This window comes from Mesorhizobium dulcispinae (assembly GCF_033977345.1).
In the GTDB taxonomy this organism is placed as follows: Bacteria; Pseudomonadota; Alphaproteobacteria; order Rhizobiales; family Rhizobiaceae; genus Mesorhizobium; species Mesorhizobium dulcispinae.
In genome coordinates, this window is the sequence record NZ_JAVIIY010000007.1 from 1 (window position 1) to 112,927 (window position 112,927).

Below are 112,927 nucleotides of genomic sequence, written 5' to 3' on the forward strand. Positions count from 1 at the left end.
AGGAAGACCTCGGCAAGGAAAACATCGAGGCGGTCAAGAAGGGCTGCCTCAACCTCGGCCGCCACATCGAGAACGTCAAGCAGTTCGGCGTGCCGGCGGTGGTGGCGATCAACCACTTCACCACCGACACCGATGCCGAGATCCAGGCGATGAAGGATTTCGTCAAGGCGCAGGGCGCCGAGGCGATCCTGTGCAAGCACTGGGCGCAAGGCTCGGCCGGCATCGAGGACCTGGCGAAGAAGGTCGTCGAGATCGCCGAATCCGGCGCCTCGCAGTTCTCGCCGCTCTATCCGGACGAGATGCCGCTGTTCGAGAAGGTCAACACCATCGTCAAGCGCATCTATCGCGGCGACGAGGCGATTGCCGACAAGTCGATCCGCGACCAGCTGCATGCCTGGGAGCAGGCCGGCTATGGCAACCTGCCGGTCTGCATGGCCAAGACCCAGTACTCGTTTTCGACCGACCCGAACCTGCGCGGCGCGCCGACCGGCCATACCGTGCCGGTGCGCGAGGTCAGGCTTTCGGCCGGCGCCGGCTTCGTCGTCATCATCTGCGGCGAGATCATGACCATGCCCGGCCTGCCCAAGGCCCCGTCCTCGGAAAAGATCTTCCTCAACGAGCAGGGCCAGATCGAAGGGCTGTTCTGAGATTTCTTTCGCCTGCGATGAAGGCGCTTTTGCCTGAAGCAAGGACTGGCAGCTTGCTGCCAGTCCTTGCAGCTTACCAGCTTTTACTTTCCGCCGAATTTGCTGATTGCATTTGTGGAAATGAAAACCAGCCGGTCGAGCAGTGAAAAAAAGACGTCTATACTAAACCCGACCACAAAGGCGAAGGTAAAGAGGCCAAAACCGACAGCCTTGAATTCGCTGTTGCCGCCGAATGCGGGACCCCAAAACCAGGCCAGGATCATTCCGGCCAGCGCCGCCAACGCCATGCGATGGGCTATGCGATAGACTGGGGGATTCGGTTGCGTCGTATCCAGAATAAGCCTCATAAAGTAGATCATTGAACCTAAGGCTGCATAGAGACACGGTAGAATCCACACCGCATAGGGGTCGATGGAATCTCTAATCCTCAGGGACCAGGAATCGACCGGCGGCACAGTCATCGACACATAGTTCAACGAATACTTGCAGGCCTGGTCCACAATCTTTCTCATGTCCATCCCAAGGACCTGAGAATCGGGAGCTTGTGGTGCGGTCGCTTGCGTCGTGGCGCCATTCGGCGCGCCGCCATCTTTGTTTTGCAGTTTTGCCGCCGGTTGGGTCTGGCAAAAGAAGTTCATGGTGTCGTATACGGCAGGCGATTTCTTGATGGTCTCTGCATTGCCGGCGTTAGGCTTCGTTTCAGATGCAGGCAGTCCCGCAGTGGCATCCGCGGCTTTGAATGCCCCAACGAAATTGCGGCCGCTCGCCATCGCCCCACTCACGAAGTCTTCAAACTTCAATACCCCCGGGAATGGCGAGGCCGACAAGTTCTCGAAATCGCCTACCCTTGTTTCCAAGGATTTCAGCCTGAAGTTCAGATCACGAAGCTCGTGCAGGGTCACGTAGGACGATTCACGAGCCAACTCGTCGATCGGCCTTTTTGCTTGAACCGCAGGGTCTTCCGGCTTTCCGCCCAACTCGACGGGAAGGCTCGCGAGTTGCATCTGGTCCAGAGGGAACAGATCATCCTGAGCGACAAGCAGTTGCCGCTCCAACTGACCAAAGCGACGATCGGGTTGCTGCGCCGCCAAAGTTTCCACCTCTGAAAGCAAGGCGACGCCCTTATTGTAGACCAGAGATAGAGACCCGACCAGAAACATGAGCAGCATCGAAAGAAAAATGCAGGTATAGACCATGCCCCTGGAGACAGGATTATCGTTAGCGCTCTTCAACGACTGCTGAGCCGATTCCACTTGGGCTCTCAGCTCAATAACATCGGGGTGGTCATTTTTTCTTTGATCTACCGGCAGCGCCGCGACTTTTGCTTGAGCGGCAATAAGTGGCTCGTTTCGCGACCTTCCGTTGCTTGCCGCCTCCGCGACAAGCCGGTCCGCTTCCAGCAGCAGATCCTCGACACTTTCAGTCTGTGCCGCTTGCGCCAAGTTCCCTCCTCAGCCCAGCCATCCAGGCACAAAGCCATAAGGACTTGGGCATCCGCAGGGCGATCCCGGCGGGCCTGGCGGCTGCGCCCAACACCAGAAATTCGGAGTAAAACAGATTGTGCCTGGAGCGTGCGGGGGAACTTGAGCGAAAGCAGGCCGCGGCAAGATTGTCGCGACACAGACCAATGCCGCGGCCACCGCATTTCGTGCAACCCGCGCTTTCAATTGCTAGCCCCCGCAGCCTGCAAACTGAGCCCGAACTAAAGCTCAAGCCTTATTTTGCAACAAGACAAAAGCGGCGTATGTGAAATACATCACTCTTTTTGCGTGTTTCCTGTTTGCTTTGGCACCGTCGCAAACGAAGTGATCGATGCGTGCGTTGTTTGAGCGGCGATTTGCCGGGAAGAAACGTCGGGCGCGATAGATTGCGGTCGCGCCCGAAGCATATTCATGGAAAAGCTGAGCGCCTTATCGTTTCCGCGGCGTTTTGTTTCTCGTGCCGATCCCGGTTCAGGCGGCGTTGCGTGCCAGCGCCCGCTGGTTCGACGCATAGATGGTATCGCGTTCCGGCAGGGCGCCGGTCTTCAGGCAGTCGATCCATTCGGCGGTCTTGAGCACCGCGGCGAAGCGCGACTGCAGCACCACGCTCACCACGCGATGGATGTCCTCGGCGGACGCGTAGCCGGCGCTGTTGGCATAGGGCACCGAGCCGCTGGCATCCGAAAGGAATTCGACGGCAAAGCCCATATGCACCGCATGGATGATGGTCGACAGGTCGCAATTATGCGTCATGTAGCCGACGACCGCGATCGTATCGATGTGGTTGGCGCGCAGCCAATCCTCGAGGTCCGTGCCGGTGAAGGCGGAGGGCAGCGTCTTCTCGACATAATGGTCGCGGGCACGCCGGGCGATCTCGGGATGCAGCTCGCCGCCATGGCTGCCTTTGGCGAAGATCGGCGAGGTTTCCGGCGCCATCTGCTTGACGACCACGACCTTGATACCGGCCGCGGCCGCGGCGTCCATCGCGCGCGCCACATTGGCGACGCTGTCGGCAAAGGGCGGATGCTGGATGGCGAGATTGCCGCCGTTATAGTCATTCTGGACATCGACGACGACGAGCGCGCGGCGCGGCTGGGTGGCTGGTGCTGACATGGCGGTTTCCTTTCGACCGGGTTGATGGGCGCAAAAGCTAGGCCGACCATCCGCACGCAAAAGTGGCCCGATTGACATTATTCGAAAGAATTGGGACAATTCGGCTTCAACTCAACGGTATCTGTCATGCGCAATCCGGTCATCGCAGCCGTCGCCTTCGACGGCATCAGTCCCTTCCATCTTTCCGTGCCGTGCCTGGTGTTCGGCGCGGACCGCACGAAGCTCGGACTGCCGCGGTTCGACTTCCGCGTCTGCGCGGCCGAACAGGGGCCAATTCATACCGACGCCGGTTTGAGCATCTCGGTCCCGCACGATCTTTCGGCGCTCGACGAGGCCGAAATCGTCATCATCCCAAGCTGGAAGGATCTGGAGGCTCCCTTGGCCGCGCCGCTCAAGGATGCGCTAGAGCGGGCGCACAAGCGCGGCGCGCTGATCGTCGGCCTGTGTCTCGGCACCTTCGCTATCGCCGGCGCCGGACTGCTTGCCGGGCGAAAGGCGACAACGCATTGGGCCTATACCGATCAGCTCCAGGCGCTCCACCCCGACATCGCCGTCGATGCCGACGTGCTCTATGTCGACGACGGCGACATCGTCACCTCGGCCGGCGTCGCCGCCGGGCTGGACTGCTGCCTGCACATCGTGCGCGCCCGCTACGGCGCCGAGGCGGCGCTTCGGCTCGCCCGCCACGTCGTGCTTTCGCCGCACCGGCAGGGGGGCCAGGCCCAATTCATCGAACGCCCCCTCGCGCCGACGCCGACCGCCGACCGCTTCGCCAAGGCCCTAGACGAGGTGCGGGCGACGCTTGGCGAAGCGCACAGCCTGGACAGCGTCGCCGAAGCGGCGGGTCTCACCCGCCGCACCTTCACACGCCGCTTCCAGAAAACGACCGGCACCAGCTTCGGCGACTGGCTGGCCGACCAGCGCGTGGCGCTGGCGCAGCGGCTGCTGGAACAGACGGACAAATCGATGGATATGGTGGCCTTCGAGGCCGGCTTCGGCAGCGCCACGTCGCTGCGCCAGCACTTTGCGGCAAGGCTCAGAACCTCGCCGATGCAGTACCGGCGCGAATTCTCCCGAAGCGCTCAGGCACCAGGCGCACTCAGCCTCTTGTGACGACCCGCGCCGGGTTGCCGACCACGGTCGCATTGGCCGGCACGTCGCGCGTCACCACCGCGCCGGCGCCGACGATGGCGCCTTCGCCGATGCTGACGCCGGCGAGGATCACCGCGCTGCCGCCGATCCACGCGTTGTCGCCGATCGTCACCGGTTTGGCGATCTCCAGTCCGGCCAACCGGCCGGCGGCTTCGCGGTCATGCTCGGCGCAATAGATCTGCACGTTGGGGCCAAGCAGCGTCCCCTTGCCGATATGCACCGGCGCGGTATCGAGGATGGTGCAGCCGGCGTTGAGGAAGGCACCCTCGCCGAGGAACAGGTTGAAGCCGTAGGCGCAGTGGAACGGCGCTTCGATGCGCGAGCCCTCCCCCGAGGCGCCGAGCAGCGTGCGCAAGGCAGGGCCGATGTCGCCGCGCTGGCGGGGCGGCAGGTTATTGTGCTCGAACACCGCATCGCGGGCGGCGGCGCGCAACGTTTCCAGCTCCGCGTCGATGCAGGTGTACCAATCGCCCGCCGCCATCTTCATGCGTTCGCTTGCGGTCATGAGCGCGCCTCCAATCTTGCCTGCTGCCAAAGCACAATCCATTCCAAGGGAAAAGCCCGTGGCCAAATGCCCGGCCTATGCTAGCCTGCGGTCTCGGGGCTGCGCGAGGCCCTGAATTTGAGGGGGCCAATCATGCTTTATCTGCTTGCATTGCTGATCGGTGTCATTGCCGGCTTGCGCGCCATGACCGCGCCGGCCGCCGTCGCCTGGGGTTCGTATCTCGGCTGGCTCCCGGTTGCCGGCACCTGGGCAAGCTTCATGGGTCACTGGATCGCGGTCGGTATCTTCACCATCCTGGCGATCGTCGAGCTCGTCACCGACCAATTGCCGTCGACGCCGAGCCGCAAGGTGCCGCAGCAGTTCGGCGCCCGCATCGTCACGGGCGCCTTCACCGGCGCGGTGATCGGTGCGACCGGCGGCGCCACCATCGGAGGCCTCATTGCCGGCGCGATCGGCGCGGTGATCGGCACGCTGGGCGGCGCGGAAGCGCGCGGCAGGCTGGCTGCCGCCTTCGGCAAGGATCCGCCCGCCGCCTTCATCGAGGACGCGGTCGCCATCATCGGCGGCCTGCTCATCGTGGCGGCGGTCGCATGAGCGCGAAGGCTTTCGACGCCATCGTCATCGGCGCCGGCCAGGCCGGGCCGCCTCTCGTCGGCCGGCTGGACGCTGCAGGCATGAGCGTCGCGCTGATCGAGCGCAAGTTCATCGGCGGCACCTGCGTCAACACCGGCTGCATGCCGACCAAGGCGATGGTGGCGAGCGCCTATGCGGCGCATCTCGCCCGCCGCGCCGCCGACTATGGCGTCGCGCTCTCCGGTTCGGTCGGGGTCGATTACAAGAGGATCAAGGCGCGCAAGGACAAAGTGACCATCGACGCCCGCGGCAACCTCGAAAGCTGGATCGCCGGGATGAAGGGTTGCACGCTTTATCGCGGCCACGCCCGCTTCGAATCCGCCAACACGGTGCGCGTCGGTGACGAGCTTCTGACCGCGCCAAGGATCTTCCTCAACACCGGCGGCCGTGCCTCCGTGCCCGACCTTCCCGGCGTCAACGACGTCCCCTACCTCACCAACTCGTCGATGATGGATCTCGATGTGCTGCCCAGCCATCTCGTCGTCGTCGGCGGCAGCTACATCTCGCTCGAATTCGCGCAGATGTTCCGCCGCTTCGGCTCCGAGGTCACTGTGATCGAGAAGGCGCCGCGGCTGACCGGCCGCGAGGACGAGGACGTCTCGGCCGCGATCCAGTCGATCCTCGAAAACGAAGGCATCACCGTCCATGTCGGCGCAGACGAGATCGGCTTCGCCAGAAAAGGCAACGAAATCGCCGTGACCTTCTCCGCCGGCAAGCCGCCTGCCGTCGGCTCGCATGTGCTGCTGGCGCTAGGGCGCGTCCCCAACACCGACGATCTCGGCCTCGATAAGGCCGGCGTCGCGGTCGACCAGCGCGGCTACATCGTCGTCGACGACCAGCTGCGCACCAATGTGCCCGGCATCTGGGCAATGGGCGACTGCAACGGCAAGGGCGCCTTCACCCACACCTCCTACAACGACTACGAGATCGTCGCCGCCAACCTGCTCGACAATGATCCGCGACGGGTAAGCGACCGCGTCGAGGCCTATGCGCTCTATATCGATCCGCCGCTTGGCCGCTGCGGCATGACCGAGGCGGCGGTCAAGAAATCCGGCCGTCGCGCGCTTGTCGGCCAGCGGCCGATGACCCGCGTCGGCCGCGCCGTCGAGAAGGGCGAGACGCAAGGCTTCATGAAGATCCTGGCCGACGCCGACACCGGCGAGATCCTCGGCTGCTCGGTGCTCGGCCCGGGCGGCGACGAGGCGATCCACTGCGTGCTCGACCTGATGTATGCCAAGGCGCCGATCAAGACGCTCGCGCGCGCCATGCACATCCACCCCAATGTCTCCGAGCTTCTGCCGACCATCGCCCAGGAGCTGAAACCGCTGGTCTGAAGCAATTCTCGCGCGCTTGACCGCCGTGCCGCAGGCACAGCCGGCCGAATAAGGCTCGGCGGCTTCGCCGTAGCCTTGCTGCCCCGACAGCGCGGCAGGCGCTGGACCACTCGACAGCCCTGCCGCAAACATGCATGTCTGGCCTCGCTATTGGAGGCACCTCATGCAAAAGACGATCGAGCGCATCACCGGCGACAGCGAAGGCGTTGCTTACGAATTTCCGGTTTTCCGCTTCGACGGCGCGGACAGGGCGGCCCCGAGCGCCTATCTGCAGGCGGCGCTTCATGCCGGCGAATTGCCAGGCGTCGTCGCCATCGACGCGCTGATGCCGACGCTTGCCAAGGCGGAAGCGGAAGGCCGCATCAGGGGCGTCATCACCGTCGTGCCCTGGGCCAATCCGATCGGCCGCGCGCAATATCATTTCGGCGAGCACCAGGGCCGCTTCAACCTCGGCACCCGCACCAATTTCAACCGCTCCTTCCCGCTGCTTGCCGCGCCGGACGCCAAGCTTTTGCCAGACGTCGGCCTCGGCGGCGCCGACCGCCGGCTGAAGAACCGGCTGGTCCAGCTCTCGTTCGGCAACGAGATCGTGCTCGACCTCCACTGCGACGACGAGGGCCTTGCCTATCTCTATATCCACACCAGCTTGTGGCCGCATATGGCCGACTGCGCGGCCGCCATGGGCGTCGATGCCGTCTTGCTGTGGAGCGAAGACAATAGCGGCACCTTCGAGGGCGCCTCGATCATGCCTTACCAGAATGTGCCTGCAAGCGTCGCGCGCTTCGACCGCCGCGTCGCCACCACAGTCGAATATCGCGGCATGCTGGACGTCGACGGCGGCTTGGCCGCCTCCGACGCCGCCGGCCTCTACCGCTTGCTGGTGACGCGCGGCGTCATCCAGGATGCTTCCGTTCCGAAGGCAGGCGGCTTCTCCGGCGCGGTCGTGCCGCTGGAAAACATCGACATGATGCCCTCGCCCAAGGCCGGCGCCATCCTTTACGACGTCAAGCCCGGCGATCGCGTCGAGAAAGGCGACCGCCTGGCGACGATCGTCCATGCACCGGGCGAAACAGACGGCCGCACCGAGGTCTTCGCGCCGCAGTCCGGCTTCATCCTGACCCGCCGTTCGCGCCGCATCATCCGCGCCGGCGAGGACCTTTTGAAGCTCGCCGGCGACGAGAGGAGCGACGACGCGCGCTCGGGCACACTGGAGGACTGATGCATGTCGCCCAAAAGTGCGCAGCGGTTTTGGGAGAACGACATGCACCAACAAAGGCCGTCAGGCTTCACCATCCGCGTGAAATCCAGTTGCGCGGGTCGTCATTCGCCGCTATGGGAGTCGCCATGAACATGCGTTCGAACAAGACCGTTTGGTGGTGGGCTCGCTGACAGCGGCCGGTTCGAACGCGCGTGCGTGAAAATGAGGGTGGCCGCAACGGAATGTCCGGGCGGCCATTTGTTTTTTCAAGCCATTCCCGGGTCCGTTGCCCAAAACGCTGATGGAGACGGCAATGACGACAACAGTTTTGGACAACGGGGCGGAGCGCTTCGTCACCGCGGGCGGGGTGACGATCACCCGCGAACGCCATGACCAGCCCTATGAAGGCGCGATCGACGCTTACGTCGATGGTCTGAATTCCCGCCGCGGCGCGGTGTTTTCCTCGAACTACGAATATCCGGGCCGCTACACGCGCTGGGATACGGCCATCATCGACCCGCCGCTGGTGATCTCGGCGCGCGGTCGCGCCATGCGCATCGAGGCGCTGAATGCCCGCGGCGAAGTGCTGCTGCCGGTGATCGGCAAGACGCTTGGCGGCCTGAGCGACGTGACGATCGCCGAAGCCTCGAAAAAGCTGATCCGCCTCGATGTCGCCAAGCCCGGCCGGGTCTTCACCGAGGAGGAGCGCAGCCGCGTTCCGTCCGTCTTCACGGTGCTGCGCGCCATCACCGCGCTGTTCAAGACCGCCGAGGACGCCAATCTCGGCCTTTACGGCGCCTTCGGCTACGATCTCGCCTTCCAGTTCGACCCCGTCGACTACAAGCTCGAGCGCAAGCAGAGCCAGCGCGACCTCGTGCTGTTCCTGCCTGACGAGATCCTGGTCGTCGACCACTATTCGACCAAGGCCTGGACGGATCGCTACGATTATTCCGGCGAAGGCTTTTCGACCGAAGGTCTGCCGCGCGACGCCCACGTCGAGCCCGTCAAGACCGCCGACCGCATCCCGCCACGCGGCGACCACGAGCCGGGCGAGTATGCGAACCTGGTGCGGCGCGCCATGGAGAGCTTCAAACGCGGCGATCTCTTCGAGGTCGTCCCCGGCCAGATGTTCTACGAGCGCTGCGAGACCCAGCCCTCCGACATCTCCCGCAAGCTGAAGTCGATCAACCCCTCGCCCTATTCCTTCTTCATCAATCTCGGCGAGAACGAATATCTGATCGGCGCCTCGCCGGAGATGTTCGTGCGCGTCAACGGCCGCCGCGTCGAGACCTGCCCGATCTCGGGGACCATCAAGCGCGGCGACGACGCGATCTCCGACAGCGAGCAGATCCTCAAGCTGCTCAATTCCAAGAAGGACGAGTCCGAGCTCACAATGTGCTCGGATGTCGACCGCAACGACAAGTCGCGCGTCTGCGAGCCCGGCTCTGTACGCGTCATCGGCCGGCGCCAGATCGAAATGTATTCGCGCCTGATCCACACCGTGGACCACATCGAGGGACGGCTGCGCGAAGGCATGGACGCCTTCGACGCCTTCCTGTCGCACGCCTGGGCGGTCACCGTCACCGGCGCGCCGAAACTCTGGGCCATGCGCTTCATCGAGCAGAACGAGAAGAGCCCGCGCGCCTGGTACGGCGGCGCGATCGGCATGGTCAACTTCAACGGCGACATGAACACCGGGCTGACGCTGCGCACCATCCGCATCAAGGACGGCATCGCCGAGGTGCGCGCCGGTGCCACCTTGCTCTTCGACAGCGTTCCCGAGGAAGAAGAAGCCGAAACCGAATTGAAGGCATCCGCCATGCTCTCCGCCATCCGCGACGCCAAGACCGGCAATGCCACCGGCGCCGAACGCACCACCGCGCGCGTCGGCGACGGCGTCAACATCCTGCTCGTCGACCATGAGGACTCCTTCGTCCACACCCTGGCCAACTACTTCCGCCAGACCGGCGCCAGTGTCTCGACCGTGCGCTCACCGGTGCCCGAAGAGGTCTTCGAGCGGCTGAAACCGGATCTCGTCGTGCTGTCGCCCGGTCCGGGCACGCCGAAGGATTTCGATTGCGCGGCGACCATCAAGAAGGCGCGCAGCCGGGACCTTCCGGTCTTTGGCGTCTGCCTCGGCCTGCAGGCGCTGGCCGAAGCCTATGGTGGCGAGCTCAGGCAGCTGCATATCCCGATGCACGGCAAGCCCTCGCGCATCCGCGTCTCGAAGCCGGGCATCATCTTCTCTGGGCTTCCGAAGGAAGTGACGGTGGGCCGCTATCATTCGATCTTCGCCGACCCGGTGCGCTTGCCCGACGGTTTCGTGGTGACGGCCGAGACCGAGGACGGCGTCATCATGGCCTTCGAGCATCGCAAGGAGCCAATCGCCGCCGTGCAGTTCCATCCGGAATCGATCATGACGCTCGGGCACAATGCCGGTATGCGCATCATCGAGAACATCGTCGCGCATCTGCCGCGCAAGGCCAAGGAAAAGGCTGCCTAGCAACGATGGCCGCGATGGAAGACACGACGACGGCGGCGGCAAAAGCCGCCGCAAAGCGCAAGGTAGCCAACCTCGCCTTCTGGTCGATCGTCATTGCGTTCCTGGTGATGGGGCTGAAGTTCGTTGCCTGGCAGATCACCGGCTCTGTCGCCCTTTATTCCGATGCCTTGGAATCCATCGTCAACGTCATCACCGCTGCGGCGGCTCTCTGGGCGATCCGCATCAGCTATAAACCGGCCGACAGCGATCATCCGTTCGGCCATCACAAGGCCGAATACTTTTCCGCGGTACTCGAGGGCGTGCTGATCGTCGTTGCGGCGCTGCTGATCATCGCCAAGGTGTGGCAATCGCTTCAGAACCCGGCCTCGCTCGAACAGCCCTGGGAGGGTCTGGCGATCAACGCCGGCGCGGCGCTCGTCAACGCCGTATGGGCCTTCGTGCTGATCCGCAACGGCCGCACCGAACGATCGCCAGCCTTGGTCGCCGACGGCCAGCATATCATGACCGACGTGCTTACCTCGGTTGGCGTCATCGTGGGCCTCGTCGCCGCGGTGATGACTGGATGGCACATCCTTGACCCGCTGCTTGCGCTCCTTGTTGCCCTGAACATTCTTTATCAGGGCTGGAAGCTCACCGGAGAGTCGCTGAGCGGATTGATGGACCGCGCCGTCGACACCCAGGAGCACATGCAGATCCGCGACATCATCTCGGCCAATTCGAAGGGCGCGATGGAGGTGCACGACCTGAAGACGCGCATTGCCGGTCGCGCCACCTTCATCGAGTTCCACCTGGTCGTCGACGCCGACATGACGGTCGGCGCCAGCCACGTCATCTGCGACCGCATCGAGGATGCGCTGAAGGCCGAGATTCCCTCGGTGCGCGTCACCATCCATGTCGAGCCGGACGACGAGGCGAAGCTGCCGAAAGGCACCACCGCGGTGCCTTTCGCCTGAGGCGGTTTCATATCGCAGCCTTGGAGGTTTCGGCGAAGCCTCCCAACTTCGTCATTCTAGGGCGAAGCAGGAGCGAAGCTCCGTCGCGAAGACCCTAGAATCCATGCCGTTACCTTCGCCAAGGAGTGCAACGGAGCAGAATTCCGTACCGTGAGCGGCGCTTCCAAGTCACGGCATGGATTCTATGGTCTGCGCCGCGTCGCTCCGCTCCGTGCTCCGCCATAGAATGACGAAGCGAACATTACGGCGTGCAGGCCGACTGCGGCATCGGATTGAGCCTATAGATCTTGTCGTCGGACTTCGTCTTGCCGCCCGCCGCCTTCGAGCAGAGGTCGACGATGGCGAGCGCGTTGTTGGGGTTGGCCAGCATCATCGTGCCGCTGGCGCCGCGCTTGAGGAAAATCTCCTTCTGCGAGATGTCGCAGGCAAAATCGCTCATCTTGGAGCTTGCCGAGCAGCGCCACTGGTCGGCCTCGCCCTGGCAGGAATAGGTCTGCGTGACCTTGGCCCCCTTCTGCCTGGTCGTTACCGAGATCGCGATATCGGCGCCGTCCGGCCAGTTGGCGGTATCGCCGCCGGCAGCAAAGGAAGCGAGCTCGATCGGGCCGCGGAAAACGCGGATCGACTGCGTCAGCTGATCGGGATGCGACTTCAGATGCGCTTCATCGTAGTCGCGGCCGTAGCAGAAGGCTTGGTCCGGCTTCAGCCGCTCGCGCAGCGGAGGCCCGAGCGCCGGATCGATCGGATCGATGCGCGCGAACTCCGCCTTGCAGGTGTCGGCCGGCATCGGATCGAGACGGAAATTGTCGTCCTCGCTGCCCAGCGCCTGCTCGTCGTACTTCGCCTTGCCGAGATCCTCCTCCGCGCCGGCGTCGAGATAGACGTCAGGCTGCACGTTGGAGAGGATCAGCCGGCCCTTGTCGTCGACCTTCAGCGAGGCGAGCGTGCGGTCGCATTCCATGCCGCAGCGGATGCCGCTCGCCTTGTCGCTCGGATCCTCCTTGCTGCACCAGCCGGCCGCCCATTCCGGCTTCCTGGCGCCGCGCACGGTGGTGGTGAGAAAGCCGTTATAGGCGGCGTCGGACATCGTGCTCGGCTCTTCGTTCGGCCGGCTTACAGGGTCATGGCCGTAGTAGAAAAAGATGCGCGCCACCTTCTGATGCGGATGCGCCTTGAGGTGGGCACCATCGTAGATGCGACCGAAGCAGACGTCGGCGCCGTTGGGGCTCAATTCCGCGAGCTTGGGAGCGTCTTCGGCAAGTGCGGCGCCCGAAATGAACAATGCCGCGCCGAACGCCGCGCCTCCAACCATCCTCGACGTCATGCCACCCTCCTCGCACCGACAGGATTGTGATTTATGCTAGTCTAGGTGTTGAGCCCGGGCCACGCAAAATTGCGCAAGCCGGCCGGACGAAGGAGGATGCGATGCTGCGCCGTGACATTTTCCGCGCCGGTCTTGCCGGAGCCGCCGGTCTTTTCGGCTTCCATCAGGCAAGTGCCGCAGCAAGCGAGGACAGGCTGAAAGTCGCCTATCATCTCAGCGACGCCGACAAGGTCAATTTCGTCCTCGGCAACATCAAGAACCACTACGAGGGCACCGGCGGCAATGTCGAGATCGTGCTGGTCGTGCACGGTCCGGCCCTTGCGGCCTTCAAGGCGAAGAGTGCTTCCGGCGCGACGTCCAGCCGGTTTGCAGGCCTCGTCCAGCAGGGGCTCGTGCCGCAGGCCTGTGGCAACACATTGCGCGGCATGGACATTGCCGTCACCGACCTGCTCGCCGGCTTCCAGGTCGCCGACAAGGGCGGCGTCGTCAAGCTCGCGGAGCTGCAGCGCCAAGGCTATGTCTACCTTCGGCCCTGATCGCGGGACTTGAACGCATAGCCGGCAAGCGTCTACCAATTGCCACCACAATCCCGGAGATATGGACGTGCCAGCTGACCCGACCACGCCAAAGATGACCCCACTTGTCATCCCGGACCTCGCCGGCAAGGCGGTGCTGGTCACCGGCGCTTCGACCGGCATCGGCGCCGCCCTTGCCCTCGCCTATGCCCGGCAGAAATGTCGCGTCGCCCTGCATTACAACTCAAGCCGGGAAGCCGCCGAAAAGCTCGCCAGGACCATTCGCGACGACGGCGGCGAGCTGTTTTTGACCCAGGGCGATTTCTCGGTTTCCGCCGACGTCGAGCGCGTGGTCGAGGAGAGCGCAGAACATTTCGGCCGGCTCGACGGGCTGGTCAACAATGCCGGCGGCATGCTCGGCCGTGTCGCTTATGCCGACCAGACCGAGGCGCATTACGACGCGGTCATGGATCTCAACGCGCGATCGGTGCTGACCGCCTCGCGCAAGGCGATCCCGTGGCTGAAGCGCCAGGGCGGCTTCATCATCAACACCTCCTCGATCGCCGCCCGCAACGGCGCCGGTGGCGGCGCCGGCCTCTACGGCTCGTCCAAGGCCTTCGTCTCCAATGTAACGCGCGGCATGGCCAAGGAGCTGATCGGCTTCGGCATCCGCGTCAATGCCGTGGCGCCCGGAACCATCCTGACGCCGTTCCACGAACGCTATTCGAGCGCCGAGCAGATGAAGGCCATGGTCGCGACCATACCGCAGGGCCGTGCCGGGACGGCCGAGGATTGCGTCGGCGCCTATCTGTTCCTGTCCTCCGGCCTGTTGAGCGGCTACATCGTCGGCCAAGTGATCGAAGTCAATGGTGGCCAGTTGATGCCGTGAGCCGTCGCCTGCATACTCGGGCGACGTACAACCCGCAGGAGAGGTAGGGCATGTTCGGACTGATTGGCAAGATGCGGGCGGCACGCGGCCAGCGTGATGCGGTCATGGACGTGCTGCGCGAGACGACCAGCGCCCTGCCAGGCTGCCTGAGCTACATCATCGCCACCGACCCTGCCGATGCCGACGCGATCTGGGTCACCGAAGTCTGGACCGACCAGGCGAGCCACAAGGCCTCGCTGCAATTGCCGGCGGTCCAGGCGGCGATCGCCAAGGCGCGTCCTTTTATCCACGGCTTCGAATTCCAGGTCGAAACCCATCCTGTCGGCGGTTTTGGCTTACCGCCCGAAAAGACAAGCTGACGGCCAAAGCCGCGACGAAACAGAACTTTCCACGCGAAGCGGGTTCGCATTTGTTCGCCTCCGGTCTAAGAGCCGGATATGGACTCCTCGCCGGAACAATCGTCCCCAGAACAACCGCCTGTTGAACGCATGGCGCGATTGCGCCGGCCGCAGCAGTGGCTGGCGCTGGGGGCATTCTCGCTGCTCTTTGCCGGCGCTCTGGAACTGGCCGCCCTGCCGGCGGCGCTGCTGATCGGCCCGATGATGGCCGCGATCCTGGCCGGCACCAACGGCGCCACCGTGCGCGTGCCACGCCCGCTGTTCGGCTCCGCCCAGGCAGTGGTCGGCTGCCTGGTGGCGAATTCGATCTCGGTCGACATCTTTCCGGTCTTCTACGCCGAATGGGCGCTCTTCTTCGGGACTGTGGTGGCGACGCTCACGGCTTCCAGTCTGCTCGGCTGGCTGATCAGCCGCTGGGGTATCCTTCCCGGCACCACCGCCGTCTGGGGCTCCTCGCCGGGCGCGGCCACCGCCATGGTGCTGATGGCCGGCGCCTTTGGCGCCGACCAACGGCTCGTCGCCTTCATGCAATATCTGCGCGTCATCTTCGTCTCGATGACCGCGGCGCTGGTCGCCAAGATGTGGGTCGACACATCGGGCGTCGAAGTGCCGCCTGTCGTCTGGTTTCCGCCGATCGATCCGCTGGCCTTTGGCGCCACCATCGCCATCACCATCGTCGGCGGCCTGCTCGGCAAGCTGCTCAGGCTCCCCTCGCCCTTCTTCCTCGGCACCTTCATCTTCGGCGCCGTCGTCCACCTGGGCTTCGGCGTGCCGATGCAGTTGCCGCCCTGGCTGCTGGCGGCGAGCTACGCCATGGTCGGCTGGTCGATCGGGCTGAACTTCACTCGGCCGATCCTGCGCCACGCGGCACGCGCCCTGCCGCAGATCATCGCCTCGATCGTGGCGCTGATCGCCTTCTGCGGGGGCATGGCGTTCGTCATCAGCCGCGTGCTCGGCATCGACCCGCTGACGGCATATCTGGCGACGAGCCCCGGCGGCATGGACAGCGTCGCCATCATTGCCGCCGCCGCCCAGAACGTCGACATCTCCTTCGTCATGGCGCTGCAATCGGCCCGCTTCCTGGTCGTGCTGCTCATTGGGCCAAGCGTCGCCAGGCTGGTGGCGCGAAACGTGAAGGACTGATCTGCGGTATCCATTGCAAGGGGAAGCGAAGGAAGCGAGGGGACGCAAAGGAAATGCCCATGAACCGCCGTTTGAACGCCATCGATCTCTCCGGCCGTGTCGCCGTCGTGACGGGCGGCGCGCAAGGCATTGGCCTTGCGGTCGCCCGGCGCCTGCTGTCGTCGGGCGCAAGCGTCGCCATCTGGGATATCGACGAGGCCGCGATGACAAGCGCCGTCGCCGAGCTTTCGCCGCTTGGCCATGTGCAAACCTTCCTCTGCGACCAGTCGCAGATCGAGGCCGTCGACCGCGCCGCCACCGAGACCGAGCGCGCGCTTGGGCCCGTCGATCTCCTCGTCAACAATGCCGGCATTGCCGGACCGGCCGCGACAGTGGTGGATTATGATCCCGCCGCCTGGCGGCAGATCGTCGACATCGACCTCAACGGTGTCTTCTACTGCTGCCGGCGCCTGGTGCCCGGCATGATCGCCCGCAACTACGGCCGCATCGTCAATGTCGCCTCTGTAGCCGGCAAGGAAGGCAATCCCAACGCCGCGGCCTATTCGGCCGCCAAGGCCGGCGTGCTGGCGTTGACCAAGTCGCTCGGCAAGGAGCTCGCCAGCCACGACATCGCCGTCAACGCGCTGACGCCTTCGCCCGCCCGCACCCGGATCCTCGAGCAGCTCACCGAGGCCCAGGTGACCTACATGCTTGGCAAGGTGCCGCGCGGCCGCTTCGTCGAGGTGGAGGAGGCAGCGGCGATGGTGGCCTTCATGCTGTCGGACGAGAATTCCTTCACCACCGGCGCCACCTTCGATCTTTCCGGCGGGCGCGCCACCTACTGATCATCGTCGCGGCTTTCGTCCGGCGAAACCTAAAGCATGTCTCCCGAAAGTGGGAACCGGTTTCGGGATAAAGACATGCGTAAAATCAAAAACCTAAAGCGCATGGAGCGAATCTGAAAGATCGCGACGCGCTTTATCGCCCGGCCGCAAGCCGCTCGGGAAGGAAATCGACGAAGACGCGGACCTTCGGCGACAGGTGGCGATTGGACGGCCATAGCATGCGGAACTGGCCGCGGCCGTCGACGTGGTCGTCGAGCACGGTGCGTAGCTTTCCGTCATGCAGCGCCTCCCGCACCAGGAAATCGGGCATGCAGGCGATGCCGAGACCAGCGATCGTGGCGCCCTTTAAAGCTTCCATGTTGTTGCAGGTCAGCATCGAGCGTATCTGCGGTGCCGCGCTGCCGGTAATGAACGGCCAATTGAGCAACCTGCCGCTGTTGAGAAAGCGGAAGTGTATGCCGAAATGCCGAGCCAGATCCGCCGGCGTGCCGGGCGTGCCATGGCGCTCAAGGTAGGAAGCGGCCGCGCATAAGATCATGCGAAAAGGCGCAACCGGCCTCGACACCAATCGTGAATCGGGCAGCTCGCCGCTTCGGATCGCAACGTCGATGCCCTCCTCGATGACGTCGACGATGCGATCGTTGAAATCGATATCGAGCTCGACCTCCGGGTATCGTGCCATGAATTCCGACAGCACCGGCAAAAGCAGATGATAGGTGACGATCGGGGTCGAGATGCGTAGCCGGCCATGCGGCGTTTCCCGGGTCCGCGACAGCACCGCCTCTGCATCTTCGATGTCGTCGAGGATGCGGCGCACGCGTTCGTTGAACAGCCTGCCCTCCTCGGTCAGGCCTATGCGCCGCGTGCTGCGCTGCAGGAGACGCACTCCGAGCTCCTGCTCGAGCCGGGCGACGCTCTTGCCGACGGCGGATGCCGAGATTCCCAGCGCCCGGCCGGCGGTGACAAAACTGCCGAGCTCGGCGGTGCGGGCGAAAGCCAGAAGGCCGTTGAGACGATCCATCGCATCAATCCATTCGAGCGTTTCATTCCGGTATGACTGGAGATTTAATACTATTTTGCCGGAAATGTCGCCGCCCTATTTTGTCGTTGCGACCGGCGCCGCCAATCCGCGGCATGCCGGAAAATCCTGCCTCAGATAGGAAAATCCATGACTTTGATGACCAGAACCGGCCCCGCCGGCAGATGGCTCGTGCTGCTGTCGGTTTGTCTTGCCGCCATGACGATGCCGTTGAGTTTCACCGGTCCCGCCGTGGCGCTCTCCCGCATCGCCGCCGATCTCGGCGGCAGTCCGATCGAGCTCAATTGGGTGACGAACGCCTTCATGCTGACCTTCGGCGCCAGCCTGATGGCGGCCGGAGCACTGGCCGACAACCATGGCCGCAAGCGGATCTTCCTCGCTGGCCTCGCCACCTATGTCCTTGCCGCGCTGGGCGCCACGTTTGCTCCTGACATCGTCTGGTTCGACATTTTCAGGGCCTTGCAAGGCATAGGCGGTGCCGCTGCCTTCGCCGGCGGCGCCTCTGCGCTTGCCCAGGAATTCGACGGCCAATTGCGGCTGCGCGCCTTCAGCTTCCTCGGCACCAGCTTCGGCATCGGCCTCGCCTTCGGCCCGGTTGCCTCCGGCTTGCTCATCGACGCATTCGGCTGGCGCGCGATCTTCTTTCTGGTGGCGGTGCTGGCGGTTGCCGCCGCGACCCTCGGCCTGCGCACCGTCAGCGAATCGCGTGACCCGGATGCAACCGGACTGGACTGGGCGGGGGCCGGCACCTTCACCATCGCGCTTGCCGCGCTGACTTGCGGCGTGCTGCAGGCGCCGCAGAACGGCTGGGCCGATCCCCTCGTCATCGCGCTTCTTGGCGTGGCTGCCATCTGCTTTGTCGCTTTCGTCATTGTCGAGCGGCGCGTGCGCCGGCCGATGCTGGACCTGACGCTGTTTCGCTTTCCGCGTTTCGTCGGCGTCCAGTTCCTGGCCGCCGCGCCCGCCTATGCCTTTGTCGTCCTGCTTGTGCTGTTGCCGATCCGCTTCATCGGCATCGAGGGGATGAGCGAGATCAAGGCAGGGCAATTGATGATCTGCCTCTCCGGGCCGCTGCTGATATTGCCGTTGCTTGCCGGCCAGGTGACACGCTGGATCGCTCCGGCCACGATCTGCGGTGTCGGCCTGCTTGTCGCCGCTGCCGGCCTTGTCTGGCTCAGTCGTGTTCCCGCGACGGACGGCGCACCGGTGGCCCCGCTGGTCCTGATCGGCATCGGCATCGCCTTGCCCTGGGGCCTGATGGACGGGCTTGCCGTCAGCGTCGTGCCGAAGGAGCGCGCCGGCATGGCGGTCGGCATCTTCAACACCACCCGCGTCGCTTGCGAAGGCGTGGCGCTGGCGATCGTCATGGCGGCGCTGTCGGGCTTCACCGCCGCGCAGCTCGGCACTCAAGGACTGGCCTCGCCCGCCGAAGCGGCCGCCGCAGCGCAATTGCTTGCGACCGGCAATATCGCCGAAACGGCGCAACATCTGCCCACGGCCGACGCCACTGTCCTCATCCAGGCCTACGAGACGGCTTTCGACCGGCTGCTCGTCGTGTTGGCGACAATCACCGTCCTCACCGCCATCGTCGTCTTCCTCGGCCTGCGTCGCGGATCGGCGCCGGAACAAGACGTCGCGCCTCTCCCGGCCTGCCAGGAAGGCTAGCCGCCGGCCAAAGCCCGGCGCCCTTTTCGGCCTTCTCCGGCGGGCGCCGACCTCGCCGCGGGGAGGCGCAACCGGAGCCCGTGCCGGCTGACGCCACGTGACGTCACCAAGTTCGGCCAGGCACAAAAAATACTTGACTCAGTTAGTCATATTTGAGAGCGCGAGAGCGCAATCAAACATGAGAATTGGAGACAAGTTAATGCAGGCCGGCATCAGCTGAATATCGGCACAGCTTAGTCGATCCTGTGCATCAGGTCGTCGTCCAGCCAGCGGCCGAAGAAATAGACGAGCTGCTTGTGCCACCACGGCCAGTCGTGGCTGACGTCGCCGCCCCAATAGTCGACCCAGGCGGGAATGGATTTGTCGCGCAGCACCTGCTCCAGTTCGCGCGTTTCGACAAGCATGCGCTCTTCCCAGGCGCCCTGCCCGCAGCAGAAGATCAGCCGCAGCGCCCTCAACCGCCCGAGCAGCTTCTGGTCGACGATGCCCGGCAGATAGTCGAGCGGCGAATTGTAGAAGATGCTGCCCTCGAGCGTCCGGCCGAAGAAGTCGCGGGTGGAATAGACGCCCGACAGCGAGATCACGCCGCTCGCCAGTTCCGGAAACCGGAACACGAAATTCGACGAGTGGTAGCCGCCCATCGAGCAGCCGCAGAACAGCGGCTTGAGGTTGCGTCCGCCATTGGCCTTCGCCGCTACCGACTGCAGCTCCGGCAGCGCCTCCTCGCGCACATAGCGGAAATAGGCCTCGTGACGGGCGATGCGATGAGCAGGGTCGCCATGCTTGTCGAAGAAGGATTCCGAATCGATCCCGTCAAGCGTGAACAGCTGGATGCGGCCGGTGTCGATGAATTCGGCGAGTGCTGAGACGCCGCCGGAATCCTCGAACTGGTAGAAGCGCCCCTGCGAGGTCGGGAATACCACCACCGGCCGCCCGGCATGGCCGTAGCGCTTGTATTCCATATCGCGGCCGAGATTGCGGGCATGGGCCTTGTGGTAGGAAACGTCCATCGCCTCACGCCTTTTCCGCGTGGATGTAGTCGACCGCCTGGCGCAGCGCCTTCTGGTCCTTCGAGCGCATCTGGTAGGCGTAGTTTCCCATGGCGCGGCTGAAAACCTCCTCGATGGCCTGGTGGTGGACGATCTTGTCGCCGTGGGCGGCTAACACGTCCGCATGGCTGTGCAAATAGTCGATATGGCGTTTGCGGCTGGCATAGGCGGTGAAGTACTTGCCCTTGTAAGGACCGCCGGCGGCGTCCTTCACCACCATGTCGGCCCAGGCGGCGTAGACGTCGACGTCGAACGTATAGTTGATGGCGTCCGTCATCCAGGCGCCGGGCGGGCGCATGTTGACCTCGAGCGCGATGATGCGCTTGTCCCTGGTCTCGAACAGCTCGATATGGAAGAAGCGCTCGCGCACGTCGAACGCTTTCAGGATCTTGCGGCCCGCCTCCTCGACCGCCGGGCTGATCTCCGGGAAGCAGGTGTAGCTCATGTGGCGGTCGTTGTTGACCGCGTCCATGATGCTCTGATCGTAGCGGTGGCTTGCCGCCAGCACCACCTCGCCGTCGCGGTTGATCAATCCGTCGAAGGTCACCACCAGCCCCTCGATGAACTGCTCCATGACGAAGGTGACGCCTTCGGGCTTGTCCCTGAAGAACTGGTCGAGCTCCTTCGCGTTGGAGATCTTGAACGTGTTCGAGGCGCCGGAGCCCGAGTCCGGCTTCACCACCACCGGATAGCCGACGCGGCGGATGAAGGTCATCGCGCCGGCGCGATCCGAGCATTTGCGTTGCGGAATGGTCTCGACGCCGCTCTTGCGGAAGAAGGCGCGCATGCGGCTCTTGCGCTTCAAATTCTTCACGAAATCGAGCTTGGTGCCGAAGATGTTGAAGTCGGTGCGAATGTTGGCTTCGAGCTCCAGCCAGTGCTCGTTCAGGGACTCGAAGCGGTCGATGCGGCCCCATTTGTGGATGAAATGGCCCATCGCCCGGAACACGGCATCGTAATCCTCCATGTCGGCGACGCGATAATATTCCGACAGCGCCGCCTTGAGCTTGCCGCTCAGCGTCTCATAGGGCGCGTCGCCAATGCCGAGCACGGTGGCGCCGGCCTTCTTCAGCCGGTCGCAGAAATCGGCACCGTTGGCCGGAAAATGCGGTGAGAAGAACACGAAATTCATGCACGGCCTCCCCCTGAGATCACACGAGTGTGGCGTATTTGCCCTGTCTGGGGAAGAGCTTAACCCTCCCGCGGGTTGGCCGGCACTTGCCTCCGGATGGCCGCTCCTGTAAGAGAGCCGGCATGACCACGCGCACCCGCTCCGTCGCTTCTCCTCGCCCCGGCTTTGCCGGCGAGACCGTGCGCGCGCTTGCTTCGACCCTGCTTCTTCTCGGCCTTATCGGCGATCGCCGGGTTCGCTGAAGGAGCGCCCGGCGGTCGAAAACCGCCCGCTCGAGGCGCATGCTCCTTGGCCAGATTGGCAAGTCACATCAAGCGAACGAAACTTTGGTAAAGGCGCCGCTCGGCACCAATCCGCCTGAAGGCGGTCACACGAGCCGCCGGGAGAAACGACGATGAACAGAAGAGAAGCAATCCGCGCCGGCGAGGCCGAACCGGGCGCGCAAGCGAGCGGGCAGATGCCGGACGCCGCCCGCAAATATCAGCCCTACCCGACCGTCAACATCGCCGATCGCACCTGGCCGTCCAAGGTCATCGACAAGGCGCCGATCTGGTGCTCGGTCGACCTGCGCGACGGCAACCAGGCGCTGATCGACCCGATGGGCCACGAGCGCAAGGCGCGCATGTTCGCGCTGCTGCTCGACATGGGCTTCAAGGAGATCGAGATCGGTTTCCCGTCGGCCTCGCAGACCGATTTCGATTTCGCCCGCTGGTGCATCGAAGAAGGCGGCGTGCCGAACGACGTGTCGCTGCAGGTGCTGGTGCAGTGCCGGCCGGAGCTGATCACGCGGACCTTCGAGGCGCTCAAGGGCGCGCATCGCCCGATTGTGCATTTCTACAACTCGACCAGCGAGCTGCAGCGCCGCGTCGTCTTCGAAAAGGACGTCGCCGGCATCAAACGCCTTGCCACCGACGCCGCCAAGATGATCACCGACATGGCCGCCAAGGCCGGCGGCGGCTTCCGTTTCGAATACTCGCCGGAGAGCTTCACTGGCACCGAGCTCGAGGTCGCGCTGGAGATCTGCAACGCCGTCACCGAGATCGTGAAGCCGACGGACGACAACAAGCTGATCATCAACCTGCCGTCGACGGTCGAGATGTCGACGCCCAACGTCTATGCCGACCGCATCGAGTGGATGTGCCGCAATCTCGACAATCGCGACAAGCTGATCGTCTCGCTGCATCCGCACAATGACCGCGGCACCGGCATCGCCACCACCGAGCTCGGCCTGATGGCCGGCGCCGACCGCGTCGAGGGAACGCTGTTCGGCAATGGCGAGCGCACCGGCAATGTCGACATCGTCACGCTGGCGCTCAACATGTACACGCAAGGGGTCGATCCCGGGCTGGACTGCTCCGACATCAACCGGATGAAGGACGTCTACGAATACTCGAACCAGCTGAAGATCCCGGAACGTCACCCTTACGTCGGCGAGCTGGTCTACACCGCTTTCTCCGGCTCGCACCAGGACGCCATCAACAAGGGCATGAAGGCGCTGCGCAAGGCCAACACGCCGCTCTGGGAAGTGCCTTATCTGCCGATCGACCCTGCCGATGTCGGCCGCACCTATGAGGCGATCATCCGCATCAACTCGCAGTCCGGCAAGGGCGGCATCGCCTATGTGCTGCAGGCCGATTACGGGCTCAACCTGCCGCGCAATCTGCAGATCGAGTTCAGCCAGGACATCCAGGCGATCACCGACGCCGAAGGCAAGGAGGTGCCGGCCAAGCGCATCCATGAGCAATTCCTCGAAACCTATGTCGACCAGCCCGACGCAAGGCTGAAATTCCTCGACCACCGCACCTATCCCGACACCGAGGTGAAAGGCCGGCGCGTGGTGGAGGCGGAGATCATCGACAACGGCAAGGAAGTGACCATCACCGGCTCCGGCACGGGCCCGATCGACGGTTTCGTCGATGCGCTCTCGCGGCATGTCGGCGTCGAGATGTCGGTGCTCGACTATTCCGAGCATTCCTTGCAGCGCGGCTCGAACGCCTCGGCCATCTCCTATGTCGAGATGGAATATCCGGGCGGCAAGCTGTTCGGCGCGGGCATAAATACCAACATCGTCGCCGCCTCGCTGGAGGCCGTGGTCTCGGCCGCCAACCGCATTCTCGGCCGCAGGACCGGCTGACCCTCGAGCTTCTCGCGGCGCGTCCGCCGGGCGCGCCGTGCTTAAGAACGCGCATGATTTCCCTGCCATTCATTAACCGGCAGGGAAATTTGCGGTGGCTTACGCGATCGCATAACAGAAGCATTCTTGTGCGCTGGCGCGAGCGCTATATGATCACGTACTAACCTGTGCCGACTTCGAAAGGTTCGACACTTGGAGCCTGCCACGCCTGCCGCCCCCGCAGTGCGCGAGACATTGGAGCGACTGCTTGCCAGCGAAACGTTCGGACGGTCCGAGCGTGCGCGCAGGCTTTTACGCTATCTCGTGGAGCGCGAGCAGGCCGGCGAAGGCGACAGGCTGAAGGGCCTTTCCATCGCCATGGACGTCTTCGGCAAGGACGGCGATTTCGACTCGGCGACCGACGCCGTCGTCAGGGTCCAGGCCGGGCGGCTGCGTGAGCTTCTGGAGCATTATTTCGCTAATGAGGGCATCGCCGAGCCGGTGCGCATCGCTATCCCGCGCGGCGGCTATGTGCCTTCCTACGAGCTGAACGCCATCCGGCTGCCGGCCGAAGCCAAGCCCCCGGATGCCGGCCAGCTCACCGCGCCGTCGGCCGAGCATTTCGAGACCCCCTCACCCGCCGATGCCTCGCCGGCCGATGCCGTGCCGCTGATGACGACCCCGGCGCCGCCCCCATCCGCCTCGTCGCTGACGCGCCAGTTGCGGTTCTTCTGGGCCGCCATGGTGCTGGTCATCGCCATGCTGGGCGTCTTGGTCGTCCGCCAGGGCAACGCCTTTCTTCACAGTGACGAAGCGGCCGCGCCGGTCGATGTCGAAACGGCAGGCGCGACCGGCAGCGTCGCTCCCCAGACATTCGACAGCTTGCCTTTGATCTACATCGCCATCAAGGCCGACGGACCCCAGGCGGCCCGTGTTGCCTCCACGCTGCGCGCCGGTCTCGCCGGCTTCGATACCATAGACTTCATCGGACGCGACGCCGACGCGACGCGCGATCGTTCCGCCGATCCGGTCAGCTTCGTTTTCGATCTTATTCCCGGACCTGCCGCCGGCGACGTCATGATCGAGCTGCAGAGCGTCGCGACGGGAAGGGTTCTCCTGTCACGCAACCTGACATCGGCCGACAGCGCGCCTGGTGCGGTCGAGAGCAACATCGCCAATCTCCTGACCTCGACCGTCCCCGCTTCGGGCGCGATCTACAGCTATATCGACCAGAGCGACATCCGTACCAGCCAGATCGGATGTCTGGTGCTCGACGACCGCTACTATCTCGACCAGAGCGCCAAGACGCACGAAGCTGCCTATCGTTGCCTGGAGAAGCTGGCCAGCGAAGGCACCAAATCATCGCTCGTCTACTCGGAACTCGCTTCGCTGCATCTGGAAGCCTTCAACAACCACTACGCCTATCCGGCCGGCGCGACGGTCGAGCAGGCCATGTCGTTTGCCCACCGCGCCATCCAGATGGGACCGATGAGCCCGCACGCGCATCGCGCCTATGGCTACCTCAACTCGCGTCTCGGCAATACGGACGAAGCGATCCGCTGGATGCGCAAGGCTTATGAGCTCAACCCTTACGATCTCGGCATGGCCGCCGCCTATGGCTACGGCCTGATCTTCGCCGGCCGATACCAGGAAGGAACGCCGATCCTGGCCCATGCCGTCGAAGCTTTCAGCGGCCACCCGACATGGTGGGATTATGGCCTGTTTGTCGGAGCCTTCATGCAAGGCGATACCAAGAGGGCCGCGATTGCCAGCGAGTCGCTCAGGACCACCGCGTCCAAATCGCACTACCTTGCCGCGCGCCTGATCGGCGCCAAGATTTCAGGCCGCGACAAGCTCGCGAGCGAGTTGGCGAACGAACTGACGGCCGAGTTCCCGAAATTCGCAGCCAATCCGCGCGCGGTCTTCGTCGACAGGAAATATCCCGCCGATCTCACCGACCGGCTGGTGCAGTCCTTGCGCTCCGCGGGAATCGGCAACCCGAGCTGAGTCATCGCCGGCCACGTGCCGGGGCGCGAATTGCAATCGATGTTCGCCGTGCCGGCTCCGCTCAGCCAAGCATGAGACCGAAATTCAACAAGTATTAGGGCATGCTTCTGCATTCGGTTGGGCGTATACAATCCCGGTCGCGAAAATTTTACTGGCTATCGATCGGCCCAGGGAGCAATTCAGCCACAATCTTGAATTGCCGCTCGTCCTCCCCGCAGCTAGTAATTTTGATGCTCCCGTCCCTTCATGTCGCCGAAAGCGGTGCTGGCTCGAAGACGATCATCTTCCTGCACGGCTTCGGCGCTTGCCATTCCATCTGGCGCGACGTGATTGCGCAATTTATGCCCGGCGTGAGAGCATTGGCCTACGATCTGCCCGGCCACGGAAACTCCCTGAAGCGTCGCGAAGAGGGGGGCGCCAAGCAGGCCGCACGGGCCATCCTCGCGGATCTGGCCGCTCGCCGGCTGGGCAAGGTCCACCTCGTTGGCCACTCCATGGGCGGCGCGATCGCAACGTTGATGGCGCTCGCCGACCCTGAAAGCGTTGCCTCGCTGACCTTGCTGGCGCCCGGCGGCTTCGGCCCCGAGATCAACGGTCCGCTGCTGCGCCGTTACGCTGCCGCGGACGACAGGGGCGAGATCCGGGCTTGTCTGGCCGCCATGTCGGGCCCGGGGAGCGTTCCTCCTGAACACGTGGTGGAGGCGCTGTTCCGCATGCGTGGACGGCCGGGCCAGTTGCAGACCCTTGTCGACATGGCGGCCGTGATGACCAAGGATGACCGGCAAGGCGTCATTCCGAGCGAACGGCTGGAAACCTTGAGCATGCCGGTAATGGTGGTTTGGGGAACGGACGATCCCGTCCTGCCCGTCGCCCAGGCCGAAGGCTTGCCGCCGCATTTCCACCTGCACCACGTGCTGGAGGCCGGCCACATGCTGGTCGAGGAGGCGCCTGACCTCGTTGCAGAGGCCGTGCGCCGCAACACGCGCCGCCGCGGCAGAAGCCAGCGGCCGGTACGCGGCGCGGCGGCGAGTTGAGCCCATCTCGCAGTGCATTTTGCCGGCGACTGTGTTAACTCGCTGTTTACCAACAGCGAGGCAGCCGCCATGAAGGATGCAGGCGACAAAATCACCGAGATCGAGCCGTCGCGGAAGCTCGCGGACGCGATCCGCGACGTCAAGAATGCCTTCGCCGACCGCGACGATGTGGTGGTCGACATGCGCGAGGCGCACCGCATGCGGCTCGAACTGCTGGCGACGGAGCTTGCGCCGGTCTTTGCCGGTGTTCCCACCGACATCGACAATTTCGACTTCGCCGTCTCCTCCGGCCTGCAGCCGCGGCTGTGGATCGATGCCGTCAGCCATGTCGCCATGGGACGGGATCGCCGCACCTTCCGCTTCCTCAAGGACACGCGCATCGGTCGCGTGGTGCTGGCCGAATCGACCGATATGAAGCCCGTCGCCGATGCCGTGACGCGATACGTGGCCGAGCGTGTCGTCGAGCGGCAGCGGATGATGGAAGGCGCGGTCGAGAGCGCCGCGCCTGGCCTACATCGCGCCGAGGTCCAGGAAGCCGAGCCGCCCTTGCAATCGACGACGCGCCGCAACGGCTGGACGACCTTCTTCGCCGGCCTCGGCTTGATCGCCGCCGGCGCCCTGGTGGGACTTGCCGTGTCGCTCGTGCTGTTCTGGGACCGTATCGTCCAGATGAAGATCAGCTTCTGACGACGAGCTCCCGAACCACGGGCATGTCGGCGCCGAGCTCGATGACCTGAATATCCGACGGCGGCAAGGCGGGTCCGGCCAGGCCGCGCCGCGTCAGGCGGATCTGCCAGCCGCCCTTTTCGCCGCTGATGTCGAACAGATTGTATTGAGCGGCCGGATGCTTGCCACCCGGCGCCTGGCCGGCGGCGGCCACGCCGACCACCGGCACCTTGGCGCCGCGCAGGCCGATGGTGAACAGGGACGGCAGGTGCGAGTGGCCGTGCAGCACAAGCTCGGCGCCATGCCGGCGAATGACCTTGTGGAAGCGCGCGATGCCGAACAGCCGCTTGTGCTGCGAGACCGCGCCGCGCACCGGCGGATGATGGATCATGATGGCGCGAAACAGCCCCTGCCTGGCCGTGGCGTCGAGGATCTTGCCGAGCCGCTCTGCCTGCCCCTCCATGAAGAAACCGTTGGCCATGAAGGGCGCCGTGGCCCGCGCCGTCGTGACGCCGATCAGCGCAACGTTGCCCCGCACCCGCAGATAGGGAAAGGAATTGCGGTCGACCGGACTGTTGACTCCGTCGCCCGTCATCCACGGCGCCCATGACCGGCAGACCTTGTCGAAGGCGCCCGGCACATAGGCGTCGTGATTGCCCGGCACCACGGACACGTCGTCCGGAGAGCCAAGCGTCTCCAGCCAGTGCTTCGCCATCTCGATCTCGCCGTCGAGCGCCAGGTTGACGAGATCGCCGGTGACGGCGAGGTGGTCGGGGGCGCTGGCCTTGATATTGGCGACGATCGTGTCGATGACCGCGTCGTGCATGTGGCGGCGCCGGTTGCGCTGCCAGTTGACGTAACCCAGCACGCGCTTGGACGCGAGATCGCGATAGGTTACATCGGGCAGCGGCCCCAGATGGACATCGGAAATATGCGCGAGCCTCAGCATAGCCCCTTCTTAAGCGACCCGCTCCGGGCTTTCTACTCAAGGTTTTCAGTCCGCTTGCGGTTTCGTGGATGACCGGCGCCACCGACCCGGAACAGGCGTTCCGTCAGACCGGCTGGGCCGGACTGCGGGCGAGGCTGTTCCATCTCTACTTCCTGCTGCGGCGCCCGATGACGCTTGGCGTGCGTGGCCTTGTCTACGACCGCGCCTCCAACGCCGTCTTCCTCATCCGCCACACCTATGTGCCGGGCTGGCAATTGCCTGGCGGCGGCGTCGAGGTGGGCGAGACGCTCGTCGAGGCGCTGGCGCGCGAACTGGCCGAGGAAGGCAACATCGCGCTGACCGCTCCGCCGGTGCTGAAATCGATGCATTTCAACCGCCGCTCCAGCAGCCGCGACCATGTCGGCCTCTATCTGATCGAAACCTTCAGCCAGACGGCACCGAAGCTGCCCGACCATGAGATCGCAGAGGCCGCCTTCTTCCCGATCGACCGTCTGCCGGAAGATGCGACGCCGGCGACGCGAAGGCGAATTGCCGAAATTTTCGGCGGCGAGCAGGCCTCGGCCTACTGGTAGGTCACGCCGCCTTCCTGAACCGCCCGCGATCGTGTGGCGCGGCGTAGTCCAGCTCAGGCCCGACCGGGATTATGCCCGTCGGATTGATCGATTTGTGGCTGCCGTAATAGTGCGACTTGATGTGATGCAGGTTGACCGTTCCTGAGACGCCGGGCACCTGGTAGAGGTCGCGCAGATAGTTCGACAGGTTCGGATAGTCGGCGATGCGGCGCAGGTTGCATTTGAAGTGGCCGACATAGACCGGATCGAAACGCGCCAGCGTAGTGAACAGCCGCCAGTCCGCTTCAGTGATGCGCTCGCCGACCAGATAGCGCTGCTTCGACAGCCGCTCCTCGATCGTGTCGAGCGCGGCGAACAGTTCGCCGAACGCCTCCTCATAGGCTTCCTGCGTGGTGGCGAAGCCGGTGCGGTAGACGCCGTTATTGATCGCCGGGTAGACGAGCGCGTTGATCTTGTCGATCTCCGTCCGCAGTGCCGGCGGGTAGAAGTCGAGGCTCGCATCGCCCCATTCGTCGAAGGCGGAGTTGAGCATCCGGATGATTTCGGACGACTCGTTGTTGACGATGGTCTCCTGCTTTTTGTCCCACAGCACCGGCACAGTCACCCGGCCCGAATAGGCCGGATCTGCCTTTGCATAGATCTGATGCAGGAAATCGAGGCCGTAGAGCGTGTCGCCGGTAGCGCCATCCTCCGCCCTGAAGGTCCAGCCGTTCTCACCCATGAAATGGTGCACCACGGACACGGAGATGATGTCTTCAAGCTTCTTCAGAACGCGGAAGATCAAAGTCCGGTGCGCCCAGGGGCAGGCGAGCGAGACGTAAAGGTGATAGCGGCCGGGCTCCGCCCTGAAGCCGCGTTTGTGTCCTTCCGCCGGCGCCCCGTCGCGCGTCACCCAGTTGCGCCATTGCGCTTCGGCCCGCACGAACCTACCGCTGCTGTCGGCAACGATCGAGCGGTCCTGCCACTTGCCGTCAATCAGCAATCCCATACGAAATCTCCCAGCGAGTCGAACAAATATTTAGGCGTCTGGCCGGAATGTCGAAGCCCCCAGGCGCTGAACAGTTCGTCAAACGACGAACCAGTTCGTCAAACGGCGGGGTCAGCCGGCGGAAAGAAAGGTGACAAGCGCCGATTGCAGCGGGGAAAAATTGATGCTAGCGGAGGCGCCCATGTTCGACTTTGCCTCGATCCGGTTCGACCGACGACGAAAGGGCGCCCGCGCTTGATGAAGCGCTGACTGGCGAACGCTGCCGCTTGCAGCAAACCTTTCCTCGCATACCGGAACGCAAAGACCATGAGCCTTGCCGACGTGAAATACCTGCCGGAAGCCCCGGCGCACGATGCTGAAATCGAAGCCATCAACGACGAGGCCTTCGGGCCCGGCCGTTTCGTGCTTGCCGCCTACAAGATCCGCGAATCCGGCGGACATGACCGCTCGATGTCCTTTGTCGCCGTCAAGGACGACACGGTTATCGCCTCGGTGCGCATGACGCGTGTGGCGGCCGGCGCCGGACGCGCCATGATGCTCGGCCCGCTTGCGGTGCGGCCCGCCTTCAAGAATCTCGGCATCGGCCGCCGGCTGGTCGCGATCGCGCTCGAGGCCGCCGCGAAGGCTGGCGCGCCGGCCGTCATGCTGGTCGGCGACGAGCCCTACTACGGGCCGCTCGGCTTCAAGCGCTTCCCGCGTGGCCAGATAACCATGCCCCGCCCGGTCGATCTCGACCGGCTCCTCCACCACGAAATCAGGCCGGGCGCGGTGGCCCGGTTCGTCGGCGAGGTCTGCCATGCGGATACGGCGCGGGTTGCCGACCTGGCTCCGGCCGTTGCCCGCGCTTCGGCCAATCCGCAGTCATCGATCGATCCGGTCATCCAGGTTGCGCCGCAGCAGCGCGCTTCGTAGCATGACCCGAAATCCTGGGAGGATGCCGGCATGAACCCGAATGGCCAGATCGCGATCGTCACCGGCGGCGGCTCCGGCCTCGGCGAAGCGACGGCGCGCGTCCTCACCGCCAGGGGCGCCAAGGTTGCGATACTCGATGTAGGCATTGAGCGAGCGGCGAAGGTTGCGGCCGATATCGGCGGCATCGCGGTTCAATGCGATGTCAGCAGCGGCGACAGCGGCATGACCGCCATTGCCGAGGTGGCGGCGAAGCTCGGCGAGCCGCGCATCCTGGTCAACTGCGCCGGCATCGCCATCGGCGTGAAGACGGTCGGCAAGGACGGGCCGCACCCGCTGGACCAGTACCGCAAGGTGATCGAGATCAACCTGATCGGCACCTTCAACATGATCCGCCTCGTCGCCGACCGGGCGGCGAAACTCGACCCGCTCGCCGGCGGCGAACGCGGCGTCATCGTGAACACGGCGTCGGTCGCGGCCTATGACGGCCAGATCGGCCAGGCCGCCTATTCGGCATCCAAGGGCGGCGTCGTCGGTATGACGCTGCCGGTGGCGCGCGACCTCGCGCGCTCGGGCATTCGCGTCTGCACCATCGCTCCAGGCATCTTCAAGACGCCGATGATGGCCGGCATGCCGCAGGAGGTACAGGATTCGCTTGGCGCTTCGGTGCCCTTCCCACCCCGCCTCGGCGAACCCTCGGAATATGCCGCGCTCGCGCTCCACATCGTCGAGAACCAGATGCTGAACGGCGAGACCATCCGCCTCGACGGCGCGATCCGCATGGCGCCCAAATAAAAGGCGATGATCACGCCGCTGACAGCCGCCGACAACACGGGGCCGTTGGCTGGCCTCAGGGTGATCGAGATGGCGGGCCTCGGCCCGGTGCCGCTCGCAGCCCTGATGCTGTCGGAAATGGGTGCGGACGTCCTGCGCATCGAGCGGGCTGACGCCAGGGAGCGGCTTCTGTCCTTGCCTGACGCCTGCGACCTCGACCGCCATGGCCGCTCCAACCTCAGGCTCGACCTGAAACGCCCCGACGGCCCGGAGCTTCTGCTGCGTCTTGCGGAAAAGGCCGACGTCCTCATCGAGGGCTTTCGCCCCGGCGTCATGGAGCGACTGGGCCTCGGACCCGACGTCGTGCTCAAACGCAATCCGGCGCTGATCTATGGCCGCCTCACGGGTTTCGGCCAGGACGGGCCGCTGTCGCGCCGCGCCGGCCATGACATCACCTACCTCGCCTATGCCGGCCTGCTGCACGGCATTGGCCGGCAAGGGGCGCCGCCCGTGCCGCCGCTCAACCTCGTCGCCGATCAGGGCGGCGGCGCCATGATGCTGATTGCCGGCGTGCTGGCCGCCCTCTTCCTGCGCTCGCGCACCGGCGAGGGCCAGGTGATCGACGCTGCGATGGTGGAGGGCGCATCGATGCTCGCCGCGCCGATCCACGCCTTCATGGCGGCGGGCCTCTGGAATGACCGGCGCGGCGAAAACCTGCTCGACTCAGGAGCGCCTTTCTACGACACTTATGAGACGTCGGACGGCCGGCACGTCGCCATCGGCTGCCTCGAGCCGCAGTTCTTTGCCGAATTCGCCAGACTGCTGCCGCTCGACCGGCGTTTTGTCGGCAGCCAGTGTGACAAGGCATCGTGGCCCGAGATGCGCGCCGCCATTGCCGCGAGGATCAGTGAGAAGACGCGCGACGAGTGGGCCGATATCTTTGGCCCGACCGACGCCTGCGTCGCCCCCGTCCTGTCGCTGACCGAGGCCAGGGATCATCCGCAGAGCCGCGCCCGGCAAAGTTTTGCCAGATCGGGCGAGCTCGAACGCCCGGCGCCGGCGCCGCGCTTCTCGAAGGCCGCGCCGACGCTTGCCGCGGCGCCGACGGACGCCGACCGCCGGCCTTCTGATGTGCTGGCACGCTTCGGCATCGACGAAAGTGAAATCGAAGCCCTTGTCAGATCAGGCCTGTTTGGCCAATAAACCGGAGAACAGAAATCAACTTATCGCGGTGAGCGCTGTGACCGAGACCAGGAAGGATGTCATCCGCGAGACCGACGCCGAGGCCGTAAGGCTGGCGAAGACTCTGGTCCGCTCGGCCCGCTTCGGCGCGCTGGCGGTGATCGAGCCCGGCACCGGCGCGCCGCTGGCAAGCCGGGTCGGCGTGGCGACCGACATCGACGGAGCCCCGCTGATCCTGGTCTCGATGCTGTCCGCCCATACCGGCGCGCTCCTCGCCGATGCGCGCTGTTCGTTGCTCGTCGGCGAACCCGGCAAGGGCGATCCGCTCGCGCACCCGCGCATCACGCTTATATGCCGGGCGCTGCCGTTGGAGCGTGGATCGGCCGATCACGCCCGCGCCGAACGGCGCTATCTCAACCGCAACCCGAAGGCGAAGCTCTATGCCGGGCTTGGCGATTTCTCGATATTCCGGCTCGAGCCTGAACGCGCCAGCCTGAATGGCGGCTTCGGCAAGGCCTATCTTCTGGATCGCGCCGACCTGATCACCGTCGGGTCGATCGTCGAGGAGCTCGCGGCCAGTGAGCAATCGGCGCTGGACCACATGAACGCCGACCATCGCGATGCGCTTTGCCTCTATGCGCACCATTTCGGCCGGGTCGAAGGCGATGGCTGGATCGCCACGGGCTTCGATGCCGACGGCATGGACCTGGCTTCCGCGGACGCCACCTGCAGGGTCTTCTTCCCGCGGCCTTTGGGCGCCGCCCGCGAGTTGCGGTCCGTGCTGGTCGAGATGGCAAAGACCGGACGCGCCACCGGCCAGGCACAGTAGCGAAAGTTAATCGCCCCAGATCGAAAGCAACTCTTGAGATTTAGATAAAATGATCTACCTTTTGTTGCAGCGCTGATTCAGCGGCGCTTCCTGACCTGAACATCGTGGAAATCAGCCACCATTGCCCCCATGGCGGCTGGATGAGCCAGAAAACATGGGGGATCTATGATCTCGAGCAAGCTAGTCGCCAACGCCGAATCGGCTGCCGCGTTTCTGACGCTCATGGGCAATGAAAAGCGGCTGTTGATCGTCAGCTATCTGATCGACGGCGAAATGTCGGTCGGTGCCATCGCCGAAAAAGTCCAGTTGAGCCAGTCCGCTCTGTCGCAGCATCTGGCCAAGCTGAGAGCGCTCGATATCGTCGAGACGCGTCGCGATCGCCAGATGATCTATTATTCCTGCAAGTCCGACGCGGTGCGCGAGCTGCTTCGCATGCTGGAAGGCATTTTCGGCGACGGCGACCTGTCCCAGATGGCTTACAGGATGCGTCGCGCCGGGACTTGACCCGCGCTCTCCAAAGCCCCTTACCTCGCTGACAATTTGCCGGCGAGATTTCCATGAACCTCATCCCCATCGACGACCCGCAGGATGCGCGTGTCGCCGCCTATCTCGACATCCGCGAGCGCGATCTCGTTGGCCGCCACGGGCGCTTCGTCGCGGAAGGCAAGGTGGTGCTGGATCTTCTGTTGTCGGCTGGACGCTTCGCCGCGGAATCGGCCCTCATTCTGGAAAACAGGCTGGCCGGCCTCGAAGGCGTCTTGCGCAAAGCGCCAGCCGGCTTTCCTGTCTATGTCGCTAGCAGCGAAGTCGTAGACCGGATCGCCGGCTTCCATATGCATCGCGGCGTATTGGCGATCGGCGTTCGGGGCTCCCCTCGGTCGGCGGAGGTGCTGCTCGAAACCTTGCCCGCGAGCGCGCTGGTCGTGGTTCTGGTCGGCATATCCAATCACGACAATATGGGCTCGATCTTCCGCAACGCCGCGGCCTTTGGCGCGGACGCCGTGCTTCTCGATCCCACCTGCTGCGATCCGCTTTACCGCAAGGCGATCCGCGTTTCGGTCGGCGCGGCGTTGAAGGTTCCCTTCGGCTCCTTCGGTGACGCCCCGAGCTTGACCGCAACGCTTGACCGGCTGGGCTTCAGCCAACTTGCGCTCTCGCCGCGCGGCGAGACCGACATCCGCGCCGCTCAAAGAACGTCTCGGCTAGCGCTCTATCTTGGCACTGAAGGCGAAGGCTTGCCCGAAGCCTTGCTCAAGCGTTTGCGGACCGTGCGGATCGGCATGGCAGAGGGTTTCGACAGCCTGAACGTTGCCGCCGCCTCGGCCATCGCCCTGCATCATTTCTCGAAACGATAGCCGCCCGACAACCGGCGGGCGCTTGCCGGGCGGCTGCCGGCACTGGGATCAGTTGGTCGAACTGGCCTTCTGCAAGGCCCTGACACGGTCCGCGAGGCTGGTGCCGCGCTCGCCGACATCCTGCCGCCCGTCGCGAGGGGTCGCCAGGGCCTTGGCGATCGGCGAATCCGGCCCGTCCAGCCTCATCGTCAGATTGACGACCTCGGCCGCCAGTTCGTTCATTTGTTCGCGAAGCGCCGCGCCGGCGCGCCGTGCATCGCCTGCCTGTTCGGGCTTTGCCGTTTCGACTGCGGCAAGATCGGTCTTGAGCCGCTTGTTCTCCCGCGCAAGCGCCGTCAGCCTCTCCTCCAGCCGCTCGCGATCGCCTTCGAGCTTGGCGATGGCCTTGTCGATGCCACCGCCTTCGTCGGCCTGGCGCGCTCCGCCATTTGCCGCATGATCCTGTTTTGGGCGTTCACGCATCCGGGCCAGCTCCTTCTCGCGTCTGTCGAGCTTTTCCTCGCGATCGGCAAGGGTCGCAAGCAGCCGCTCGACCTGCTTGTCCAGCTCGGTTGCCCGCTTCTTCTCCGCCTTGAGCGTGTCTCTGGCGGCTTTGCTTTCCGCGGCGAGTTCCTGATTGCGGCGGTCCGCTTCCTTGCGCTGGCTGCGCAGCACCGCAATGTCGTTAGCGAGCTTGTCCAGCTCCGATTCGCGGGCCACGAGCTCGATCTGGCGGTTCGAGGAAGAGAAGCTGGCATCGTCATACATCTGCTCCAGCTTTTGCAGGTCCAGCGCGCGCTTCTCCAGGGAGCGCTCCGTCTGCGCCAGCTTTTCCGACAACTTGCGCAGTTCTTCCTCGCGCTGCCTGAGCTCCGCGTTCTTGGTTTGCAGATCGGAAAGCGCCTGGTTTTTGTCCTTCTTCTCGACCGCCAGTCCCTTCAGGGCCTCCTGGCCGCGGCCGATCTCGACCATCTGCTCGGCCACCTTCTCCTTGAGGCCCTTGATGTTCATCTCGAGCCGGCGCGTGTTCATGGCGAACTCGGCGCGGACCCGATCCTTCTCGGCCAGGATCTCGGCAGGCGTCAGCGGCATCGAGGCCTCAAGGCGCCTGCGCGTCAGGACGACGGCCCGCCGCCAGACGGCCGGCGCGATCAGCGACACCAGAAAGACGGCGCAGAGGAAGCCGAGTGCGAAGAACAGGATCGACTGGACCACGGTGGATTATTCCGTATGCGAGGCGGCAACCCGCCAATGCCCGACTGTGCCACCTTGGCATGGCGGAAATCCAGCGCCGCGGCAAGAGCATGCCGCGGCGCGATCGGTCTTATCCGGGCGGTTGTGGCAATCCTGTCCGATCAGAACGGATTCCAGGTCGCCCGTTCCGTAAGCTTCAGATAGCCGAGATTGACGCCGAGCCGGGCGCCGACGCCGGTGCGGATCGGAACGATGAGCACCCTGTTGCTCTGCAGCACGTTGAAGCCGACGCCCGCCACGACATAGGCGGAGCCGGCGACGCCGCCGAAGCGGTTGTAGAGGCTGCTGATGTCGTCGAGATTGTAGACCAGCATCATCACGCGCGAGCCCTCACCGCCGAAATCCCAGCCGAGCGACGGGCCTTGCCAGAACACCTTATGGTCGCCGGCGTTCTTGGTGTAGAGTGTGCCCTCGCCGTAGGTCAGGCCGCCGATCAGCGCGCCGGATCCTTCCTCGCCGAGCAGATAGCCGTTGGGCAGGCCGTAGGACGCAAAGATCTTCTCGACCACGGTGGCGAGACCGCCGGACGTAGCGCCGAAGAACTTGTGGCCGGAATCGATGATCTCCTGCGCGGTGTATTCCTGAGCCCGCGACGCGGAGGTTGAGAAGATGACAGCACCCATGAGGGCGATCGTCATGGTCAGGACGCGGACGAATGTCCGGTCATAGAATCGGGAAAACATGCTTCCAATCTCCGTCAGGGAGCACTTTCGCCGACGCCTCGTACCCCTACGGCTCTTGGCGGCCGTTTCGAGATGACTATCACGGGCAAACTATGCCGTAATCCTTTTTCAACCATTAAGCTGGCGCAGGAAGATGGCGGTTCGAAGGCTGGCGGCCCGACATGGCCTCCATCAGCCTCGTTTTCCCGGCATGAACGCGCCATTTTCGCCGTCCGAGGCGCGGATTTGTTGATGCACGGGCAGGCGCTGTGTATTCAGAAGGCCTTGGAAAAGAGCGTGATTCGCGTGGCGGGCGCGAAAAGGCTCGGCCATGAATATGTGAACCAGCAGGGATTTCTCCGATGGCCGAGCTCTTCACCCTCTCCGCCCCCGATCTGGCTGCGCTTCTGTGCAGCCGCGTGTGCCATGACATCATTTCGCCAGTCGGCGCCATAAACAACGGCCTCGAGTTGCTCGACGAAGGCGGCGCCGACGAAGACGCCATGAAACTGATTCGCCAGAGCGCCAGGAACGCCTCGGCGCGACTGCAGTTTGCCCGCATCGCCTTCGGCGCCGCCGGCTCGGCCGGCATGATGATCGACACCGGCGACGCCGAGGCCGTGGCCATCGCTTTCTTGAAGAACGAGAAGCCGGAGCTGGTCTGGAACGGTGCCCGCGCGCTGCTGCCCAAGAACAAGGTCAAGCTGCTGCTCAATCTCATTCTCGTAGCCAATGCGGCCATACCACGCGGCGGCAACCTGGTGGTCACGCTGGAAAGCCTCGAGACCGAGCCGCGTTTTTCGCTGTCGGCCAGAGGTCCGATGCTGCGCGTGCCGCCGAAATTCCTCGAGCTGCATTCCGGCCACAAGCCCGAGGAGCCGATCGACGCCCATTCGGTCCAGCCCTACTACACGCTGCTTCTGGCGCGCGAAGCCAACATGACGATCTCGATCCATGCGACCGCCGACGAGATCGTGTTGTCGGCGGTCTAATGCATGTCTCGCAAAAGTGTGCAGCGGTTTTGCGAGAACGACATGCATAAAAACAAAGACCTAAAGCGCGTCGCCTGAATCCGTTTCAGCGCGGCGGGCTTTCGGCAACGGCCAGGAACAGACCAAGTATTTATTTCCGCTGATGCCGTCGCTTTCGGCGCAAGCAAAGCAACGTTTGCCGTTGCTGGCGTATCGACCTTGCGGCGAAGAACCGCGCGGTGCGCCTCTTTGGAAAAACTTTACCTAACGGCTTTTCGGCTTCTTTACCAGATTGCCCTATGGTGCCCTGAGGTTACCGGAGGTTGCCGGTTCGGCAGATGGCAAAGAGGGCCCGGAAATGAAGCGCTGCCTGTTCGTGGACGATTCGAGCGTCATCAGGAAGGTTGCAAAGCGTATTCTTGGCGGCTCGGACATCGTCGTCATCGAAGCGGCCACCGGACTTGACGCCATAGAAATCTGCTCCAGCGATATGCCCGATGTCGTCGTCGTCGACGGCGGGCTGGCGGACATGCAGGCGGCGGATCTCATTCGCCGCATCCGCGGCATAGACGGCGCGGTCAAGCCACAGATCCTGGTGTCGCTGATCGAAGTCGATGTCGGCGCGATCATGCGTGCGAAACGTGCCGGCGCCCAGGGTTACCTGCTGAAGCCGTTCAATCGGGCGCAATTGCTCGAAAGCTTCCGTGTCCTGAAGATCGCCGCCTGATCTCGCGGACGGCAGAGGTTTTCGGGCATGAAAAAACCCGGCCGGAGCCGGGTTTTTGTTTGAATTTCCAAGCCTTGGCTCAGGCGCTGACGCGAATGTCTTCCGGCTCGCGCAGCACATAGCCGCGGCCCCATACCGTCTCGATATAGTTCTGGCCGCCGGACGCCGCGTCGAGCTTCTTGCGCAGCTTGCAGATGAAGACGTCGATGATCTTCAGTTCCGGCTCGTCCATGCCGCCATAGAGGTGGTTGAGGAACATCTCCTTGGTCAGCGTCGTGCCCTTGCGCAGCGAGAGCAGCTCCAGCATCTGGTATTCCTTGCCGGTCAGGTGCACACGCTGGCCGCCGACCTCGACCGTCTTGGCGTCGAGATTGACCACCAGGTCGCCGGTGGTGATGACCGACTGGGCATGGCCCTTGGAGCGGCGCACGATGGCGTGGATGCGCGCCACCAGCTCGTCCTTGTGGAAAGGCTTGGTCATATAGTCGTCGGCGCCGAAGCCGAGGCCGCGCACCTTGTCCTCGATGCCGGCCATGCCGGAGAGGATCAGGATCGGCGTCTTGACCTTGGAGAGGCGAAGCGTGCGCAGCACCTCGTAGCCCGACATGTCGGGAAGATTGAGATCGAGAAGGATGATGTCGTAGTCGTAGAGCTTGCCGAGATCGACCCCTTCTTCGCCGAGGTCGGTCGTATAGACGTTGAAGCTTTCCGATTTCAGCATCAACTCGATGCTCTGTGCGGTTGCACTGTCGTCTTCAATCAGCAGAACACGCATTTCATTCCCCTTTTCTGCTGCCGGACCCTGTCACGGCCCGTCCGGGACCCGGAGCAGTGATTGCCTGAACAGAAGGTGCCACCGACTGGTTAACAAATCCTAATTTCGTGTCGGTCACGATATCAGAATTTTTAACCCCTTTCTACACCCACTTGAATCTAATAACGAATCATAGACCCAAATCGCTCATGTGCCACATTAACAAGTCAGCCTAAGTGACTCCAGAGACTCGCAGGCCGCGCTTCCCGCCGCTGCCGGAATTTTTACCCGGCCTTAAGTCCTCGCCCGTATGATTAACAATGCCCGTAAACGAATGGTTACCGCCGGCAAAAATCTTTAGGGCTTTGTTTCCCATAGAATGGGGAAAGCCGGTGGAAACGGGCGACGCTTGGGCCATTCGAGGCCGATGGGACGATAAGCAGATATGCGTTTGCGGAGTACCGAGTCATGAAGTCACGTGAAAACCTCGTTCGACTGAAGCAGTTTCAGGTGAATGAGAAGCGGCGCCAGCTATTGCAGCTCGACATGATGATCGCCGAATTCGAACGCATGGCCGTCGAATTGGAGGCGCAGATCGTCGCCGAAGAGAAAAAAGCCGGCATCACCGACATCAATCATTTTGCCTATCCGACCTTCGCCAAGGCGGCGCGCCTGCGCCGCGACAACCTCAGGAACTCGCAGAGCGACCTTGCCCAGCAGCGAACCATGGCCGAATCATTACTCGGCGAAGCTGAAGCGGAGCTTTCCAAGGCCGAGATGCTGGAATCGCGCGACAGCAAGATCCGCGACGCGGAAGTGGGCGGTCGCAGCGCCATGATCGGCTGAGCCGAACGGGCTTTGCCGCCAACGCCGGGCCTCGCCGGCGCTGCCCTTGAAACCGCGCCGGGACGGATCCTACCCGCGCTCCCAATTCAAGGCCGAATTGCCATATCGTCGTGATGGTTCGCCGATGCCCTGGCACGGGCATCCTTGATGTCGGGCGCATGCTCTTCCGCCCAGGAGCGGATCTGGCTGAGCAACCCCGCCAGGTTCTGGCCAAGCTCGGTCAGCTCATACTCGACCCGCGGCGGGATGACCGGATAGACCTCGCGCCGGACAAGGCCGTCGCGCTCCAGCACACGCAGCGTCTGGGTCAGCATTTTCGGCGTGATGCCTTCCAGCTTGCGCGCCAGCTCGCCATTGCGCAGCCGGCCGCGCCGCAGCGCGCAAACGGTCAGGTAAACCCATTTGCTGGCCAGCATCTCGAGCACGGTATGCGATGGGCAGCTACGCCGGAACGCGTCGTAGCCGAGCGGAGCGTCGTTACTATCCATGGGGTGCGTATATATCAAAAAGGTACATACTGGACAACAGAATATTACTATCCAGATGATAGCGGCATGCCAAACAGGAGGCCTTCATGCGTGCCGTTATCCAGAATTCCGTCGGCGGACCCGACGTCCTTTTCGTCGCCGAACAGCCCGACCCCTCGCCCGAGGCCGGCGAGGTGCTGGTTCGCGTCAGGGCCGCGGGCATCAATCCTGTCGACGGCGCCGTGCGCGGCGGCTTTTACCCGCTGCTTGGCGAGCCGCCCTTCATTCTCGGCTGGGATATTTCGGGAACCGTCGAGGCGGTGGGCGCCGGCGTGACCGCCTTCAAGGCCGGCGACGAGGTGTTCGGCATGCCGCGCTTTCCCAAACAGGCCGGAGCCTATGCCGAGCTCGCGGCGGCACCAGCGGACGCGATCGCCGTCAAGCCGGCCGGCATCGACCACGCCCATGCGGCGGCGCTGCCGCTGGCCGGCCTGACCGCCTGGCAAGGCCTTGTCCGGCACGGCCGCCCGCAATCCGGCCAGCGCGCACTGATCCATGCCGGTGCCGGCGGCGTCGGCCATCTGGCGGTGCAGATCGCCAAGGCGCTGGGCGCCTATGTCGTCTCGACCGCCAGCCCGGACAAGCTCGATTTCGTTCGCTCGATCGGCGCCGACGAGGTGATCGACTACACCCGGGACGATTTCACCGGAAAAGTCCGCGATGTCGATGTGGTGCTGGATTCGATTGGCGGCGACCACGCCGACGAATCGCTGAAGACGCTGCGCGACGGTGGCGTCTTGGTGTCGCTGCTCAACGTTCATGACGCCACCAGGGCGAAGGCCAGCGCGCGCGGCGTCCGCGTCGAGCGCATCTCGGTGGTGCCCGACCGCGAGGGCCTCGTCGAGCTCGCCAAGCTGGTCGACGCCAAGAAGCTGTCGCCCCACGTGGCGAAGGCCTTCCCGCTGGATCAGGCGGGCGCCGCCCATGCCTTCCTTGCGACCCGGCCGATCGGCAAGGTCGTGCTGACGGTCTGAGCGAAGGGCGCTCCGGAAAAATGAAAGGGCGCGGAATTCCGCGCCCTTCTATCTCCGACAGTCTCAGTCTAGTGCCGGTATTGCTGAATCCGCGTCGTGCGCAGCCCGGCAAGGCCATATTCGTCGATCGATGCCTGCCAGGACAGAAATTCCTCGGTGGTGAGCTTGTAGCGCTGGCAGGCTTCTTCCAGGCTGAGCAGTCCGCCGCGGACCGCCGCGACCACTTCCGCCTTGCGCCGGATAACCCAGCGCCGTGTATTCGTCGGCGGCAGATCGGCTATCGTAAGAGGGCTGCCGTCAGGCCCGATAACATATTTGACTCTAGGTCTAACCAGATCGGTCATCGTACTCTCTACTAAAAACTCAAAGACCCAATCCCCGCCACAGTACCGCCACAGCTTTAAAAATTGCCTAAGCGAACCCTAATGACTAGGTAAGGATCGTGAACGTCGCGTTAGGTTTTTGTTCGGCATTTGAGATAACAGCGATCCCGGCCCTGATTTTGCGGGGAAAAATCGCTCTGAAGAGCCAAGCTGGCGCAGCCAGGGCGCTTGACCTATATTCCGGCCATTGGCAGCCAGCGCCACGCAGATTGAAAGAACCATGAACAGCCTCGACCTTCCCGGACGCCCAGAGAACACCCGCGTCGTCGTCGCCATGTCGGGCGGCGTCGATTCGTCGGTCGTCGCCGGCATCCTGAAGCACGAAGGCTATGATGTCGTCGGCGTCACCCTGCAGCTTTACGACCATGGCGCGGCGACGCACCGGGCAGGTTCCTGCTGCGCCGGCCAGGACATCGACGATGCCCGCCGCGTCTCCGAGACGCTCGGCATCCCACATTACGTGCTCGACTACGAGGAGCGCTTCCGCAAGGCGGTCATCGATCCCTTCGCCGAGAGCTATGTCGCCGGCGAGACGCCGATCCCGTGCGTGTCCTGCAACCAGACGGTCAAGTTCGCCGATCTTTTGGCCACCGCGCAGGATCTCGGCGCCGACGCTTTGGCCACCGGGCACTACATCCGCTCGCGCGCCAATGGCGCACACCGCGCGCTCTACCGGCCGGTCGATGCCGACCGCGACCAGAGCTATTTCCTGTTCGCCACCACGCAGGCGCAGATCGACTATCTGCGATTTCCCCTGGGCGGTCTCTCCAAGCCCAAGGTGCGGGCGATCGCCGAGGAGATGGGGCTGACGGTCGCCGCCAAGCAGGACAGCCAGGACATCTGCTTCGTGCCGCAGGGCAAGTATTCCGACATCATCGCCAAGCTGAAGCCGGCTGCCGCCAATCCGGGCGACATCGTTCATATCGACGGCCGCGTGCTCGGCCGTCACGAAGGCATCCTGCGCTACACGATCGGCCAGCGCCGCGGCATCGGCGTCGCTTCCGGCGAGCCGCTCTATGTCGTCCATCTCGACGCCGACCGGGCGCGCGTGGTGGTCGGCCCGCGCGAGGCGCTGGAGACGCACAAGATCTATCTGCGCAGCATGAACTGGCTCGGCGATGGCCCGCTCGCGGACGTCCCTGACGGCGGGATCGAGCTTTTCGCAAAGGTCCGCTCGACCAGGCCGCCGCGCCCGGCCGTGCTGCATCATCGCAACGGCGTGACCTCGGTCGAGCTGGTCGACGGCGAATCCGGCATCGCGCCCGGACAGGCCTGCGTGCTCTACTCCGACGACGGCAATGAGGCGCGTGTGTTCGGCGGCGGCTTCATCGAGCGCTCCGAGCGCGGCGCCGAAGCCGAGGCCATGCTGTCCAGGCTTGCCGAGCGGCCCGCGCACATCCCCGCCGAATAACCGGCGTCTTCGACCGACTGGGCGCTTCAGGATTGTCTTTTTCGGACCGCTTTGGGGCCCGTTGAGATTTAACTCAGGCCGAGCCGCTATGCGTCACCGTGCCCGCCGTGAGGATGCGCAGCACCCGGATCGCTTCCTCGCCATCGGTGCGCGGTTCGTCGCGCGTTTCGATGCATTGCATGAAATGCGCGAGCTCGCGCGTCAGCGGCATACCTTCGCCGACCGCCACGTAGGAAGGCTCGTTGGCGGTGAAGGCCCACTGGCCGCTGTCCTGCCAGACCGCGTGCCGGTAGACGGCAAGCTTGCGTTCCCACGGCTCGACGTCGTCGAACACCGCCATCGCCTTGGTGCCGACCACGGTGAGCCGGCGCTCGCGATAGGGGTTGAGCCGCGAGGCGAAGAGATGGCTGCGCACGCCGTTGGGAAAGCGCATGTGCAGATGCGCGAAGTCGCTGAGATTGTCGAGCAGCGCCGCCCCCTCGCCCCTGACCTCGATCGGCTCGGTGCCGGTGATGGCGAGGATCATCGACAGGTCATGCGGCGCAAGGTCCCAGAGCGCGTCGTTCTCGGTGTGGAACTTGCCGAGGCCAAGCCGGTGCGAGTGGATGTAGCGCACCTCGCCGAGCTCGCCGTTGTCGATCAGCGCCTTCAGCGTCTCGAAGGCGGGATGGAAGCGCAGCACGTGGCCGACCATGAAGACGCGGCCGTTCGTCCTTGCCGCCTGCACCGAGCGTTCGGCATCGGCGACCGTCAGCGCGATCGGCTTCTCCACCAGCACGTCCTTGCCGCCCTCGACGGCGCGCACCGCCATGTCGGCATGGTATTGCGGCGGCAGCGCCATGACGACGGCGTCGACATCGGCGTGTTCGAAGAGCTTGTCCGGCTCTATCGCCAGGCAATCCTGCTCGCTGGCGAACCCTTCGGCACGGGCGCGGTTGACGTCGGAAACGGCATGGAGCGCGCCGAGCGCCTTGAGGGTGCGGATGTGGTTGCTGCCCCAGTATCCGCAACCGAGGACGGCGATGCGCGGCTTCATTCGTTCAAACTCTAGAATTTCATGGCCGAGACATAGCGACGTGCCCCGTCGAACTCAACCCCGATGCATGCGCTTCAGCGTCTGCCCGGCAAAGCTTTTCCGGGATGAGATTATGCTGATGCGTCCGGCTTGACAGCTTTGCCCTGCCAACCTTATATCCGCGCGACCTCGGCGAACGCCTCGAAATTGCCCACGACCCGTGTGGTTCTTCGAGCATCATCGCCGCTCCTGGCGGAGTAGCTCAGTTGGTTAGAGCACGGGAATCATAATCCTGGGGTCGGGGGTTCAAGTCCCTCCTCCGCTACCATTTGTGATTAATTTATTGATATTTATATATAATTTGGCGTTTAAGCGCTGAATTTCAGGCTCCACCCGTTACCATACCCCCTGTAACAAGCTATCGGGACCGTGCACCCGCGCCAATACCGGCGCCGGAGACAACACAGATGGCAAAGCGTGGAAGACCCACCAAGGAAATGCTGGAGAATCGGAAGCTGCTTGAAGAGCTCGTGAGGGCTTTGGCCAGGGACTTCGCCCGTCGCGATCATCAGATCGAGAAAAGGCTCAGGGGACCCGGCCCTGAAAACAAACTACCCGTTCTGAAACGAAGAATAAAAACTTGTAGGCCAAATTAGCAAGTACCGGCGCGGGGCGTGGCCAACACGGCCAACCAGGCATCGGGGCCGCTCGCTTCCATTCCCGTCGGTGCTCATCCGGCTCATGTCATTGCGGACCCCGACGGCAAGCGAGCTTTCGTCACGGACTCTGAACGCAACATCGTTTCCGTGATCAATCTCGATAACGGCGCAGCCATCGCGATGGTCCCAACCGGCGACTACCCGCACAGCCTCAGGATGAGCCCTGACGGAAAGTTCATCTACGTCGCCAATGTCAAGGACGGAACTGTATCCATCATAGACGCAGTCAAGCTCCAGGATGCTGCGCGGATCAAGATCGGTAAGGCTCCCGTGCAGGTCGGCTTCACGCCCGACGGCAGCCGCGTCTATGTCTCGCTCAGGGACGAGGACAAGGTGGCGGTGATCGATACGGCCACCCGCAAGGTGATCGCACGTTTGGAGGTCGGGCGGTCGCCCATCCAGATGTACGCCACGCCCGACGGGCGCTTCGTCTATGTCGCCAACCAGGGCACCGAGGCCAAGCCGAACGACACGGTCTCCGTCATCGACGTCGCGAGCGGCAAGGTCGTCAAGACGATCCGCACCGGGTTGGGCGCGCATGGCGTTGCGGTCAGCAACGACGGCGCCTTCGTCTTCGTGACCAACATCGTCGACGGCACCGTGTCTCTGATCTCGGTCAAGGACCAGGCGGTCGTGAAGGCTTATGCAGTCGGCAAGGGGCCAAACGGGATCACGTTCCAGTCCACCAGCCCGGCCTCGGGCGATGCAGGCTGAACGAAGCGCTGACGAAGCCGCAATACCAACAAGGAGACACAGTCATGAAAAACCTCTTTAGTACCTTGGCGATCGGGACGCTGCTTGCGCTCTCGGCGCCCGTTCTCGCGAACGAAGCCCATCATACAACCGGCGGCGGAAACGGGTCGCCGCCCGCTGCCGCGACGGAAAAAGCGGAGGATGCAGGCTCGGCGACGCCCATGATGATGGGCAGATCGATGTCGAACAACATGATGTCGAACGGCATGATGAAGATGATGATGATGGACATGATGTCGGGCGACGACAGCCCCATGGGGCAGATGATGTCGCCTGAGCATATCGAGGGACGAATCGCCTTCCTCTCGACCGAACTGAAGCTCACCAAGGCCCAACGGCCCTTATGGGACGGCGTCGCCGAGGCGCTGCGGGCAAACGCCGGCTCGGCCAAGGACGTGATGGCGAAAATGCCGGCCGGCATGATGAGCGGAGATTCCGCCACCGGAACGCCAGTGAAGCGGATCGAGCTTCAAGAGCGAATGCTGTCGACGCGGCTCGAAGGGCTGCGGCGGCTCAAGGCCGCGCTGGAGCCTTTCTACGCGTCGCTTGATGATGCCCAGAAGGCGGTGGCCGACAAGCTGCTCATGCCGGCGCCGATGGGCATGATGTGAGGTCGAAAGGGCCGTTGCGTCACACCGCGACGGCCCAACACGACAAGGCGAGAGCTCCAGGTGAGACCATGAAGACGAAGCGGAGCGTCCGGACAGAAGAACTGCTGCAGCTGCAGCACGAAACCTTCGATTACTTCCTGGACGAGGTGAATCCTGCCAATGGCCTCATCCGCGACAAGACTGCCGCCGATTGGCCGGCCAGCATCGCGGCGACGGGCCTCGCTCTCACCTGCTACCCAGTCGCCGTCGAACGCGGATACATGGCCCGGCAAGAAGCCGTCGCACGAACCCTGGCTACGCTCCGCTTCTTCCGGACGAGTCCTCAGGGACCCGAGCCGGGCGCAACCGGATACCGCGGCTTCTATTACCATTTCCTCGATATGGAGACCGGTCGGCGCGCCTGGCAATGCGAACTCTCCACGATCGACAGCGCGCTCTTGCTGGCCGGGGCTCTGACTGCAGCCGCCTATTTCGACGCGGAAGTCGCGGACGAACAGGAAATCCGCTCGCTTGCTGATGCGCTTTATCGCCGTGCCGACTGGCAATGGGCGCAGAACCACGGCGCGACGGTGACGCACGGTTGGACCCCGGAAAATGGATTCATCAAATACCGATGGGAGGGCTACGACGAGGCCCTTCTGCTCTACATTCTCGCCCTTGGCTCTCCGACCTTTCCTCTTCCTGAAAGCAGCTACGCCGCCTGGACGTCTACCTATCGCTGGGAGAGCTGCTACCGCTACGAGTACCTCTACGCCGGGCCGCTGTTCACGCATCAGCTGTCACATGTCTGGGTCGACTTTCGCGGGATCCAGGATGCCTTCATGCGGGAAAAGGGCCTCGACTATTTCGAGAACAGCCGGCGGGCGACCTACCTCCAGCAATGCTACGCCATCATGAACCCGCGAAAATTCGAGGGTTACCGAGAGTGCTGCTGGGGCATCACGGCAAGCGAGGGACCAGGTCCGGCTACTCTCAAGCTGAATGGCATCGCGCGTGAGTTCTACGACTATGTCGGCCGAGGGGTTCCCTATGGACCGGATGACGGCACGCTCGCGCCTTGGGCGGTCGCGGCTTCATTGCCGTTCGCTCCGGAGATCGTCCTGGAGGCGCTCGACTTCTGCATCCATCAAGCGAAGCTGAAAGAGTTCAGCAGATACGGCTTCAAGGCCGCCTTCAATCCCACTCATCCAGGAGAGCCAGGCAATCCGTACGGCTTCTGGGTGTCACCCTGGCACTTCGGCATCAACCAAGGCCCCATCGTGCTGATGATCGAGAATTACCTGAGCGACTTGGTTTGGCGCTTGATGCGCGGCTGCCCTTACATCGTCACCGGATTGCACCGCGCTGGATTCGAGAGCGGCTGGCTGGGGCAGGGTCAGGCCTCTTAAGCGCCGACGCTGCCAATTCGTCCTGGCCTAGGAAGGGCGAAGGCGATGGAAGCAACGAAAGGGCATCGCCAATGTCCGTGGGGCGCGAGGCAACGTCCGCGGGAAGACTATTCTTGATCGAAATCAATGCGCATGCGTCATATTTTCGGAAGGATTATGCGCAAAATAACGCTGCAGGAGTCTGTCTGTCGGGAGGCTGATATGACGCCGACGCTCAGAGAGTTGCAAGCCGGGATGATATGCGGCGCCCTTGGCATGGTTTCGCCCGCCGCTGCACAGGACGCGTCTCAAGGCTCGTCCATGATGCAAAGCGGACAAATGTCGCACCGCATGATGAGCCCTGGGCTGATAGTGCCCACCATGAATCCATCCAATGGTCGCAAGCTGTTTGCCGAAAAAGGATGCGTCGTCTGTCATTCCATTAACGGCGTCGGCGGCGGCGACGCGGCGGCATTGGATGCATCGACAATGCCGCCAATGATGAATCCGTTCGAGTTCACGGCGCAGATGTGGGCCGGCGCTCCAGCGATGATCGAGATGCAAAAACAGGAACTGGGCGAGCAGATTGAATTCACGGGGCAGGAACTGGCCGACATAATTGCCTTTGTCCACGACGCCGACGAGCAAAAGAAACTATCTGAGGCCGACATCCCACCCAAGATCAAGAAGCTGATGCATTCAGACACGGAAGGCGGTCATGAAATGAACCAGATGAAGCAAGGCAGCGGAATGAAGATGAACGACGGCCAGTCGCCACAGTAGAAAGCCGGGCTTCAGGTACCCAGCGGCAGGCACGGCCGAGCAAAATAGTTCGAGGTTTCAAACCATCACAAGCGAGCAGTTAAGTCAGATGCTGCCGCGCAAGGATTTCTTCTTTGTAAACGTCCAAATTCCCTATGAAGGGCAGATCAAGGGAACTGACGCCATTATCCCCTACGGACAAGATCGATCGGAATCTTGACAAGCTCCCCGCGGATAAGAACGCGAAGATCGTACTGTACTGCCGCAGTGGCCGCATGAGCGAGATCGCCGCGGAGCAGTTGGCGAGACCCGGCTATCTGCATGTGACGCATCTGTCGGGCGAGATGATCGCTTGGCAGGCTTCCGGACACGCTCTCAAAAAAAGTCCATCACGCCGTCGATGTCCAAATCGGACTCGGCAAAGAGCGCCTTCGGATGAGCTGAAGAACTCCGATGGCGAGGGGTACTTCGCAACATCATGGAAGAGGGAAGCGATAGCCTTCCGCCATGAGATGTCCACCAGATCGCTGGCCGCGAAATGTAGGTCCAAGATCTTGCGTTCGACTTCGACGCGTAGCTCTTCAGAGTTACAGGCACTGATCGCGTCGCCAGTCGAGACGGCGCTCGCGGGCTGGGGTCGATCGAATTGACGTACGTCAAAGCGCATTCGGACTGAGCAGGCGATCATGCAGAACGTGAAGAGCTTGGAAGCCCCTGCTGTGCTTGAACGATCTTGTCAGATCTGGCAGCGAGACCATCGGACCGCAAACGGTACCTTCGGTGCGATCGTGCTTGCCTTCGGGCTTGCTCTTTTCCTGTTGCTGGCTCCTTCGAGCCAGGCACAGGCGCACGAGTTCGCTGCCTCGCAAGGTGTTTCATCAACCAAGATCGTTCCGTTAGTTGCCGACAGCATAGTCGATGGGGCGACCTCGACGACGAGCGTTCTGTCGGTCTCTGCGTTCGATGAACCAGGCTGTCACGACGGCGCAGTCCATGCCAATTGCGGCCTATGTGCGGGCGGGCACTGTTTCGGTTCAGCAGCCATTATGGCAGCACCGCCGGGAATTGGCTTTGTGCCGGGACCCGACGCCTTGGCCTTCCTCGACCAATCAGGCTTCGCACTCGCAAAGCCTGACGTAGCCTTTCGACCTCCTCGTTCCGCTCCCTGACGACCTGCTCGGCGAGCAAACCTCTCGCTTGCCGGCCGAGGCTGCTCTTTGTGCTGGTCCAATACTGGCTCCGGTCGCGAACGTACTTCGAGGAGAAAACTCATGAACATGCGGACAGAAGCCGCAATCCCTGATCATCGGTCTGGTGGCCTGGGCGTGGGGCGCGAGTCTCTCACCCTCCGCATTGGAGGAATGACCTGCGCCCACTGCCCACCAGCGATCGGGAAGGCCGTTCGAGCGGTCAAAGGGGTTCAGGCCGCCCGGCTATGGCCGTAACCACCTGCCACGATGAGGTCTGCCCCGATGTGATCGGCTGCGACGGTGATCGAGTCGCCCGCCGACAATTCGTCGCTCTCCATCACCTGGGATCGAGCCTTCACGCCATGCTTCATCAGGAAACGCACGACATCGGCCGCGCCATCTCGCACGGCGAGCGTGCCTCTTTCAGCGGCGCTCAAAACGGTCACCTCCTTGGCATTGCGCAAGAAAGGCATCGCATCGACCACCGCCCGTCGCGCTTCGCGGCAATCCTTCCAGGCAAGCATGACTTTCTCACCTTTAAGGGCGCTGAGATCATCGGCGGCGAACAGAACCGGCCTGCCGGCGGAAAGGATCAATGCGGCGGGATCGATCGTCCTTTGGAAGTCGCCGGCGGCGGCCGCAGCGGGCGCGCCGGTGATCACCAGATCGGCCGCTCGCGCGTGCAGGGCAACGGCGCGCGTAGGATCGTCAACCTCGGCCCGCCATGATGCGCGCTCGTTGTTGCCGACGACCGCAAGGAACTCCTCTTTGAGTTTCTTGATGCGGTCCTCGAGCTCAAGGGTCCGACGACGCAAAACCTCTGCTGTGGCCGGTGAGGATTCGCTCGGCGACACCAGCATGGAAGGCTCGCCCGCGGTCACGGCTATAAGATCCGCCTCGAACCTCCTCGCGATCTCCTGAGCGAAAATCAGCCGCGGCGTTGCCGGCGCATCGATGTCGAGCTGAACCAGTATTGTCGTGTAGATCATATCTGGGCCCCATCAGAGGCCCGTAGATCAACACGGCCGACAGCTTCTCGCTTTGATGCGCATCAATTTCAATTCAGTCGGAGCACGACAGGCCAAGAGCGTCCAGTCCGGCCGCAAGGTGATCGCCCAGGAGCGGGTTGCCGCAAAGATAGCCGGCCGTGTGTTTGTTGTGGGCATAGGTGGCCTGCTCGCGGACTTCTTCCCAATCGACCGCCTGGCCGTCATCCCTGCCGAGCCACATCAGCGCCACGAGGTCGATCTGCTCATCGATGGAGAGCTCCGAAATCAGCGAGCCAAGCTCTTCACGCACGGGGTCGTCATCATGGTCCTGAAGCACCGCAATCTCATTGTCGTCCGCGGGATTGGATCCCGCGTCCGGCTCGGTAACGGCAACCTTGACGTCGAATTCATATGCCTTGGCGATTATGAAGCAGACTTTCCGGATGGGAATTGCCAGCTCGGGCGCCTCGGTGTCTTCACTACCGATTCCGTGTTTCATTTCGATATCTCCTCTTCGTCTTCGGCGGTTTCTCTTCCGCGGACGATGCGTTGGCCGAGCCATGGCCCGCTCGAAACCGTGACCACGGTGCAGCGACCTTCAGGCTCGCCGTCCTTGTGATAGTAGATGACGACCCAGTCGGACGTCTTATGAAGCCGGTGCGCGAGCTGGCTGTTTGAGAACATAGCGGTGAAATGCCAGTCGCCGTGGCGGGCATGCAGGATGGGTAGCCAAGCATCGCCTGCGGGATTGAAACGCTTCGGCGCTATCTTGCGCAACTGTCCCGCGGCCGTGCGCTCACGGTAGATCCGGTCGACCTGCAAAAGCTGTGAGACAGATGGGCGAGCGGCGATGATTCGCCGGGGGAGTGTCGGCCCGCCGAAGCGTTCCACGATGGCCGCAGCGATCATTCGCATGCGCCGCGGCCCGAGGCCTTTCACATGCAGCTTGCCAAAACGAACGGCATGCTCGAGTTCTTCCAGACTCTCGATCTGGCCCTCGGCGGCAAGGCGACCAGCCAGCTTCGCACCTATGCCTGGGATGCTCCGGAACAGAACCTCAGGTGCAAGTTCTCCTCGCAAACGATCCAGTTGCGACCAGCGCCCGGTGCCGACCATTTCCGCGATCGCGTTGGCGATACCCGTTCCAACGGCAGGAAGCGCGATCAATCCCTCACGGCCTTCCTGCGAAAGTATCTGATCGACCGGGCGATCGAGTGTCGCGACCACATCGGCCGCCCGCCGAAAAGCCTTGGCACGAAACCCGCCCTCGCCCTGCTGCATCAGGACATCGGCGTAGTCACGCAACCTGCCTGCAACCAGCAAGTTGATGGCCGGCAAGATTCGGGAAGCGCCAGCCGTTGACGGGACAGCATGAATGCCAGTCTGAACAGCCCCCATCATCGATCGAGGCTCCCGATGTAGGCGATGATGGCCTCAATCTGATCGGGGGTGGCCACGAACTCGGGCATGTCCGGGTGACCTGTGGAAATCCCCTCTGCGAGAGCTTCTTGCAGGTCTTCGAGCGGATAGCGCAGATGCAGCAGTCTAAAGGGCGGCGCGTCGGGATGGGTGCTTGGTCCGGCCGTGCCAACCGCATGGCAGCGTGCGCAGTTTGTTTCTACGAGCCTCTTGCCGTAGGAAATTTGCGAGTTATCGCCCGCCCGACCCGGAGAGGCGAAGACGACAGCGGCGACGGCAGAGGCCACGATTCTGAATGCTTTTCGACGTTTCATGCCCACCGAATACCGCACGAAGCAACGTCGAGCCTTGACTTGGCTCAAATGCCGCGGCCCACGGTCACCGAGATGCATCGAGCGCCAAGCAAATGGGCTTCAGTCGCCCCCGCAAGAACTTTGACCGGCCGATGGATGTAGCTGTCCCTGTTTCGTTCGCGAAGGCAGTGAAGATGAAGTGACGCTAGATGAACTTCTCGCCCGCTCTCCTGCAATCTCAGGCAAGCAGGGTTGCCGCAGCCATGTCGTCGACGGTTGTTTCCGCCTCTTTCCGAACCCGCCCGGCTGTTTCCGAGGCAAGCTTGGCGCCGATGGAAGCGAACTTGCCGACCTCGTTCGCATAGTCGGAAGTGGCGTTCTGAACAAAATTCACGAACACGTCGAAGGCATCGACGAATTCGTCGCCACCCGTCAATTTATCGAGGAGCTTCAGATCATCCTCCAACCGCCGTTTGAGGAAGGACGCACCTTCGATCTGGTAGCGCAGCAGCGCGCGGATCGAACGCGCCTGCAGATCGGCGCTGACGCGCATGAATTTCTGTCCGGGTTTGGCGAAAGGGAGCAACTCCGGCACGCGGAACTCTTCTGCATTCCAGATCATAATCAAACTCCTTTCGGTTTCCGCTTCAATGTCCTGTCGTTAAGTTAGCGAGGCCATCAGGGGTATCCGAGGAGACAGTACGCCGGCGGGCGCTTGCTTCTCCTGGACGACGCCAGTTCGAAATAGATCGCGGTTCCAGTGATGAAGGCTAGGCAGAGCACGGCCCCAGAGAAGAATGTCTTCTGCAGACATGAGCAAAACCCTTGTTGCTTCCGACCCAACATCGCAGGGCGATTCCAGGCAAGCATTGATCACGATCAATCGAATTCGGTACTGCCCTTGTCCGAGCGCCCGTCACTGCCCGCTCCCACGCCCCCGCATCTCAGCTTTGACCCTGATCAAGGCGAAGGGCTGCGTTGGCGGCAACAAGTCGACGAGAACAAGTTGTTGCGGATGCGCCGCGAGGGACGGAAATGAAAGAATTGCCGCTTGGCGACGTGTATCGGCTTATCGAACCCGGTCCGGTCGTCCTGCTCACGACCAGGTCCAGGCAAGGCCGCGCGAATGTGATGACCATGTCCTGGCACACGATGGCAAAAATTGCGCCGCCGACGATCGCCTGCATCGTGTCGAGCGACGATCTCTCGTTCTTCGCCCTGCGTCAGACCAAGGAATGCGTGATTGCGGTGCCTCCGGTTGGACTTGCGGATAAGGTCGTCAAAGTCGGCAACCGTTCCGGCCGGGATACAGACAAGTTCGCGACAGCCTGGCTGACGCCGCTGCGCGGCGAGCGGGCGTCAGCGCCGCTGGTGGCCGAATGCTTCGCCAATCTCGAATGCCGCGTCGTCGATACGCGTCTGGTAAACAAATACAATTTGTTCGTCCTGGAAGTCCTAAAGGCCTGGATCGATTCGGCGCAGCCGAAACCGAAGACGATCCATCATGTCGGGAACGGCGCCTTCGTAGTGGACGGCGAAGTGATCCATTTCGAATCCCACATACCCTAAGAGCTCCGAGCCGCGGCGGCATCACTTTGATCGGCGTCAAAGCGCGCTTGGCCGCGCAAGGTAGCTTAAGCGCATCGATACATCCTGACCGGAAGCGCTGCCGATGAGCTACAAATCCATTCTCTTGAACCTTGGCATCGACGGTCCGATCGAACCGCTGACGCGGGTCGCAATCGACCTTGCCAAACGTTTCGACGCACGTCTGATCGGCTTCTGCGCCGCTGACGCGCCGTTGCCGGTGACGATGGCGCCTGAGGGCGCGGCCATTGCGGCCGAGCTCTGGGAGCATTTGAGGGATGAAATCCGACAAAGGCTTGGAAGCGTCCGGGGCGAATTCGAGAGTCTCGTCGCCGGAGCCGTCAAAACGGATTGGCGCGGCGCGATCGAGAACCCGGACCATGCCCTGGCCAGGAGTTCACGTCTCGCAGACCTGATCGTGACCAGCGCGTCGCAGGGCGCATCCACGGGCGACTCCTACCGCACAGCCGATCCGGGCAGCCTGGTGTTGCGTGCCGGCAGGCCGGTGCTGGTTGCGGCCCATGGCGCCACGGATTTGCCGGTCGGCAAGGTCGTAGTCGCTTGGAAAGACACGCGCGAAGCGAGGCGTGCGGTGGCAGACGCCTTGCCCCTGATGACCATCGCCAACGAGGTCACCATCGTCGCGATCGATCGCAATCCGGATGATTGGATCAGGGACGGCGTGAAGGACGCGGCGAGCTTCCTGACAGGCCACGGCATCAAGGCACGCACCGAAGTCATCAAGACCGACGATGATGACGGCAATCGCCTCGTTGATTTCCTCGCCTCCGTCAATGCCGAGTTGGTCGTGTCAGGCGCGTACGGGCACAGCCGCTTGCGGGAATGGGTGTTCGGCGGAGTTACGCGTTCGCTGCTCGATGAGGTCTGGCTCAATCGGCTGATGTCAAGTTGATGCTGGCTCTGGAAGCAGCAAGAAGGTGAAGGTGACAGAGCGCGGAGCCGCTGTCGCCTTGCTTCCCAAGGGGAACTCGCTGGTTTGTTCTTCGGCGGGTAGGCACGCCCGGCGGCCCTGAGTTCCGACAAGGCGTGCACCCGGCCTTCGAGTCTCACCGCACTATTGTCGAGGACGTTGACCTTGATCTCCTGCGCCTCGAGCTCCGCTTAAGCGCATCCTCGATGCGCTTCTTGATATCACAGGTTGACGCCGCAGCTTGATCCGACTGTGAGCGGTTCTTTTCGATGCATTGATTGAGATCAAATTCTCCCCCGCATTTTCGGGCATATGCTTTGCCACCAGACACTTAAGGTATCTTCACCTGATGAGAAACGCCGTCGCCAGGCTTGTCGATGCGTGCAACGCCGAAAGAAGCAAGGGATCGGACTTCCCAACCATTTGGAGGGATGTCCTGAGGGCGCACCCGTGCGTGCGCGGGCAACCGGTCCAGGACAGTGGGGAGGACGGTCCCGTCTTAAGAATTCCTCTGATCACCGGCCAATTCCTCGTCTTCTTGGGTTCGCATTTCTCGCTTCTGTGAGCTGGGCGTCCGAAAAGTTCTCCGGTCGGCTGGCGCCTCCCGCGCAACCAATTCGATGATGAGATATCGGACTTCGGGTAGCGATCGGGAAATCGCTGCCTCGTTCAAGACTGAAGCGCGGCATCAATCCGCCCCCTGCCGAGGGCCCTGTTCGATCTCACGCCATCGAAACGGCGTTCTTGATCGCCTCCACCGCGATGGTCAGCATCGTCTCCGACGCCGCCTTGAACAGCAGGTCGTAGACCGCCGCCTTGTTGTGGAAGGCGATGTCGGCGACCTCGGCCGGCAGCGTGAGCACGACGTGGAAGTAGCCGACCGGCAGCAGGTCGGCCTCGCGCTCGGCAAGCCATGTGCGCGCCGTGGCACCCTGGCACTTCGGACAGTGCCGGTTGCGGCAGGAATTGTAGGCGATGCGCCACTGGCCGCAGTCCTCGCAGGCCTCGACGTGACCGCCAAGGGCCGCGGTGCGGCAGTGCTCGATCGCCGACATTACCTTGAGATGCTGCTGGCTCAGGTGTCCGGCATGGGCGGCCGGTAGGCGGGCCCAGCAGCTCGGAAGATGTCGGCAACCTCCAGGTCCGCGCGCACCGGGTTCAGCCGGGAGGCGACTTATCCTCCATCAGCGCCATCAGCCGGTCGAGCGGGCCCTGCGACGTGCACCGCTCCAATGTCGGGCGCCTGCTCAATCGCCTGGGGCTCAGTCATAAAAAACTCTACGGGCTAGCGAGCAGCAACGGGCCGACGTGCGCCAGGCGCGTGAGGTGTGGATCGAACGGCGAAAGCGCTTCTTCAACAAGGCTTTGGCACAGCTGGTCTTCATCGATGAGACGTCGACCAACACCAAGCTGACCAAACGCACTGGCTGGGCGCCGAAGGGCGAGCGCTTCAGGACACATGCGCCATTCGGCAAATGGCAGACGCAGACCTTCATCGCTGGGCTGCGATGCCACGGTCTTGTCGCACCGTGGATCGTCAACGCACCAATGAACGCTGCTATCTTCGAACGCTATGCCGAAAACGCAACTAGCTCCCCAACTCTCGCCCGGTGACGTCGTCATTCTCGACAATGTCGGCTTCCACAAGGGCGAGCGTGCCGTTCAACTAGTTCGCCAAAAGGGCGCATGGTTCCTGTTCCTGCCGCGATACTCGCCCGACCTAAACCCGATCGAGATGGCCTATTCAAACTCAAGGCGCTCCTGCGAAGGAAGGCAGCTAGAACCTTCGACACGCTCTGCCAGGCTCTCGGTGATATCTGCCACCTGTTCGACCCAGCCGAATGCAGTAACTTCTTCAAGGCTGCCGAATATGAGGCCGATTAATCGCGACACGCTTTAGCGGGCGCATTCGACGGCTCGCAACTGATCGTTGAGGTACAGCCGGCCGGCTCTGCCCATATCGGCCGGCTGCATCCTCTCAGACGCGCCGGTGGCAACTTGGGAACTACCCATGGGCCCCTGGCATGAGATGTCGAACAGGCTCACTCTGTACGATGTCCGTTTTCAGGTACCATGATTGCGCGGCTCTATGACCGAGATTGCGCAAAGCAGGCATCCTGGTTGCGTAACAATCTGCGTAACCGGCAGAACGAAAAATAAAACATTTTCAATGTCATAGGCCTGAATTCGAAAGACGCTCTCTCCGCATTTGGGGAATTGTAGATCAAGCTCGGATCCGCTCGAATTCGAGAGCAAACAGGAGTTCTTCCTGTCGGGGGGATCGGCGGTAACGGACCTCCGCTACCACCTCAAACCCACAATCGTACGTAGTAGCCGGGCTATGGGGGCTGTCTGATGCGGCGCTCTCGGGCATAGCGTGCGTTTGGGAATGTCCCCCCGCCAATCAGAATGGCAAGCTTGCCTTTGAACCCGATCTCGACCCCCTTGCGCGCCGGCTTGGGATGTATCGTGACGCTGTGAACAAGCGCCCGAAAGTTTTTTGAATTAGCGGCCCACGGTCGTCAGCCGCAGTTGCGTGCTCGGCCAATGCCTTTGAAAGAACATCGACGGTTTCGATATAGCGCTCGATTGTCGCGGGGTGGAGAAATATGGTCGACGGCGGCTCATCAGGGCTGGCAAGTTGCGCCTCGACCTGAAGCCGCAGTCTTCAGTTCAGCAATGCGCTGTTTGGCATCCTCTTCGGTAATGACGCTCTTGATGACGAGGTCGATCGTGCGCTGCCGTTCAATCGTGCAGCGCTCGAACCGTCGTGGCGCAATTTGCCATCGGACTGACGGAGCAGCGCCACAGGCAATCGAGCGCAGTCCGGCCGTCTTCCGATCGACGCGGCCGCAGGCAGGATAACGTGCGTTCCGTCGTTCCTGGTCTGCATCGGTCCTCATCCGCCGGAGCGGATCTCCTTTGTCTGGCGCCCGTCAGTGCGCGGGCGCCATGCGTTTCAACTGTCGTTGTTCTGCTCATCGATGCGCCCCCAAAAGCTTGCGGGCCTTGTCATGCGCGCGTTGCGCAGCGTCGGCTTGGTCTGCGGCCGGATCGCCGACATAGAACGCGCCGTCGCTCCAGACCGCATGCTGATCACCGCCAGATTGCGCGCCGCCGCGACACGGCCTTGCGGTGGCAAGAGCGCTTGACGCTCTCCCGCCGCAGCTCTTGACCTTGTCCCTGCCCTTGAACCACGTCATCAGTCCCCCTCATAGAGCGCGCGTCGCACGTCCGCGTCGCCGGCCTTCGAGAAGCGCGCCGGCACCGCTCGCTGCGCGCCACCATTTCAACGAGGAGACCACGCAGCCGGCGGTACACTCTCCACAGCACCGCGCGCAGCCAACATGGCGTCGATCAGTTCGGCCGACAGCGGATCATCCGCCACCGCTGCGCGCACCACCTGCTCGAAAGCCGCGCACCTGGCCTTGCTCAACTGAACGCCTCAAGCGAGTGATGAAGGACGTTCTCCAGATCGAAGAACTCGGCGTTCAGATTGCGCCGGTGCGTTAGCAAAAGCCCCTCGCGGGAGCAGCTTTTCGATTTAATGCGGGTCCCGCGAAACCAGCCCGTACGCATCAAATGGGTAATGGCCGGCGCATCGGTGTTGTCGGTTACTGTGACGCGGCGAACAGGATATAAAGCTATTTGGCAGCAGCTGGTCGAGGAAAGCCTCGCCGTCATGAAACCGATGAACGAAGAGCACCTTGCGGTTCTACGCAGGCACATGGTCGAGATGATTGCAATCCATGCCGACCTCGCAAGCGAAGAGCTCGGCAAGGCAACGCTCGACGAGCGGGTGATGGCATCGATGCAGCGGGTCCCGCGACATCTCTTCGTGCCAGCTGCGGTCGCGCCTTATGCCTATCAGGACATGCCGCTGCCGATCGGCTTCGATAAGACCGTCTCGCAGCCCTTCATTGTCGCTCTGATGACCGATCTCCTTGCTCCCCAACCGCGCGAAGCAGTGCTCGAGATCGGGACTGGCCTGGGCTATCAAACCGCGATCCTGGCGGAACTCGCCGGACAAGTTTGGAGCGTCGAAATCATCGAGGAATTCGCAAGCCATGCCGAGGCTCTGCTGCAGGGCCTCGGCTTCTCCAATGTCGCCATTCGTGTCGGAGACGGGTCTCGTGGCTGGCCCGAGCACGCCCCATTTGACAAGATCCTGGTTAGCGTGGCGGCTGAGCGGACGCCGCCGGCTTTGCTGAATCAGCTCAAGCCAGGGGGACGCCTCGTTCTGCCTTTGGTGTCTGAAGAAGTACAATTTCTGACTATCATCGACAAAGATGCGGCGGGGAAACTCGAGACTCGAAAACTCATCCCGGTTCGGTTTAGCCGGCTCGAAACCATCTAACGAGGTGCGCACGACTGGCGCGACTTCGCTTTTCCGACCATCAGCCGGATGCCGGCAGCTCCGCACCCGAGGCAACCGGGCTGTCGCCTCTACTACTAGGTACTAGGCTGGCGCCCGCCATCCAATGCTAACCTTCATTTCCCGGGATCGGAGTTCCATATGTCCCGATAGAGCTTCCAGCTGCCGTCCTGTCCTTTCTTCCAGACCACCACATACTTCCCCGCGGCATCCACCAGCTTTGAATCCTTGCCCGGTGCCTTGAGGGAGAAAGTCCCGGACTCGTATGCAAAATTGCCGCTTTCCTGGACCTCAAGCGTGGTGAGTGTGAGCTCCGATATGCCCATATCGATCGCGCCCTGCCATAGCTTTTGGATATTTTGGCGGCCGTCGACCCGCGCCATATCTGGGGGGAATGCGGCCGCATCATCCGCGTACTTCGATGCGACCCCGGCCGCATCCTTACTGTTGTACGCCTTCACGAACTCGGCATTAGCGGCTTCAATGGCTTCTTTCGCAGACTGGGCCTGGGCAGATCCGAGGCAGAGCGACGTGACAGCAACGACCAGCAGACAATGCTTGAAAGTCATTTCATCCTCCCGTGTTCCGGTCTCTAGCTATTCCCCGCTTGAGGTTATCACACAGACTTTCTGGTGGTCGCCCGGCCACAAGATCATGACGTCGATCTGGTCGCGGTGTCACAGTGCTAGCAAGCATCCCGGCGCATTCCCCGGTGACCGCATCGCCGTGACGGGCTGCAGCCGTGGCCATCACGCTTGCCAGCCCTGCGCATCGTCGTGCACCGAAGGTGCCCCAAACGGTAATCGCAGTCGTCATCATGCAGAGCATCGGACATGCCAAATGGCCCGTTGGACTTTGCGCTGGACGATGCGACCTCAGCATTCACTAATTTGCAAAGCAAACGCGAGGGGCACCTGCGCGACCGATCCCATCCTTCACGACAATTGCTGCGGCAACAAACGATTGCCAACGACGTCAGAGCGACTAAGAAGCTCTTACACGCTCAGGCTGAACGCCGCCGATAGTGGAAGAGCGCTTCTTCGAAGGAGACGCGCCAAATTCCGTCGTCGACTTCCTTGATGCCGAGCTTTTGGCCTGCGAGCACATGCGAGATATTGATCCGCTTACGATGCATGCAGATGCGACCGCAGTTGGTGACGAGAATGTCGCGGTCGTGGAAAGGGTAGTGCAGTTCCTGCAAGCCGGCATAGGCTTTTGAGGAGCGCGCATACAGGTCCGCTGGCACCCGCACCTGCTGAAGATCGATCCCACCAGCACGAACAAGTTCGCACGGGATGAATCCTCCGGGCTGTAAAGCCTGCCAAGGCCTGTTCGATCCACGTCGAGGCAGAGCGACAGGCTTGCGTCATACCTGCCAGCAGCGCCCCTGGGCGGCCCTTTACTGACTTAGCAAATCTAAATGTGAGCGCGGCCGCGGCTGTGCTAGAAACGAATTGTTGGTCTCTCGGGAGGAGTCCTTGGATATAAGATCGAAGCTCGCCAAAATGTCGGCGGCGCTGCTCTCCAGGCGTGGCGCAGCCCCTCAATCCACCACCGCTGTCGTCAAACCGATTCGAACGTCGCTCGTCGATGTTCCTCTTAAGCGCCAGACACTTCCATATAAGCCTAAGCCGCCGATCCGTCCTTGCAGCAATATGTAGAACGATCATTCGTCGCGACCTTCTGGCCAGCGGCCCCACCACCCGCGCTCCACCACGGCAGCCAACATATCGACCGATGGCGAGCGCAGCCAGGCTGCTGCCAAGTCGGTGCCACCGATAGCGCTCCACAAAGCAAGGATGTGCGTTGATAGCCTACCCCGTCTGCCTGGGACACGTTTCCGGATGAACTTTGGCAGCGTCCTCGCGAAGCAGCGAATTCCAGTCGGTCCAAATCAACTTGATCAGCTCGCGAGCCTGCCCTTTGGTAATCTCTGTCTCCCGACAAGCGTAGCCGCTGCCGTTAGCCCGCCGGCGGCTAGGAATTCCCGTGCCCGTTTGGATTTGGCGCCGGTGCCTCTCGTATATCTCGCGGTGCCGGGTCGACATGTTCAGGCTCTGGCGCGTTCTTGTCGGGAGGGCAGCGGATAGGCGTGTTCTTCGGGTCGGGCTTCGGCGGGGGCCGATCTTTGGTTTGGCTTGGCATCAGTTTCACTCTCTCACATTGAAACAGGACAGCCGCTCTCTTTGTTCCCCGGAATGGTGCCAATTAAAAGGCCCGTCACCTGAGCAGCGGGCCTTTATGATCGTCGGAAGGCGTTAGCTCGCGATCGACCGCGGAACCTCAACCGATGTAAGCTTCAGACAAGGCCCTGGGGGTAGCGCGACATAGTGCGGAATGTGGGCCAGCGTGTCCTTGTAGTGACACTGGCCGTTATGCCGGGTGGGTCCCCCCCCCTAGATCCTCACGAAGTCGGGAAGTCCTAGGCATCGTCGCTGCCCTTCGGCGTAGGCCAAAGCGAAGGATTCCAGCACAAATTTTCGGGTGAATTCTTCGTCGTCCTCGACCACGCGAACGAACCATTCGCCACAGGCTTCGACGACTTCGACCACAGGCTGGCGCACTGCATTTTGTTGCACATTGTCCGTCACAACTTCGCTCCAGGAGCATCGGCGGACCGTCAATTTTCATGACCGGCCAGCGGGGGGGGCTTTCAATTAAGAAAGACATATCGCAAACCCGGTATGCAAAATGGAGTCGGCTCATTCCTCGATTGCTACGGCAGCTCGCCCGCGCTCGACACACCCGATCACTTTTGCCGACGGATAGCCGCTTACGACGATTGTCTCGGCCAGTGCGGCGGCGCTGCGGGGCTCGCAGGCAATCAGCAGTCCACCCGAAGTTTGTGGGTCGGTAAGAAGATCGCGTCGCCATTCCGGCATGCCTTCGTGCAGGCGCACCGCTTCGCTGTAGCTCGCCCAGTTGCGACGCGATGCGCCGGTGAAGAAGCCTTGTTCCGCAAGCGACGAGGCTTGCGCAAAGACGGGAACTTCTTGGTCGCTGATCACGAGTGCGCAGGCGGAGCCGCGCGCCATCTCAAGGGCGTGTCCGAGCAGTCCAAAGCCGGTCACATCGGTCATCGCATGCACGTTTGGATCCTTGGAGAGCTCTGACCCGATCCGATTGAGAAGGGTCGTCGAAGCAATCATCTCCTGATAGCCGCCAGGCGACAGTGCCTGCTTTTTGATGGCCGCGGAATAGATTCCGACGCCGAGGGCTTTGGTCAGGATCAAGGCATCTCCCGGCCTTGCTCGCGAATTGCGCCGGACATCCGCCGGCCGGCAGGTGCCGATCACGGCCAGCCCGTAGATCGGTTCCGGCGCGTCGATCGAATGGCCTCCAGCGACCGGTATTCCGGCTGTGGCGCAAATGTCGCGGCCGCCCTTCAGTATTTCCCGCATGATGTGCGTCGGCAGCTTGTCGAGTGGCATTCCCAGGATGGCCAGGGCCATGATCGGCTGTCCGCCCATTGCGTAGACGTCGGAGAGCGCGTTGGCAGCGGCGATCCGGCCGAAGTCGTATGGATCGTCCACCATCGGCATGAAGAAATCGGTGGTTGCAATCACGCAGGTTGTGTCGTCGATCTGCCAGACCGCAGCATCATCTCCGGTTTCGGTGCCGACAAGGAGTTGCCGAAAGAGGCTGGGTTCCGTCCTCTCGGCGAGCAGTTCCTGCAGGATAGAAGGGGCCAGCTTGCAGCCGCAGCCGCCGCCATGAGCAAGGCTGGTCAGGCGCGGAGGTGCTTCGGTGATATCGCCCCGCGACGCGGGAGCCGTTTCCAACACCACGCCCTACTGTAGTGTCGCATTGCGAAAAGCGTCAATCGCATTTTCCCACGCGCAACATTTGCCGACTCCGATCCGCGCCCTAAATCCACATCAGTTTGACATTGCGCCAATTCGGCTCAAAATGGCGTCCGTATCTCTTGGTTCTGGATGCCCCTATGGGCATGGAATTCGGGAGGAAATCCAGATGAATGTTGAGCTATCACGGCGCGCGTTTCTGCAGACGGCAGGCGCGGGTCTCGCCGGCACGACGTTAGGAGCTCTCGGCTTCACCGATATCGAGGCCGCGCATGCGGCGGCGATACGGTCCTTCAAGCTCGCCAATACGACCGAGACGCGCAACACCTGCCCGTACTGCTCGGTGGCCTGCGGCATAATCCTGTATTCGAAGGGCGATCTTAGAAAGGGTGAGCAGGCCGACATCAACCATATCGAGGGTGATACCGACCACCCGACCAATCGCGGCACCCTGTGCCCCAAGGGGTCGGCTTTGCTCGGCTTCGTGAAATCTCCGACCCGCCTGCAGCATCCGATGGTCCGCAAGCCCGGGTCCGACAAGTTCGAGCCGATAAGCTGGGAAGACGCGCTCGGCCGCATCGCCCGCTTGATGAAGGACGATCGCGACAAGAACTTCGTCGCGAGGAACAATGACGGGGTGACGGTCAACCGGTGGATCACCACCGGCTTCCTCGCCGCCTCGGCTTCGACCAATGAAACCGCGTTCGCGACCTACAAGGTGGTGCGCAGCGCGGGAATGCTGGTGTTCGACAACCAGGCGCGTGTCTGACACGGCCCAACGGTGGCGAGTCTCGCCCCAACATTCGGCCGCGGCGCAATGACCAATTCCTGGACGGACATCAGGAATACGGATCTTGTTGTAATCATGGGCGGCAATGCCGCGGAAGCGCATCCTTGCGGCTTCAAATGGGTCACGGAAGCGAAGGCCAACCGCGGCGCCAAGCTTATCGTCATCGACCCGCGCTTCACGCGCTCGGCTTCGGTGTCAGATCTTTACGCGCCGATCCGCCAGGGAACGGACATCGCCTTCCTGCTCGGCCTGATCAACTACTGCATCCAGAAAGACAAGGTGCAATGGGACTATGTGAAGGCCTTCACCAACGCGACCTATGTCGTCAAGCAGGGCTTCGCGTACAAGGACGGCCTCTTCTCCGGCTATGACGAGGCGAAGCGGGACTATGACAAATCCAGTTGGGATTATGACATAGGTCCGGATGGCTTTGCGGTTGTCGACGAGACGCTGGCCAATCCCCGCTGCGTCTGGAATCTGCTCAAGAACCACGTCGCGGTCTATACGCCGGAGATGGTCGAGCGCATCTGTGGCACACCGAAGGAGAAGTTCCTGAAGGTGGCCGCGATGGTCGCGGAAACCGCTTCGCCGACCAAGGCGATGACGTCGATGTACGCGCTCGGCTGGACCCAGCACTCGAAGGGCTCGCAGAACATCCGCGCCATGGCGATGCTGCAACTTGTTCTCGGCAATATCGGCATCCGCGGCGGTGGCATGAACGCGCTTCGCGGCCACTCCAACATCCAGGGGCTGACCGACCTCGGGCTGATGTCGAACCTGCTGCCCGGCTACCTCACGCTGCCGACGCAGAAGGAGCCGGATTTGGCGGCTTACATGTCGACGCGCGGCTTCAAGCCGTTGCGGCCGAACCAGATGAGCTACTGGCAGAATTACAGGAAGTTCTTTGTCAGCTTCCAGAAGTCGATGTGGGGAAGCGCGGCGACGCCGGAGAACGACTTCGCCTATGACTATCTGCCGAAGCTCGACGTGCCGGGCTACGACCTGCTGCGCGCTTTCGAGCTGATGCACCAGGGCAAGATCAACGGCTATTTCTGCCAGGGCTTCAACCCGCTGCAGGCGGCCCCGAACAAGAAGAAGGTGATCGAGTCACTCTCGAAGCTCAAATTCCTCGTCATCATGGATCCATTGGACACGGAGACGGGGCGGTTCTGGGAGAACCATGGGCCCTACAACGATGTCGATCCGTCGCAGATCCAGACGGAGGTCTACCAGCTGCCTTCAACCTGCTTCGCCGAAGACGACGGCTCGCTGGTCAATTCCGGGCGCTGGCTGCAGTGGCATTGGGCCGGCGGCACGCCCCCCGGCGAAGCCAAGCGCGATACGTGGATTATGGCGCAGCTCTATCTGCGCCTGAAAGAGCTCTACACCAAGGAAGGCGGCGCCTTCCCCGATCCGATCGTCAAGCTCAACTGGCCTTATGCCGATCCCGGCGATCCGAAGGCCGAGGAACTTGCCCAGGAGATCAACGGCAGGGCGCTCGCCAGGGTGACCGACACGGCCGACCCGACGAAGGTGCTGGCCGAGGCCGGCAAGCTGCTGCCGGCCTTTGCCGCGCTGCGCGACGACGGCTCGACCGCCTGCGGCTGCTGGATCTATTCCGGCTGCTTCAACGAGAACGGCAACAACATGGCCCGGCGGGATACGACCGATCCGGACGACGCCGGCTTCTATTCGAAATGGGCGTTCTCATGGCCCGCCAACCGCCGCATCCTTTACAACAGGGCGTCGGCTGACCTCACCGGAAAACCTTGGGATCCGAGCCGCAAGGTGATCGCATGGGACGGCACGAAGTGGTCGGGTTACGACGTGCCCGACATTGTGCCTACTGCGAAGCCCGATCAGGTCGGCCCGTTCATCATGAACCCGGAAGGCGTCTCGCGCCTGTTTACCCGGGGCATGATGCGAGACGGACCGTTCCCGGCTCACTACGAGCCGTTCGAGTCGCCGATCGTCAATCCGGTCGCGCCCAAGGTCCGCGGCAATCCGGCCGCCCGCGTCTTCGAGGGCGACATGGCCCAGTTTGCCGAAGCCGCTTCCAAGGAGTTCCCCTATGCGGCGACCTCCTACCGCCTGACCGAGCATTTCCACTTCTGGACCAAGCACGTCATCGTCAATGCGGTGATGCAGCCAGAGTTCTTCGTGGAGATTTCGGAACAACTGGCGGCCGAGAAGGGCATCACCAAGGGCGGCTGGGTCCGCGTCTGGTCGAAGCGCGGCTCGGTTGTGGCGAAGGCCATGGTGACCAAGCGGATCAAGCCTCTCACCTGCGACGGCAAGACCGTTCACATCGTCGGCATTCCGCTGCACTGGGGCTTCACGGGAGCGGCGAAGAAAGGCTTCGGCCCGAACATGCTCACTCCCTTTGTTGGCGACGCCAATATCGAGACGCCCGAGTACAAGGCGTTCCTTGTCAATATCGAGCCCGCACCGGGGCCGGTGGCATAGGAGGAGCAAGCGATGTTTCCTCCCCTTCCCAATCCTTCGACGACGCAGACGGCGCCGCGCCTTTCCGAGAAGGACCTCATCCGCCGCTCGGCATCGAATGTACCTGCCCCCGAGCAGCAGCAGACGGAAGTCGCCAAGCTGATCGACGTCTCGAAATGCATCGGCTGCAAGGCCTGCCAGACGGCCTGCATCGAGTGGAACGACACGCACCCGGAGGTCGGCGTCTTCGCCGGCGCCTTCGAGAACCCTCCCGACCTGACGCCCGACATGTTCACGCTGATGCGCTACAGCGAATGGGACAATCCCGAGACCAACGAGCTCGAATGGCTGATCAGGAAGGACGGCTGCATGCACTGCGCCGACCCCGGCTGCCTCAAGGCCTGTCCGGCGCCGGGCGCGATCGTGCAATATTCGAACGGCATCGTCGATTTCGTCCACGAGAACTGCATCGGCTGCGGCTACTGCATCAAGGGCTGCCCGTTCAACATCCCGCGCATCTCCAAGGTCGACCACACGGCCTATAAATGCACGCTCTGCTCGGACCGCGTCGCGGTCGGCCAGGGCCCGGCCTGTGCCAAGGCATGCCCAACTCAGGCGATCGTGTTCGGCACCAAGGACGAAATGAAGGGCTGGGCCGCCAAGCGCGTCGAGGACTTGAAGTCGCGCGGCTTCGCCAATGCCGGCCTTTACGATCCGCCGGGCGTCGGCGGAACGCATGTGATGTATGTGCTCCATCATGCCGACCAGCCGGAAATTTACTCGGGCCTGCCGAAGGATCCAAGGATCAGTCCGCTGGTGGAGGCGTGGAAAGGTGTGACCAAATATGCAGGCCTCACGGTCTTGGGCGTGGCAGCCGGCGTCGGCTTGCTCCACCACCTGATCATGGGACCGAACAGGGTAACCGAGGCGGATGAGGAGCACGCCGAAGCGTTGACGGAAGGCGACAGCCATGCCCGCCGATGACCTGAAGCCAAACGAACAGATACATCCCGGCAAGCCGGTTGTCGTGGACCGCTACACGGTCGGGGCGCGGATCAACCACTGGATCACGGCGGCCAGCCTGATCCTGCTCGCCCTGTCCGGCCTCGCGATGTTTCATCCGAGCCTGTTCTTCCTGTCCCGCCTTTTCGGCGGGGGTCAGTTCACGCGCTTCATCCATCCGTGGATCGGCGTCGTGCTCTTCTTTAGCTTCCTTGGGCTTTTCCTTCGGTTCTGGAAGGCCAACCTGTGGCAACGCGAGGACGGAACGTGGCTCGCGCGCTTCCGTGACGTATTGGCCAATCACGAGGACAATGTCCCTGAGGTCGGCAAGTACAATGCCGGCCAGAAGCTCGTCTTCTGGTCGATGTCGGTGCTGATTGTGATCCTCATCTCCAGCGGATTGGCGGCATGGGATCAATATTTCTCCCAGTATACGACAATCGATCAGAAGCGCCTGGCCATACTTGTCCACTCCATCGCCGCGGTGGTGATCATCGGCGTCTGGATCGTCCATTTCTACTCGGCCATTTGGGTGCGCGGCACCATTCCCGCCATGACCCGCGGACGGGTGACTGGCGGCTGGGCCTGGCGGCATCACCGCAAATGGCTCCGGGAGCTCGTCTCCAGATCGAGCAAGGAAACAGGATCGTCGGGGTCGAAGCCCGCCGAATAGAGCGAGCGCTGGCGGGATGACTTTTCCGCCCTAGCTTTTGTGTTTGCGCATGATTGTGTGCGCCGGTCAGGCACCACGTGGCCCGTGCGGTTCGTGAGGTTCGAATGCCAAGACAGATCATTCCGGCCGGTTCCGACCCCACCGCCATTGGCGAAGTCTCCGCTCCTCCTTTTGCCCGCCTTCCTGAGCCTGTGCTTCTGTTCTCTCGCCGCGCTGAGCGCTGGAACACGCTGGCGGCAGGCCATGACCTGGGTCCTTACCTTCGCTTTCTTGCCGCTCTCGCCGATGCGCAGCACCGCATCCAGGAAGGCTTGGCGGAGCCGGAGATGCCTGATGCCGCAGCGCGCGAGCGTGCCCGCAGCTTTGGAATGCCGCCGCTCGACCGCGGCAACCTTGCGCCCGACACGGCCGCCGAGACGCTCGACCGCCTGGTCGTAGCGGCGTCGGAGATCGACAAGACGGTCGCCGCGGCCGATGCGCTGGACCGTTTGAAGCAGGCTACTCCGGCGAAGCGTGGTGGCATGGTGCGCAATGTGCTCGCCGACGCGATTCCAATGGAGGCGCTCGCCGAGCATGTCTATGTCGCGGCCGCGCTGCAGGTTCACTTCGCTCGTCTCGCCGCCCGCCTCGATGGCCGCGCGCTGGTGCCGGTAGGCGACGGCGCATGCCCCGCCTGCGGCAGCCCGCCGACATCCTCGATCATCGTCGGCTGGCAGGGCGCTCACGGGGCGCGGTTCTGCGCCTGCTCGCTGTGCGGCACATTGTGGAACTACGTGCGCATCAAATGCACGCTGTGCGGCTCGACCAAGGGCATCGGCTACCAGGAGGTCGACGGCGGGCCTGGGACGGTGAAGGCCGAGACCTGCGATTCCTGCGGCTGCTATGTGAAGATCCTTCACCAGCATAAGGATCCCGGCCTCGACCCGGTTGCCGATGACGTGGCCACGCTTGGGCTCGACATCCTCGTCCGCGAAGGCGGCTACCGCCGCGGGTCCTTCAACCCTTTCCTGATCGGCTATTGAGGGCGCGATGACCAGTCTGCCCACAAGCCGCCTGCGCGATCTCCCGTCAGTCGATCGCGTGCTCAAGTGTCCGCTCGCAGCCGCGGCGGTTGAGCGCTTCGGGCAGCAGGCCGCGACGCGCGCCATCCGGGATGCGCTCGAGGAAGCACGGGCCGCCTGCCGTACCGGGGCTGCGGTGCCTGAACCGAGCGACCTCGCCGCCGACGCGCTCGCCCGCCTCAAGGCCGCGGAGCGCCCATCGCTGCGCCCGGTTTTCAACCTGACCGGCACTGTACTGCACACCAATCTCGGCCGTGCGCTCATCGCGGGCGAGGCGTTAGAGGCGATGCGCGCTGCCATGGGCGAAGCGGTGGCGCTCGAATTCGACATCGGGACAGGCAGACGCGGCGAACGTGACGATCACCTGCGCACCCTCATTTGCGAGTTCACCGGGGCCGAGGACGCGACCGTCGTCAACAACAACGCGGCCGCGGTCCTTCTCGCCCTCAACACGCTCTCGCTTGGCCGCGAGGCTGTCGTGTCGCGTGGCGAATTGATCGAGATCGGCGGCTCTTTCCGCATGCCGGACATAATGACTCGCGCCGGCGCGAAACTCGTTGAAGTCGGCACCACCAACCGCACGCACCCCAGGGATTATCTGTCGGCCATCGGTCCGGCGACCGGGCTTCTTTTCAAGGTGCACACGTCCAACTACCGGATCGATGGGTTCACGGCGGAGGTCTCGGCGCGCGAGCTTTCGGCGATCGCCAAGGAGCGCGGTGTGCCTCTCATCCACGATCTCGGTTCCGGCACGCTCGTCGATCTCACACAATATGGACTCATGCACGAGCCTACCGTGGGCGAGGCGATTGCTGCCGGCGCCGATCTCATCACCTTCTCCGGCGACAAGCTCCTCGGAGGGCCGCAGGCGGGTTTCATCGTCGGCCGCAAGGATCTTCTTGCCGAGATCAACCGAAATCCGATGAAGAGGGCGCTTCGCCTCGACAAGCTCCGGCTGGCCGCGCTGGAGGCGACACTGAAGCTCTACCGCAATCCGGATCGCCTGGTGGAACGTTTGCCGACGCTGAGGCTGCTCGCGCGCTCCGCTGCCGATATTGCCGCGCAGGCCCGGCGCCTCGCGCCCGTCCTTTCCAACGTTCTCGGCGATGAATTTGCAGTGGACGTCGCCGACTGCCGCAGCCAGGTCGGATCGGGCGCAATGCCGCTCGACACCGTGCCGAGCGCCGGCCTTGCCATCAGTCACCAATCGGGAAGCGGTCAGGCCCTGGAAGCGCTCGCGGCAGCATTGCGGGCGCTGCCCATTCCGGTGATTGGGCGCATCGAAAAGCAGGCGCTCATGCTCGATCTGCGCTGCCTCGAAGACGAGGCCGGGTTGGCGGCCAATCTTGCGAGCTTGTTTCCAGGAGGCGGTGATGCGGTGGCTTGATCGTCTTGCGCACAAACCGGCCCGGAGATCCGTGACTGACCAGTTAGCCGTCGCCATCGACGCTGCCAAACGCAACGACTACGCCACAGCGCTTGGCATCTGGGAGCCGCTGGCGCGGTCTGGATCGGCTCGCGCCCAAAACAATATCGGCGCCTGCTTTGCCGAGGGGCTCGGCGTTGAGCGTGACGTCAATCTCGCCTTCCGCTGGCTGGCGATCGCCGCCGAAGCCGGCGATCCGGTCGGGCAGCGGAACCTCGCTTCGCTCTGTTTCCGCGGCGAAGGCGTCGAACAGAACTACCGCCGCGCGGCCGAACTCTATCGGGCCGCGGCCGAACAGGGCGACGGACCGGCGCAGGACATGTTGAGCTGGATGTTGCTTGAGGGCGAGGTGATTGAGCCTGACGTTGCCGAAGCGCGACGCTGGGCGCTGGCCGCCGCCAAGCAAGGGATCGCATCGGCGATGACCCGTATCGGCATGCTCTATCACAATGCACTCGGGGTGTCGCGCGATCCTGCCGAAGCGGTCCGCTGGTGGCGCAAGGCCGCGTTGCGTGGCGACGCGGACGGTCAGGCCCTGCTCGGCGCTGCCAGCCATCTCGGGGCTGGCATTCCCGCCGACGCAGTCGAAGCCTATGCGTGGCTCCTGCGCGCACATGCAGGTGGTAGTGTTCTCGCAGGCCGGTACATGGACGCGGCGCGCGCTGCGCTCGCCGCGAACGAAATCGCCGAGGCTGAACGCCGCGCCAGATCGCCGCTCGAGGAGCCTGACCCATGATCGTCGGCACAGCGGGACATGTCGACCATGGCAAGACGGCGCTGGTGCAGACGCTGACCGGCGTCGACACCGACCGGCTGCAGGAGGAGAAGGCGCGAGGCATGACGATCGATCTCGGCTTCGCCTACCTTCCGACGCCGAGCGAGGACATCGTCGGCTTCATCGACGTTCCTGGCCATGAGCGCTTCGTGCACACGATGGTCGCTGGCGCAAGCGGCATCGATTTCGTGCTGCTGGTCGTGGCGGCCGACGACGGCGTCATGCCGCAGACGCGCGAACATCTGGCGATCATCGATCTCCTTGGCGTCAGGCGTGGGCTGGTCTTGCTTTCGAAGTGCGATCTGGCCGACCCGGCACGACGCGCAGCTGTCGCCGCCGACATCCGCTCGGCCCTCGTGGGCACTGTCCTGGAAGAGGCTGGGGTCATCCCTGTGTCCGCAGTCACGGGCGAAGGCATCGGTGACCTCAAGTGCCTGCTGTTCGAAGAGGCATTGCGCTTTGTCGGGCGCTCAGCCTCGGGCCGCTTTCGATTGGCGGTCGACCGCTGCTTTACCCTGCACGGCATCGGTACGATCGTGACCGGCACCGTCCTTTCAGGCTCCGTCGGAGTTGGCGACAGCGTCGTGGTGAGCCCGTCGGGACTTGCCGCGCGCATTCGCTCGATCCACGCCCAGAACAGGGTAGCCGAGCGCGGCCGCGCCGGAAGCCGTTGTGCGCTAAATCTGGCCGGTGACGGCGTCAGCAAGGAGGCGATCCGGCGCGGAGATATGATCCTCGATCCCGCGCTTCACGCGCCGACGGATAGGATCGACGCCGAGCTGCGTGTGCTGCGTAGCGAGCGAAAGCCGATCGGGCAATGGTTCCCGGTGCGGCTCCATCACGCAGCGACCGAGGTCGGGGCCAGGATCGTTCTTCTCGCCGATGAGCCCATAGCACCAGGCGGCACGGCCAAGGTCCAGATCGTTTTGGAGAGCCCGATCGCTGCTGTGGCCGGCGACGCCTACGTGATGCGCGACACCTCTGCGCAGCGAACCATCGGCGGCGGGCGCTTCATCGACCTTAGGGCACCGAGCCGGAAACGCCGCTCACCGGAACGGCTGGCCAAACTCGAAGCGCAAGCCAACCCTGTTCCGGAAAAGGCCGTCGCCACGCTGCTCGACACACCGCCCCGCTACCTGGACCTGGGAGCCTTCGCCCGCGACCGCGCGCTCGGTGCCGATGAGGTCGCAAGCCTGATCGATCGCCTCGGCCTTGCCACCATTTCCGTCGGTGAGACGCAGTTCGCGGTCTCGTCAATGCGTTGGGCTCGGTTCAAGCATGATCTGAGCATAATCCTGGAGACCTTTCACGCCGACAACCCGGATTTACCGGGCATCGGCATGGAAAAGCTGCGCCTTCAGCTCGATCCCTGTCTTCCTGCGCCGGCCTTCGCTGCTGCCATGCGAAGTCTGGCCCGCGCCGGCCAGATTGAGCTCGACGGCGCCTGGATACGGCTTCCCGGCCATGAGGTCCGTCTCGCGGCCAGGGAGGAGGCACTATGGCGTGAGATCGAGCCGCTGATAGCCGGCCCTGTGAGATTCCACCCCCCAAGAGTGCGCGACATAGCGGGCGAGCTTGGCAGGCCGGAAGCGGAAATCCGCAAACTTCTGAAGCTTACCGGGCGCATCGGTATGGTGCATGAAGTTGCGCATGATCACTTCTTCCTTCGCTCGGCGCTGGCTGAGATCGTCGAGATCGTCTGCAATCTGGCGGCAGAGCATGACGGGCAGTTCAGCGCCGCACAGTTTCGCGACAGTGCGGGCAGCGGGCGCAAGGTCGCCGTTCACATCCTTGAATTTCTCGACCGGCACGGCGTCACCTTGCGGCGCGGCGACCTGCGGCGCATCAACAAACATCGGCTGGACCTGTTTCGCCGTGAGGACGACAACGGCCCGCCGAAAGAGGCCTCTGGAGGAGCATCGTCCCCGGTGGGGCGTCCGGACTTCAAATCCGGGAGGGGCCGCGAGCCGGTCCTTGGTGGGTTCGACTCCCACTCTCTTCCGCCATCCTCTTAGAGTTGGCCCTGAACATGTGTTGGATCTTTCCGAGGAGGCGACGCGATGCCAGCAGCCTTTATGCTTGAACTGAGGACTGCGGCCGAGGCCGCCAAGGCTGCGGAGACGAGTTTCCGGCACGAGGCGGCAAGGCGGATTGCAGCGCTGGAGCAGGACCGCGCATTCGCCTTCAGGCGGCTCAACCTCATGCAGGTGATCGCCGATGCCATGGCCCCGGCGGAAAGTGAGGATATCGCCGTGGCGAGCGCCTTCGCCGCTTTGCGCACTCGCCTCGGCTGGAATGCAGACAGCGATGCGCGCTTGGAGGTGATCTCGCATTTTGGCCCGATCGCGCAAGCAATGTACCGGGATTCAAGCGGAGACCAATCCGCCAACATTCACGCCGCGCTCGCGGAGTTCGAGCATTGGTATTCTGAAACCCGGAGCTCCAGCTTCTGGGCCCTGTTTGAGCAGCAGATACCGGACACGCCTGTTGTCGATTTCTGAAGAATGCAAGTCCATGGAAACCTGCGGATCAGGATTTTGGACCAGACCACCAGCATGCCTATGCTGGCGAAAGCTGAGAACATGCTGGCATTTTTCGCTAGCCATTCGCAGCGTTGTCCTCGTGCGTCCGATGGCGAACAACGTTCCCTTCTTATTGCTCGCCGCGCGACGAGCTACTGGGCTGGCGTGCTGCCGGGAATGAGCAGGAAGCCCCGCCTGACGCGGTGCGCTCTTGAGGCCCTAAGATTTCCGGGCCATCGAGTCGATGCTCCGCCAGTTCTGTGTCAACGCGCCTCCTCATCATGTTTCCAGAAAATCCAGTCCGCGGTAACATGTGACAGAGGGACATGCACCAACCTCAGAAAGGGAGGTCCGCCATGAAAGTCAAAGACGCTATGCACAAGGGTGTCGACTGGGTCAGCCCCGAAACCGCCGTCACCGAACTGGCGAAATTGATGCGAGCCGGGGACATCGGTTCGATTCCAATCGGAGAGAACGACCGGCTGATCGGAATGGTGACCGACCGCGACATTGTCTGCAAAGGACTGGCGGAGGATGGTTTCGACAGCCGCTCCGCGACGGCGCGCGATGTCATGACGACCGGCATTCACTGCTGCCGCGAAGACGACGATCTGGCCAAGGCCGTGCGGCACATGGAGGAACTGAAAATCCGCAGGTTGCCGGTGATCAACAAGAGTATGCGGATGGTCGGCATCCTCAGCGTCGGCGACGTCGGTCAGTCGGCGCCGAGGGAACTTGTGTCCGAGTACGTCAAGAGCGTTTCCGCCCACCACCACTGAAGGGCGGCTCGCCCGGCGGATAGCCGATATCCGTCGGGCTTCGCCCATGCTCTCGATCGAAGACCTCAACCGGCCACTGCGCGCCGGCAGTAATGTCCCTCCTCGTGGCCAAGCTCGACCGCCTCTCGCGCGACATTATTGCCGACTTGATGGACCAGCGTGTCGTTCATCGTCGCAGAACTCGGTGCCGACACTGACCCATCATGCTGCACCGCTACACCGCCCTGACCGAGAAGGAGCGCCGGCAGCCCGAGCGGCGTGGCGAAAGCTGGGTAATTTCACGAAATGCCAACGATGCAACTGCGAACGTCGCCTGGCCCGGTTGAGGCCGCGAACAGTCCGCCTAAATCGTGTTGCCTATCATCGCTTGCCTTCAACGAATTACGCGGCTCAAAGATCGACGCTCGCAAAGGCATCGGGACTCGGACGCAAGCCGCAGCCGACCCCAGCCCAAAAAAGCTCCAGCGAAGCGATATAGCCGAGATTACGTTGCACGCGCGATGCAACGAAAGCCAAGGTGGCAGGTGGATGTGTCGACCGGCTGCGCCATGCGAGCGGCTGGGCGGTAACGCCGGCAGTAGCTAGGGGCGCACAGGAAGGACCCGCCTTTGGTGACCTTGCGCGGAATCCTGATGTCGGGCGTCAGCGGATCGTAGCTCGCCTCGCGCTCGCCGCCGCGCGGATTGTCCATCGTGCAGCACGGGCTCTCGATCCGGCGATGCTCCTGGTACCAGTCCGTGGTCCACTGCCAGACATTGCCGGCCATGTCGTAGAGCCCGTAGCCGTTTGCCGGGAACGAGCCGACCGGGGCGGTCCATTCGTAGCCGTCCTCGCATTCGTTGCGGAACGGGAACTCGCCCTGATAGGTGTTGGCCATATGCTGGCCGCCGGGGGTCATATCGTCGCCCCAGGCGAATTCTGCGCCGTCCAGCCCGCCGCGCGCGGCGAACTCCCACTCGGCCTCAGTCGGCAGCGACTTCCCCGCCCAATCGGCATAAGCTTCCGCATCCTCGTAGGCGATGTGCACGACAGGATGGTTTTCGAGCCCTTTGAGGCCGTTGGCAGGCCCGCGCGGATGCCGCCAGTTTGCTCCCCGAACGTATGCCCACCAGTTGTAATGATTGTTGCGATCGATGCCGCGCGGGGGCCTGACGAACAGGGCTGAAGCCGGCGCCAATGAATCTGCGCTGGCTCCGGGATAGTCCGCGGCATTTGCCGGCCGCTCGGCAAGCGTGACGTAGCGGCTGGCCTCGACGAAGCGCCTGAACTCGGCATTCGTGACCGTGGCGCGATCCATCCAGAAGCCGCCGACGACGACGCGATGCGCCGGCGCCTCTTCCGGATAGTGGCTGTTCGAGCCCATCAGGAATTCGCCGCCGGGGATCCAAAGCATATCGCCGTGTGACGAGACCGCAGGCTTTGGGGCAGATCGTGCCTCAGTCATCGGGTGGTCTCGTCTGAACGGCAGACCGCATCCGCCTTTCAATCCCCCGCAGCGAACATCTCTTCCGGGCTTGGTGTCACCAGCGGTGTGAAGTACGTCAACCGTACCGCTTCAAGCAGCAACAGCGGAGGTTTCATCTGGGTTGCGAGCTCGGTAATCCTTGCCTGCAACGCCTTGACCTTATCAGGATACTTTTCGGCCAGATTGGTGGCTTCCGATTTGTCCTGTGCCAAATTGAACAGCTCTATCTTTTGCGGCAACGTTGCCGACCATACCAGTTTCCATTCGCTCTCGCGTACCGCGCCGGTCATCGGATCGACATTGTAGACGATCTCCGTGCGCGGCGAAGGTTTGCCCTCGCTGATGGCCGGCCACATATCCATGCCGTCCAGCGGTTTGTCCTTGCCAGGCTTGGCACCAGCCAGCCCAGCCAGTGTTGGCAACATGTCAACGACGTGCATAAGGCCGTTGAAGACACCAGGCTTGATCTTGCCGGGCCAGTTCATGAAGGCAACCGAGCGAGTACCTCCCTCATAGAGGGTGCCTTTGCCGTCGCGATAGGGACCATTATCCGCAGGCAGCTTGCCGTTCACCTTCGAGTCACCTGTGAACATCGAGTTGGTGACACCGCCATTGTCGCTCATGAAAACGATCAGGGTGTTGTCGCGAATCCCCTTCTTCTCGAGGGCAGCCACGACATTTCCTATCTCATCGTCGATCACCGAGATCATGGCGGCATAAGCTCTCCGGTTCTCGTCGGCGATGTTCTTATACCGATCAAGATATTCCTTCGGCGCCTGGAACGGCGTGTGGGGCGCGGTGAAGGCGAGATAAAGAAAGAGGGGCTTCTTCTGATCGTGAGTCTTGATGACCCGGACGGCCTCCTGACCGAACAGGGTGTTGTCGAAGCCCGGCTCCTTGATCGGCTTGTTGTTCCTGTACCAGTCCGCGATACCGTGCGAAGCATGTTTGAAATGGTCGATCTCGCCGACCGTTGCCCCGTAGAACGAATCAAACCCACGTTGTTTCGGCCAGTAGTCGGTCTTGGCATGGCCAAGATGCCATTTGCCGCTCATCGCCGTTTGATAACCCGCATCTCTCAGGATTTGCGGAAGAAGGGTCTCGTCAAGCGGAAGGCCATAGGTTCCCGCGGCGGGGACAACGCCAACCTGCATACCATAGCGTAACGGATAGCGGCCGGTCATGAGAGCGCAACGCGTTGGTGTACACATCGGCTGCACGTAATATTCTTCGAGCTTCGCCCCCTCTGCGGCAAGCTTGTCGATGTTGGGCGTCTTGATGTCCGAGCCGTGGTAGCCGACGTCTTTCCACCCCTGATCGTCCGCAACGATGAAGACGACGTTGGGCTGCGAGGGCTGAGCCGCCGCCGGCTGAACGCCTGCGAGGCCGGCAAGCGCCCCCGAAAGGCCAGCAGGAGCGGCAAACCGCGTAACGGCTGCCGCGGTACCTGCCATCAATGCATCCCGACGCGTAATTCTGTTGGTTATGCCGGCTTCAGCCGGGAAGTCACGATCGTTGCTCATGTTACGCCCCTGCTCTGCTGGTTCATGCCGTTCCACTCAAACCCATGCGCGTCTGATCTTACGCAGATCATCTCTCCCGCAGCCTGAAGCAGCTACGCGTTCGTTTGGCCTCGACTTGACCGCCAGCTGACGAGAGATCTCTCGCTCCCCGAATGGAGGTCAGCGCCGTCATGCCCTCGCCAGGCAGCCGACGGCTCCACAACAGTAATTGCTTCAGGGGCATTCGATGTCCTCTGCGCACGTCTCTGAAGTGGTCCTGCCTGTTCATGCTCCCCACTCGCCGTGCGTCGGCGATGTTCCCGCGCTATTTGGTCTCGCGCAATTCAGCTTAAGCTATAGCTAATACAACTGTACTGCTATCCACTTTGCGCAAAGGATGTATTTTTTGGCCTCATGGGCCTGCATCGCCTTCGCACAGAGACGCTCCGCTCAGCCCAGACGAACCTGCTTATGCAGCCTGGGGGTATGTCCAGCCGCAGGCGCTGCCGCGAACCGACTGCTTCGTGACAACCTCTATTGGGCGGCCGAGAATTGATAGGTTAAGCCGAGTATCGGGCCTTGCTGAGTGAGTTTGTTCACGAAGCCGTCGTGGCTATAATTATCGTGCACGGCCCGATACCCGACGAACATCGACATCTTGTCGTTGAACTGATAGCCGGCGCCGCCCATCACATCCCACATGGATTTGGATCCCGCGCCGAAACCACCGACGAGGCCCCAGCCGGCCAGATAGATTCCGTTACCAACGTCGGCCTTGAATTTGGCGCCGATCACCGGGTCGACCCACGTATCGCCGTCACTCGCCGAGCTGCCATCAAGCGCACCGCCATGGAAGTCGAAACTGTTGTCGACCGACCAGAGGCGGGCGCCGGCCACAAGGTCGAAATTCGTCCCATCCTGATAATAAACGCTGTAACCGCCGAGCGCTGTCCCCATGAAAGTGCTCACAGTCGCATCAATGTTGGAGGCGAGGATTCCCTTCGGGGTGCCGATGTTGGCGTCGAGCTTGGCGTAGACTATGTCCGTGCTGATTGTGAAAGGCCCGTTGCGAGCTTCCGTCAGCCCCATAAAGCCGAATTTGAGGTGATTCAGCACGTCGCCGAAACTCACGTCGACATCCTGAGGCGGGAATCCGAAGAGGCCGCTTTCGCCCTTGATTCCCGATATCCAAAGGTACGGTGCGACAGTGAAGGTCCAACCTTGATCTTGCTGCTTGGCAACATCTGCCGCGAGCGCGTTGGCCGCACAAAACACCGATACTGCCCCTGCGCCGAGGGCGACCAAGCGAAGTCTATTCATGAACATTCCAATTTGCCCCTCGTAACCAGTTAGACGTGGCGAAGACTCCGCTGCGACCTGCCCCATGTCGTATCGGATGCTCATCTTAGAAGGTCTGCTGCGTCATACCCACTGCAGCAGCGCTCTATGCCCGCGGTGCGCCCAAAAAAGGTCCTGACCATTGTCCCCGGCTAGCCGTTCTTCGGCGTTTTTTGCACGCTAATCATATGGCGCGATTTGGGTTTAAGGTATAGCTAATATAGCAGTGCGGCAATCCATTTTGCGCAAAGGGACGCCTTGCTTGACCTCGTGGCCCTCATCGCCTTCGTATAGGGATGTGCAACTTGGCCCTGACGACCTTACCAGCGCCGCCTCTGGTCTGCCCGTGAAGGTCGATAGGCTTTCGGCCGGCTGGCTTCCGTCGCGCATCCGGCAATTCCAGTTCCCCGGCAAGTGGGCGCTCGACCTGCCCGAATTCAATTGCGCCTTCCGCGCCAGGGGTGGTTTCGATCCAGGCTCCGTGGCGTTGGTCGCTATCGAACGGGCCTGTGGCTCGACAATATGCGGCATTCCGCTCGAAGACGACTTGATCTTGGCTATCCCTGCGGCACCAACGTGACGGCAACGGTTCAGTCCGGCCTCACCTACGCCGTCGCCATAGTTCCGACCGCGACCTGGATGGAGATCCAGTCGGTTGCCACGGGGGTGGTCCTCGAACAGGTCAGCGATCGCCCGGCCGCAGTTCGGCTCGCCGCCGATGAAGCGCAAAGAATCCGAAGCCAGATGAAGTCCATGGCAGACCGCCTCGGGACAGTTGCAGGCGGCTCGGTTCTGCCGGAGCAGCCTCCAGGTGCGTTCCTGGAATATCTAGAGGTGGCGGCTGACGCCTTCGCGGGCGCAGACAGTCGTGAGACCGGGACAGCCGGTTCCGCGAATCGTCATTTCAGACAAGCGTCAGCGGCCGAGGATTTCATTCGTACTCATATCCGTGAAGACATACCCATTGTTCGACTGTGCAAGGAAATCGGTGTCAGCCGTCGACAGCTCGAGTACGCCTTTCGTACCACCTTCGCTGTAACCCCGCTCGAATTCATCAGAGCGCTCCGCCTCAACGAAGCCAGGCGGCTCCTTACCACGGCACGTGCTAACGGCTTGAGTGTTACGACGATCGCTATGGATGTGGGGGTCACCCATCTGGGCCGCTTCGCCGCGAATTATCGCCTGTTCTTCGGCGAATCTCCCAAGGAAACACTTCAGCGTGCCGGAAGATCGTGACGGGACGTAACGTGCGCGGAGAAATGCGCTGCGGCACTATTGCAAGCAGTTCGATGGAATTTGCGCAATCCGGATAGAAGTCGCGCTCGCGAATTAGTATATTCTAAGATGCTAATAATATGCAGCTTCCGGCCCGCAAGGTCGGGAGTGGGTCCAGTTCGATTTCGGTTCGGCACAGGCTTGCGTCGGGCGCGTCGCTGCATCGGCCGGAAATCATAAACGCAGGGAGCAGTGAGCTCCTGGGGAGGATGTAGAATGACAAGACCTAGCTTGAGATTGACCGGCGCCGCCGGGATCGCCGTCGCCTTGATGTTTGGCGGGCTCGTCGATGCCCTTGCACCCTTCGCCCCTTTCGTCGGCGATGCGCAGGCGCGAGTTGGTCATCCGCTCACGCCCGGCAGCGTCGCAGGTGTCGCGAGGCGTACCACTCGCCGAACGATCCGCCGCTCGACCATTTACGTGACCAGGCTCCCGGCAGCGTGTGTGAAGACCTCGATCAACGGCACCGTGTTGTGGCACTGCGGCAGCACGTATTATCAACCCTACGGCGGACGCTACGTCGTCGTCCACGTACATTGAGAGGGAGTGGACCTCGTCAAAGTCTGGTCGCGCTGTCGACCGAACATTGCCCGAGCGCCCGATGAGCAACGCACTGCCCATTCGAATTGGTATTCTGCTGTCGGCCGTCGTTCCGATTTTCTTTTGGGTGCTGGTTGGAACCTCCTGGGCACAGCAGCCTCCCGTCGGTGTGCCGCCCGAAAAGGCACGGCAGTTCCTCGACCTGCTGTCCGACCCGGAGGTGAAGGTATGGCTCGAAGGAAAGATACCGGCAGCCGCCGAGGAACCGCCTGCCGCGTCGCTCGCCGACGCGATCTCCAACTGGGAGGTAGCCGTTCGCGCACGTCTCGTCGCGCTCGCCGATGCCATTCCCCGCATCCCGCAGGAGCTAGCCAACGCTGCTGGCGTCGTCTCGCGCGACGTGAATTCAGGCAGGCCCGGCCTTGTGATCCTGATCCTGGCAGTCCTGATTGTCGTCGGCTTCGGCGCCGAGTGGCTGGTCCGCCGGGCGTTGGCGCCGGGCGGTTTTGACGGAACGGTCGATCCGGGACAGGCGGTTCTGTCCGAGGTCGCTTCCTTGCTGACGTTTGCTCTGGCCAGCATCGGCTCATTGCTCGCGTTCGAATGGCCGCCTTTGCTACGCCGCATCGTGCTGACCTCGCTGCTCGCCTTCATCGCCGTGCGTGTCGTCCGCACAATAGTCAGGTTGCTGTTTGGACTTGCCGGCGCGGGAGGAGGAACATCGGATGAGGCGCCGACGGCAATCCCTGTCGCAAGCGAGACCGTGCAGCGTTTCTGGCTTTGGCACGTGAGCCTTATCGCCGGGTTTCTGCTGTTTGGCTGGGCTGTGGTCAGCTTCATGCCCAGCATCGGTTTCTCCATCGACGTGGTACAGGTGGTTGCCCTGCTTTGTGGCCTGGGCATGCTGGCCGTCGCCATCGAAATCGTCTGGCGGCGGCCGGGCCGGACAGCTTCCGCTGTCAGGCAATCGCTGCTGACGCTCTACCTGATCGCGCTTTGGCTGGCTTGGGTAGCAGGACTGCTCGCCATGTTGTGGCTCGGCCTCTATGCGTTGCTGTTGCCGGCGGCGGTGCGTGGAGTTGGCAACATCGCAAAATCCTTTGCCGGCAGAGCGCAGCGCAGTAGTGCCTTCGGCGTCATGCTGAACGTGCTGATCGACAGGGGTGCCAGGGCAGTGGTGATTGGCGCTGCGGTCGCTTGGCTCGCCTATATCTGGCGCATCAGGGCTGCAGCCCTTGCCGGCAGTGAAACCGGTGCGGTCGTGATTTCAGGCCTGCTCAATAGCATCATCGTCCTCCTGGTTGCGGATCTGCTTTGGCAGCTGGCGAAAGCGTTGATCGCTTATCGGATGGAGCTTGCGCCAAAGGAAGGGTCCAATGCCGACGACCTTGCCCGCAGCGGCCGGCTGCGCACGTTGCTGCCGATATTCCGCAACGTGCTCGCTGTCTTCATCGCGGCGGTCAGCGTGCTGACAATTCTGTCCGGACTCGGCGTGCAGATCGCGCCTTTGATCGCCGGCGCGGGTATTTTCGGAGTTGCCATCGGCTTCGGTTCGCAGACGCTGGTCAAGGACGTGCTGAGCGGCGTTTTCTATATGCTCGATGATGCCTTCCGTGTCGGCGAGTATATCCAGAGCGGCAGCTATAAGGGCACTGTCGAATCATTCAGCCTACGGTCAGTCAGGCTGCGGCATCACCGCGGCCCGATTTTCACCGTGCCGTTCGGCGAGCTCGGCGCCATCCAGAACATGAGCCGTGACTGGGTGATGGACAAGATGGCTGTCAGTGTCACCTACGATTCTGACGTAGACCTCGCTCGCAGGCTCATCAAGAAGATCGGTCAGGACCTGGCCGCGGATCCTGAGTTCGCGGCCGATACGATTGAGCCGCTGAAAATGCAAGGCGTCGACAGCTTTGGCGACTCCGGAATTGAGCTCAGGCTGAAGCTGATGACCAGGCCGGGAACGCAGTTCGGCATCAAGCGGCGAGCGTTCATGATGATCAAGAAGGCATTCGACGAGAACGGCATCAAGATCGCCGTTCCCACCGTGCATGTGGAGGGTGGCGGAGACAACGCGGCCGCCGCGCAGCAACTACTCAAAATGAAGGGCGCTGCGAGCTAGCGGCAAGCCCGGCGCCTGCCGGCACCTAATCGGTCACACCCCTAGAGACTACCCGCAGCCATAATGTCGAAGAATCGTCCTTCCGCGGGGGCGGACGGTCAGTGGTAGTAGATGCCGCCATCGACGTTGAGCGCCTGTCCGGTGACGAAGGCCGACAAGTCCGAGGCGAAGAACAGCACCGGTCCGACGACATCCTCCGGCGCGCCGAGGCGCTTCAGCGCCGCGACGTCCTCCCAATGGCGGATCGCGGCCTCGTTTCCCAGATTGTTCTTGCCCATCTCGGTCAGGATGATGCCGGGGCAGATCGCATTGACGGTGACGCCGTCCATGCCGACCTCCTGCGCCAGCACGCGGGTCAGCGTGATCACCACAGCCTTGGTCGCCGCGTAATGGCCCTGGGTCGGCACGCCCTGCCGCCCGGCGATCGAGGCGATGTTGATCACCCTGCCCGATTTTTTGGCGCGCATGTGCGGCAGCACCGCCTGGCACATCATCAGCACGCCCTTGGCGTTGACGTCGAAATGTGCGTCCCAATTGGCCTCGTCGAGGTCCTGGAGCAGGCTGGGCTTCAAGATGCCGGCATTGTTGACCAGCACATCAATACTGCCGGCCGCCTTGAGCAGCGCCTGCGCAGTCGCGTCGATGTCCTTCTTCTTGCTGACGTCCATCGTGTAGACATAGGCCTTGCGCCCGGCCGCCTCGATCTCGCCCTTTGTCACGTCAAGCTCCGCCGCTTGTGACGGCAGATCGGTGATGGCGACATCGAAGCCTGCCTCCGCCAATCCCTTGGCGAGCGCCCTGCCGACGCCGCGGCTCGCGCCGGTGACGAGAGCCGTCTTGCCCTTGGCCTCAGGAAGAATGGTCATGCTGCTTGCACCTTTGATGTCTTGAGCGGAAGCGAATGCATTGCCGCGACCGTGTCGTCGAACGAAACGAGCTTGCCGTCGGAGCCGAGCCCCATCGCCACTTTGGCGGCAACGGCGGTGGCGAAGCGCGCCGACTGCTCGAGGTCCCAGCCCTTGACGATGCCGACGATGATGCCGGCGGTGAAGGAATCGCCGCAGCCCGTCGTGTCGAAGACCTGAACGTCGAAGGCAGGCAGGTGGAAATCCTCGCCATGCTCTGGCGAAACATGGACGCCATCGGCGCCGAGCGTGAGGATACAGTTCTTCACGCCCCTCGCCTTGAAGAAGGCGGCGACGCGGGCCGGGTCCCGGTCATGCGCCATCTCGCCGGCTTCGTCGATACTCGGCACGAAATAGTCGATATGGGGCAGGCACGGTTCGACCAGCTTCCACGTTTCGGGCGTTGCCTGGATGAGGTCGAAGGTGGTGACGCGGCCAAGCTCCTTGGCACGCTTCAACAGCTTGACGGTCGGCTCGCCATCAAAACGCTTCAACAGGCCCGTGCCGCCGACATGAACGACGGTCGCATCGAGCGCGGCGTCGAGATCGGCTTCAGCCACTTCGAACACGGCGGCAGTGCCCGGCACATGCAGCGCCGGCCGCTCGCCGTTCGGCCGCACCGGCAGGATGGTGGACGAGGTCTGGACGCTGCCGTCGCGGCGCACGAGGCCGCACTCCAGGCCGTATTTTTGCAGCTTGGCGAGGAACCAGTCGCCCATGTCGTCGGTGCCGACGGTGGTGACCGCGCGCGTCTTCAGCCCGAGAATGGCGCAATCCATGCCGGTTGCGCCGGCCGTGCCGGCGACCGTCATGCGGATCTCCTCGATATAGTCGGCGCGGCCGCCTTCGGGGATGTGCGACACCGGCCGCCCCAGAATGTCGAGGACGTAGAAGCCGATCGAGCTGACGTCGAATTGTGGCATGGTTGGCGGACCTTTCGAACTCAATGGGCGGCGCGGCGCAGGCCGAAGCTCGCGGCCAGCACCAGGAAGACGAGCACGCCGATGCCGACCTGCTGCCAGTAGAAGTTCCAGCCGACGAGCAGCAGCCCGTTCTTGACGATGGCGAGCAGGAGCACGCCGAGCAGCGTGCCGATCACCGATGGCTTGCGCTCGCGGCTGAGCGTCGTGCCGATGAAGGTGGCGCCGATGGCGTCGAGCAGGAAGGCGTTGCCCGACAGCGGCACGTAGGACTTGACGGTGGCCGACAGCAATATGCCGGTGACGCCGGCAAGCAGCGCGCAAAGCACATGCACCATCGATAATTCGCGCGGCACGCGGATGCCCGAATACCAGGCGACGCCGGGCTGCGCGCCCATGGCTTGCACGTAGCGGCCGAAGATCGACCGATGCAGCAGAACGTGGGCCGCGATGGCGCAGATGATCAGCACGATCACCGGCGTCGGAATTCCGAACAAGGCGGTGCGGGCGATGGCGTTGAACTGGTCGCCGGCATAGCCGCTGGTGAGATAGATCGGCTGGCCGCCGCTGGTGGCGAGTTGCTGCGCGCTCTGGCCGATGAACAGCACGCCAAGCGTCGCCAGGAACGGGCTGATGTTGAGCCTGGTGATGAGGATCGCGTTGAGGATGCCGACGATGAGCGCAACGCCAAGGCCGCCGCCGACGCCCACCACGCCGCTGTAGCCGGCGGCCAAAAGCATGACGAAGACCATGCTCGCCATGTCGATGGAGACGCCGACCGAAAGGTCGATGCCGCCGGACGAGATGACGATTGTCAGGCCGAGCGCCACGATCGCCAGCATGACGACGTTGTTGACCAGCACGTTGAAGAGGTTGGCCGGTGTCAGGAAGGTCGGGCTTGCCACGGCGAAGAAGATGACGATCGCCGCGAAGGCGACGAGCACGCTGTATTTGGCGAGGAACGCGCGCAGGCTCGCCTTGGCTGTACTGTCGTTGGCCGAGACGCTCATCGTGAACCCTCCGAACCGCGGGCAAAGGACGTGATCGCGACCACCAAAAGGATCAGCGCGCCCTGCACGCCGTTGACCCAGTAGCTGGAGACGTTGAGCAGCTGGAAGCCGTTGGCTAACAGGCCGATGAACAGCACGCTGAGCAGCGTGCCGCCCATGGTGGGCACGAAACGGCGGGAAAAGACGGTGCCGAGCAAAGCCGCCGCCAGCACCGACAAAAGCAACTCGCCGGAACCTGGCGTGCTGGCCGAGAGCCGCGAGACGGTGAGGACGCTCGCCACGGCCGCGCAGAAGCCGCTCAGCACATAGGTGAAGGACACGTAGAAGGGAACGCTGAGGCCGGCCGCGCGTGCAGCCTCGGGATGCCCGCCGACCGCGTAGAGCCGAAGCCCGAACGAGGTGTAGTGGATAACGGCGATCATGACAGCGGAAAAAAGGATCAGCGCCCAGGCAAGAGCCGAGATGCCGAGGAAGCTGCCCGAAACTAGGAAGCCGAGCAGCGGGGAGGATGCGCCGACGACCGTGTTCTGGGTGAGCGTGAGCTCCATGCCGGCAGCGACGTTGAGCACGGCAAGTGTTGCCAGCAGCGGCAGGATGCCGAGGCCGACGACGGCGATGGCATTCAGCGCGCCGACCGCCATGCCGACGGCAATGGCCGCGAGCACGGAGAGGACGTCGCCATAGCCCATCGACAGCAGCGTTGCGTAGACCGCGGCGCAGAGCCCCATATTGGCGGCGATCGACAGGTCGATGCCGCCTTCGGTGACATCGGAGCCGCCGCCGATGATGACGGCCGTCATGCCATAGGCCAGCACGCCCAGTATCGCCGACTGCTCGACCACGTTGATGAGGTTGAAGGTCGAGGTGAAGCCCGGCGCGAAGATCACGAAATAGGCCATGATCGCGGCGAAGGCGGCAATCGCGCCGAGCCGCACGACCAGCGCCCCAAGACGCCGGCCGGCGCTGTTGGCGGCGGCCTGTTTCTCGTCGGAAACACCGACTTCGGTGCGGAGAGTGGTCGCGCTCATGCCGCTACTCCATCAGCCTTCGAGCGGGCGCCGGACGACGCCGCAAGCAAGGCGTCGCTGTTCATCGACGGACCGGAGAAGCTGCCGGCAAGCCTGCCGCGATAGACGACCAGGACGCGGTCGCAGACACCGACCAGCTCGAGCAGGTCGGACGACAGAAGCAGGATCGCCGCGCCCTCTCCCGCCAGGCGGTTCAAGAGATTGTAGATCTCGACCTTGGCACCGACATCGACGGCCACCGTCGGCTCGTCGAGCACATAGACACGCGACTGGCAGCTCAGCCATTTGGCGATCGCAACCTTCTGCTGGTTGCCGCCCGAGAGCTCGCGCACCAGCGCATCGCGATGCGGCGTCTTGATCGACAGTTCCTTGATCAGGCCGTCGACCGCCTGGTTCTCGCTGCCTCGGCTGACCAGGCCACTCCGCGAATAGCGGCGCAGGCTGGCTAAAGAAATATTCTCGCGCACCGACAGGCCGAGCGCCACGCCATGCGCGCGGCGGTCTTCCGGCAGCATGGCGATGCCGTCGCGCACCGCCTTGACGGGCGTCGAAAGCGAAACCGGTCGGCCTTCGACCTTGATCGAACCGCCATCGGCGGTCTTGAGGCCGAACAGGCACTGCACGATTTCCTTGGCGCCGGACCCGAGCAGGCCGGTAAGGCCGACGATCTCGCCGGCGCGCACGTTGAAGCCGATATTCTCGAAACTGCCGCCGAGCCGCAGGTTGGCGACCTCGAGCACAGGCGCGCCCAATGTGACCGAGCGCTTCGGGAACATCTCGCCGACATCGCGGGCGATCATCATCGAGATGATCTCGTCGATCGGCGTCTCGCGCGGGTCGACCGTGCCGACATCGGTGCCGTTGCGCATCACGGTGACGCGGTCGCAGAGCTTCTCGATCTCCTGCATGTAATGGGAGATGAAGACGACAGCGATGCCGTCGTCGCGCAGCCGGCGCAGCACGTCGAACAGGCTGTCCACCTCGCGCTTGACCAGCGCCGCCGTAGGCTCGTCGAGCACGAGCACCGACGCCTTCTGCGCCAGCGCGCGGGTGATCTGCACCACCTTCTGCTGCGCCGTGGTCAGGTCCTTCACCAGCGTTCCCGCCGGCAGTTCCATGCCGAAGAAGCGCTTCAAAAGGTCCGCGGCCCTGCGCTCCATGGCGCGGCGGCTGACGAACGGTCCGAGGCCGATTTCGTGGCCGAGGAACACCGCCTCGCCGACCGTCGCGGTCGGCACCAGGAGCCGGTCCTGGTGGATGAAATGTACGCCCATCTTTTCGACGGATGCAGGTGAGAGCGAGGTGACGGTCTCGCCGTTGACGACGATGGCGCCGCTGTCCGGCTTGATGATGCCGGCCAGCACCTTGATGATCGTCGACTTGCCGGCACCGTTCTGGCCGACAAGGCCGAGGATCGAGCCGCGCGCAATCTCCAGGTTCGCGTTTTCCAGCGCCCGCACCGGACCGAACCGCTTCGATACGCCCGTCATCGATACAGCAACTTCACGCTTTGCTGTCTGCATGGCCGTCTATCCCGATTGCGCGAGGCACGCAGCCGCGCCTTCCGGCACGGCTGCGGATCCTCGTTGATGCCATCCTACTTTACGCCGGCCTTTTCGGCGGCTTCGAGGAACGGTTTTCCCTTTTCGACGGCGTTTTCCTTGTTGATCAGCACCGCGGGCACGAAGGTGAAGGGCGGCACTTTCTGGCCAGCGAGATATTTGGCAACATTGTCGACCGAAGTCTTGCCGATCTCGTAGGGCTGCTGCGCCGCCACCGCGCCGGCGGAGGACTTCTGATCCATCACCATCTTGATGACCTCCGGGCTGCCGTCGATGCCGTAGGTCTTGACCTCGTTGCGGCCCGCGGCCTCGATCGCCTGCGTGGCGCCGATCTGCGGCACGTCCCAGCAGGCCCAGACCGCGCCGATCGAGCCCTTCTCCGGCGACTTGGTCAGCATGTCGGTCACGTTGGAATAGGCGCTCTGCACCGTGTTCGGGATGACGTCGCGCAGCTCCGGCTCGACGATCTTCACATCCGGGAACGAGGTCAGCACATATTTCAGCTGATCGTAGCGGATCTTGCAGACCGGCACGCTGTAGAAGCCGTTGAAGACCAGCACATTGCCCTTGCCGCCCATGTCGGCGACCATCTGCAGCGCGATCTCGGCGCCGATATTGTAGTTGTTGGACGTGGTGTTGTTGATGGCGTGCGGCGTGGCGGTGTCGACCGTGAACAGCGGTATGCCGGCATCGCGGATCTTTTGCAGCCACGGGTTCAGCACTTCGAGATTGCCGAGCTGCTCGATGATGGCGTCGGGCTTCTGCGCGATCAGCGTCTGCAGCTGGGCGATCTGCTGCTGGTCCTTGCGGCCGGCGTCGAGCGCGATGACTTCGCCGCCCAGTTCCTTGACGCGATCCTGGATGCCGCGGAACGCCATCAGGTCCCAATAGTGATCCGTGCCGATGGCGGAGACGCCGACGCGCTTGCCCTTGAGCGACAGTTCCTCGGCTGTTGCGCCGGAGATGGCGGCCAGACTGCAAGCCGCCGCCAACCCCAAAGCAAGCGCCTTCACGAAGCCTTTCATTGATCTGGTCATTCGATTTCCTCCCTTGTTGATCGCTCCGGGCCTTCCCGGAGGATTTCAGAAAAAGTGAGCGCCGCGCTCAAGCTATGGTTGGTCGCTCCGGGCCGAGCCCTCCGCTCAGGCGGCGGCCTCCTTGTCGCGCAGGCCGTAGCTTGCCATCCGCTTGATGACCCTTTCTATCTCCTCGTCGGACAGGACCGGCGGCTGGCCGATCTGCAGGGCGCCGTGATACTGGCGCGCCAGCGTCTCGACCTCGACCGCGAGCCACATCGCCTGGCCGAGGCTCGTGCCGACGGCGATCATGCCGTGCTGCGCGAGCAGGCAGGCCTTGCGGTCGCGCAGCGCCTCCAGGGCATGCGACGAGAGCTCGGCCGTGCCGAAGGTGGCGTATGGCGCGCAGCGTATGTCGCTGCCGCCGGCGACCGCGACCATGTAGTGGATCGCCGGTATCTTCATGCCCATGATGGCGATCGTCGTGCAGTAGGTCGGATGCGCATGGACGACGGCATTGACCTCGGGCCGCGCCTTCATGATGTCGAGATGGAAGCGCCATTCGCTCGACGGCGGCAGCCGGCCGTCGACCTTGCCGTCCCACGTCATGAAGACGATGTCCTCGGGCACCAGCGTGTCGTAGGGCGTGCTGGTCGGCGAGATCAGCATGCCGTCGCCATGGCGCCGGCTGATATTGCCGGAGGTGCCCTGGTTGATGCCCTGCGCGTTCATCTCGATGCAGGCATCGATGATTGCCTGGCGCGCCTCATGGTCCGAAACGGTCATGCGATATTCCATTCCTTGCTCGGCCCCTCACCAGGCCGTGTAGCCGCCATCGATCGACAGGATCGCGCCCGTGACGTAGCTCGATGCCGGCGACGCGAGAAACAGGATCGCCGAGGCGATCTCCTGCGGCTCGCCGAGCCGGCCCATCGGCGTCATGTCGATCCAGGTGTTGAAGAGCTCGGGCCGCTCGCGCATCTTCAGCGTCATCTCGGTCCCGACATAGCCCGGCGCCAGCGCGTTGACGCGCACGCCCGATTTCGCCCATTCGACGGCAAGCGCCTTCGTCATCATATGCACGGCGCCCTTGCTCACCATGTAGGACGGCGCGGTCTGCGGACGGTTGATGATCAGCCCCGACATCGAGCCGAGATTGATGATGGAGCCCTTCTTGCGCGCGACCATGGAACGGCCGAAGGCGCGCGAGGCCCAGTAGACGCCATTGACGTTGACATCCATCACCAGGCGCCATTCCTCGTCCGGCGTGTCTAGCGCCGTGTTGAGGCGGGCGATGCCGGCGCTGTTGACCAGGATATCGACTTGGCCGAAGTCCGCGACGATCTGGGCGGCCATCGCTTCGACGGCGCTCGGATCGGTCACATCGAGGACACGGCCATCGACGCTTGCGACACCGGCCGCCCTGAGCGCCTCGGCGGCTGCCTTCAAGCCATCCGCATTCATGTCGAGAAGCACGACGCGCGCGCCGCATGTGCCGAGCGCCCTGGCGGCCTCGAAGCCGATCCCGCTGGCGCCGCCGGTGACGACGGCAACCTCGCCTGCCAGATCGAACTGCGATCGGTAATCCATGCACGTCCTCCACCAGGACCGGCCTCGAACGCGGACAAAATTCCGCCCTCGCCGCCGAAGCGGCGTCGCAATCCCGATTGGTCCTGATAATGCCTCCAGGTCAGGCTCCTCCCGACCCCATGACAGGGACGTTACAGAAGCTTCCTGGGCTCGTCAATCTGGTTATAACCAGAAAACAAAATCTTTTTTTGAAGATTGAGAAGTCAGGTTCGATCGACGCCGTTCACCGTCGCCGAAGGCTGCTCGACCGCCATGTGAATGCGGGCGACGGAGGAGTTGTAAAAGGCTTCGTAATATTCGAGCGCGGCACCGTCCGCGTCATAGGCGATCGACTCGATCTCGATCAGCGGCGTGTTGGCGGCGACGCCCATCTGCTCAGCCTCTTCCTTGGTCGGCAGCGCCGCGCGCAGCCAGCGGTCGGCGCGCTTCACCGTCAGGCCGAACACCGCGCGGATGGTGCCGAAGATCGACTGGTTTTCCGACAGGATGTTTTCGAGACCCGGCACCCTGTGCCCCGGCAGGCTGATGCGCGTCATGGTGATCGGCGAGCCGTCGGTCATGTAGACGCGGCTGATCCTCACCACGCTGCCGTTGGCTGGAATGCCGAAAACGCTGGACTCCTTTGCGCTCGGCGGGCAGCGGTAGACCTCGAGCGTGCGGGTCGAGACCTTGTGGCCCTTGGCGGTCAGGTCGTCGAACACGCCGAGATTGGCGGTCATGAAGTCGACATGCTCGCGCGGCGCGGCAACGAACATGCCCTTGCGCGGCATCTTGATGATGCGGCCTTCGTTGGACAGCGAGCCGATCGCTGCGCGCACGACCGGGCGCGAAACACCGAAGAAATCGCAAAGCGCCTGCTCCGAAGGTATGCGCGAATTGGCGGCCAGCAGCCCGGTGTTGATCGCTTCCTCAACCTGGTTGCGCAACTGAACCCAAAGCGGCGCCGCCTCGTCGCGGTTGAGCTGGACCTTGGAGCCGATCGAGCGGAACGCCTCGGCAGCGGCGGCATCTTCCTGGTCGTAACGGGGACGCCCGCGCATTCTGGTCGTTTGTTCCATCATCGGTCTTCAGGCTGCCGGCAAAATGCCCGGTGTGATTGTTTGCCGCGACTCAAGCGCGGCAGCAGCTCCTAACGGAGCCCGCCCGCCATTTTCACGCTCTCCGGCAAGTTTCGCAACCACAGCATGGCGGCTGCCCCCAGAAGCGGTCCTGGAACTAGCAGCAGGAAGGCCCAGCGCCAGCCGCCGATGAAGTCGGCAAAGCGCGGCGTCAGCCAGATGGCGAGCACTGTCAGCGCAAAGCCGGCGCCAAGCTGCACCGACAGCGCCGTGCCGACGAAGCGGCGGTCGCCAAGTTCCGTCACGGCGGCGGAGAATTGCGCCGAATCGCCGACCACCGAAACACCCCAGACGACGGCGACCAGCATGAAGAGCCAGAGCGGACCGGTGAACAGGAAGCCCATCAGCAGCGCGCAGCTTCCCGAGACGATCATCATGCCGGCGGTGGTCGCGGTGCGGCCGATGCGGTCCGACAGATAGCCGCCCAACAGGCAGCCAAGAATGCCGGAGGCGACGACGAAGAAGGTCGAAAGCGAGGCGGCGGCGGCCGATCCGATCGCCTGCGCCTCGAAGGCCGCGCGCGTATAGGCAAGCAGCCACGCCCACATGGCGTAGAGTTCCCACATGTGGCCGAGATAGCCGAGATTGGCGAGGAGCAACGGCCGTTCGCGAAACACCTGCCCGATGCGCGAAGGCTCGAACACCGCCTTACCGAAGGGATAGGGACCTTCCCTTGCGAACAAAAGAAACAGCAATGCTCCGATGGCCGTCGCCAGGCTGGCGGCGGCAACCACCGGCCGCCAGTCGAGCGCGGTCGAAACGGCGCGGAAGAGATGCGGCAGTGCCGAGCCGACGGTCAGCGCGCCGATGACTGCGCCGAGCGCCAGCCCCCTGTCGCGCGCGAACCATGTGGCAACCAGCTTCAGCGCCGGCGGATAGACGCCGGCAAGTGCTGCGCCGGTGACGATGCGCGCGGCAATCACGCCGCCCGGCCCGGGATGGAGCAGCAGGCTCGCATTGGCGAGCGCGGCAACCAGCGACGCGGCCGCCATCAGGCGGCTGAGCCGCACGAGGTCTGGAAGATTGACCAGGCTCGCCGCCAGCGCGCCGATCACGAAGCCGACCTGAACGCCGTTGGTCAGCCAGGCCTCGCCGCCAGGACCAAGCGCAAGCTCCTGCTTGAGCTCTGGCAGGATGGCCGTCGCCGAAAACCAGGTGGTCAGCGACAGGACGACCGCCAGGCAAAGCAGAGACAGCACGCGCCAGCGACCGCCATCGGCGGCCATGCCGAGCTGGTTGCCGCTTACCGCGCTCATCTAGCTCGCAGCGGCACGGTGAACACCGTGGCCGTGCCGGTGAGACAAAGCTCGCCCTGGCCGTTGCGAACGCTGGTCTCGATCTTGCAGATCGGCTTGTCGAGGCGCACTTCCTTGACCTCCACGCGTCCGGTGATCTCCTCGTCAACGCCGACCGCCTTGACGAACTTCCAGGCAACTTCGAGAAACACGGTTCCCGGTCCCGGCAGATCCTCCGCGACCAGCGCGTTGAGAATACCAGAAGTGACGCCGCCTTGAACGATCAGCTTGCCGAACACCGATTTCTCGGCCAGCGCGCGGTCATAGTGCAGCGGATTGCGGTCGCCGGTGATGTCGGTGAAGGCCTCGATGTCGCTCATCCTGGTGCGGCGCGTGCGCTCGGCAAACGCGCCGACCTGCGGACGGCCCTTCACCACACCCGCCCAACCGTCTTTCGTCTCGATGCTCATTCCGGCTTCTCCTCTGTTCCGGTTTCGACTGGTTTGAAAGCCGGCAGGACACGGCCACCGATGTCCGTGGGCGCAAGCCGCAGCGCATCGTCCACCCGCGGCGGTCGCAGTCCGGGCAGGATGAAACTCAGCATCGTCGGCCCTTCGGCCAGTTCGACCAGCCCGACCACATAGGGTGCCGCCGGCAGCCAGCCGGGATGGCCGGGCTTGTGCACTTCCGAGAAGGATTTCAGCCGGCCCCTGCCGGATGCCTCTTTCCACGCCAGACGCCTGCCCCAGCAGTGCGGGCAGATCGGGCGTGGGTAGAACACAGCCTTGCCGCAGTCCTCGCAGTGCTGGATCTTCAGCCGCCCTTCGGCTGCGGCATCCCAGAACGGCCGGGTCAACGCGGTGATCGTCGGACCTGCGGTCTTCAGCGTGTTGAGATCGACGGACATCAGGCGGCTCCCAGCACGAGCGCGGTCGCTTCGCTCATCGTCGCGCCATTGCCGGTGACCAAAGCGAGCTCGGCCTTGCCGATCTGGCGCTCGCCGGCCTCGCCGCGCAGCTGGCGCACCGCTTCGACGACGTGGGTCATGCCGCCGGCAAGGTCCGGCTGGCCGAAGCCGAGCTGGCCGCCATGGGTGTTGAGCGGCTTGTCGCCGTCACGGGAAAGATCATGGTCGCGCAGCCACGCGCCGAACTGACCCGGCGCGCAGAGACCGGCATCCTCGATCGTGGTGGCGACCATGATCGTGTAGCAGTCGTAAAGCGACAGAAGATTCATCTCCCCGGCTCGCGTGCCGGACTGCGCGAAGGCCCGCGCCATGGCGCTCTTCAACGGACCGGAGGTGAGGCTGGGCGCCTGGCTGACCGCGCGATGCGTGACCTTCTCGCCGGCGCCGAGCAGGTGCACGGCCCGTTTGGACAGTGAGCGCGCGCGTTCGGCCGAGGTGACGACGACCGCCTCGCCGCCGGCAACCGGCATGACGATCTCGAGAAGGTGCAGCGGCGAGGCGATCATCGGTGAGGCCAGCACCGCCTCCACATCGGCCGGCTTGCCGAAGAAGATGGCGTCGGGATTGAGCTGGGCGTTGGCGCGCGCCGCCGCGGCGATCAGCGCGAAATCCCTGGCGGTCGAGCCGTATTCGGCCATATGCGCCTGCATCAGCAGCGCGTAGGAGATGTTGGCGCCCGAGGCGCCGAACGGCACGTCGAACTCGCGGATCGGATTGCGGTTGGGCGAGCGGGGTGCTGGCTCCTCGCGGTTGTTGGCGAGCACGCAGAGCACCGTCTCGCACATGCCGGCTTCGATCGCAGCGGAAGCGCGCCAGACCATGCCGGCGCCGGACGCGCCGCCGAGGTCGACCACATTGGCCATGGTCGGCGCGAGTCCCAGATATTCGGCGATCGTTGCCGGAACATGTTGCGGCGTCTCGCCGACCTGCGGCCCGACCAGCAGCCCGTCGATCGCCGCCGGCTCCAGCCCGGTATCGAGCACCGCCAGGCGCGAGACTTCCGCGATCATCTCCAGTGTCGTCACGCCGTGGGTCAGGCGGTGCGGCTTCAACTCGCCGACGCCGACGATAGCTCCCTTTGCCCGGCTCATGCCGCCTTGCTCCGGTCGAGCGCGCGGTATTCCTCCAGGCATGCGGGATTGGCGAGCGAAGCCATGTTCTTGACCGGCTTGCCTTCGAGCATGGTGCGCGCGGCGCCCTCGACCCTTTTGCCGTTGAGCGTATAGGGCACCGCCCGCACCGCATGGATGCGGTGAGGCACGTGGCGCGGCGACGCGCCCTCGCGGATCGCGCGGCGGATTTGCGTGGCAAGATCGGGGGTCAGTGCAAAACCGTTGCTCAGCTTGACGCAGAGCACGATCTCTTCATCGCCTTCGACCGGCGCGCCGAAGACCAGGCAATCCTCGATCTCGGCAAAACCCTCGCAGGCGGCGTAGATCTCGGCCGTGCCGATGCGCACGCCACCGGGCTTCAGCGTCGTGTCCGAGCGGCCGTGGATGATTGCGGAGCCGTAAGCAGTCATCTCGGCGACGTCGCCATGCGTCCAGATCTCCGGGCGCGCTGCGAAATAGGTGGCGTGATAGCGCGTGTCGCCCTCCTTGCCCCAGAAGGTCAGCGGCATCGAAGGGAACGGCTCGGTGCAGACCAAGTCGCCCTGGCGGCCGATGACCGGCGCGTTGCGCTCGTCCATGACGGCCACGGCAAGGCCGAGCCCTTTCACCGTCAGTTCACCGCGGCGCACGGCGTGGATCGGCGAGCCAAGAAGGAAGCAGCCGATGATCTCGGTGCCGCCCGAGATCGAGGCGAAGATCATGTCGCGCTTCACATGCTCGTAGACCCAGTCGAACTGTCCCGGAGAGACCGGCGCGCCGGCCGAAAGCACGGAGCGCAGCGAGGACAGGTCATGCAGGCGTCCCGGCGCGTAGCCTTCGGCGGCAAGTGTGGCCAGATATTTCGGACTGGTGCCGAAATGCGTGACCTTGGCACGCTCCGCCATTGTCCAGAGCGGACTGGGGTCGAGGCCATCGGCCGATTTCAGGATCGGCGCGCCGTCATAGAGCACCACCGCCGCACCGCAGGCGAGGCCGGAGATCAGCCAGTGATACATCATCCAGGCGGTGTTGGTGTACCAGCTCATGACATCGCCAGGGTTGACGTCGCCGTGCAGCAGGTGCTCCTTCAGATGCTGGAGCAGCACGCCGCCGGTGCGATGGACGATCGCCTTCGGCGCGCCGGTGGTGCCCGAGGTGTAGAGCACATAGGCCGGATGATCGAAGGGCACGCGCTCGAAGGTCAGCGGGCCGTCGCTGCCGAAATCATCGAACGAAATATAATCTACCGCGCAGGTCGGCCTGACGACCGGTTCACCGGTCGTCACCAGCGTCGTCGTCGTCGGCATCGCCGCGACGATCGCGGCGAGCCTCTCGGAGATGTCGTGGTCCCTGCCCGCATAGCGGTAGCGGGGCGCGGCGAACAGCACCTTGACGCCGATCTGGCCGAGGCGGTCGACGATCGCGGCAGCGCCGAAATCCGGTGAGCAGGACGACCAGACGGCGCCGATCGAGAGCGTTGCCAGAAGCGCGACGAGGCCTTCGACGCGATTGGGCAGGATGCCGCCGACACAATCGCTCTTGCCGACGCCGGCAGCGCGCAGGCCGTGCACCGTCCTGGCAACGAGCCTGCGCAATTCGCGCAGCGTGATGATGCGAAAATGACCGCTCTCGTCGGCTTCGATCACTGCGGCTTTTGCGCCGTCGCCGCGCAAAAGATTTTCGGCGAGATTAAGCGAAGCCTCCGGCAGGAAACGGCTCTTCGTCATCGGCGCCTGATCGTCGCGCAGGAAGGAAATCGCGCCGGGATCACCGATAACTTCCGCGAAATCCCACACAGCGCGCCAGAACGCGCCAGGGTCGCCGATCGACCAGCGATGCAGCGTCTCGTAGTCGCGCGGGTCGAAGCCGTTGGCCAGTGAAAAGCGCGCAAGGTTGGACGATTGGAACGCGGCCGGCGCCGGCGTCCAAAGCACGGATGACATGGATTTCCTCCCGGAATGCAGGCCGGCTCGACGCCGCGACCTTGCCTGCCGATGCGTTTCAGATTATTGGTTATAACCAGAATGTCAAGCGGCGAACATGCGCTCGGAAGTCGCGTTTGTGGAGGACTTGAAATGGATGCGGTCTACATCGCTGCCGCCAAACGTACGCCGATCGGCAAGCTGAACGGCGCCTTCGCCGGCCTTTCGGCAGCGGAGCTTGGCGGGCAATTGCTGCAGACGATGCTCGCCCAAGTGCAAGCTCCGCCCGATGCCGTCGACGAGGTGATCATGGGCCAGGTGCTGACCGGCGGCGCGGGACAGAATCCAGCCAGGCAGGCCGCGCTTAAGGCCGGGCTGCCGGTCAGCGTGCCCGCGATGACCGTGAACAAGGTGTGTGGCGCCGGCCAGAAGTCGATCCATCTCGCCGCACAGGCGATACGCTGCGGCGCCGCCGGTAGCGTGATCGCCGGCGGACAGGACTCGATGACCTCGGCGCCGCATTTTATCTCCGGTGTCCGCGGCGGCATCCGCATGGGCGACCAGACCGTCAAGGATTCCATGATCACCGATGGACTATGGGACGCCTTCCATCAGGTCCATATGGGCGTGACGGCCGAGTCGCTGGCGCAGCGCTACCAGATCACGCGCGAGGAACAGGACCGGTTCGCGCTCCGCTCGCAGGAGAAGGCCGACGCGGCTATCCGGTCGGGACGATTCGACGATGAGATCGTCCCTGTCTCGGTTAAGACCAGGCAAGGCGATCTCGTCGTCGACCGCGACGAGCATCCAAATCCCTCCACCACCATGGAAGGACTTGGCCGGCTGAAACCGGTCTTTGATGCAGCCGGCACGATCACAGCCGGCAACTCCTCCGGCCTCAACGACGGCGCGGCGGCGGTGCTGGTGATGTCGGAGCCGCGTATGAAGGAACTCGGCCTGACGCCCCTCGCCCGTATCGCCTCCTACGCGTCGGCCGGCGTCGAACCGATGGACATGGGGCTTGGCCCCGTGGCGGCCTCGCGACTCGCGCTCGAGAAAGCGGGCTGGCGCCCAGCCGACCTCGACTTGATGGAGATCAACGAGGCCTTTGCCGCACAGGCCATCGCGGTCAACCGCGAGATGGGCTGGAACGAGGACATCATCAACATGAGCGGCGGCGCCATCGCGCTCGGCCACCCGCTGGCGGGGTCCGGCTGCCGCATCGTGGTCACGCTGCTCCACGAAATGATCCGGCGCGGGGCGAAGAAGGGCCTGGCCTCGCTCTGCATCGGCGGCGGCCAGGGCGTGGCGATCTGCCTGGAGCGGTGAGCCTGGAACGCGCCGAGCGTTGGAAGTCGAAAGGGCTCAGCTGGGATCGCCGCAGTCGATCATTGCGAACGTCGACGACGATCCCCCGCGCGGCGTCGCCGAGAATCGGCACATGACAGATCCAGGGCAGGTTGCTCATGCGGCGATCCCCCTATGTGGCCCGCAGCCTCAAGCCAGCCCGAACCGCTCGACAGCGCGCATGATGCCGCGCAGCTCGGCGAGGCCCTTCAGCCGGCCGATCAGCGAGTAACCGGGATTGATCCTGGTCTTGCCGATGTCGTCGGCGAGCAGATGTCCATGATCGGGCCGCATCGGAATGCGCCAGTCGGCGCGGCCCTCTTTCCGACGCCGTGCCTCCTCCTGCATCAGGGCGAGGATGACATGCGCCATGTCGGTGCCGCCCTCGAGATGCTCCGCTTCATAGAAGGAGCCGTCATCCTCGATGGTGACGTTGCGCAGATGGACGAAATGGATGCGGCCGGCGAATTCCTTGACCATGGCGACGATGTCGTTGTCGGCGCGCGTGCCGTAGGAGCCGGTACAGAAGGTCAGCCCATTGGCAGGACTATCGACGGCATTGAGGATGAAGCGCGCATCCTCGGCCGTCGAAACGATGCGCGGCAGACCGTAGAGCGAGAAGGGCGGGTCGTCGGGATGGATGCACATGCGCACCCCTTCCTGCTCGGCCACCGGAATGATCTCGCGCAGGAACCAGGCGAGACTGTCGCGCAACTCCTTCGGCCCGATCGCATCGTATTCGGCCAAGGCCTCGCGAAAACTGTCGCGGTTGTAGCTGCGTTCGGTGGCGGGCAGGCCGGCGATGAGGTTGCGTTCGATCCTGTCGATCTTCTCGTCGCCGAGCTCCTTCAATCGCGCTTCCGCCTCAGCGATGCGCTTGGCGCTGTAGCCGGCCTCGGCATCGCGGCGCTTCAGCACGAACAGGTCGTAAGCCGCGAAATCGATCGCGTCGAAACGCAACGCATAACCCGTCGTCGGAAGGCGGTAGGCCAGATCCGTGCGGGTCCAGTCGACCACGGGCATGAAATTGTAGCAGATCGTCGCGATGCCGGCCTTGGCAAGCGCGCGGATCGTATCCTTGTAGAAGCCGACATAGCGGAGCCGTTCCGGCGAGCCGATCTTGATCGAGTTGTGGACGGGAATGCTCTCGACCACCGACCAGGTCAGCCCCGCCGCCTCGATGATCCGCTTGCGCTCCAGGATGTTTTCCAGCGGCCAGGCACGCCCGTCATAGATGTCGTGCAGGGCCGAGACGACACCGGTCGCGCCCGCCTGCTTGACATGATCGAGTGTCACCGGATCGTCCGGACCATACCAACGCCAGCACTGTTCCATCGCCGCTTTCCTTTTCGAGAAAGCCGCAACTTATTGTTGGACCAGAATGAGAGTCAAATTAAAAATTACGGTGCTCGCCGATGTCATTGGCCCGGAAATATTGCCGGGAAAACTCGACAGGAGGCCGAAGTCGGTTGTTTTCCTCAAATCTTACGATATCTTGGTCCAATAATTTGGAAGGAACGTCCTTGGAAAACTCACAGGCCGTGCGCGACAATGCCGCCCGCCGCAGTGCCGGCGGCAGCTCCGCGGTCGACGCCGCGGCCGGGCGAATCCTCGACCTCATCCGCGCGCGGCAGCTGAATGTCGGCGACGTGCTGCCGACGGAGCGTGAGCTCAGCGAGATCACCGGCGCCAGCCGCAACACCGTGCGCGAGGCGTTGCGCACCATCCGCACCTACGGGCTGATCGAGCCCAAGCCCCGCGTCGGCGCGGTGCTGGCCGACGGGCAGAGCATCGCCATCCAGAATTTCTTCGCCGCGCATATGGATGTCTCGCGCTCGTCCTTCGCCGATATCCAGGGTTTCAGGCGCATCATCGAAGTCGGCATCGGCGATCATATCGTGCTCAATGCCACAAACGAGCAGATCGAGGCGCTCGACGAAATCAATGCCCATATCGTCGAGAGCCGCTCGATAGAGGAAGCCGCCGACAACGATTTCAATTTTCACATGGCGCTGATCGGGCTGGCGGACAATCGCATGCTGACGGACATCTATTCTTTCCTTTCCCCGGTGATCCGGCGGATCATGACCATCGGCAAGGAAATGCGCCCGGTGCTGGCCGACACCCGCGCCGCGCATGGCGAGATCATCGCCGCGCTGCGCGCCCGAGACAGGCTGGCCTACGCCTACCTGATGAGCCGCCATCTCGATTTCGCCCTGCGATTCCTGCCGGAAGAGCCGGCTTCCGACACGTGACTGAAGGAGTTCCCGCAATGAAGGATTTCGACGGCAAGGTGGCCCTGGTGACCGGAACGACCGGGATCGGTCTCGCGACCGCCAGGCGCCTCGCGGCAGGAGGTGCGGCGATCATCGCCTGCGGCATCGACCGCGCGGCCAATGCGGCGATGAGAGCGGAACTGGAAAGGTCTGAAGCCGGCGCGCTGGTCATCGACACCGACGTCTCCGTGCAGGACCAGGTCCGCGACGCGGTCGCGGCCGGAGTCGCACGATTCGGTGGCCTCGACGTGATCGTCAACTCGGCGGCCGTCCATCCCTACGGCACCGCGACGACAACCGACTGGGAAACCTGGAATAAGGCGATGACGGTCAATGTCGGCTCGATCTACCTGACGGCGCATTTCGGCATCCCCGAAATGATCAAGCGCGGCGGCGGCGCCATCGTCAACGTCGCCTCGGTGCAGGGTTTCGCCTGTCAGCAGAACGTCGCCGCCTATGCCACGACCAAGGGCGCCATCCACACGCTGACGCGCTCGCTGGCGCTCGACTACGCGGCGGCCGGCATCCGGGTCAATTCGGTCAGCCCGGGCTCGATCCGCACGCCGATCCTGGAGAAGGCCGCGCGCGGCGAAAACGGCAGCGACGCCGACGTCGAGGAAGCCTACAGGCGATTCGGCGCGGCGCATCCGCTTGGCCGCATCGGCGAACCGGAGGAAGTGGCGGAGCTCATCGCCTTTTTGTGCTCCTCCAAGGCGAGCTTCTGCACCGGCGCGGACTACAAAATAGACGGTGGCCTGACCGCCGGCATCGGCGTGAAGTAGAACCACGAAGATCGGTCTTGGCCTCTACCGGGAATCGCTGACGCCGGACAATTTCCGCTTTGCCCGTCAGGCAGGCGCCACGCATATCGTTTACCACCTCCCCGCGTCTACATCCGCCATCAACCCTGTCCTCATCTAAGAGCAGGCGTCCATTGACAGGCCAATGCAGTCGCGACCGGTGACAAAACCACCTCTCGACTAACTTGAGGAAATACAACTCCAAACCAGCAAAAAACAAGCCGCAGTTGCAGATTCAAGAATTCCGTTAATTTACATTTCGATTAAAACCTTACACATTAACTAACTATTAATATATCGCTTAACGTTTTGATTTTTTTACTTATGGTGCCCATGAAGGGGGTAGTTTGGATTGCGGAGAGTGGGGCGACTTCTCCTATGCGAAAAGTTTTAGAAAGTTCAAAAAGAGATTTTGAACAAGACTGCGTTACGACCAGAGGATCGGATCCGCTCCCTTCCAGCCAACCTTTGACGCCCGCAAGCCATGAGACCTCTCATTTTCCCCGGTTGCAGCATCAGACTTCGACCGGGCACCCGGACGTGAACGCCGTGGCGAAGCTGGAAGCAGCGCCTTCCCGGCAGGACCTGCCTGCACTGCCGACGGTGCAGCTCGGCGGGCTGCCGGTCACCGTGATCGACCGGCAGGGCGCCGCCCGCCTGATGATCGCCGCTGCGCGGCAACACCGCCATGGCAGCCGTCCGTATTACTTCACCTCCGCCAACGGCGAGGTCATCGCTCAGGCTCGCGCGAAGTCCGAGATAGCCACCCTCTTCCGTCAAGCCGACCAGATCTTCGCCGACGGCCAGCCGCTTGTCCTTGCCTCGCGCCTTTTGTGCCGCACGCCGCTGCCGGAGCGCGTGGCCACCACCGATCTGTTCCACGACGTGGCAAAGCTCGCCGAGAACGAGGCGGCGACCTTCTATCTGCTGGGATCGACGGAGGCCGGGAACGCCAAGGCCGTGGCCGCCATCAGGGCTCGTTATGCGCGCCTGCGCATCGTCGGCCACAGCCACGGCTATCTCACCGGCGAAGCGCTCGAGAAGAAGCTCGATGAGATCAACGCGCTTGCGCCGGACATATTGTGGCTGGGTCTCGGCGTTCCGCGCGAGCAGATTTTTGTCCGCGATTTTGCCTCGCGACTCTCGAATGTCGGCGTGATCAAGACCTCCGGGGGACTCTTCGATCATATCGCCGGCAAGGTCCGGCGTGCGCCGCTCTGGGTCCAGAAGGCCGGCTTCGAATGGCTGTGGCGCATGCTGATGGAGCCGCGCCGGCTCTTCTGGCGCTATTTCACCACCAATCCCCGTGCCCTCTATGCCCTCCTGAGGTATTCGCAATGACCGCCAAAGAATCGCTGCGTCCGCTGCCGGCGGGAACCGATACGGAGATCGCCATCGTCGGCGGCGGGCTCTCCGGGACCCTTGCCGCGACGCTACTCGGCCGGTCGGGGTACCATGTCACGCTGATCGACCGCCACCCCGTTTTTCCGCGCGAGTTCCGCGTCGAGAAGATCGCCGGCGACCAGATCGACAAGCTGCGCCGGATCGGTCTCCTGGACAGCCTTTCCGCGGCGGCCGCGGCATTCGACGAGATCGTCAACGTGCGCAAGGGGCGGGTGCTCGACCGCACGCGCGCCCGCCATTACGGCATCTTCTACGACGACCTCGTCGCGGCGATGCGGGCCGAACTGCCCAAGACCGTACGCTTCGTCGCCGGCAGGGTGAGCGCGGTGGAGGCCGGGCCGGAGCGGCAGCGTGTGTCGATCATCGGGCAGCCGGATGTGACGGCTCGCCTCCTTGTGCTCGCCACGGGCATGGGGGACATCCTGCGGCGAGACGTTGGCATCGAGCGCCGGTTCGTCCACCAGCGGCAATCGCTGACTTTCGGCTTCAATGTCCGGCCGGCGAGCGCAGGCGCCTTCAAGCATCCGGCGCTGACCTATTACGGCGAACGCGTCTCCGACGGGATCGACTACCTGAACTTCTTCCCGGCCGGCGGCGTTACCCGTGCCAATCTCTTTGTCTTCCGGGAGCACACCGATCCGTGGGTCAAGGCGCTGCGCGACCGGCCTCGCGAAACGCTCATCGAAACGCTTCCGGGACTCCTCGGCACGTTCGGCGACTTCGAGGTCATCGACCGTGTCTCGAGCTGGCTCACCGACATCACCGTCGCAGAAAACTGCAAGCGCGACGGCGTCGTCCTGATCGGGGACGCTTACCAGACGTCCTGTCCGGCCGCCGGAACAGGGGTCAGCCGTCTGCTGACCGACGTGGAGCGGCTGTGCATGGTGCACGTGCCGCAGTGGATGGCCACGCCCGGCATGACTGCCGCGAAGATCGCCACCTTCTACGATGATCCCATGAAGCAGGCGATGGATGAACGGGGGCTCGAAATGGCGAATTTCCGCCGCAGCCTGACCATCGACACCGACCTGCGCTGGCGCGCGCGTCGGCAGGTTCACTTCAGCCGCCGCCGCATCCTGCATGAGGTCGACAAGTTCAGCCCGAGCCTTGCCGCCAGGCTGCGCGGTCTCAAGCGGCCGCAAGTCGAAGCCGTCACCTGAACGCGGCCGATCGGTCGAAGGACGCCCTTTGCATAAGCCAGCGCGGCGCGGTTTGGGACCGCCAACTGGTATTTAGAAGCGCGTTGGGCGTCAGGCCTGGTGCGCTTCAATCGTTCAGATTTCAGGACGACTCTGCAGCCTCATCGGTGGCCGGCTGCACCATGACGGCAGAAGGCTTGGCCTTCTTGACATGCGCGGCCTCCAGGATACGCCGCGCCAGCGTCTTGGCCGCCGGCATTTTCTCCACCGTCAGATGTGCCGCATAGCCGAGCGGACTCCCCGCGCGGTAGACTTGCCACATCGGTGAAGGCCGGCCGCCGAAGACGCGCTTGTAGGGCTCGTCGCCGATGGTGAAATCGAGATGGTGGTCGCCGCGCTCGATGCAGTCGCGGGCGATCTGCTCGAACATCAGGCTGCCGATCGACTGCTTCCGGTAGCCGGCCTCGTCGAAGCCGCCGAGGATGACCAGCAGCGAGCCACGGTGCTCTAGCCCAAGCGCGCCGGCGATCGGCCGGCCGTTCATCCAGAATGCATAGGTGCGGGCGAAGCCGCCGCATCCTTCGTTGGCAACGGCCAGATAGAAATCGAAATAGGACGGCAGTTGCAAAAGGTCGGCGGGACCGTTGCTGCCGTCGAAGCGTTTGCCGCGATAGAGCTTGAGGGCATCGAACGTCGTGCGGATGGCGGCCGGGCCGTCGACGCATTCGAAACGCGCCTCGCCCATCCGGTTGAGCTGCCGGGATTTCTTGTCGAGCTCCTTGCGATAGGACTGGTCCAGCCGATGCTCGCGCCAGCCGGCGAATGTCGGCTCCAGCTTGCTGGTATAGGCGCTCATGCCCATGCTGTCGCGCTTGTCGATGCCAAGCAGCCGCTCCATCGCCAGCGAGCGGTCCGCCAGCTTGCCGATGCGCAGGAGATCGTATGGCCGAAGATGCTTACGGATGGCGGCAACCGTGCGGCTGTCGGCGACAATGCGGGCGAAGGTCTCCTCGTCGGCGACGGGCGAGACATAGTCCGAAACCCGCATATCCGCGAATTCCACGACTTTGAGCAGAGTGTAGCGGCGCCTCACCAGCGGCAGGACCATCGCGAGCTTTCCGCTCGCACGCGCCCGTACGACGATGATCAGCGGCGCGGCGACGCCTTGCCGCACGAGCCTCTCATAGAGTTGCGCGAGCCATATGGGATGCTGAAACGCGGTCGCCGCCGAGCTGGCGAAGAGCTCGGCGTATTCCGTCGAACGGAAATCGAACGCATCCTCGGCAGTGACTTCAAACATGTGATCCGAACCGGCGAGACTGCGGCTTATCGACGACGTCTTGGCCTTCAGGTCAAGATCGATCGCCGGGATTGTTGGAATCTTGGTATATGCGCAAAGTGCTAATGTTGCGTTGCACAGCGACTGGACGCTCCTAAAGCCGCATCGGGCCAGGCAGTCAAGAATTTCGCCGCGAAAGTACAAGTCGGACTTTGCATGTAACCCCGATGTAAGCATTTTCGGCCAGTCTTTCGTCTCCTTGTTATCGGGAACCGAACGGACATGGACTCGGACGGGAATGACATGCTGGCGATCGAGGTCATTGTTCCGCAATCGGCGCCCCGCCGTTGGCAGCAGGTCGCCATAGAGCGGCTGGAAGCGGACGGCCACGATGTCGCGGTAGCGCATCAGCCCGGCCCGGCGATCTGGCCGGCCGCGGCAAAAGCCGCCTTCCGGTTCGAGCAACGTCTCTTCCACCGGCGCGGACCGCTTCTCGGCTCCGCGGTGCAAGCGATTCCGGCCCGGCCCGGCAACCGCCCTGCCGCGTTGAGGCTCGACCTTGCCGGCGACGCGGCGCCCTCGAATGTTCCGACCATCGGCCTTCGGTTCGACGGATCCAGCGCCGATCTCCAGGCGGCAATTGCCGTCGCGGCCGGCAGGCTGCCGGTGATCGAGGCCGTGCTCGACAACAAGACGGTGGTGGGCCAGGCGCGGCCGATGGTCGACAAACGCGAATCCACCGCGCTCGGCACCGAGGACGTGCTCGCCCGCGCCATCACTCTGGTTCAATCGCTCGCGCGCGCGTTCGCCGCGGACCGGCTGCCACGGGAGACAGTTGCTGCAATCCATGGTCGCGGCGAGCGAGGCCGCTTCACATCCGCCTATCTCGGCGCGGCGCTTCCGCGGCTTGGCCGGGAAGCGCTTCGGCGCGCGCGCTTCCGCCACGCGCACTGGCGTGTCGGCTATCGCTTTGCCGATGCGCCGGGCGTCGCCGACACGGGCAAGCTCGGCACCGGCTGGTCGGTGCTGCCGGACCCCGGCGATCATTTCTACGCCGATCCGTTCCCCTTCTGGTGGCAGGGCCGGCCCTTCGTGTTCGTCGAGGATTATCCGCACGCGACCGGCAAGGCCGTCATCTCCGTTGTCCCATTTGATTCAAGCGGCATTCCTGAAAAGCCTCGGGTCGTGCTGGAGGAGACGCACCACCTCTCCTACCCGCAAGTATTCGAGCACGACGGCGCGATCTGGATGCTGCCGGAGGCGAGCGCCAGCGGCAGGCTCATGCTCTACCGCGCCTCGGGCTTCCCGGACCGTTGGATGCCCGAGACCGTGCTGGTGGAAGGCGAGATTTCCGATGCCACCTTGTTCGAGCAGGACGGCATGCTCTGGCTGTTCGCCACGGATCGGGACGGCCATGGAAGCACGTCCGATACGCTGGTGGTTTTCTCGGCCCTTGCCCTCGGCGGCCCGTGGCGGCCGCATCCGGCGAACCCGATCCTGATTGATCATCGGATGGCCCGCCCCGGCGGAGCCTTCGTCCGCAACCGCGACGGCCGCGTGCTTCTTCCGGCTCAGGACGGGACGCTGGGTTACGGCGGCGGGCTTGGCTTGTCCGAGCTGCTGGAACTCAGCCAGCATGCGGTCCGGCTCGCGGCGCCCCGGCCCATCGATGCTGCCGGTGACTGGCCCTATCCGAAAATCCACACGCTCAACCGGGCGGGCCGGCTGGAGGTGATCGACGGGATTGCCGCGGTGCGCAAGCGGTCAGGCAAGAAGTAACGCTTCGTAGCCTGCGCACATCCTGGCCGGCGAATATTTGTCCCGCAACCGCCTTCCCGCCGCCGAAAGCCTGGCGTTGAACTCCGGCCGTGCGAGCAGATCGCCAAGTCCCCTGGCCATGCCGGCGGCGTCGGCCTCGACGAACAGCGCCGCGGGTGAGCCGTCCTCCGCGGTCAGCACCTCGCGCAAGACGTCGAGGTTGCTCGCAACGACCGGCAGCCCGGAAATGGCCGCTTCGACGCAGGCGAGGCCGAAGGTCTCCGTCATCGAGGCAAACGCATAGGCGTCGCCGGCCGCGAGGAACTCGAAGATGCGCGCCGGCGGAACCTCGCCGACGAGATGCAGGCGGTCGGCGACGCCGCGGCTTTCGGCAAAGGCGACGAGCGCCTCGCGCTCCGGCCCCGCGCCGGCGAGCGCGACATGGACGTCGGGCAGTCCGTCGAGCGCGCCGACAAGCGCGATCTGGTTCTTCATGCGCGTCAGCCGGCCGGACGATACGGCGAGCCATACGTTCTGCGGCAGGTCGAAGGCGGCACGCGCCGCCGCCTTGTCGAATTCCTCGCCCGGTGCGGGAACGCCGTGATCGATGCGGTGCATACGCCGCCGATAGGAGCGCGGATAGCGGTCGAACTGCGCTTCCGTCCAGCCGGAATTGACGACATTCGCCTGGTAGAGGCCGACCGTGCCCATCAGCTTGTCGATCTGGGAGAGGAGACCCATGACGCCCCTGCTGTGCGGGGCGCCGCTCTGGTTTGCGACGATGTGCCTGACGCCGGCCAGCCGGGCGCCGATCGTGCCGAAGATATTGCCGTAGTGCTGGTAAGTGATGACGGCGTCGGGGCGTGCCACGCGCAGATACTGCGCCAGGCCGATGGTCGCCCGGATCTGCCCGGGCAATCCGTGCGGGCGTTCCACCAGGATGAAATCCGCATTGGGATCGCGGTCATAGGCATCGGTCTTGCGATACATGAAGACGGTACGCACCTCGTGCCCGCGCGCCCGCAATCCTTCGCCCACCATGTCGGAGATGCGCTGCGCCCCCGCTGCCTCGGCCTGGGTCTGCACCTGGACGATCTTCACGTGCGCCCCTTCAGCAGCAGAAGCGGAACGAGCGCGATCCTGTCCAGGGACAAGCCGAGGATCGACGGGTTGATGCCGATTCTGCGCCGGGCGATCAATACCCCCAAGCTCGTCCAGGCGACAACCGTTCCGGCAATGCTGAGCGCCGCGCCTATGGGTCCGAGGTAGTAGGTTGCCACGGCCGTCACGCAAAGCCCGGCGATGTTGACGACGACCAGCACCTTGAACAGCGCATGCTGCAGGCCGGTCAACTGCAACAGGATTTCGATCGGGCCGCAGGCAGTGCCGAAGGTCGCCCCTATGCCGAAGATGACGAGCGTCGTCCTCATGGTCGGCGTCGCATAGGCCGGATTGAATATCGACAGGATGAAGTTGCCGAATATCCAGAACGCCGCCAGCACGCACAGTCCAATGGCCGAGCCGCCGAGCGCGGCAAGACTGGTGATGCGCTGAACGTGAGCCCTGTCGCCGCTGTAGAAGGCGGCCGATATCTGGGGCGCCAGCGCCTGGTTGATGCCGTTGAGGGCAAGGGTGACGAAACGCGTGGTCCGGTCCGCCACGAAGATCGCGCCCGCCGCTTCTGGCCCCAGGATCATCGCCACGAGCAGCGTGCTGACCTGGCCGAGGGCGGGCGGCAGCGAGGTGACGCCCCACAGGCCGAGCGTCACGGTCTTGAATTCCTGCTTCTGCCCTTCCGTGAGACCGCCACGATCCGCCCGCACCGTGTCGCGCACCAGGACAATTGTTTGCGGGACGACCGAGAGGATGAGCAACAGTGCCGTCAGATATGTCGCGGCGACCGCATCGATCCTCACATGCATGAAGTGCAGCCCCGCGACGGCGGCAATCGTCGCGGCGCGCCAAATGATGTCGCGCGGCAACAGGCCGGATATCAGCGCGTTCTTGGCCCTGAAAGCGCCGGAGGTGAACTCCGACCAGCCGAGCGAGAACGACAGCACCGCGGCCGCCACGCACAGCGGCAGCCATTCCGGCGTTCCCCGGCCGATGAAGGGCAGGAATCCCACCGCGACGATGAGCAGGCTGGTGCCGATCAGCCCGGCCAGCGCCACGAGAATGGCGCGCGCCATCAGCCCGTGAGCCGAGCCGAGATCGCCCAACCCGGCGTATTGAGGCCAGAACCTGAGCACGGTGCTCTGCTGACCTACCGAAGCGAAGAAGGAAACCAGGCTCGCGCCGGCATAGGTGGCACTGTAGAGGCCGAACTCGCGTTCGTTCGTCACCATGGCCACGGCCACGAACATGAGGAAGGACAGGCCCGCGCTGGCCAGCTTGATGAAGCCGGCCACGGCGCCGCTCTTGGCGAGGGCCGTGATCGACATGCGCATGTCGGTCGCCGGACTGGCCGCTGCCCCCGGGGCGGCCTCGCGGTTCCCTGTATTGTCCTTCAACCTCGCCTCCTGAGACGATCGGCGATGGGCTACCCCGCACCTACGACGACGCTCAAAACCCGATCCTGCATAAGCAAAATGCCGCAAGCGCGCCAGCGCGAACGCTTCGCATGGTTACCGGCATCGCCCGCGCCGAACGCATCGTCACGCCGCCACCCTTAACCGATGGCTAACGATAATCCTTAATAATGTGGAGACGAGTGAGGTCGTGAGGTCGCGGCTCCGCGCGAGGAAAATTGATGAAGCCAGCCAGGATCGACGAGCGCACTCTCCCGCCGCTGTTCGACATAGGTGCCGTGTGGGCCATTCTTTGGGCGCGCCGCGTGATGGTGCTTGCCATCGCCAGCGCGGCATTGTTGTTGGCGCTGTCCTATCTTGCGGTGACCAAACCGAGCTATACGGCAACGGCCTCGATACTGATCGACCCCCGCGACACGCGCGCGACCAATTTCAACAACGTGCTTCCGGGGATCGGCTCCGACAGCGCCGCCATCGCCAGCCAGGTCTTCGTCATCCAGTCGCCTGACCTGCTCGGCACCGTCTTCAAAAGCCAGAAGCTCGACAGCGATCCGGAGTTCGCCGGCGTCGGCCTCATGTCGCGTCTGCTGTCGCTGTTCGGAGCCGGCGCGGGCTCGCCTCAGGACGCCGCCTTCAAGCGCTTCCTGAACAAGGTCTCTGTGGAGCGCGAAGGGCTGACCTATGTCATCAATGTCAGCTTCACGTCGCCGTCGCCGGAAAAGGCCGCGCGCATCGCCAATGCCATCGTCGACCAGTACCGGGCAGGCCTCGTGGGAGAACGCGAGACCGCCAACAGCGACGTGAACACGCTGCTCACGGACAGGATCTCCGGCTTGCAGAAGGACGTCAGCGACGCCGAGCGGGCGGTCGAGGATTTCAAGACGAAACACAATATCGTCAACTCGACGGATGGCGGCACGCTGCAGTCGCAGCTCGATCAGCTCACGGCGCAGCTGATCGCCGCCCAGGGCGACGCCGATCAGGCCAAGGACCGCTACAACCAGGCGCTGGCCGCGGGCAACTCGCCGGCCGGACTCTCCAAGCTTGCGGACATTCTGACCTCCACCTCGGCCATCAAATTGCGCGACGACTACAACCAGCGCGCCACCGAGCTTGCCAGCCTGCAGACCATGTACGGGCCGCGTCACCCGACGATCGGGCGGCTTCAGTCCGAGCTGGAGCGGTTGCAGCGGCTGATGGCCGCCGAGGCGGATCGCATAAGGCAGCAATTGAAGGCCAGCTACGACCTCGCGGTGCAGAATGTCGGGAAGCTGCAGGACAAGCTCGAAGCCCTGCGCCAGCAGTCGACGAACTCGAACATCGCGCAGGTGCAGCTCAGGCAATTGGAATCGAAGGCTCAGGCCGCCCGCGCGGTGCTCGACGACTATCTCAAGCGCGCGCAGGAAACATCCCAGATGCAGGGCGTGCAGACCTCCGAGGCGCGCAAGATCGGCGTCGCCTCGCCGCCCGTGCAGCCGACTTGGCCGAAGCCGGTCCTGCTTCTCTTGGTGAGCGCCGTTCTGGGGCTCCTCGCCGGATGCGGCCTCGCTCTGGCGCTTGGTCCGATCCCGCGGGTGGAAGAGGATCCGCTGGCACCGAAGGAAGTCGCGGCTGAACCGGTCGCGGACAGGAAGGACGGCATGCCTGCCAGCCCCCGGCCGTTGCCGATGCCGGCCAATTTCGGCGAGTACCGCCTGCCTGGCGTTGCCGGCGGGACCGCCTATTCCAACATCAAGGCGATCAGGAAGCAGCTGTTCCAGACCGGAAACGAAACGCTGTCACTCGACGTGCTGAAGATCATGCGGCAGATGGTCCTGCACTTGAACGACCATGGCAAACCCTTTGTCATCCTTGTGTCTTCGATCCGCAGCAGTTTCGAGGCAAGGATCGCGGGCGCGATGCTGGGCATCGGCATGCAGCGGGCCGATCAGAATGTGCTGATGGTGGAAATTGGCGATCACTTGTCCAACTCGACGACGGACGGAGCCGGGTTGTTCATCGACGGCGCGACCGGCCTGCAGACCGTCGTGTGCAGCTCTGTGGCGGAGAAAGGCCCCGGCGTTGCGGATCGCAGCACCTTCCGCGGCATTCTGGCGGAGGCCGGAAGCGCGTTCGATTTCGTGCTCGTGATCGCGCCTTCCTTCAACGAGAACGGCTGGACTCCGGAACTCTTCGCCAAGGCCGATCTTGCGCTTCTCGCGCTTGCCCCTTCGGAGCAGCCTTCGGAAGCCGCCACGCTGCTTGCACATAAATTCGGCGCCGGCCAGATCGGCCGCAGCGCCACCCTTGTCGTCGCTCCGGACAGCGCGCGACCGGCCGGGGCAACCGACGGACCGCGAGCGGCCGGCGAACAGCGCCGTAGCGCCGCCGCCCGGGGGTAGGCGGTGGACGGGGTGGATCGATGACATCGCCGCCCAAGGTGTCGCGGCGGCATGCGCTGGCTCTTGCCGCCGGGACCCTTCTCGCCACCTCCCCTCTGCCACGGTCCGTCGCGCTGGCTACGGCCGATGCCCGTGTCCCGTCGCGCGGCTTCAACCTCCCGGGATGGCTCGACCGCGACAGTGGGTCTGCTCCCGCCACGGCCACGCTTGAGAAGCTGCGCCAGGCGGGGTTCGAGACGATCCGGCTGCCGGTAAACGCCGATCTCGTCTCCGGTGGTGACCCCGCATCGCTTCGCCGCATCCAGAACGGGATCAGGGACCTTGTCGGCTTCGGCTTTTCGGTCCTCCTCGACATGCACCCCTCGGGCGAGCTGGTGGCGGCTTTCCGAAACGATCCCGAGGCCGCGGGCGAAAGGGTGCTTCAGGCCTGGATGGCCCTGCGTGTCGTCGTTGCCGATCTGCCGGCGCAGTCGGTCTATCCGGAGCTGCTGAACGAGCCGCCCTTGGAACGGAGCGCATGGCTGGCGCTGCGAGAACGGATCGCCGCAACGCTGCGAGCAAACTGCCCGCTCCACACGCTGGTCTGGGGACCGGCACGGTTTCAGGGCATCTGGGAAATCGCCGACACGCCGCCGCTCGCCGACGACAACCAGATTGCCGCCGTTCACTACTACGCGCCCATGGCCTTCACCCACCAGTGCGAGAACTGGGGTGCATCGCCGCTTGCCCGCATCGCAAACCTGCCCTTTCCCGCAAGCA

General features: G+C 63.5%; 104 protein-coding genes, 2 tRNA genes and 4 pseudogenes (1 of these 110 cut by a window edge). 62 read left to right on the plus strand and 48 right to left on the minus strand.

Features of this window, described 5'->3' with window-relative positions:
- A partial coding sequence (locus RFN30_RS16495; RefSeq protein WP_320263151.1) for a formate--tetrahydrofolate ligase occupies positions 1-647 on the plus strand: 647 nt, incomplete at its 5' end.
- An 83-nt stretch (positions 648-730) separates the two neighbouring features.
- On the opposite strand, the gene RFN30_RS16500 is transcribed toward RFN30_RS16495, so the two are convergent.
- Together RFN30_RS16500 and RFN30_RS16505 are read right to left on the minus strand one after the other, a co-directional pair.
- Positions 731-2,089: a hypothetical protein gene (locus RFN30_RS16500; protein WP_320263152.1), complete on the minus strand. Its 1,359-nt coding sequence runs from the start codon at positions 2,087-2,089 to the stop codon at positions 731-733.
- Between the two features lie 510 nt (positions 2,090-2,599).
- Positions 2,600-3,241 carry a cysteine hydrolase family protein gene (locus RFN30_RS16505; protein WP_320263153.1) on the minus strand — a complete coding sequence of 214 codons (642 nt, stop codon included), beginning with the start codon at positions 3,239-3,241 and terminating at the stop codon, positions 2,600-2,602.
- 126 nt (positions 3,242-3,367) lie between these two features.
- Between RFN30_RS16505 and RFN30_RS16510 the strand changes: the two genes are divergently transcribed.
- Positions 3,368-4,354 carry a helix-turn-helix domain-containing protein gene (locus RFN30_RS16510; RefSeq protein ID WP_320263154.1) on the plus strand — a complete coding sequence of 329 codons (987 nt, stop codon included), beginning with the start codon at positions 3,368-3,370 and terminating at the stop codon, positions 4,352-4,354.
- On the opposite strand, the gene RFN30_RS16515 is transcribed toward RFN30_RS16510, so the two are convergent.
- Positions 4,341-4,898: a sugar O-acetyltransferase gene (locus tag RFN30_RS16515; RefSeq protein ID WP_320263155.1), complete on the minus strand. Its 558-nt coding sequence runs from the start codon at positions 4,896-4,898 to the stop codon at positions 4,341-4,343. The genes RFN30_RS16510 and RFN30_RS16515 overlap by 14 nt on opposite strands.
- A 132-nt stretch (positions 4,899-5,030) precedes the next feature.
- Between RFN30_RS16515 and RFN30_RS16520 the strand changes: the two genes are divergently transcribed.
- The 5 genes from RFN30_RS16520 to RFN30_RS16540 all read left to right on the plus strand — a co-directional run bounded on the left by RFN30_RS16520 (position 5,031) and on the right by RFN30_RS16540 (position 11,519).
- The gene (locus tag RFN30_RS16520; protein WP_320263156.1) at positions 5,031-5,492 is read left to right on the plus strand and encodes a DUF4126 domain-containing protein; all 462 of its coding nucleotides are present in this window, start codon (positions 5,031-5,033) and stop codon (positions 5,490-5,492) included.
- A complete protein-coding gene (locus RFN30_RS16525; protein WP_320263157.1) occupies positions 5,489-6,865 on the plus strand; it encodes an FAD-containing oxidoreductase in 1,377 nt (458 codons plus the stop codon). The genes RFN30_RS16520 and RFN30_RS16525 overlap by 4 nt, the downstream gene beginning before the upstream one ends.
- Positions 6,866-7,028: 163 nt before the next feature.
- A complete protein-coding gene (locus RFN30_RS16530) occupies positions 7,029-8,084 on the plus strand; it encodes a succinylglutamate desuccinylase/aspartoacylase family protein (protein ID WP_320263158.1) in 1,056 nt (351 codons plus the stop codon).
- Between the two features lie 292 nt (positions 8,085-8,376).
- Positions 8,377-10,566, plus strand: a complete 2,190-nt coding sequence (locus RFN30_RS16535) for an anthranilate synthase (RefSeq protein WP_320263159.1) — start codon at positions 8,377-8,379, stop codon at positions 10,564-10,566.
- Positions 10,567-10,571: 5 nt separating this feature from the next.
- Positions 10,572-11,519: a cation diffusion facilitator family transporter gene (locus RFN30_RS16540; RefSeq protein WP_320263160.1), complete on the plus strand. Its 948-nt coding sequence runs from the start codon at positions 10,572-10,574 to the stop codon at positions 11,517-11,519.
- 241 nt (positions 11,520-11,760) lie between these two features.
- On the opposite strand, the gene RFN30_RS16545 is transcribed toward RFN30_RS16540, so the two are convergent.
- The gene (locus RFN30_RS16545) at positions 11,761-12,843 is read right to left on the minus strand and encodes a hypothetical protein (RefSeq protein WP_320263161.1); all 1,083 of its coding nucleotides are present in this window, start codon (positions 12,841-12,843) and stop codon (positions 11,761-11,763) included.
- Between the two features lie 101 nt (positions 12,844-12,944).
- On the opposite strand from RFN30_RS16545, the gene RFN30_RS16550 reads away from it, so the two are divergent.
- The 5 genes from RFN30_RS16550 (at position 12,945) to RFN30_RS16570 (ending at position 16,612) form a co-directional block, all read left to right on the plus strand.
- A complete protein-coding gene (locus tag RFN30_RS16550; protein WP_320263162.1) occupies positions 12,945-13,379 on the plus strand; it encodes a DsrE family protein in 435 nt (144 codons plus the stop codon).
- A gap of 94 nt (positions 13,380-13,473) precedes the next feature.
- Complete coding sequence (locus RFN30_RS16555; RefSeq protein WP_320263438.1) at positions 13,474-14,247, plus strand: SDR family NAD(P)-dependent oxidoreductase; 774 nt, start codon at positions 13,474-13,476, stop codon at positions 14,245-14,247.
- A 50-nt stretch (positions 14,248-14,297) separates the two neighbouring features.
- Complete coding sequence (locus RFN30_RS16560) at positions 14,298-14,606, plus strand: putative quinol monooxygenase (RefSeq protein WP_320263163.1); 309 nt, start codon at positions 14,298-14,300, stop codon at positions 14,604-14,606.
- Between the two features lie 129 nt (positions 14,607-14,735).
- On the plus strand, positions 14,736-15,788 hold the full coding sequence (locus tag RFN30_RS16565) for an AbrB family transcriptional regulator (protein WP_430699049.1): 1,053 nt from the start codon (positions 14,736-14,738) through the stop codon (positions 15,786-15,788).
- A 71-nt stretch (positions 15,789-15,859) separates the two neighbouring features.
- On the plus strand, positions 15,860-16,612 hold the full coding sequence (locus RFN30_RS16570; RefSeq protein ID WP_320263439.1) for an SDR family NAD(P)-dependent oxidoreductase: 753 nt from the start codon (positions 15,860-15,862) through the stop codon (positions 16,610-16,612).
- A 133-nt stretch (positions 16,613-16,745) separates the two neighbouring features.
- On the opposite strand, the gene RFN30_RS16575 is transcribed toward RFN30_RS16570, so the two are convergent.
- Entirely contained in the window at positions 16,746-17,633 is an 888-nt protein-coding gene (locus RFN30_RS16575) for a LysR family transcriptional regulator (protein ID WP_320263165.1), read from the minus strand.
- Positions 17,634-17,780: 147 nt separating this feature from the next.
- Between RFN30_RS16575 and RFN30_RS16580 the strand changes: the two genes are divergently transcribed.
- Positions 17,781-19,316 (plus strand): MFS transporter, encoded by a 1,536-nt coding sequence (locus RFN30_RS16580; protein WP_320263166.1) that lies wholly within the window; start codon positions 17,781-17,783, stop codon positions 19,314-19,316.
- A 233-nt stretch (positions 19,317-19,549) separates the two neighbouring features.
- Here the strand turns inward: RFN30_RS16580 and RFN30_RS16585 are convergent, their stop codons facing one another.
- Both RFN30_RS16585 and RFN30_RS16590 read right to left on the minus strand, forming a co-directional pair.
- Positions 19,550-20,326, minus strand: a complete 777-nt coding sequence (locus RFN30_RS16585; RefSeq protein ID WP_320263167.1) for an esterase family protein — start codon at positions 20,324-20,326, stop codon at positions 19,550-19,552.
- A 4-nt stretch (positions 20,327-20,330) separates the two neighbouring features.
- On the minus strand, positions 20,331-21,497 hold the full coding sequence (locus tag RFN30_RS16590; protein WP_320263168.1) for an ATP-grasp domain-containing protein: 1,167 nt from the start codon (positions 21,495-21,497) through the stop codon (positions 20,331-20,333).
- A 394-nt stretch (positions 21,498-21,891) separates the two neighbouring features.
- Here RFN30_RS16590 and leuA point away from each other — a divergent pair, with 394 nt between their 5' ends.
- From leuA to RFN30_RS16610, 4 genes are all read left to right on the plus strand, one after another.
- Complete coding sequence (gene leuA / locus RFN30_RS16595) at positions 21,892-23,631, plus strand: 2-isopropylmalate synthase (RefSeq protein ID WP_430699050.1); 1,740 nt, start codon at positions 21,892-21,894, stop codon at positions 23,629-23,631.
- 192 nt (positions 23,632-23,823) lie between these two features.
- Positions 23,824-25,617 carry a tetratricopeptide repeat protein gene (locus RFN30_RS16600; RefSeq protein WP_320263169.1) on the plus strand — a complete coding sequence of 598 codons (1,794 nt, stop codon included), beginning with the start codon at positions 23,824-23,826 and terminating at the stop codon, positions 25,615-25,617.
- Positions 25,618-25,847: 230 nt separating this feature from the next.
- The gene (locus tag RFN30_RS16605) at positions 25,848-26,651 is read left to right on the plus strand and encodes an alpha/beta fold hydrolase (RefSeq protein ID WP_320263170.1); all 804 of its coding nucleotides are present in this window, start codon (positions 25,848-25,850) and stop codon (positions 26,649-26,651) included.
- A 69-nt stretch (positions 26,652-26,720) separates the two neighbouring features.
- Positions 26,721-27,338 carry a hypothetical protein gene (locus tag RFN30_RS16610; RefSeq protein WP_320263171.1) on the plus strand — a complete coding sequence of 206 codons (618 nt, stop codon included), beginning with the start codon at positions 26,721-26,723 and terminating at the stop codon, positions 27,336-27,338.
- On the opposite strand, the gene RFN30_RS16615 is transcribed toward RFN30_RS16610, so the two are convergent.
- On the minus strand, positions 27,328-28,266 hold the full coding sequence (locus tag RFN30_RS16615; RefSeq protein ID WP_320263172.1) for a metallophosphoesterase family protein: 939 nt from the start codon (positions 28,264-28,266) through the stop codon (positions 27,328-27,330). The genes RFN30_RS16610 and RFN30_RS16615 overlap by 11 nt on opposite strands.
- Positions 28,267-28,334: 68 nt before the next feature.
- Between RFN30_RS16615 and RFN30_RS16620 the strand changes: the two genes are divergently transcribed.
- Positions 28,335-28,838 carry an NUDIX domain-containing protein gene (locus RFN30_RS16620; RefSeq protein WP_320263173.1) on the plus strand — a complete coding sequence of 168 codons (504 nt, stop codon included), beginning with the start codon at positions 28,335-28,337 and terminating at the stop codon, positions 28,836-28,838.
- A 1-nt stretch (position 28,839) separates the two neighbouring features.
- Here the strand turns inward: RFN30_RS16620 and RFN30_RS16625 are convergent, their stop codons facing one another.
- On the minus strand, positions 28,840-29,826 hold the full coding sequence (locus RFN30_RS16625) for a glutathione S-transferase family protein (protein ID WP_320263174.1): 987 nt from the start codon (positions 29,824-29,826) through the stop codon (positions 28,840-28,842).
- Positions 29,827-30,132: 306 nt separating this feature from the next.
- On the opposite strand from RFN30_RS16625, the gene RFN30_RS16630 reads away from it, so the two are divergent.
- The 6 genes from RFN30_RS16630 to RFN30_RS16655 all read left to right on the plus strand — a co-directional run bounded on the left by RFN30_RS16630 (position 30,133) and on the right by RFN30_RS16655 (position 34,875).
- A complete protein-coding gene (locus RFN30_RS16630) occupies positions 30,133-30,738 on the plus strand; it encodes a GNAT family N-acetyltransferase (RefSeq protein ID WP_320263175.1) in 606 nt (201 codons plus the stop codon).
- Between the two features lie 30 nt (positions 30,739-30,768).
- Positions 30,769-31,530 (plus strand): 3-hydroxyacyl-CoA dehydrogenase, encoded by a 762-nt coding sequence (locus RFN30_RS16635; RefSeq protein WP_320263176.1) that lies wholly within the window; start codon positions 30,769-30,771, stop codon positions 31,528-31,530.
- Positions 31,531-31,536: 6 nt separating this feature from the next.
- Complete coding sequence (locus tag RFN30_RS16640) at positions 31,537-32,712, plus strand: CaiB/BaiF CoA transferase family protein (RefSeq protein ID WP_320263177.1); 1,176 nt, start codon at positions 31,537-31,539, stop codon at positions 32,710-32,712.
- 37 nt (positions 32,713-32,749) lie between these two features.
- Positions 32,750-33,520, plus strand: coding sequence for a HugZ family pyridoxamine 5'-phosphate oxidase (locus RFN30_RS16645; protein WP_320263178.1), 771 nt, complete (start codon positions 32,750-32,752; stop codon positions 33,518-33,520).
- A 165-nt stretch (positions 33,521-33,685) separates the two neighbouring features.
- A complete protein-coding gene (locus RFN30_RS16650; RefSeq protein WP_192254798.1) occupies positions 33,686-34,024 on the plus strand; it encodes an ArsR/SmtB family transcription factor in 339 nt (112 codons plus the stop codon).
- A gap of 53 nt (positions 34,025-34,077) precedes the next feature.
- On the plus strand, positions 34,078-34,875 hold the full coding sequence (locus tag RFN30_RS16655) for a TrmH family RNA methyltransferase (protein ID WP_320263179.1): 798 nt from the start codon (positions 34,078-34,080) through the stop codon (positions 34,873-34,875).
- A 48-nt stretch (positions 34,876-34,923) separates the two neighbouring features.
- Here the strand turns inward: RFN30_RS16655 and RFN30_RS16660 are convergent, their stop codons facing one another.
- Both RFN30_RS16660 and RFN30_RS16665 read right to left on the minus strand, forming a co-directional pair.
- On the minus strand, positions 34,924-36,069 hold the full coding sequence (locus tag RFN30_RS16660; protein WP_320263180.1) for a coiled-coil domain-containing protein: 1,146 nt from the start codon (positions 36,067-36,069) through the stop codon (positions 34,924-34,926).
- A 140-nt stretch (positions 36,070-36,209) separates the two neighbouring features.
- On the minus strand, positions 36,210-36,746 hold the full coding sequence (locus RFN30_RS16665; RefSeq protein ID WP_320263441.1) for a DUF1134 domain-containing protein: 537 nt from the start codon (positions 36,744-36,746) through the stop codon (positions 36,210-36,212).
- A 386-nt stretch (positions 36,747-37,132) separates the two neighbouring features.
- Between RFN30_RS16665 and chpT the strand changes: the two genes are divergently transcribed.
- The gene (chpT, locus tag RFN30_RS16670) at positions 37,133-37,762 is read left to right on the plus strand and encodes a histidine phosphotransferase ChpT (protein ID WP_320263181.1); all 630 of its coding nucleotides are present in this window, start codon (positions 37,133-37,135) and stop codon (positions 37,760-37,762) included.
- A gap of 337 nt (positions 37,763-38,099) precedes the next feature.
- Positions 38,100-38,468 (plus strand): response regulator, encoded by a 369-nt coding sequence (locus RFN30_RS16675; RefSeq protein ID WP_320263182.1) that lies wholly within the window; start codon positions 38,100-38,102, stop codon positions 38,466-38,468.
- Between the two features lie 79 nt (positions 38,469-38,547).
- Here the strand turns inward: RFN30_RS16675 and ctrA are convergent, their stop codons facing one another.
- Entirely contained in the window at positions 38,548-39,243 is a 696-nt protein-coding gene (gene ctrA, locus RFN30_RS16680) for a response regulator transcription factor CtrA (RefSeq protein WP_006203583.1), read from the minus strand.
- A gap of 447 nt (positions 39,244-39,690) precedes the next feature.
- On the opposite strand from ctrA, the gene RFN30_RS16685 reads away from it, so the two are divergent.
- Entirely contained in the window at positions 39,691-40,068 is a 378-nt protein-coding gene (locus RFN30_RS16685; RefSeq protein ID WP_095814752.1) for a flagellar export protein FliJ, read from the plus strand.
- An 86-nt stretch (positions 40,069-40,154) separates the two neighbouring features.
- Here the strand turns inward: RFN30_RS16685 and RFN30_RS16690 are convergent, their stop codons facing one another.
- Positions 40,155-40,556 carry a winged helix-turn-helix transcriptional regulator gene (locus RFN30_RS16690; RefSeq protein ID WP_320263183.1) on the minus strand — a complete coding sequence of 134 codons (402 nt, stop codon included), beginning with the start codon at positions 40,554-40,556 and terminating at the stop codon, positions 40,155-40,157.
- Positions 40,557-40,642: 86 nt separating this feature from the next.
- Here RFN30_RS16690 and RFN30_RS16695 point away from each other — a divergent pair, with 86 nt between their 5' ends.
- Positions 40,643-41,569 (plus strand): NADP-dependent oxidoreductase, encoded by a 927-nt coding sequence (locus RFN30_RS16695; RefSeq protein WP_320263184.1) that lies wholly within the window; start codon positions 40,643-40,645, stop codon positions 41,567-41,569.
- Between the two features lie 68 nt (positions 41,570-41,637).
- Here RFN30_RS16695 and sciP read toward each other — a convergent pair whose 3' ends face one another.
- The gene (sciP, locus tag RFN30_RS16700) at positions 41,638-41,913 is read right to left on the minus strand and encodes a CtrA inhibitor SciP (protein WP_006203587.1); all 276 of its coding nucleotides are present in this window, start codon (positions 41,911-41,913) and stop codon (positions 41,638-41,640) included.
- A 259-nt stretch (positions 41,914-42,172) separates the two neighbouring features.
- On the opposite strand from sciP, the gene mnmA reads away from it, so the two are divergent.
- Complete coding sequence (gene mnmA, locus RFN30_RS16705; RefSeq protein WP_320263185.1) at positions 42,173-43,363, plus strand: tRNA 2-thiouridine(34) synthase MnmA; 1,191 nt, start codon at positions 42,173-42,175, stop codon at positions 43,361-43,363.
- 73 nt (positions 43,364-43,436) lie between these two features.
- Here mnmA and RFN30_RS16710 read toward each other — a convergent pair whose 3' ends face one another.
- A complete protein-coding gene (locus RFN30_RS16710; protein ID WP_320263186.1) occupies positions 43,437-44,399 on the minus strand; it encodes a Gfo/Idh/MocA family protein in 963 nt (320 codons plus the stop codon).
- 230 nt (positions 44,400-44,629) lie between these two features.
- Between RFN30_RS16710 and RFN30_RS16715 the strand changes: the two genes are divergently transcribed.
- The 7 genes from RFN30_RS16715 to RFN30_RS16740 all read left to right on the plus strand — a co-directional run bounded on the left by RFN30_RS16715 (position 44,630) and on the right by RFN30_RS16740 (position 49,759).
- Positions 44,630-44,706, plus strand: a tRNA-Met gene (locus tag RFN30_RS16715).
- A 346-nt stretch (positions 44,707-45,052) separates the two neighbouring features.
- Positions 45,053-45,811 (plus strand): YVTN family beta-propeller repeat protein, encoded by a 759-nt coding sequence (locus RFN30_RS16720; RefSeq protein WP_320263187.1) that lies wholly within the window; start codon positions 45,053-45,055, stop codon positions 45,809-45,811.
- Positions 45,812-45,855: 44 nt separating this feature from the next.
- Positions 45,856-46,461: a Spy/CpxP family protein refolding chaperone gene (locus tag RFN30_RS16725; RefSeq protein ID WP_320263188.1), complete on the plus strand. Its 606-nt coding sequence runs from the start codon at positions 45,856-45,858 to the stop codon at positions 46,459-46,461.
- A 68-nt stretch (positions 46,462-46,529) separates the two neighbouring features.
- Positions 46,530-47,849 (plus strand): glucoamylase family protein, encoded by a 1,320-nt coding sequence (locus tag RFN30_RS16730; RefSeq protein ID WP_320263189.1) that lies wholly within the window; start codon positions 46,530-46,532, stop codon positions 47,847-47,849.
- Between the two features lie 201 nt (positions 47,850-48,050).
- Positions 48,051-48,611: a c-type cytochrome gene (locus tag RFN30_RS16735; RefSeq protein WP_320263190.1), complete on the plus strand. Its 561-nt coding sequence runs from the start codon at positions 48,051-48,053 to the stop codon at positions 48,609-48,611.
- A gap of 134 nt (positions 48,612-48,745) precedes the next feature.
- Positions 48,746-49,240: a rhodanese-like domain-containing protein gene (locus tag RFN30_RS32400; RefSeq protein WP_430699051.1), complete on the plus strand. Its 495-nt coding sequence runs from the start codon at positions 48,746-48,748 to the stop codon at positions 49,238-49,240.
- Positions 49,241-49,276: 36 nt separating this feature from the next.
- Positions 49,277-49,759 (plus strand): hypothetical protein, encoded by a 483-nt coding sequence (locus RFN30_RS16740; RefSeq protein WP_320263191.1) that lies wholly within the window; start codon positions 49,277-49,279, stop codon positions 49,757-49,759.
- 251 nt (positions 49,760-50,010) lie between these two features.
- Here the strand turns inward: RFN30_RS16740 and RFN30_RS16745 are convergent, their stop codons facing one another.
- The 5 genes from RFN30_RS16745 to RFN30_RS16765 all read right to left on the minus strand — a co-directional run bounded on the left by RFN30_RS16745 (position 50,011) and on the right by RFN30_RS16765 (position 53,034).
- Positions 50,011-50,769, minus strand: a complete 759-nt coding sequence (locus tag RFN30_RS16745; protein ID WP_320263192.1) for a universal stress protein — start codon at positions 50,767-50,769, stop codon at positions 50,011-50,013.
- 73 nt (positions 50,770-50,842) lie between these two features.
- A complete protein-coding gene (locus tag RFN30_RS16750) occupies positions 50,843-51,268 on the minus strand; it encodes a DUF3775 domain-containing protein (protein ID WP_320263193.1) in 426 nt (141 codons plus the stop codon).
- Positions 51,265-52,107, minus strand: coding sequence for a helix-hairpin-helix domain-containing protein (locus RFN30_RS16755; RefSeq protein WP_320263194.1), 843 nt, complete (start codon positions 52,105-52,107; stop codon positions 51,265-51,267). Before RFN30_RS16755 ends, RFN30_RS16750 begins: the two co-directional genes overlap by 4 nt.
- A gap of 59 nt (positions 52,108-52,166) precedes the next feature.
- Positions 52,167-52,550 (minus strand): c-type cytochrome, encoded by a 384-nt coding sequence (locus RFN30_RS16760; RefSeq protein WP_320263195.1) that lies wholly within the window; start codon positions 52,548-52,550, stop codon positions 52,167-52,169.
- Positions 52,551-52,719: 169 nt separating this feature from the next.
- The gene (locus RFN30_RS16765) at positions 52,720-53,034 is read right to left on the minus strand and encodes a phasin family protein (protein WP_320263196.1); all 315 of its coding nucleotides are present in this window, start codon (positions 53,032-53,034) and stop codon (positions 52,720-52,722) included.
- 425 nt (positions 53,035-53,459) lie between these two features.
- Between RFN30_RS16765 and RFN30_RS16770 the strand changes: the two genes are divergently transcribed.
- Positions 53,460-54,050, plus strand: coding sequence for a flavin reductase family protein (locus RFN30_RS16770; RefSeq protein ID WP_430699052.1), 591 nt, complete (start codon positions 53,460-53,462; stop codon positions 54,048-54,050).
- A gap of 103 nt (positions 54,051-54,153) precedes the next feature.
- On the plus strand, positions 54,154-54,981 hold the full coding sequence (locus RFN30_RS16775) for a universal stress protein (protein WP_320263197.1): 828 nt from the start codon (positions 54,154-54,156) through the stop codon (positions 54,979-54,981).
- 770 nt (positions 54,982-55,751) lie between these two features.
- Here the strand turns inward: RFN30_RS16775 and RFN30_RS16780 are convergent.
- Positions 55,752-56,152 (minus strand): annotated as a pseudogene (locus RFN30_RS16780) (IS91 family transposase); the annotation flags it as partial.
- A gap of 155 nt (positions 56,153-56,307) precedes the next feature.
- On the opposite strand from RFN30_RS16780, the gene RFN30_RS16785 reads away from it, so the two are divergent.
- Complete coding sequence (locus tag RFN30_RS16785) at positions 56,308-56,613, plus strand: transposase (protein ID WP_320263198.1); 306 nt, start codon at positions 56,308-56,310, stop codon at positions 56,611-56,613.
- Positions 56,573-56,899, plus strand: coding sequence for a transposase (locus RFN30_RS16790; protein WP_320263199.1), 327 nt, complete (start codon positions 56,573-56,575; stop codon positions 56,897-56,899). The genes RFN30_RS16785 and RFN30_RS16790 overlap by 41 nt, the downstream gene beginning before the upstream one ends.
- A gap of 727 nt (positions 56,900-57,626) precedes the next feature.
- On the opposite strand, the gene RFN30_RS16795 is transcribed toward RFN30_RS16790, so the two are convergent.
- Together RFN30_RS16795 and RFN30_RS32410 are read right to left on the minus strand one after the other, a co-directional pair.
- Complete coding sequence (locus tag RFN30_RS16795; protein WP_320263200.1) at positions 57,627-57,902, minus strand: hypothetical protein; 276 nt, start codon at positions 57,900-57,902, stop codon at positions 57,627-57,629.
- Between the two features lie 75 nt (positions 57,903-57,977).
- Positions 57,978-58,614 (minus strand): annotated as a pseudogene (locus RFN30_RS32410) (transposase); the annotation flags it as partial.
- Between the two features lie 67 nt (positions 58,615-58,681).
- On the opposite strand from RFN30_RS32410, the gene RFN30_RS16800 reads away from it, so the two are divergent.
- Positions 58,682-59,356 (plus strand): protein-L-isoaspartate(D-aspartate) O-methyltransferase, encoded by a 675-nt coding sequence (locus RFN30_RS16800; protein ID WP_320263443.1) that lies wholly within the window; start codon positions 58,682-58,684, stop codon positions 59,354-59,356.
- A 134-nt stretch (positions 59,357-59,490) separates the two neighbouring features.
- Here the strand turns inward: RFN30_RS16800 and RFN30_RS16805 are convergent, their stop codons facing one another.
- From RFN30_RS16805 to selD, 4 genes and pseudogenes are all read right to left on the minus strand, one after another.
- Positions 59,491-59,943: a YybH family protein gene (locus RFN30_RS16805; RefSeq protein WP_320263201.1), complete on the minus strand. Its 453-nt coding sequence runs from the start codon at positions 59,941-59,943 to the stop codon at positions 59,491-59,493.
- Positions 59,944-60,377: 434 nt separating this feature from the next.
- A pseudogene (locus RFN30_RS16810) lies at positions 60,378-60,626 on the minus strand (IS481 family transposase); the annotation flags it as partial.
- A gap of 1,144 nt (positions 60,627-61,770) precedes the next feature.
- The gene (locus RFN30_RS16815) at positions 61,771-61,965 is read right to left on the minus strand and encodes a hypothetical protein (protein ID WP_320263203.1); all 195 of its coding nucleotides are present in this window, start codon (positions 61,963-61,965) and stop codon (positions 61,771-61,773) included.
- A 111-nt stretch (positions 61,966-62,076) separates the two neighbouring features.
- Complete coding sequence (selD, locus tag RFN30_RS16820) at positions 62,077-63,126, minus strand: selenide, water dikinase SelD (RefSeq protein ID WP_320263444.1); 1,050 nt, start codon at positions 63,124-63,126, stop codon at positions 62,077-62,079.
- 220 nt (positions 63,127-63,346) lie between these two features.
- Here selD and fdnG point away from each other — a divergent pair, with 220 nt between their 5' ends.
- The 10 genes and pseudogenes from fdnG to RFN30_RS16870 all read left to right on the plus strand — a co-directional run bounded on the left by fdnG (position 63,347) and on the right by RFN30_RS16870 (position 74,650).
- Positions 63,347-66,433, plus strand: coding sequence for a formate dehydrogenase-N subunit alpha (gene fdnG / locus RFN30_RS16825; RefSeq protein ID WP_320263204.1), 3,087 nt, complete (start codon positions 63,347-63,349; stop codon positions 66,431-66,433).
- Between the two features lie 12 nt (positions 66,434-66,445).
- Positions 66,446-67,396, plus strand: coding sequence for a formate dehydrogenase subunit beta (fdxH, locus tag RFN30_RS16830; RefSeq protein ID WP_320263205.1), 951 nt, complete (start codon positions 66,446-66,448; stop codon positions 67,394-67,396).
- The gene (locus RFN30_RS16835; RefSeq protein ID WP_320263206.1) at positions 67,383-68,087 is read left to right on the plus strand and encodes a formate dehydrogenase subunit gamma; all 705 of its coding nucleotides are present in this window, start codon (positions 67,383-67,385) and stop codon (positions 68,085-68,087) included. Before fdxH ends, RFN30_RS16835 begins: the two co-directional genes overlap by 14 nt.
- 104 nt (positions 68,088-68,191) lie before the next feature.
- Positions 68,192-69,109 carry a formate dehydrogenase accessory protein FdhE gene (gene fdhE / locus RFN30_RS16840; RefSeq protein ID WP_320263207.1) on the plus strand — a complete coding sequence of 306 codons (918 nt, stop codon included), beginning with the start codon at positions 68,192-68,194 and terminating at the stop codon, positions 69,107-69,109.
- A 7-nt stretch (positions 69,110-69,116) separates the two neighbouring features.
- Positions 69,117-70,535, plus strand: a complete 1,419-nt coding sequence (gene selA, locus RFN30_RS16845) for an L-seryl-tRNA(Sec) selenium transferase (RefSeq protein WP_320263208.1) — start codon at positions 69,117-69,119, stop codon at positions 70,533-70,535.
- Positions 70,522-71,310 carry a tetratricopeptide repeat protein gene (locus tag RFN30_RS16850; protein WP_320263209.1) on the plus strand — a complete coding sequence of 263 codons (789 nt, stop codon included), beginning with the start codon at positions 70,522-70,524 and terminating at the stop codon, positions 71,308-71,310. Before selA ends, RFN30_RS16850 begins: the two co-directional genes overlap by 14 nt.
- A pseudogene (gene selB / locus RFN30_RS16855) lies at positions 71,307-73,133 on the plus strand (selenocysteine-specific translation elongation factor); the annotation flags it as partial. The gene RFN30_RS16850 and the pseudogene selB, both read left to right, overlap by 4 nt.
- 126 nt (positions 73,134-73,259) lie before the next feature.
- Positions 73,260-73,355: transfer RNA gene (locus RFN30_RS16860), tRNA-Sec, on the plus strand.
- A 54-nt stretch (positions 73,356-73,409) separates the two neighbouring features.
- Positions 73,410-73,850: a hypothetical protein gene (locus tag RFN30_RS16865; protein ID WP_320263210.1), complete on the plus strand. Its 441-nt coding sequence runs from the start codon at positions 73,410-73,412 to the stop codon at positions 73,848-73,850.
- Positions 73,851-74,227: 377 nt separating this feature from the next.
- Positions 74,228-74,650, plus strand: a complete 423-nt coding sequence (locus RFN30_RS16870; RefSeq protein ID WP_320263211.1) for a CBS domain-containing protein — start codon at positions 74,228-74,230, stop codon at positions 74,648-74,650.
- 484 nt (positions 74,651-75,134) lie between these two features.
- Here RFN30_RS16870 and RFN30_RS16875 read toward each other — a convergent pair whose 3' ends face one another.
- The 3 genes from RFN30_RS16875 to RFN30_RS16885 form a co-directional block, all read right to left on the minus strand.
- Positions 75,135-76,094 (minus strand): formylglycine-generating enzyme family protein, encoded by a 960-nt coding sequence (locus RFN30_RS16875; protein WP_502572746.1) that lies wholly within the window; start codon positions 76,092-76,094, stop codon positions 75,135-75,137.
- A 38-nt stretch (positions 76,095-76,132) separates the two neighbouring features.
- Positions 76,133-77,638 carry an arylsulfatase B gene (locus tag RFN30_RS16880; RefSeq protein WP_320263214.1) on the minus strand — a complete coding sequence of 502 codons (1,506 nt, stop codon included), beginning with the start codon at positions 77,636-77,638 and terminating at the stop codon, positions 76,133-76,135.
- A 513-nt stretch (positions 77,639-78,151) separates the two neighbouring features.
- Entirely contained in the window at positions 78,152-78,937 is a 786-nt protein-coding gene (locus RFN30_RS16885) for a hypothetical protein (protein ID WP_320263215.1), read from the minus strand.
- A gap of 540 nt (positions 78,938-79,477) precedes the next feature.
- Here RFN30_RS16885 and RFN30_RS16890 point away from each other — a divergent pair.
- The 3 genes from RFN30_RS16890 to RFN30_RS16900 all read left to right on the plus strand — a co-directional run bounded on the left by RFN30_RS16890 (position 79,478) and on the right by RFN30_RS16900 (position 82,892).
- A complete protein-coding gene (locus tag RFN30_RS16890; protein ID WP_320263216.1) occupies positions 79,478-80,191 on the plus strand; it encodes a helix-turn-helix domain-containing protein in 714 nt (237 codons plus the stop codon).
- A 255-nt stretch (positions 80,192-80,446) separates the two neighbouring features.
- A complete protein-coding gene (locus RFN30_RS16895; protein WP_430699053.1) occupies positions 80,447-80,770 on the plus strand; it encodes a hypothetical protein in 324 nt (107 codons plus the stop codon).
- Between the two features lie 61 nt (positions 80,771-80,831).
- Positions 80,832-82,892, plus strand: a complete 2,061-nt coding sequence (locus RFN30_RS16900; protein ID WP_430699054.1) for a mechanosensitive ion channel family protein — start codon at positions 80,832-80,834, stop codon at positions 82,890-82,892.
- A gap of 98 nt (positions 82,893-82,990) precedes the next feature.
- Here RFN30_RS16900 and RFN30_RS16905 read toward each other — a convergent pair whose 3' ends face one another.
- The 14 genes from RFN30_RS16905 to RFN30_RS16970 form a co-directional block, all read right to left on the minus strand.
- Entirely contained in the window at positions 82,991-83,758 is a 768-nt protein-coding gene (locus tag RFN30_RS16905; RefSeq protein ID WP_320263217.1) for an SDR family NAD(P)-dependent oxidoreductase, read from the minus strand.
- On the minus strand, positions 83,755-84,720 hold the full coding sequence (locus RFN30_RS16910) for a carbohydrate kinase family protein (RefSeq protein WP_320263218.1): 966 nt from the start codon (positions 84,718-84,720) through the stop codon (positions 83,755-83,757). Before RFN30_RS16910 ends, RFN30_RS16905 begins: the two co-directional genes overlap by 4 nt.
- A 20-nt stretch (positions 84,721-84,740) precedes the next feature.
- Entirely contained in the window at positions 84,741-85,727 is a 987-nt protein-coding gene (locus tag RFN30_RS16915; protein WP_320263219.1) for an ABC transporter permease, read from the minus strand.
- Complete coding sequence (locus RFN30_RS16920; protein ID WP_320263220.1) at positions 85,724-86,755, minus strand: ABC transporter permease; 1,032 nt, start codon at positions 86,753-86,755, stop codon at positions 85,724-85,726. The genes RFN30_RS16915 and RFN30_RS16920 overlap by 4 nt, the downstream gene beginning before the upstream one ends.
- Positions 86,752-88,278, minus strand: a complete 1,527-nt coding sequence (locus RFN30_RS16925) for a sugar ABC transporter ATP-binding protein (RefSeq protein ID WP_320263222.1) — start codon at positions 88,276-88,278, stop codon at positions 86,752-86,754. Before RFN30_RS16925 ends, RFN30_RS16920 begins: the two co-directional genes overlap by 4 nt.
- A gap of 74 nt (positions 88,279-88,352) precedes the next feature.
- Positions 88,353-89,354 (minus strand): sugar ABC transporter substrate-binding protein, encoded by a 1,002-nt coding sequence (locus RFN30_RS16930; protein ID WP_320263223.1) that lies wholly within the window; start codon positions 89,352-89,354, stop codon positions 88,353-88,355.
- A gap of 105 nt (positions 89,355-89,459) precedes the next feature.
- Complete coding sequence (locus RFN30_RS16935; protein ID WP_320263224.1) at positions 89,460-90,119, minus strand: L-fuculose-phosphate aldolase; 660 nt, start codon at positions 90,117-90,119, stop codon at positions 89,460-89,462.
- 27 nt (positions 90,120-90,146) lie between these two features.
- Positions 90,147-90,923: an SDR family NAD(P)-dependent oxidoreductase gene (locus tag RFN30_RS16940; RefSeq protein WP_320263225.1), complete on the minus strand. Its 777-nt coding sequence runs from the start codon at positions 90,921-90,923 to the stop codon at positions 90,147-90,149.
- A gap of 203 nt (positions 90,924-91,126) precedes the next feature.
- On the minus strand, positions 91,127-91,963 hold the full coding sequence (locus RFN30_RS16945) for a GntR family transcriptional regulator (RefSeq protein WP_320263226.1): 837 nt from the start codon (positions 91,961-91,963) through the stop codon (positions 91,127-91,129).
- 89 nt (positions 91,964-92,052) lie between these two features.
- Positions 92,053-93,297, minus strand: a complete 1,245-nt coding sequence (locus tag RFN30_RS16950) for an MFS transporter (protein ID WP_320263227.1) — start codon at positions 93,295-93,297, stop codon at positions 92,053-92,055.
- The gene (locus RFN30_RS16955; RefSeq protein ID WP_320263228.1) at positions 93,294-93,746 is read right to left on the minus strand and encodes a MaoC family dehydratase; all 453 of its coding nucleotides are present in this window, start codon (positions 93,744-93,746) and stop codon (positions 93,294-93,296) included. The genes RFN30_RS16950 and RFN30_RS16955 overlap by 4 nt, the downstream gene beginning before the upstream one ends.
- A complete protein-coding gene (locus RFN30_RS16960; RefSeq protein WP_320263229.1) occupies positions 93,743-94,183 on the minus strand; it encodes a Zn-ribbon domain-containing OB-fold protein in 441 nt (146 codons plus the stop codon). The genes RFN30_RS16955 and RFN30_RS16960 overlap by 4 nt, the downstream gene beginning before the upstream one ends.
- Positions 94,183-95,334: a thiolase family protein gene (locus RFN30_RS16965; protein ID WP_320263230.1), complete on the minus strand. Its 1,152-nt coding sequence runs from the start codon at positions 95,332-95,334 to the stop codon at positions 94,183-94,185. Before RFN30_RS16965 ends, RFN30_RS16960 begins: the two co-directional genes overlap by 1 nt.
- Complete coding sequence (locus RFN30_RS16970) at positions 95,331-97,277, minus strand: acetoacetate--CoA ligase (protein ID WP_320263231.1); 1,947 nt, start codon at positions 97,275-97,277, stop codon at positions 95,331-95,333. Before RFN30_RS16970 ends, RFN30_RS16965 begins: the two co-directional genes overlap by 4 nt.
- A 132-nt stretch (positions 97,278-97,409) precedes the next feature.
- Here RFN30_RS16970 and RFN30_RS16975 point away from each other — a divergent pair, with 132 nt between their 5' ends.
- On the plus strand, positions 97,410-98,585 hold the full coding sequence (locus tag RFN30_RS16975; protein WP_320263232.1) for an acetyl-CoA C-acetyltransferase: 1,176 nt from the start codon (positions 97,410-97,412) through the stop codon (positions 98,583-98,585).
- Between the two features lie 168 nt (positions 98,586-98,753).
- Here the strand turns inward: RFN30_RS16975 and uxuA are convergent, their stop codons facing one another.
- Complete coding sequence (gene uxuA, locus RFN30_RS16980) at positions 98,754-99,938, minus strand: mannonate dehydratase (protein WP_320263233.1); 1,185 nt, start codon at positions 99,936-99,938, stop codon at positions 98,754-98,756.
- A 188-nt stretch (positions 99,939-100,126) separates the two neighbouring features.
- On the opposite strand from uxuA, the gene RFN30_RS16985 reads away from it, so the two are divergent.
- From RFN30_RS16985 to RFN30_RS17000, 4 genes are all read left to right on the plus strand, one after another.
- Positions 100,127-100,858 carry a FadR/GntR family transcriptional regulator gene (locus RFN30_RS16985; protein ID WP_320263234.1) on the plus strand — a complete coding sequence of 244 codons (732 nt, stop codon included), beginning with the start codon at positions 100,127-100,129 and terminating at the stop codon, positions 100,856-100,858.
- A gap of 17 nt (positions 100,859-100,875) precedes the next feature.
- Complete coding sequence (locus RFN30_RS16990; RefSeq protein WP_320263235.1) at positions 100,876-101,661, plus strand: SDR family oxidoreductase; 786 nt, start codon at positions 100,876-100,878, stop codon at positions 101,659-101,661.
- A 567-nt stretch (positions 101,662-102,228) separates the two neighbouring features.
- Positions 102,229-103,020: a WecB/TagA/CpsF family glycosyltransferase gene (locus RFN30_RS16995; RefSeq protein WP_502572747.1), complete on the plus strand. Its 792-nt coding sequence runs from the start codon at positions 102,229-102,231 to the stop codon at positions 103,018-103,020.
- A complete protein-coding gene (locus tag RFN30_RS17000) occupies positions 103,017-104,243 on the plus strand; it encodes an FAD-dependent oxidoreductase (RefSeq protein ID WP_320263236.1) in 1,227 nt (408 codons plus the stop codon). The genes RFN30_RS16995 and RFN30_RS17000 overlap by 4 nt, the downstream gene beginning before the upstream one ends.
- A 121-nt stretch (positions 104,244-104,364) precedes the next feature.
- Here RFN30_RS17000 and RFN30_RS17005 read toward each other — a convergent pair whose 3' ends face one another.
- A complete protein-coding gene (locus RFN30_RS17005; protein WP_320263237.1) occupies positions 104,365-105,522 on the minus strand; it encodes a GNAT family N-acetyltransferase in 1,158 nt (385 codons plus the stop codon).
- 261 nt (positions 105,523-105,783) lie between these two features.
- Between RFN30_RS17005 and RFN30_RS17010 the strand changes: the two genes are divergently transcribed.
- A complete protein-coding gene (locus RFN30_RS17010; protein WP_320263238.1) occupies positions 105,784-107,280 on the plus strand; it encodes a glucosamine inositolphosphorylceramide transferase family protein in 1,497 nt (498 codons plus the stop codon).
- Here RFN30_RS17010 and RFN30_RS17015 read toward each other — a convergent pair.
- Both RFN30_RS17015 and RFN30_RS17020 read right to left on the minus strand, forming a co-directional pair.
- Positions 107,266-108,360, minus strand: coding sequence for a glycosyltransferase family 4 protein (locus RFN30_RS17015; protein ID WP_320263239.1), 1,095 nt, complete (start codon positions 108,358-108,360; stop codon positions 107,266-107,268). The genes RFN30_RS17010 and RFN30_RS17015 overlap by 15 nt on opposite strands.
- Positions 108,357-109,769 (minus strand): lipopolysaccharide biosynthesis protein, encoded by a 1,413-nt coding sequence (locus RFN30_RS17020; RefSeq protein ID WP_320263240.1) that lies wholly within the window; start codon positions 109,767-109,769, stop codon positions 108,357-108,359. The genes RFN30_RS17015 and RFN30_RS17020 overlap by 4 nt, the downstream gene beginning before the upstream one ends.
- A 239-nt stretch (positions 109,770-110,008) precedes the next feature.
- On the opposite strand from RFN30_RS17020, the gene RFN30_RS17025 reads away from it, so the two are divergent.
- Both RFN30_RS17025 and RFN30_RS17030 read left to right on the plus strand, forming a co-directional pair.
- A complete protein-coding gene (locus RFN30_RS17025; protein ID WP_320263241.1) occupies positions 110,009-112,168 on the plus strand; it encodes a GumC family protein in 2,160 nt (719 codons plus the stop codon).
- A 20-nt stretch (positions 112,169-112,188) separates the two neighbouring features.
- Positions 112,189-112,927: the 5' portion of a glycoside hydrolase family 5 protein gene (locus tag RFN30_RS17030; RefSeq protein ID WP_320263242.1), read on the plus strand. The gene runs 371 nt beyond the window's last position; 739 of the gene's 1,110 nt are visible here — the first part of the coding sequence; it begins with the start codon at positions 112,189-112,191; its stop codon lies beyond the right edge, outside the window.

What these genes read in the sequence shown, in the direction of transcription:
- RFN30_RS16550 (WP_320263162.1), top strand. Translation starts at nt 12,945, where the DNA reads ATGCTGCGCCGTGACATTTTCCGCGCCGGTCTTGCCGGAGCCGCCGGT.
- RFN30_RS16880 (WP_320263214.1), bottom strand. Translation starts at nt 77,638, where the DNA reads ATGAGCAACGATCGTGACTTCCCGGCTGAAGCCGGCATAACCAACAGA.
- RFN30_RS17005 (WP_320263237.1), bottom strand. Translation starts at nt 105,522, where the DNA reads ATGTTTGAAGTCACTGCCGAGGATGCGTTCGATTTCCGTTCGACGGAA.
- RFN30_RS16515 (WP_320263155.1), bottom strand. Translation starts at nt 4,898, where the DNA reads ATGACCGCAAGCGAACGCATGAAGATGGCGGCGGGCGATTGGTACACC.
- RFN30_RS16990 (WP_320263235.1), top strand. Translation starts at nt 100,876, where the DNA reads ATGAAGGATTTCGACGGCAAGGTGGCCCTGGTGACCGGAACGACCGGG.
- RFN30_RS16885 (WP_320263215.1), bottom strand. Translation starts at nt 78,937, where the DNA reads ATGAATAGACTTCGCTTGGTCGCCCTCGGCGCAGGGGCAGTATCGGTG.
- RFN30_RS16590 (WP_320263168.1), bottom strand. Translation starts at nt 21,497, where the DNA reads ATGAATTTCGTGTTCTTCTCACCGCATTTTCCGGCCAACGGTGCCGAT.
- RFN30_RS16730 (WP_320263189.1), top strand. Translation starts at nt 46,530, where the DNA reads ATGAAGACGAAGCGGAGCGTCCGGACAGAAGAACTGCTGCAGCTGCAG.
- RFN30_RS16650 (WP_192254798.1), top strand. Translation starts at nt 33,686, where the DNA reads ATGATCTCGAGCAAGCTAGTCGCCAACGCCGAATCGGCTGCCGCGTTT.
- RFN30_RS16750 (WP_320263193.1), bottom strand. Translation starts at nt 51,268, where the DNA reads ATGAAACACGGAATCGGTAGTGAAGACACCGAGGCGCCCGAGCTGGCA.
- RFN30_RS16915 (WP_320263219.1), bottom strand. Translation starts at nt 85,727, where the DNA reads ATGAGCGTCTCGGCCAACGACAGTACAGCCAAGGCGAGCCTGCGCGCG.
- RFN30_RS16800 (WP_320263443.1), top strand. Translation starts at nt 58,682, where the DNA reads ATGAAACCGATGAACGAAGAGCACCTTGCGGTTCTACGCAGGCACATG.
- chpT (WP_320263181.1), top strand. Translation starts at nt 37,133, where the DNA reads ATGGCCGAGCTCTTCACCCTCTCCGCCCCCGATCTGGCTGCGCTTCTG.
- RFN30_RS16540 (WP_320263160.1), top strand. Translation starts at nt 10,572, where the DNA reads ATGGCCGCGATGGAAGACACGACGACGGCGGCGGCAAAAGCCGCCGCA.
- RFN30_RS16775 (WP_320263197.1), top strand. Translation starts at nt 54,154, where the DNA reads ATGAGCTACAAATCCATTCTCTTGAACCTTGGCATCGACGGTCCGATC.
- RFN30_RS17010 (WP_320263238.1), top strand. Translation starts at nt 105,784, where the DNA reads ATGGACTCGGACGGGAATGACATGCTGGCGATCGAGGTCATTGTTCCG.
- fdhE (WP_320263207.1), top strand. Translation starts at nt 68,192, where the DNA reads ATGCCAAGACAGATCATTCCGGCCGGTTCCGACCCCACCGCCATTGGC.
- RFN30_RS16895 (WP_430699053.1), top strand. Translation starts at nt 80,447, where the DNA reads ATGACAAGACCTAGCTTGAGATTGACCGGCGCCGCCGGGATCGCCGTC.
- RFN30_RS16795 (WP_320263200.1), bottom strand. Translation starts at nt 57,902, where the DNA reads ATGAGGACCGATGCAGACCAGGAACGACGGAACGCACGTTATCCTGCC.
- RFN30_RS16520 (WP_320263156.1), top strand. Translation starts at nt 5,031, where the DNA reads ATGCTTTATCTGCTTGCATTGCTGATCGGTGTCATTGCCGGCTTGCGC.
- RFN30_RS16965 (WP_320263230.1), bottom strand. Translation starts at nt 95,334, where the DNA reads ATGAGCCGGGCAAAGGGAGCTATCGTCGGCGTCGGCGAGTTGAAGCCG.
- RFN30_RS16930 (WP_320263223.1), bottom strand. Translation starts at nt 89,354, where the DNA reads ATGACCAGATCAATGAAAGGCTTCGTGAAGGCGCTTGCTTTGGGGTTG.
- RFN30_RS16585 (WP_320263167.1), bottom strand. Translation starts at nt 20,326, where the DNA reads ATGGACGTTTCCTACCACAAGGCCCATGCCCGCAATCTCGGCCGCGAT.
- RFN30_RS16575 (WP_320263165.1), bottom strand. Translation starts at nt 17,633, where the DNA reads ATGGATCGTCTCAACGGCCTTCTGGCTTTCGCCCGCACCGCCGAGCTC.
- RFN30_RS16935 (WP_320263224.1), bottom strand. Translation starts at nt 90,119, where the DNA reads ATGACCGTTTCGGACCATGAGGCGCGCCAGGCAATCATCGATGCCTGC.
- RFN30_RS16910 (WP_320263218.1), bottom strand. Translation starts at nt 84,720, where the DNA reads ATGCCACAATTCGACGTCAGCTCGATCGGCTTCTACGTCCTCGACATT.
- RFN30_RS16955 (WP_320263228.1), bottom strand. Translation starts at nt 93,746, where the DNA reads ATGAGCATCGAGACGAAAGACGGTTGGGCGGGTGTGGTGAAGGGCCGT.
- RFN30_RS17025 (WP_320263241.1), top strand. Translation starts at nt 110,009, where the DNA reads ATGAAGCCAGCCAGGATCGACGAGCGCACTCTCCCGCCGCTGTTCGAC.
- RFN30_RS16925 (WP_320263222.1), bottom strand. Translation starts at nt 88,278, where the DNA reads ATGCAGACAGCAAAGCGTGAAGTTGCTGTATCGATGACGGGCGTATCG.
- RFN30_RS32400 (WP_430699051.1), top strand. Translation starts at nt 48,746, where the DNA reads ATGAAGGGCAGATCAAGGGAACTGACGCCATTATCCCCTACGGACAAG.
- RFN30_RS16685 (WP_095814752.1), top strand. Translation starts at nt 39,691, where the DNA reads ATGAAGTCACGTGAAAACCTCGTTCGACTGAAGCAGTTTCAGGTGAAT.
- RFN30_RS16940 (WP_320263225.1), bottom strand. Translation starts at nt 90,923, where the DNA reads ATGGATTACCGATCGCAGTTCGATCTGGCAGGCGAGGTTGCCGTCGTC.
- leuA (WP_430699050.1), top strand. Translation starts at nt 21,892, where the DNA reads ATGAACAGAAGAGAAGCAATCCGCGCCGGCGAGGCCGAACCGGGCGCG.
- RFN30_RS16615 (WP_320263172.1), bottom strand. Translation starts at nt 28,266, where the DNA reads ATGCTGAGGCTCGCGCATATTTCCGATGTCCATCTGGGGCCGCTGCCC.
- RFN30_RS16740 (WP_320263191.1), top strand. Translation starts at nt 49,277, where the DNA reads ATGCAGAACGTGAAGAGCTTGGAAGCCCCTGCTGTGCTTGAACGATCT.
- RFN30_RS16970 (WP_320263231.1), bottom strand. Translation starts at nt 97,277, where the DNA reads ATGTCATCCGTGCTTTGGACGCCGGCGCCGGCCGCGTTCCAATCGTCC.
- RFN30_RS16725 (WP_320263188.1), top strand. Translation starts at nt 45,856, where the DNA reads ATGAAAAACCTCTTTAGTACCTTGGCGATCGGGACGCTGCTTGCGCTC.
- RFN30_RS16655 (WP_320263179.1), top strand. Translation starts at nt 34,078, where the DNA reads ATGAACCTCATCCCCATCGACGACCCGCAGGATGCGCGTGTCGCCGCC.
- RFN30_RS16865 (WP_320263210.1), top strand. Translation starts at nt 73,410, where the DNA reads ATGCCAGCAGCCTTTATGCTTGAACTGAGGACTGCGGCCGAGGCCGCC.
- RFN30_RS16555 (WP_320263438.1), top strand. Translation starts at nt 13,474, where the DNA reads ATGACCCCACTTGTCATCCCGGACCTCGCCGGCAAGGCGGTGCTGGTC.
- mnmA (WP_320263185.1), top strand. Translation starts at nt 42,173, where the DNA reads ATGAACAGCCTCGACCTTCCCGGACGCCCAGAGAACACCCGCGTCGTC.
- RFN30_RS16565 (WP_430699049.1), top strand. Translation starts at nt 14,736, where the DNA reads ATGGCGCGATTGCGCCGGCCGCAGCAGTGGCTGGCGCTGGGGGCATTC.
- RFN30_RS16905 (WP_320263217.1), bottom strand. Translation starts at nt 83,758, where the DNA reads ATGACCATTCTTCCTGAGGCCAAGGGCAAGACGGCTCTCGTCACCGGC.
- RFN30_RS16890 (WP_320263216.1), top strand. Translation starts at nt 79,478, where the DNA reads ATGCGGCATTCCGCTCGAAGACGACTTGATCTTGGCTATCCCTGCGGC.
- RFN30_RS16790 (WP_320263199.1), top strand. Translation starts at nt 56,573, where the DNA reads ATGCCGAAAACGCAACTAGCTCCCCAACTCTCGCCCGGTGACGTCGTC.
- RFN30_RS16635 (WP_320263176.1), top strand. Translation starts at nt 30,769, where the DNA reads ATGAACCCGAATGGCCAGATCGCGATCGTCACCGGCGGCGGCTCCGGC.
- RFN30_RS16975 (WP_320263232.1), top strand. Translation starts at nt 97,410, where the DNA reads ATGGATGCGGTCTACATCGCTGCCGCCAAACGTACGCCGATCGGCAAG.
- RFN30_RS16945 (WP_320263226.1), bottom strand. Translation starts at nt 91,963, where the DNA reads ATGCGCGGGCGTCCCCGTTACGACCAGGAAGATGCCGCCGCTGCCGAG.
- RFN30_RS16920 (WP_320263220.1), bottom strand. Translation starts at nt 86,755, where the DNA reads ATGAGCGCGACCACTCTCCGCACCGAAGTCGGTGTTTCCGACGAGAAA.
- RFN30_RS16665 (WP_320263441.1), bottom strand. Translation starts at nt 36,746, where the DNA reads ATGACGATCGCCCTCATGGGTGCTGTCATCTTCTCAACCTCCGCGTCG.
- RFN30_RS16675 (WP_320263182.1), top strand. Translation starts at nt 38,100, where the DNA reads ATGAAGCGCTGCCTGTTCGTGGACGATTCGAGCGTCATCAGGAAGGTT.
- RFN30_RS16525 (WP_320263157.1), top strand. Translation starts at nt 5,489, where the DNA reads ATGAGCGCGAAGGCTTTCGACGCCATCGTCATCGGCGCCGGCCAGGCC.
- uxuA (WP_320263233.1), bottom strand. Translation starts at nt 99,938, where the DNA reads ATGGAACAGTGCTGGCGTTGGTATGGTCCGGACGATCCGGTGACACTC.
- RFN30_RS16580 (WP_320263166.1), top strand. Translation starts at nt 17,781, where the DNA reads ATGACTTTGATGACCAGAACCGGCCCCGCCGGCAGATGGCTCGTGCTG.
- RFN30_RS16535 (WP_320263159.1), top strand. Translation starts at nt 8,377, where the DNA reads ATGACGACAACAGTTTTGGACAACGGGGCGGAGCGCTTCGTCACCGCG.
- fdxH (WP_320263205.1), top strand. Translation starts at nt 66,446, where the DNA reads ATGTTTCCTCCCCTTCCCAATCCTTCGACGACGCAGACGGCGCCGCGC.
- RFN30_RS16875 (WP_502572746.1), bottom strand. Translation starts at nt 76,094, where the DNA reads ATGACTGAGGCACGATCTGCCCCAAAGCCTGCGGTCTCGTCACACGGC.
- RFN30_RS16710 (WP_320263186.1), bottom strand. Translation starts at nt 44,399, where the DNA reads ATGAAGCCGCGCATCGCCGTCCTCGGTTGCGGATACTGGGGCAGCAAC.
- RFN30_RS16735 (WP_320263190.1), top strand. Translation starts at nt 48,051, where the DNA reads ATGACGCCGACGCTCAGAGAGTTGCAAGCCGGGATGATATGCGGCGCC.
- RFN30_RS16870 (WP_320263211.1), top strand. Translation starts at nt 74,228, where the DNA reads ATGAAAGTCAAAGACGCTATGCACAAGGGTGTCGACTGGGTCAGCCCC.
- RFN30_RS17000 (WP_320263236.1), top strand. Translation starts at nt 103,017, where the DNA reads ATGACCGCCAAAGAATCGCTGCGTCCGCTGCCGGCGGGAACCGATACG.
- RFN30_RS16625 (WP_320263174.1), bottom strand. Translation starts at nt 29,826, where the DNA reads ATGGGATTGCTGATTGACGGCAAGTGGCAGGACCGCTCGATCGTTGCC.
- RFN30_RS16745 (WP_320263192.1), bottom strand. Translation starts at nt 50,769, where the DNA reads ATGATCTACACGACAATACTGGTTCAGCTCGACATCGATGCGCCGGCA.
- RFN30_RS16950 (WP_320263227.1), bottom strand. Translation starts at nt 93,297, where the DNA reads ATGAGCGCGGTAAGCGGCAACCAGCTCGGCATGGCCGCCGATGGCGGT.
- RFN30_RS16640 (WP_320263177.1), top strand. Translation starts at nt 31,537, where the DNA reads ATGATCACGCCGCTGACAGCCGCCGACAACACGGGGCCGTTGGCTGGC.
- RFN30_RS16560 (WP_320263163.1), top strand. Translation starts at nt 14,298, where the DNA reads ATGTTCGGACTGATTGGCAAGATGCGGGCGGCACGCGGCCAGCGTGAT.
- RFN30_RS16835 (WP_320263206.1), top strand. Translation starts at nt 67,383, where the DNA reads ATGCCCGCCGATGACCTGAAGCCAAACGAACAGATACATCCCGGCAAG.
- RFN30_RS16900 (WP_430699054.1), top strand. Translation starts at nt 80,832, where the DNA reads ATGAGCAACGCACTGCCCATTCGAATTGGTATTCTGCTGTCGGCCGTC.
- RFN30_RS16510 (WP_320263154.1), top strand. Translation starts at nt 3,368, where the DNA reads ATGCGCAATCCGGTCATCGCAGCCGTCGCCTTCGACGGCATCAGTCCC.
- RFN30_RS16505 (WP_320263153.1), bottom strand. Translation starts at nt 3,241, where the DNA reads ATGTCAGCACCAGCCACCCAGCCGCGCCGCGCGCTCGTCGTCGTCGAT.
- sciP (WP_006203587.1), bottom strand. Translation starts at nt 41,913, where the DNA reads ATGACCGATCTGGTTAGACCTAGAGTCAAATATGTTATCGGGCCTGAC.
- RFN30_RS16605 (WP_320263170.1), top strand. Translation starts at nt 25,848, where the DNA reads ATGCTCCCGTCCCTTCATGTCGCCGAAAGCGGTGCTGGCTCGAAGACG.
- RFN30_RS16695 (WP_320263184.1), top strand. Translation starts at nt 40,643, where the DNA reads ATGCGTGCCGTTATCCAGAATTCCGTCGGCGGACCCGACGTCCTTTTC.
- selA (WP_320263208.1), top strand. Translation starts at nt 69,117, where the DNA reads ATGACCAGTCTGCCCACAAGCCGCCTGCGCGATCTCCCGTCAGTCGAT.
- RFN30_RS16805 (WP_320263201.1), bottom strand. Translation starts at nt 59,943, where the DNA reads ATGACTTTCAAGCATTGTCTGCTGGTCGTTGCTGTCACGTCGCTCTGC.
- RFN30_RS16850 (WP_320263209.1), top strand. Translation starts at nt 70,522, where the DNA reads ATGCGGTGGCTTGATCGTCTTGCGCACAAACCGGCCCGGAGATCCGTG.
- RFN30_RS16530 (WP_320263158.1), top strand. Translation starts at nt 7,029, where the DNA reads ATGCAAAAGACGATCGAGCGCATCACCGGCGACAGCGAAGGCGTTGCT.
- RFN30_RS16620 (WP_320263173.1), top strand. Translation starts at nt 28,335, where the DNA reads ATGACCGGCGCCACCGACCCGGAACAGGCGTTCCGTCAGACCGGCTGG.
- RFN30_RS16630 (WP_320263175.1), top strand. Translation starts at nt 30,133, where the DNA reads ATGAGCCTTGCCGACGTGAAATACCTGCCGGAAGCCCCGGCGCACGAT.
- ctrA (WP_006203583.1), bottom strand. Translation starts at nt 39,243, where the DNA reads ATGCGTGTTCTGCTGATTGAAGACGACAGTGCAACCGCACAGAGCATC.
- RFN30_RS16610 (WP_320263171.1), top strand. Translation starts at nt 26,721, where the DNA reads ATGAAGGATGCAGGCGACAAAATCACCGAGATCGAGCCGTCGCGGAAG.
- RFN30_RS16690 (WP_320263183.1), bottom strand. Translation starts at nt 40,556, where the DNA reads ATGGATAGTAACGACGCTCCGCTCGGCTACGACGCGTTCCGGCGTAGC.
- RFN30_RS16765 (WP_320263196.1), bottom strand. Translation starts at nt 53,034, where the DNA reads ATGCGCGTCAGCGCCGATCTGCAGGCGCGTTCGATCCGCGCGCTGCTG.
- RFN30_RS16545 (WP_320263161.1), bottom strand. Translation starts at nt 12,843, where the DNA reads ATGACGTCGAGGATGGTTGGAGGCGCGGCGTTCGGCGCGGCATTGTTC.
- RFN30_RS16960 (WP_320263229.1), bottom strand. Translation starts at nt 94,183, where the DNA reads ATGTCCGTCGATCTCAACACGCTGAAGACCGCAGGTCCGACGATCACC.